Source organism: Massilia sp. LXY-6 (assembly GCF_051233485.1).
Taxonomy (GTDB): domain Bacteria; phylum Pseudomonadota; class Gammaproteobacteria; order Burkholderiales; family Burkholderiaceae_D; genus Telluria.
This window is the reverse complement of sequence record NZ_JBKFGF010000029.1, coordinates 56,953-153,621: the sequence shown is the minus strand read 5'-3', so window position 1 is coordinate 153,621 and position 96,669 is coordinate 56,953. Positions and strand designations below refer to the sequence as shown.

General features: G+C 67.1%; 77 protein-coding genes, 4 tRNA genes and 3 pseudogenes (1 of these 84 only partly in view). 37 read left to right on the top strand and 47 right to left on the bottom strand.

Features of this window, described 5'->3' with window-relative positions; translation table 11 throughout:
- The 11 genes from ACI48D_RS14935 to ACI48D_RS14885 form a co-directional block, all read right to left on the bottom strand.
- Positions 1-483 (bottom strand): SurA N-terminal domain-containing protein (locus tag ACI48D_RS14935; RefSeq protein ID WP_435572020.1); only part of this gene is annotated, 483 nt, incomplete at its 3' end.
- A gap of 86 nt (positions 484-569) precedes the next feature.
- Positions 570-646, bottom strand: a tRNA-Asp gene (locus ACI48D_RS14930).
- 35 nt (positions 647-681) lie between these two features.
- Positions 682-758 (bottom strand) — tRNA-Asp (locus tag ACI48D_RS14925).
- Between the two features lie 46 nt (positions 759-804).
- A complete protein-coding gene (locus tag ACI48D_RS14920; RefSeq protein WP_435572019.1) occupies positions 805-1,077 on the bottom strand; it encodes an HU family DNA-binding protein in 273 nt (90 codons plus the stop codon).
- Positions 1,078-1,337: 260 nt separating this feature from the next.
- The gene (gene lon / locus ACI48D_RS14915; protein WP_435572018.1) at positions 1,338-3,749 is read right to left on the bottom strand and encodes an endopeptidase La; all 2,412 of its coding nucleotides are present in this window, start codon (positions 3,747-3,749) and stop codon (positions 1,338-1,340) included.
- 395 nt (positions 3,750-4,144) lie between these two features.
- Positions 4,145-5,413, bottom strand: coding sequence for an ATP-dependent Clp protease ATP-binding subunit ClpX (clpX, locus tag ACI48D_RS14910; protein ID WP_435572017.1), 1,269 nt, complete (start codon positions 5,411-5,413; stop codon positions 4,145-4,147).
- A 147-nt stretch (positions 5,414-5,560) separates the two neighbouring features.
- Positions 5,561-6,178, bottom strand: coding sequence for an ATP-dependent Clp endopeptidase proteolytic subunit ClpP (gene clpP, locus ACI48D_RS14905; RefSeq protein WP_197416444.1), 618 nt, complete (start codon positions 6,176-6,178; stop codon positions 5,561-5,563).
- Between the two features lie 96 nt (positions 6,179-6,274).
- Positions 6,275-7,615: a trigger factor gene (gene tig / locus ACI48D_RS14900; RefSeq protein WP_435572016.1), complete on the bottom strand. Its 1,341-nt coding sequence runs from the start codon at positions 7,613-7,615 to the stop codon at positions 6,275-6,277.
- Positions 7,616-7,646: 31 nt separating this feature from the next.
- Positions 7,647-7,733, bottom strand: a tRNA-Leu gene (locus ACI48D_RS14895).
- A 155-nt stretch (positions 7,734-7,888) separates the two neighbouring features.
- A complete protein-coding gene (locus ACI48D_RS14890) occupies positions 7,889-10,975 on the bottom strand; it encodes an efflux RND transporter permease subunit (protein ID WP_435572015.1) in 3,087 nt (1,028 codons plus the stop codon).
- Positions 10,972-12,123: an efflux RND transporter periplasmic adaptor subunit gene (locus ACI48D_RS14885; protein ID WP_435572014.1), complete on the bottom strand. Its 1,152-nt coding sequence runs from the start codon at positions 12,121-12,123 to the stop codon at positions 10,972-10,974. The genes ACI48D_RS14890 and ACI48D_RS14885 overlap by 4 nt, the downstream gene beginning before the upstream one ends.
- A gap of 114 nt (positions 12,124-12,237) precedes the next feature.
- Between ACI48D_RS14885 and hpnC the strand changes: the two genes are divergently transcribed.
- From hpnC to ACI48D_RS14855, 6 genes are all read left to right on the top strand, one after another.
- Positions 12,238-13,059 carry a squalene synthase HpnC gene (hpnC, locus tag ACI48D_RS14880; RefSeq protein WP_435572013.1) on the top strand — a complete coding sequence of 274 codons (822 nt, stop codon included), beginning with the start codon at positions 12,238-12,240 and terminating at the stop codon, positions 13,057-13,059.
- 92 nt (positions 13,060-13,151) lie between these two features.
- On the top strand, positions 13,152-13,985 hold the full coding sequence (gene hpnD, locus ACI48D_RS14875) for a presqualene diphosphate synthase HpnD (protein WP_435572012.1): 834 nt from the start codon (positions 13,152-13,154) through the stop codon (positions 13,983-13,985).
- A complete protein-coding gene (hpnE, locus tag ACI48D_RS14870; protein WP_435572011.1) occupies positions 13,972-15,342 on the top strand; it encodes a hydroxysqualene dehydroxylase HpnE in 1,371 nt (456 codons plus the stop codon). Before hpnD ends, hpnE begins: the two co-directional genes overlap by 14 nt.
- Before the next feature lie 125 nt (positions 15,343-15,467).
- Complete coding sequence (locus ACI48D_RS14865; protein WP_435572010.1) at positions 15,468-15,605, top strand: hypothetical protein; 138 nt, start codon at positions 15,468-15,470, stop codon at positions 15,603-15,605.
- Between the two features lie 13 nt (positions 15,606-15,618).
- Positions 15,619-16,425 (top strand): DUF1700 domain-containing protein, encoded by an 807-nt coding sequence (locus ACI48D_RS14860; protein WP_435572009.1) that lies wholly within the window; start codon positions 15,619-15,621, stop codon positions 16,423-16,425.
- Between the two features lie 14 nt (positions 16,426-16,439).
- Positions 16,440-17,249, top strand: a complete 810-nt coding sequence (locus tag ACI48D_RS14855) for a head GIN domain-containing protein (RefSeq protein ID WP_435572008.1) — start codon at positions 16,440-16,442, stop codon at positions 17,247-17,249.
- On the opposite strand, the gene ACI48D_RS14850 is transcribed toward ACI48D_RS14855, so the two are convergent.
- Positions 17,233-18,507 (bottom strand): TIGR03862 family flavoprotein, encoded by a 1,275-nt coding sequence (locus tag ACI48D_RS14850; RefSeq protein WP_435572007.1) that lies wholly within the window; start codon positions 18,505-18,507, stop codon positions 17,233-17,235. The two genes, ACI48D_RS14855 and ACI48D_RS14850, sit on opposite strands and share 17 nt — an antisense overlap.
- A gap of 133 nt (positions 18,508-18,640) precedes the next feature.
- Here ACI48D_RS14850 and ACI48D_RS14845 point away from each other — a divergent pair, with 133 nt between their 5' ends.
- Genes ACI48D_RS14845 through ACI48D_RS14835 form a run of 3 tightly spaced genes read left to right on the top strand, consistent with a single transcriptional unit; the run spans position 18,641 to position 20,198 of the window.
- A complete protein-coding gene (locus tag ACI48D_RS14845) occupies positions 18,641-19,027 on the top strand; it encodes a hypothetical protein (RefSeq protein ID WP_435572006.1) in 387 nt (128 codons plus the stop codon).
- Entirely contained in the window at positions 19,024-19,227 is a 204-nt protein-coding gene (locus tag ACI48D_RS14840) for a helix-turn-helix transcriptional regulator (RefSeq protein WP_435572005.1), read from the top strand. Before ACI48D_RS14845 ends, ACI48D_RS14840 begins: the two co-directional genes overlap by 4 nt.
- Positions 19,224-20,198 (top strand): alpha/beta fold hydrolase, encoded by a 975-nt coding sequence (locus ACI48D_RS14835; protein ID WP_435572004.1) that lies wholly within the window; start codon positions 19,224-19,226, stop codon positions 20,196-20,198. Before ACI48D_RS14840 ends, ACI48D_RS14835 begins: the two co-directional genes overlap by 4 nt.
- A gap of 18 nt (positions 20,199-20,216) precedes the next feature.
- On the opposite strand, the gene ACI48D_RS14830 is transcribed toward ACI48D_RS14835, so the two are convergent.
- On the bottom strand, positions 20,217-20,690 hold the full coding sequence (locus ACI48D_RS14830; protein ID WP_435572003.1) for an Lrp/AsnC family transcriptional regulator: 474 nt from the start codon (positions 20,688-20,690) through the stop codon (positions 20,217-20,219).
- A 152-nt stretch (positions 20,691-20,842) separates the two neighbouring features.
- On the opposite strand from ACI48D_RS14830, the gene ACI48D_RS14825 reads away from it, so the two are divergent.
- From ACI48D_RS14825 to dctP, 3 genes are all read left to right on the top strand, one after another.
- Positions 20,843-23,641: a TonB-dependent receptor gene (locus ACI48D_RS14825; protein ID WP_435572002.1), complete on the top strand. Its 2,799-nt coding sequence runs from the start codon at positions 20,843-20,845 to the stop codon at positions 23,639-23,641.
- Between the two features lie 62 nt (positions 23,642-23,703).
- Positions 23,704-25,074: a M28 family peptidase gene (locus ACI48D_RS14820; RefSeq protein WP_435572001.1), complete on the top strand. Its 1,371-nt coding sequence runs from the start codon at positions 23,704-23,706 to the stop codon at positions 25,072-25,074.
- 337 nt (positions 25,075-25,411) lie between these two features.
- Positions 25,412-26,431, top strand: coding sequence for a TRAP transporter substrate-binding protein DctP (gene dctP, locus ACI48D_RS14815; RefSeq protein WP_435572000.1), 1,020 nt, complete (start codon positions 25,412-25,414; stop codon positions 26,429-26,431).
- Between the two features lie 127 nt (positions 26,432-26,558).
- Here the strand turns inward: dctP and moaD are convergent, their stop codons facing one another.
- From moaD to kbl, 6 genes are all read right to left on the bottom strand, one after another.
- Positions 26,559-26,816 (bottom strand): molybdopterin converting factor subunit 1, encoded by a 258-nt coding sequence (gene moaD / locus ACI48D_RS14810; protein ID WP_435571999.1) that lies wholly within the window; start codon positions 26,814-26,816, stop codon positions 26,559-26,561.
- Positions 26,817-26,830: 14 nt separating this feature from the next.
- On the bottom strand, positions 26,831-28,111 hold the full coding sequence (locus tag ACI48D_RS14805; protein ID WP_435571998.1) for a molybdopterin molybdotransferase MoeA: 1,281 nt from the start codon (positions 28,109-28,111) through the stop codon (positions 26,831-26,833).
- Positions 28,108-29,589, bottom strand: a complete 1,482-nt coding sequence (gene thrC / locus ACI48D_RS14800) for a threonine synthase (protein WP_435571997.1) — start codon at positions 29,587-29,589, stop codon at positions 28,108-28,110. The genes ACI48D_RS14805 and thrC overlap by 4 nt, the downstream gene beginning before the upstream one ends.
- A 124-nt stretch (positions 29,590-29,713) precedes the next feature.
- Entirely contained in the window at positions 29,714-31,138 is a 1,425-nt protein-coding gene (locus tag ACI48D_RS14795) for an L-serine ammonia-lyase (protein WP_435571996.1), read from the bottom strand.
- Between the two features lie 123 nt (positions 31,139-31,261).
- Complete coding sequence (locus tag ACI48D_RS14790; RefSeq protein ID WP_435571995.1) at positions 31,262-32,218, bottom strand: NAD-dependent epimerase/dehydratase family protein; 957 nt, start codon at positions 32,216-32,218, stop codon at positions 31,262-31,264.
- 15 nt (positions 32,219-32,233) lie between these two features.
- Positions 32,234-33,439, bottom strand: coding sequence for a glycine C-acetyltransferase (gene kbl, locus ACI48D_RS14785; protein ID WP_435571994.1), 1,206 nt, complete (start codon positions 33,437-33,439; stop codon positions 32,234-32,236).
- Positions 33,440-33,605: 166 nt separating this feature from the next.
- Here kbl and ACI48D_RS14780 point away from each other — a divergent pair, with 166 nt between their 5' ends.
- Complete coding sequence (locus ACI48D_RS14780; RefSeq protein ID WP_435571993.1) at positions 33,606-34,184, top strand: helix-turn-helix domain-containing protein; 579 nt, start codon at positions 33,606-33,608, stop codon at positions 34,182-34,184.
- Positions 34,185-34,317: 133 nt separating this feature from the next.
- On the opposite strand, the gene ACI48D_RS14775 is transcribed toward ACI48D_RS14780, so the two are convergent.
- From ACI48D_RS14775 to ACI48D_RS14760, 4 genes are all read right to left on the bottom strand, one after another.
- A complete protein-coding gene (locus tag ACI48D_RS14775; protein ID WP_435571992.1) occupies positions 34,318-36,510 on the bottom strand; it encodes a prolyl oligopeptidase family serine peptidase in 2,193 nt (730 codons plus the stop codon).
- Positions 36,511-36,597: 87 nt separating this feature from the next.
- Positions 36,598-37,986, bottom strand: coding sequence for a tetratricopeptide repeat protein (locus tag ACI48D_RS14770; protein ID WP_435571991.1), 1,389 nt, complete (start codon positions 37,984-37,986; stop codon positions 36,598-36,600).
- 273 nt (positions 37,987-38,259) lie between these two features.
- Positions 38,260-38,895, bottom strand: coding sequence for a 3'-5' exonuclease (locus ACI48D_RS14765; RefSeq protein ID WP_435571990.1), 636 nt, complete (start codon positions 38,893-38,895; stop codon positions 38,260-38,262).
- A 24-nt stretch (positions 38,896-38,919) separates the two neighbouring features.
- The gene (locus ACI48D_RS14760; RefSeq protein WP_435571989.1) at positions 38,920-40,173 is read right to left on the bottom strand and encodes an Hsp70 family protein; all 1,254 of its coding nucleotides are present in this window, start codon (positions 40,171-40,173) and stop codon (positions 38,920-38,922) included.
- A 224-nt stretch (positions 40,174-40,397) separates the two neighbouring features.
- Here ACI48D_RS14760 and ctaD point away from each other — a divergent pair, with 224 nt between their 5' ends.
- The 5 genes from ctaD to cphA (ACI48D_RS14735) all read left to right on the top strand — a co-directional run bounded on the left by ctaD (position 40,398) and on the right by cphA (ACI48D_RS14735) (position 47,092).
- The gene (gene ctaD / locus ACI48D_RS14755; protein ID WP_435571988.1) at positions 40,398-41,993 is read left to right on the top strand and encodes a cytochrome c oxidase subunit I; all 1,596 of its coding nucleotides are present in this window, start codon (positions 40,398-40,400) and stop codon (positions 41,991-41,993) included.
- Between the two features lie 6 nt (positions 41,994-41,999).
- Entirely contained in the window at positions 42,000-42,494 is a 495-nt protein-coding gene (locus ACI48D_RS14750) for a DUF2244 domain-containing protein (RefSeq protein WP_435571987.1), read from the top strand.
- A gap of 157 nt (positions 42,495-42,651) precedes the next feature.
- The gene (locus ACI48D_RS14745; RefSeq protein WP_435571986.1) at positions 42,652-43,563 is read left to right on the top strand and encodes an isoaspartyl peptidase/L-asparaginase; all 912 of its coding nucleotides are present in this window, start codon (positions 42,652-42,654) and stop codon (positions 43,561-43,563) included.
- 23 nt (positions 43,564-43,586) lie between these two features.
- Complete coding sequence (locus tag ACI48D_RS14740; protein WP_435571985.1) at positions 43,587-44,510, top strand: cyanophycinase; 924 nt, start codon at positions 43,587-43,589, stop codon at positions 44,508-44,510.
- Entirely contained in the window at positions 44,507-47,092 is a 2,586-nt protein-coding gene (cphA, locus tag ACI48D_RS14735) for a cyanophycin synthetase (protein ID WP_435571984.1), read from the top strand. The genes ACI48D_RS14740 and cphA (ACI48D_RS14735) overlap by 4 nt, the downstream gene beginning before the upstream one ends.
- Positions 47,093-47,140: 48 nt before the next feature.
- Here the strand turns inward: cphA (ACI48D_RS14735) and cphA (ACI48D_RS14730) are convergent, their stop codons facing one another.
- From cphA (ACI48D_RS14730) to ACI48D_RS14715, 4 genes are all read right to left on the bottom strand, one after another.
- Entirely contained in the window at positions 47,141-49,777 is a 2,637-nt protein-coding gene (gene cphA, locus ACI48D_RS14730; protein ID WP_435571983.1) for a cyanophycin synthetase, read from the bottom strand.
- An 85-nt stretch (positions 49,778-49,862) separates the two neighbouring features.
- Positions 49,863-51,329 (bottom strand): iron-containing redox enzyme family protein, encoded by a 1,467-nt coding sequence (locus ACI48D_RS14725; protein ID WP_435571982.1) that lies wholly within the window; start codon positions 51,327-51,329, stop codon positions 49,863-49,865.
- A gap of 179 nt (positions 51,330-51,508) precedes the next feature.
- Positions 51,509-52,909: an amino acid permease gene (locus ACI48D_RS14720; RefSeq protein ID WP_435571981.1), complete on the bottom strand. Its 1,401-nt coding sequence runs from the start codon at positions 52,907-52,909 to the stop codon at positions 51,509-51,511.
- 168 nt (positions 52,910-53,077) lie between these two features.
- A complete protein-coding gene (locus tag ACI48D_RS14715) occupies positions 53,078-53,872 on the bottom strand; it encodes a metallophosphoesterase (protein ID WP_435571980.1) in 795 nt (264 codons plus the stop codon).
- 180 nt (positions 53,873-54,052) lie between these two features.
- Between ACI48D_RS14715 and ACI48D_RS14710 the strand changes: the two genes are divergently transcribed.
- From ACI48D_RS14710 to ACI48D_RS14675, 8 genes are all read left to right on the top strand, one after another.
- The gene (locus tag ACI48D_RS14710) at positions 54,053-54,679 is read left to right on the top strand and encodes a LysE family translocator (RefSeq protein WP_435571979.1); all 627 of its coding nucleotides are present in this window, start codon (positions 54,053-54,055) and stop codon (positions 54,677-54,679) included.
- A 78-nt stretch (positions 54,680-54,757) separates the two neighbouring features.
- Entirely contained in the window at positions 54,758-55,432 is a 675-nt protein-coding gene (locus ACI48D_RS14705) for a haloacid dehalogenase type II (protein WP_435571978.1), read from the top strand.
- 155 nt (positions 55,433-55,587) lie between these two features.
- The gene (locus ACI48D_RS14700; RefSeq protein ID WP_435571977.1) at positions 55,588-57,111 is read left to right on the top strand and encodes an FAD-dependent oxidoreductase; all 1,524 of its coding nucleotides are present in this window, start codon (positions 55,588-55,590) and stop codon (positions 57,109-57,111) included.
- 116 nt (positions 57,112-57,227) lie between these two features.
- Complete coding sequence (locus tag ACI48D_RS14695; protein WP_435571976.1) at positions 57,228-59,093, top strand: AI-2E family transporter; 1,866 nt, start codon at positions 57,228-57,230, stop codon at positions 59,091-59,093.
- Positions 59,094-59,232: 139 nt separating this feature from the next.
- Positions 59,233-61,446, top strand: a complete 2,214-nt coding sequence (locus ACI48D_RS14690) for a hypothetical protein (RefSeq protein WP_435571975.1) — start codon at positions 59,233-59,235, stop codon at positions 61,444-61,446.
- A gap of 205 nt (positions 61,447-61,651) precedes the next feature.
- Entirely contained in the window at positions 61,652-62,698 is a 1,047-nt protein-coding gene (locus tag ACI48D_RS14685) for a hypothetical protein (RefSeq protein ID WP_435571974.1), read from the top strand.
- Positions 62,691-63,899, top strand: coding sequence for a cation:proton antiporter domain-containing protein (locus ACI48D_RS14680; protein WP_435571973.1), 1,209 nt, complete (start codon positions 62,691-62,693; stop codon positions 63,897-63,899). The genes ACI48D_RS14685 and ACI48D_RS14680 overlap by 8 nt, the downstream gene beginning before the upstream one ends.
- A complete protein-coding gene (locus ACI48D_RS14675) occupies positions 63,896-65,077 on the top strand; it encodes a YbdK family carboxylate-amine ligase (RefSeq protein ID WP_435571972.1) in 1,182 nt (393 codons plus the stop codon). The genes ACI48D_RS14680 and ACI48D_RS14675 overlap by 4 nt, the downstream gene beginning before the upstream one ends.
- Before the next feature lie 24 nt (positions 65,078-65,101).
- Here ACI48D_RS14675 and ACI48D_RS14670 read toward each other — a convergent pair whose 3' ends face one another.
- Entirely contained in the window at positions 65,102-66,640 is a 1,539-nt protein-coding gene (locus ACI48D_RS14670; RefSeq protein WP_435571971.1) for a DUF3943 domain-containing protein, read from the bottom strand.
- 131 nt (positions 66,641-66,771) lie between these two features.
- Between ACI48D_RS14670 and ACI48D_RS14665 the strand changes: the two genes are divergently transcribed.
- Positions 66,772-68,370: an MFS transporter gene (locus tag ACI48D_RS14665; RefSeq protein WP_435571970.1), complete on the top strand. Its 1,599-nt coding sequence runs from the start codon at positions 66,772-66,774 to the stop codon at positions 68,368-68,370.
- 259 nt (positions 68,371-68,629) lie between these two features.
- Here the strand turns inward: ACI48D_RS14665 and ACI48D_RS14660 are convergent.
- Both ACI48D_RS14660 and uraH read right to left on the bottom strand, forming a co-directional pair.
- Positions 68,630-69,907: pseudogene (locus ACI48D_RS14660) on the bottom strand (urate hydroxylase PuuD).
- 197 nt (positions 69,908-70,104) lie between these two features.
- Positions 70,105-70,461 (bottom strand): hydroxyisourate hydrolase, encoded by a 357-nt coding sequence (gene uraH / locus ACI48D_RS14655; protein ID WP_435571969.1) that lies wholly within the window; start codon positions 70,459-70,461, stop codon positions 70,105-70,107.
- 113 nt (positions 70,462-70,574) lie between these two features.
- On the opposite strand from uraH, the gene ACI48D_RS14650 reads away from it, so the two are divergent.
- Genes ACI48D_RS14650 through ACI48D_RS14635 form a run of 4 tightly spaced genes read left to right on the top strand, consistent with a single transcriptional unit; the run spans position 70,575 to position 75,295 of the window.
- Positions 70,575-71,294 carry a GntR family transcriptional regulator gene (locus ACI48D_RS14650; protein WP_435571968.1) on the top strand — a complete coding sequence of 240 codons (720 nt, stop codon included), beginning with the start codon at positions 70,575-70,577 and terminating at the stop codon, positions 71,292-71,294.
- A gap of 31 nt (positions 71,295-71,325) precedes the next feature.
- Positions 71,326-72,270, top strand: coding sequence for an allantoinase PuuE (puuE, locus tag ACI48D_RS14645; protein WP_435571967.1), 945 nt, complete (start codon positions 71,326-71,328; stop codon positions 72,268-72,270).
- 2 nt (positions 72,271-72,272) lie between these two features.
- On the top strand, positions 72,273-74,048 hold the full coding sequence (gene uraD / locus ACI48D_RS14640) for a 2-oxo-4-hydroxy-4-carboxy-5-ureidoimidazoline decarboxylase (protein ID WP_435571966.1): 1,776 nt from the start codon (positions 72,273-72,275) through the stop codon (positions 74,046-74,048).
- The gene (locus ACI48D_RS14635) at positions 74,045-75,295 is read left to right on the top strand and encodes a M20/M25/M40 family metallo-hydrolase (RefSeq protein WP_435571965.1); all 1,251 of its coding nucleotides are present in this window, start codon (positions 74,045-74,047) and stop codon (positions 75,293-75,295) included. Before uraD ends, ACI48D_RS14635 begins: the two co-directional genes overlap by 4 nt.
- A 75-nt stretch (positions 75,296-75,370) precedes the next feature.
- Here ACI48D_RS14635 and ACI48D_RS14630 read toward each other — a convergent pair whose 3' ends face one another.
- From ACI48D_RS14630 to ACI48D_RS14620, 3 genes and pseudogenes are all read right to left on the bottom strand, one after another.
- On the bottom strand, positions 75,371-75,916 hold the full coding sequence (locus ACI48D_RS14630; RefSeq protein ID WP_435571964.1) for a hypothetical protein: 546 nt from the start codon (positions 75,914-75,916) through the stop codon (positions 75,371-75,373).
- A gap of 109 nt (positions 75,917-76,025) precedes the next feature.
- Complete coding sequence (gene pyk / locus ACI48D_RS14625; protein WP_435571963.1) at positions 76,026-77,456, bottom strand: pyruvate kinase; 1,431 nt, start codon at positions 77,454-77,456, stop codon at positions 76,026-76,028.
- 36 nt (positions 77,457-77,492) lie between these two features.
- A pseudogene (locus ACI48D_RS14620) lies at positions 77,493-77,714 on the bottom strand (glycerate kinase); the annotation flags it as partial.
- On the opposite strand from ACI48D_RS14620, the pseudogene ACI48D_RS14615 reads away from it, so the two are divergent.
- A pseudogene (locus ACI48D_RS14615) lies at positions 77,712-77,915 on the top strand (LysR family transcriptional regulator); the annotation flags it as partial. The pseudogenes ACI48D_RS14620 and ACI48D_RS14615 overlap by 3 nt on opposite strands.
- Here ACI48D_RS14615 and ACI48D_RS14610 read toward each other — a convergent pair.
- The 7 genes from ACI48D_RS14610 to ACI48D_RS14580 all read right to left on the bottom strand — a co-directional run bounded on the left by ACI48D_RS14610 (position 77,912) and on the right by ACI48D_RS14580 (position 85,665).
- Entirely contained in the window at positions 77,912-78,073 is a 162-nt protein-coding gene (locus ACI48D_RS14610; RefSeq protein ID WP_435571962.1) for a hypothetical protein, read from the bottom strand. The pseudogene ACI48D_RS14615 and the gene ACI48D_RS14610 sit on opposite strands and share 4 nt — an antisense overlap.
- Positions 78,070-78,966 (bottom strand): universal stress protein, encoded by an 897-nt coding sequence (locus tag ACI48D_RS14605; RefSeq protein WP_435571961.1) that lies wholly within the window; start codon positions 78,964-78,966, stop codon positions 78,070-78,072. The genes ACI48D_RS14610 and ACI48D_RS14605 overlap by 4 nt, the downstream gene beginning before the upstream one ends.
- 1 nt (position 78,967) lies before the next feature.
- Positions 78,968-79,309: a universal stress protein gene (locus ACI48D_RS14600; RefSeq protein WP_435571960.1), complete on the bottom strand. Its 342-nt coding sequence runs from the start codon at positions 79,307-79,309 to the stop codon at positions 78,968-78,970.
- A 299-nt stretch (positions 79,310-79,608) separates the two neighbouring features.
- Positions 79,609-82,050 (bottom strand): response regulator, encoded by a 2,442-nt coding sequence (locus ACI48D_RS14595; RefSeq protein WP_435571959.1) that lies wholly within the window; start codon positions 82,048-82,050, stop codon positions 79,609-79,611.
- 2 nt (positions 82,051-82,052) lie between these two features.
- The gene (locus tag ACI48D_RS14590; RefSeq protein WP_435571958.1) at positions 82,053-82,637 is read right to left on the bottom strand and encodes a YfiR family protein; all 585 of its coding nucleotides are present in this window, start codon (positions 82,635-82,637) and stop codon (positions 82,053-82,055) included.
- A gap of 4 nt (positions 82,638-82,641) precedes the next feature.
- Positions 82,642-84,612: a TonB-dependent receptor plug domain-containing protein gene (locus tag ACI48D_RS14585; protein ID WP_435571957.1), complete on the bottom strand. Its 1,971-nt coding sequence runs from the start codon at positions 84,610-84,612 to the stop codon at positions 82,642-82,644.
- Positions 84,613-84,738: 126 nt separating this feature from the next.
- On the bottom strand, positions 84,739-85,665 hold the full coding sequence (locus ACI48D_RS14580) for a bile acid:sodium symporter family protein (protein ID WP_435571956.1): 927 nt from the start codon (positions 85,663-85,665) through the stop codon (positions 84,739-84,741).
- Positions 85,666-85,902: 237 nt separating this feature from the next.
- Between ACI48D_RS14580 and sbcB the strand changes: the two genes are divergently transcribed.
- Positions 85,903-87,501, top strand: coding sequence for an exodeoxyribonuclease I (sbcB, locus tag ACI48D_RS14575; RefSeq protein WP_435571955.1), 1,599 nt, complete (start codon positions 85,903-85,905; stop codon positions 87,499-87,501).
- Here sbcB and ACI48D_RS14570 read toward each other — a convergent pair.
- Both ACI48D_RS14570 and ACI48D_RS14565 read right to left on the bottom strand, forming a co-directional pair.
- Positions 87,482-88,543 carry a hypothetical protein gene (locus tag ACI48D_RS14570; RefSeq protein ID WP_435571954.1) on the bottom strand — a complete coding sequence of 354 codons (1,062 nt, stop codon included), beginning with the start codon at positions 88,541-88,543 and terminating at the stop codon, positions 87,482-87,484. The two genes, sbcB and ACI48D_RS14570, sit on opposite strands and share 20 nt — an antisense overlap.
- A 63-nt stretch (positions 88,544-88,606) precedes the next feature.
- Positions 88,607-89,299, bottom strand: a complete 693-nt coding sequence (locus tag ACI48D_RS14565) for an NAD(P)H-binding protein (protein ID WP_435571953.1) — start codon at positions 89,297-89,299, stop codon at positions 88,607-88,609.
- Between the two features lie 351 nt (positions 89,300-89,650).
- Here ACI48D_RS14565 and ACI48D_RS14560 point away from each other — a divergent pair, with 351 nt between their 5' ends.
- Complete coding sequence (locus ACI48D_RS14560; protein WP_435571952.1) at positions 89,651-90,457, top strand: PEP-CTERM sorting domain-containing protein; 807 nt, start codon at positions 89,651-89,653, stop codon at positions 90,455-90,457.
- A 186-nt stretch (positions 90,458-90,643) separates the two neighbouring features.
- On the opposite strand, the gene ACI48D_RS14555 is transcribed toward ACI48D_RS14560, so the two are convergent.
- From ACI48D_RS14555 to ACI48D_RS14540, 4 genes are all read right to left on the bottom strand, one after another.
- A tRNA-Val gene (locus ACI48D_RS14555) sits at positions 90,644-90,718 on the bottom strand.
- Positions 90,719-90,788: 70 nt separating this feature from the next.
- On the bottom strand, positions 90,789-91,499 hold the full coding sequence (gene dnaQ / locus ACI48D_RS14550; protein WP_435571951.1) for a DNA polymerase III subunit epsilon: 711 nt from the start codon (positions 91,497-91,499) through the stop codon (positions 90,789-90,791).
- Between the two features lie 76 nt (positions 91,500-91,575).
- A complete protein-coding gene (gene rnhA / locus ACI48D_RS14545) occupies positions 91,576-92,019 on the bottom strand; it encodes a ribonuclease HI (protein WP_435571950.1) in 444 nt (147 codons plus the stop codon).
- An 8-nt stretch (positions 92,020-92,027) separates the two neighbouring features.
- Positions 92,028-92,813, bottom strand: coding sequence for a class I SAM-dependent methyltransferase (locus ACI48D_RS14540; RefSeq protein ID WP_435571949.1), 786 nt, complete (start codon positions 92,811-92,813; stop codon positions 92,028-92,030).
- Between the two features lie 45 nt (positions 92,814-92,858).
- On the opposite strand from ACI48D_RS14540, the gene gloB reads away from it, so the two are divergent.
- On the top strand, positions 92,859-93,677 hold the full coding sequence (gene gloB / locus ACI48D_RS14535; protein ID WP_435571948.1) for a hydroxyacylglutathione hydrolase: 819 nt from the start codon (positions 92,859-92,861) through the stop codon (positions 93,675-93,677).
- Positions 93,659-94,366, top strand: coding sequence for a 2-hydroxychromene-2-carboxylate isomerase (locus ACI48D_RS14530; RefSeq protein ID WP_435571947.1), 708 nt, complete (start codon positions 93,659-93,661; stop codon positions 94,364-94,366). Before gloB ends, ACI48D_RS14530 begins: the two co-directional genes overlap by 19 nt.
- Positions 94,367-94,372: 6 nt before the next feature.
- Here ACI48D_RS14530 and aceB read toward each other — a convergent pair whose 3' ends face one another.
- On the bottom strand, positions 94,373-95,962 hold the full coding sequence (aceB, locus tag ACI48D_RS14525; protein ID WP_435571946.1) for a malate synthase A: 1,590 nt from the start codon (positions 95,960-95,962) through the stop codon (positions 94,373-94,375).
- Positions 95,963-96,124: 162 nt separating this feature from the next.
- On the opposite strand from aceB, the gene ACI48D_RS14520 reads away from it, so the two are divergent.
- On the top strand, positions 96,125-96,669 hold the 5' portion of the coding sequence (locus ACI48D_RS14520; RefSeq protein WP_435571945.1) for a LysR family transcriptional regulator. The gene runs 370 nt beyond the window's last position; 545 of the gene's 915 nt are visible here — the first part of the coding sequence; the start codon lies at positions 96,125-96,127; the stop codon falls past the right edge of the window.

Genomic DNA, 96,669 nt, shown 5'->3' with positions numbered 1-96,669 from the left:
CTGCTGCACCGCCAGCTGGTAGCCGACGCGCTGCTCGAAGTTCTGGGCGCTCATGCCCTGCGAAGCCAGGAAGGCCTTGTAGGCGTCCAGGTCGAAACTGCCGTCCGGCTTGCGCAGGCCGGTCTGTTCGATGATGCCCTTGGCCAGGGAATCGTTACCGACCGCCAGGTGGTTGCGCGCGACTTCGGCGCCGACCGCGCGCTCGGCCACCAGTCCATCGAGGACTTCCTGCTTCGCTTCCGGCGTATCGAACAGCTTCTGGTCGAATTGAGGGCCCATCATGGCGCGCGCCTGCTCGATCTGGCGGCGCTGTGCCGCTTCCCATTCCTGCTGCGTGATCTTGCGGCCATCGACGGTAGCGACGCCATCGCTATCGCTGCGTTTTTCATACTGGCTAACGCCGACGAGCACGAACGAAGGCAGGATCAACAGGAGCAGCAGGAACTGCATCAGCCGCTGGTGGGTACGGATAAATTCAAACATGGTCAGCCAATCAAGGTTGAAAATGCGATTACGAAAAGCTAAAAAAAAAGGCGAACAACGTTCGCCTTTTCTTCACACCTCATTTCTGGCGGAGCGGACGGGGCTCGAACCCGCGACCCCCGGCGTGACAGGCCGGTATTCTAACCAACTGAACTACCGCTCCAGAATCTGTACTGCATGTCGCTTTGCCTTATCGGGTGGCGGAGCGGACGGGGCTCGAACCCGCGACCCCCGGCGTGACAGGCCGGTATTCTAACCAACTGAACTACCGCTCCACGCAATAAGGCGACACTCTCCGCTGCGGCCGGCGCAGCGAAGGCATTAGTTTACTGCATCTTTCAGGGCTTTACCAGCCTTAAATTTCGGGACCTTGGCGGCCTTGATCTTGATGGCTTCCTTGGTGCGCGGATCGCGGCCGGTACGGGCGGCACGCTCGCCCACGGTGAAAGTGCCGAAGCCGACCAGGGTCACGCTGTCGTTCTTCTTCAGGGTATTCGTCACAGCAATGATCATCGCGTCGAGGGCGCGTGCCGCAGAGGCTTTGGTCAGGTCCGCGGACTTCGCGATTTCTTCGATCAGTTCAGTTTTGTTCACTTCTTTCCCTCGTTAGACATTCGGCAAAAACCGCAAGCGCGTATTAAACAAGGGTGGAATGCCTTGTGTCAAGCAAGGTTACTGCTGAATGGCAACGTTTAGAGAGAGAGTGCTCGGACTGCGGCCCGACAGCGTCGCCCCCATGCGTAAAAACGTCGTCCCCGCGAGGACGGGAACCCATGCCGAGCCGACTCCGGATGCTCAGTGTGGGTCCCCGCCTGCGCGGGGACGACGACGATACGACTGCTAACGCTGACTGCTTAGTGCTTGACCACGCCGCCCTGCCCGTCCGTGGTTGCGGCAACCGGGGCTGCCGCCGCGACGGCCGGCACCTCGACCAGCGGCTGGGGCTGGCGCTCCAGCGCGACTTCGAGCACCTTCTCGATCCAACGTACCGGCACGATCTCGAGCTTGTTCTTGACGTTGTCCGGAATGTCGGCCAGGTCCTTCACGTTCTGCTCGGGGATCAGCACCGTCTTGATGCCACCGCGTTGCGCAGCCAGCAGCTTTTCCTTGAGGCCGCCGATCGGCAGCACTTCGCCGCGCAGCGTGATCTCGCCCGTCATCGCCACGTCGGCGCGGACCGGGATGCCGGTGAACACCGACACCAGCGCCGTCGTCAGGCCGATACCGGCGGACGGACCGTCCTTCGGGGTCGCACCTTCCGGCAGGTGGATGTGGATGTCGGTCTTCTCGAAGGTTTCGCTCTTGATGCCCAGGCGCTGGGCGCGCGAACGCACCACGGTACGAGCGGCTTCGATCGATTCCTTCATCACGTCGCCGAGCGTACCAGTGCGGATGACCGCACCCTTGCCCGGCACCTGCACGGCTTCGATGGTCAGCAGGTCGCCACCGACTTCGGTCCATGCGAGGCCCGCCACCTGGCCGACCTGGTTGTCCTTCTCGGCCACGCCGAAGTCGAAACGACGTACGCCCAGGAACTTGTCCAGGTTCTTGCCCGAGACGATGACGCGCTTGTTGTCCTTCTTCAGCAGCAGCATCTTGACGACCTTGCGGCAGATCTTCGAGATCTCGCGCTCGAGCGAACGCACGCCCGCTTCACGGGTGTAGTAACGGATGATGTCGCGGATCGCCGATTCCTCGACCTTGATCTCTTCTTCCTTCAGGCCGTTGTTCTTGATCTGCTTCGGCATCAGGTAGCGCTGCGCGATGCTGGTCTTCTCATCCTCGGTGTAACCCGACAGGCGGATCACTTCCATCCGGTCCAGCAGCGCCGGCGGGATGTTGAACGAGTTCGAGGTCGCAACGAACATCACGTCCGACAGGTCGAAGTCGACTTCGACGTAGTGGTCGCTGAAGGTATGGTTCTGCGCCGGATCCAGCACTTCCAACAATGCCGAGGACGGGTCGCCGCGGAAGTCCGCGCCCATTTTATCGATCTCGTCGAGCAGGAACAGCGGGTTACGCACGCCGACTTTCGAGAGCGACTGCAGCACCTTGCCCGGCATCGAGCCGATATAGGTGCGGCGGTGGCCGCGGATCTCGGCCTCGTCGCGCACGCCGCCGAGCGCCATGCGCACATACTTGCGGCCGGTCGCGCGGGCGATCGACTCGCCCAGCGAGGTTTTACCCACGCCCGGAGGACCGACGAAGCACAGGATCGGCGCCTTCAGCTTGTCCACGCGCTGCTGGACTGCGAGGTACTCGAGGATGCGTTCCTTGATCTTGTCGAGGCCGTAGTGATCGGATTCCAGCACTTGCTGGGCCTTCTCCAGGTCGATGGTGACCTTTGACTTCTTCTTCCAAGGCAAGCCGATCAGGGTGTCGATGTAGTTGCGCACCACGGTGGCTTCGGCCGACATCGGCGACATCATCTTCAGCTTCTTGATCTCGCCCTGGGCCTTTTCCATGGCTTCCTTCGGCATCTTGGCCGCGATCACCTTCTTCTCGAGCTCTTCGATGTCGGCACCGTCTTCGCCTTCGCCCAGCTCTTTCTGGATCGCCTTGACCTGCTCGTTCAGGTAGTACTCGCGCTGCGATTTCTCCATCTGGCGCTTGACGCGGCCGCGGATGCGCTTTTCCACCTGCAGGATGTCGAGTTCGAGTTCCAGCTGGCCGAGCAGGTGCTCAAGGCGCTTGGCGACGTTGAAGATCTCGAGGATGACCTGCTTCTGCTCGAGCTTGAGCGGCAGGTGGGCGGCAACCGTGTCGGCCAGGCGGCCGGCGTCGTCGATGCCGGCCAGCGAAGCCAGGATCTCGGGCGGGATCTTCTTGTTCAGTTTGACGTACTGGTCGAACTGCTGGACGATCGCGCGGCGCATCGCCTCGACTTCCGAATCGTCGCCGATTTCGGAGTTGATCGGAGTCAGGTCGGCGACGAAGTGGCTCGGCGCGTCGGTGATGTGATTGATACGGGCACGCTGCGCGCCTTCGACCAGCACCTTCACGGTACCGTCGGGCAGCTTCAGCATTTGCAGAATATTGGCCACGCAGCCGATCTCGTAGATGTCTGCGGCGGAAGGTTCGTCCTTGGCAGCTGCTTTCTGGGCAGCGAGCATGATGCTCTTACCCTGTTCCATCGCGGCTTCAAGCGCCTTGATCGATTTCGGGCGGCCGACGAACAGAGGTATCACCATATGCGGAAACACGACCACGTCGCGCAGCGGCAGCAGCGGCAAGGTCATTTGTTCAGTAAATTTAGTAGTCGTCATGGCATACCTTATAAAAAGCGTGTTGACGATGTTGGGAGTCCACCGTCGAATCACAAGAGCGGCCGAAAAATAATTTTCTATTGCAACAGTTAATCAAACTTAGCCGTTCTGACAAAAGTGGCTTTTGAAATAAAAAAGCCACTGCGCGACCGAAATCACGAGTGGCTTTTCGATTGAAGCCCGGGTACCGAGATTTGAAAAATCTGCTGCGCGTTGCAGGTCCGATCTGCGATGCTCGCCGTACCTGAGTACAGCTGCGCTTCTCGCACTAGGCGTGCCCGACGAACCTGCTTCCGCTCGCTACGATTGTTCTACATCTCGTCTTTTGTTGAGATAAATTGTACCGCCAAGGATCAGCGTTTCAAGACCTTTTGTTGTGTGTGCGCGAGGAAATTTTAATTTTCCCCAGCTGCTTTCGGCGATTCGCTATAAATCAGCAAAGGTTTTGCACCGTTCGTGATCGTATTTTCATCAATCACGACTTTCACCACATTTTGCTGGCTTGGCAATTCATACATCACGTCCAGCAGGGCGTGTTCCAGGATCGAACGCAGGCCGCGTGCACCGGTCTTGCGCGCCAGTGCCTTCTTGGCAATCGCGTGCAGGGCCGCCGGGCGGATTTCGAGTTCGGCGCCTTCCATGTCCAGCAGCTTCGAATACTGCTTGATCAGCGCATTCTTCGGTTCGACCAGGATCTGGATCAGCGCTTCCTCGGTCAGCTCGCTCAGCGTCGCAACCACCGGCAGGCGACCCACCAGTTCCGGGATCAGGCCGAACTTGACCAGGTCTTCCGGCTCGGCTTCCATCAGCACGTCGCTGACCGAACGCGAGGTCTGGCTCTTGACGTTGGCGCCAAAACCGATACCCGATTTTTCCGAACGGTTCTGGATGATCTTGTCCAGACCGTCGAAGGCGCCGCCGCAGATGAACAGGATATTGGTCGTGTCGATCTGGACGAAGTCCTGGTTCGGGTGCTTGCGCCCGCCCTGCGGCGGCACGGAAGCCATGGTGCCCTCGATCAGCTTCAGCAGGGCCTGCTGCACGCCCTCGCCCGACACATCGCGGGTGATCGACGGGTTGTCGGACTTGCGGGAAATCTTGTCGATCTCATCGATGTAGACGATGCCGCGCTGGGCCTTCTCGACCTCGTAGTTGCAGCTTTGCAGCAATTTCTGGATGATGTTCTCGACGTCTTCACCCACGTAGCCGGCTTCGGTCAGCGTGGTGGCGTCGGCGATCACGAAGGGCACATTCAGGGTACGCGCCAGGGTCTGGGCCAGCAGGGTCTTGCCGGAACCGGTCGGACCCACGAGCAGAATATTGCTCTTGGACAGCTCGATGTCGTCCTTCTTGCCCAGGTGCTTGAGTCGTTTGTAATGGTTGTACACCGCCACCGACAGGATGCGCTTGGCCGTCAGCTGGCCGATCACATACTGGTCCAGCAGTTCGGCGATCTCGTGCGGCGTCGGCAAGTCGGACTTGGCGCCCGCCACCGATTCGACGTTCGAGGTCTCGTCGCGGATGATGTCGTTGCACAGGTCGATGCACTCGTCGCAAATAAAGACCGATGGTCCTGCGATGAGCTTCTTCACCTCATGCTGGCTCTTGCCGCAGAAGGAGCAGTACAGGAGTTTTTCACCGCTAGAGGATTTTTTGTCAGACATGGGGCAGGTTTCTGTTGAATTGCTACGAATATAACGCTAATACGGGGGCGCAACAAGTGTGCACGTCTCCATGCTACCCGAAATAAAAAAAGAACGCCCGATCCGCTGTTGCGCTCGGGCGTCTTTCAGCAACACCGCATATGGTGCTTATGCGCGATTGGTCAAGACCCTGTCGATCAGACCGTACTCCACGGCTTCCTCGCTCGACATGAAACGGTCGCGGTCGGTGTCCTTGTGGATCTGTTCGATGGTCTGGCCGGTGTTGTCGGCCATGATGCGCGCCAGGCGCTCGCGCAGGTACAGGATCTCCTTGGCCTGGATCTCGATGTCCGAAGCCATGCCCTGCGAGCCGCCGGAGGGCTGGTGGATCATGACGCGCGAGTTCGGCAGCGAGAAACGCTTGCCCTTCGCGCCGGCCGCCAGTAGGAAGGCGCCCATCGAGGCAGCCAGGCCCGTGCACAGGGTCGACACGTCCGGCTTGATGAAGTTCATCGTGTCGAAGATGGCCAGGCCAGCCGACACCGAACCACCCGGCGAGTTGATGTAGAGCGAAATATCCTTGTCCGGATTTTCGCTTTCCAGGAACAGCAGCTGGGCCACGATCAGGTTGGCCATCTGGTCGTTGACAGGACCGACCAGGAAGATCACGCGCTCTTTCAGCAGGCGCGAGTAGATGTCGTAGGCACGCTCGCCGCGGCCGCTCTGCTCGATCACCATCGGCACCAGGCCGAGGGCTTGGGTATCCAACGCAGGATTACGATTCATACCTGTCACTTTCCTTAAAGAAGATGTTCAGAGATGCCAACCGGCGCACGCAGGCGCCGGTCGGCAAGGCTCGTCACCTCAAGCTTACACCGAAGCTCAGGCTTGCGGCGCGCTGCCCATCAGTTCGTCGAAGGCGATGTCCTTGCTCGTCACCTTCGCCTTGCCAAGCACATAGTTGACGACGTTTTCTTCCAATACAAGAGCCTCGATCTCGCCCAGGCGGCGGCGATCGCTATAGTAGTACTTCAGGACTTCTTTCGGGTCTTCGTAGCTTTGCGCGAAGTCTTCGATCTGGGCTTTCACCTGTTCCTGGGTTGCCTGCAGATTGTTGTCCTGCACCAGCTGCGACAGGATCAAGCCCAGGCGCACGCGGCGCTCGGCCTTGGTGGCGAACAGGTCGGCCGGGAACGGCAGGCTCTTCACGTCCATGCCGCGCTGGGCCATGTCCTGGCGGGTCTGCTCGGCCAGGCGCTGCGAATCCTGCTCGATCATGACCTTCGGCACGTCCATCTCGGTGCTCTTGACCAGGGCATCCATCACGGCTTCCTTGTTGCGGGCCTTGATGCGGGCGGTGACTTCACGCTCCAGGTTGACCTTGATGTCTTCGCGCATCTTCTCGACGCTGCCGTCTTCGATGCCCAGCGACTTGGCGAACTCGGCGTCGACTTCCGGCAGGTGCGCCCACTCCAGGTTCTTCAGGGTGATGGTGAACTCGGCGGTTTTACCGGCCACGTCCTTGCCGTGGTAATCCTCCGGGAAAGCCAGCGGGAAGCTCTTGCTCTCGCCCACTTTCAGGCCGACGGTAGCGGCTTCGAATTCCGGCAGCATGCGGCCTTCACCCAGCACGAATGCGTAGTTGTCGGCCTTGCCGCCAGCAAACTCGACGCCGTCGATGGTGCCGACGAAGTCCACGGTCACGCGGTCGCCGTTGGCTGCAACCGGCTCGCCGCCGTCGCCGTGCTCACCGGCTTCGCCCTTGGTGTGGTAGTGCACGCGCTGCTTGCGCAGGATGTCGATGGTCTTGTCGATCTCGGCGTCCGAGACGTCGGCCTTGACGGTTTCGACTTCCACGCCCGCCAGGTCCGGCAGGCTCACTTCCGGATAGACTTCGAAGGTGGCGTCGAAGGCCAGCATGCCTTCCGCTGCCTCTTCCTTCGGCTCGATTTTCGGCATGCCGGCAACGCGCAGCTGGTTCTCTTCGGCAGCCTGGCTGAATGCCTGGCCAACCTTGTCGTTCAGCACGTCGGATTCGATCTGATAACCGTACTGAGCCGCAACCATTTTCAGCGGAACCTTGCCCGGACGGAAGCCCGGTGCGCGAGCGGTCTTGGCCTGCTTCTTGAGGCGCTTTTCAACTTCCGTACGTACGTCGCTCAGCGGAAAAGAGAGAGTCAAGCGACGCTCGAGTTTACCCAGGTTTTCGACTGCAGTTGCCATTGTAAAAATCGTCCAAAAAAATAATTATTCGTGGTGCGAGGAGGGGGACTCGAACCCCCACACCATTGCTGGCGTCAGGACCTAAACCTGGTGCGTCTACCAATTTCGCCATCCTCGCGCAGGATTGCATCTTGCCGCAAAAACAAAGGGCGCCCGTCAGTAAAACCGGTCGCCCTGCACTCCAATGTTTAGGGGCTACAACTTCAACCAGTTATTTTACTGGATTTTCTGACCACATTGGGCGATTTTTGAAACGTGCGGAACGGATGAGTTTCATCCCGGCCTTTTCACCCGGAACCAGGCCGCATACAGCGCCGGCAGGAACAGCAGCGTCAGCGCGGTCGCCACCAGCAGGCCACCCATGATCGCCACCGCCATCGGCCCCCAGAACACGGAGCGCGACAAGGGGATCATCGCCAGCGCCGCCGCGGCCGCCGTCAGCAGGATCGGCCGGCAGCGGCGCACCGCGCTTTCCACGATCGCATCCCAGGCTTCCCTGCCCTCGGCGATGTCCTTCTCGATCTGGTCGACCAGGATCACCGAATTCCGGATGATCATGCCGAACAGCGCGATCACGCCCAGGTTGGCGACGAAGCCGAACGGACGGCCCAGCAGCAGCAGCGCCATCGCCGCCCCGGCCACGCCCAGGGGCCCGGTCAGGAATACCAGCACGGATCGGGAAAAGCTATGGAGCTGCAGCATCAGCAGCGTGAACACGATGAACAGCACCAGCGGCACGTTGGCCGAGATCGAGGCTTCCGCCTTCGAGCTGTCGGCTGCCGCGCCGCGCAGGGTGATGCGGTAGCCGGCCGGCAGCTTGGCGCGCAGGCCGGCCAGCTTCTCGCCGACCTGGGACGAGACCGTCGCGCCCTGGATGCCCGCCACCACGTCCGACTGCACCATGATCGCCCACTCACGCCCTTCGCGCCAGACCACGCCCGGCTCCCACACGAACTCGATGCGCGCCAGCTGCGACAGCGGCACCGAGCGGCCCGCGGCCGTGGCCACGTTGGTATTCGACAGCGCCGAGATGGTCGACCGTTCCTCGACCGGCTGGCGCACCACGATGTCGATCAGGCGGTTGCTTTCGCGGAACTGGCCGATCGTGGTGCCCGACAGCACGGTGGCGACGGTGCGCCGCACCGCCTGGCTGGTCACGCCCAGCGCGCGCAGCTTGTCCTGGTCGAGGTCGAGGCGCAGCACCTTCACCGATTCGTTCCAGTTGTCGTTCACGCCGACCGCGTTCGGATTCGCGCGCAGGATGTCCTTGACCTGGTCGGCCACGCCCCGCACCACGCCGATGTCCGGCCCGGCCACCTGGAACTGCACCGGATAGGGCACCGGCGGCCCGTTCGGCAGCAGCTTCACGCGCCCGCGCACTTCGGGGAAGTCGGACTTGAGCACCGACTCGATCTTGCGCATCAGGGTCTCGCGGCCATGCGCGTCCTTCGGCAGCACCACCAGCTGCGAGACGTTCGACTGCGGGAAGATCTGGTCCAGCGGCAGGTAGAAGCGCGGGCTGCCGGTGCCGACGTAGCTGGTCACGCTGTCCAGCTCCGGCTGGCGGCGGACCCAGACTTCGAACTTTTTCACCAGCGCCTCGTTGGCGGCGAAGCTGGTCCCTTCCGGCAGCCACATCTCGACCATCAGCTCGGGGCGGCTGGAATCCGGAAAGAACTGCTTCTCGATGAACTTGAAGCCGAACACGCCCAGCGCGAACACCGCCAGCGACACGGCGATCGTGGTCTTGCGCCATTCCACGCACCAGCTGACGATGCGCCGGAAGCGCCGGTAGCCGGGCGTGTCGAACACGTCGTGGCCGCCATGCTCGCCAACCGGATGCGGCTGCACCTTCAGCAAAACGAAACCGATGTAGGGCGTGAAGGTCACGGCCACCACCCAGGAAATCACCAGCGCCAGCGCGTTCACCGAGAACATCGAGAATGTGTATTCGCCGGCCGCCGATTTCGCCAGGCCGATCGGCAGGAAGCCGGCCGCGGTGATCAGGGTCCCGGTCAGCATCGGGAAGGCGGTCGAGGTGTAGGCGAAGGTGGCCGCCTCGAAGCGCGACATGCCCTCCTCCATCTTCCGTACCATCATCTCGACGGCGATGATCGCATCGTCCACCAGCAGGCCCAGCGCGATGATCAGCGCGCCCAGCGAGACCTTGTGCAGCGAAATATCCAGGATCCGCATGCACAGGAAGGTAATGGCGAGCACCAGCGGGATCGTCAGCGCCACCACCAGGCCGGGGCGCACGTCGACGCGCCAGCGCGGCTTGCTGTGCAGGCCCAGCGCCAGGAAGGACACGACCAGCACGATCACCACCGCCTCGACCAGGGTGTGCATGAATTCGCTCACCGAGGCGGTGACGGCGGCCGGCTGGTTCGACACGCGTTCCAGCTCGATGCCGACCGGGAGCTGCGAACGGATCCGCGCCACGGTCTGCTCCAGCCCCTTGCCGAGCTGAATGATGTTGCCGCCCTTTTCCATCGACACGCCCAGGCCGATTACTTCCTTGCCGTTGAAGCGCATCTTGTCGTGCGGCGGATCCTCGTAGGCGCGGCGCACGGTGGCGAAGTCGCCGAGCCGGAAGGTGGTGCCGCCGGCGCGCAGGCTGAGGTCTTCCAGCTGGCGGGTAGTCTTCAGGGCGCCGCTCACCCGCACCTGCAGGTTTTCGCCCGGCGTGACCAGCACGCCGGCGGATTCGACCCCGTTCTGGGTGGCGATCTGATTGACGATCGCGTCGAACGGCACGCCGAGCTGGGCGAACTTCTGCTGCGAGAACAGGATGTTGATCTTTTCCTGCTGCACGCCGAACTGCTCGACCTTGGCGACCAGCGGTACATTCAATAACTGCTGCCGCACGAAGTCGGCGTAGTCGCGCATCTCGGCATAGGTGAAACCGTCGCCGGACAGCGCGAAGATCGAGCCATAGGTGTCGCCGAATTCGTCGTTGAAGAAGGGCCCGATCACGCCCGCCGGGAGCGTCCCGGCGATGTCGCCGATCTTCTTGCGCACCTGGTACCAGGTCGGCGGCACGTCCTTCGGCGGCGTCGACTCCCTCAGCTCGAGGATGATGGTGGTCTCGCCCGGCTTCGAGAAGCTGCGGATCCTGTCGATGTAGGGCGTTTCCTGCAGCTTGCGTTCGAGCGGATCGGTGACCTGCTGGGCCATCTGTATGGCGGTGGCGCCCGGCCAGCGGGCCTGGATCACCATCGCCCGGAAGGTGAAGGGCGGATCCTCGTCCTGGCCCAGCTGCCGGTAGCTGAGGATGCCGAGCAGGAGCAGCACGGCGATCAGGTAGCGGGTCAGCGGGATGTTTTCCAGCGCCCAGCGCGACAGGTTGAAACCCTTCATTTGCCGCCACCCGCTTCCGCCTCTGCATCGCCGCGGCGTGCCACGTCGGCGCTCAGGATCTTCACCTTCTGGCCGTCCTTGAGCAGGTTGACGCCGGCGGTGACGATGGTCTGGCCGGCACGCACGCCGCCCGCCAGCAGGACGTCGTTGCCGGCCACACCGCCCAGCTGCACCGGCTGCAGGCGCACCCGCTGGGCCCCATTGACGGTCTCGATCACCCAGACGCTGCTTGCGCCCTTGTTCTGCACCAGGCTCGACAGCGGCGCGCGCAGCTGGGCGCCGGCGGCGTGATCGGACTGGCGCACCAGGTCGACCACCGCCGTCATCCCCAGGCGCACTTCCTCGCTGGCCGGGATCGACACCTTCACGGTATAGGTACGGGTGGCCGGATCGGCCACCGGCGAGACTTCGCGGATCTTGCCCGGGATGGCGCGGCTCGGGTCGGCCCACAGGCGCACCCTCACCTCGCCGCCCTGGCGCAGTTCGTCGACCTGGTCTTCCGGGACCCCGAACACGACTTCCTTCTCGTCGGTGCGCGCGACCCGCACCACCGGCGTGCCGGGCTGGACCACCTGGCCGACTTCGGCATCGATGCCGGTGACCACGCCGTCGGTGTCGGACACCAGGCTGGCATAGCCGGTCTGGTTGGCCTGTTCGCGCAACTGGGCGCGCGCGGCCTCGACGCTGGCCTGGCTGGAGTGCGCCGCCGCGATCTTCTGGTCGAGCACCGCCTGGCTGACGAAATTCTGGCTGCGCAAGTCCTGGTAACGCTTCAGTTCCGCGCGCGCCAGGTCGGCATTGGTCTGGGCCGCGCGCAAGCTCGCCTGCGCCTGCGCCTGGCCGAGGCGCAGGTCTTGCGGATCGAGCTGCATGAGGAGCGTCCCGCGCTGGACGCTGGTACCGACGTCCACCTTGCGCGCGCTGATCTTCCCGCCCACGCGAAAGCCCAGGCGCGATTCGTAGCGCGGACGGACGTCGCCGGAGAATTCGGCGCTGGCGTTCACGCCGCCGGCAGCCAGGGTCAGCGCGCGCACCGGGCGTACGTCCTCGGGCGGCGGCGCGTCTTTCGAACAGGCCGCCAGCAGGGCCAGGGCCAGGACGGCGGCTGCGGCGCCAGTGCGCGGGAGCGGAATGCGGGGGAAGTGCACGTTGGTTTCCTCTCGGGGCAAGGCCGCGGCGACGGCGGCGGTATTCTTTATAGAAAGCTTTGCAATTATAATCATGCACATATTGCCAGTAAATGACGTTAGAGTCAGTTCTCAATGTCCGTCGATCACTACGAAAACTTCCCCGTCGCCTCGATCCTGATGCCGCGCCGCCTGGTACCGGCGGTCGAGGCGATCTATGCCTTCGCACGCAGCGCCGACGACATCGCCGACGAAGGCAATGCCGCCCCGGCCGAGCGCCTGGCCGCGCTTGCCGCCTACGAGGCCGCGCTGGACGCCATCGAACGCGGCGACAGCGTCGATGACAGCGCCGCCGGTCCGATGTTCGCGCGCCTGGCCGAGGCACTGGCGCGCCACGCCCTGCCCCTGCAGCCGCTGCGCGACCTGCTGAGCGCCTTCCGCCAGGACGTGGTGACGACCCGCTACGCCGACTACGCCGGGCTGCTCGATTACTGCCGCCGCTCGGCCAACCCGGTGGGGCGGCTGATGCTGGGCCTGTACGGCAGCGTGGACGCGACCAACTTGCGCGAATCGGACGCGATCTGCTCGGCCCTCCAGCTGATCAATTTCTGGCAGGACGTCGGCATCGACATCGGCAAGGGCCGCATCTACCTGCCGCAGGAAGACCTGGCCCGGTTCGGGGTGGAGGAAGACCAGGTTGCCCGGGCCCAGGCCGGCCCGGCCTGGCGCGCCCTGATGCGCTTCGAGGTCGAGCGCGCGCGCGCCCTGATGCGGGAGGGCGCGCCGCTGGCCACCCGCCTGCCGGGCCGGATCGGCTGGGAACTGCGCCTGGTCGTGCAGGGCGGGCTGCGGATCCTGGAAGCGATCGAGCGCGCCGACTACGACGTGTTCCGGCGCCGCCCCCAGCTGAAGCGCCTCGACTGGCCGGTGCTGCTGTGGCGGGCACTGCGGATGTAACTGGACGGGCGCCGGATCGGCTAAGATAGCGGACCTGCCCCTTAGCGGACTTACCCCTTAGCGCAATTGCATCACGCAACAACCTTTTTCTTATGTCTCCCGACGAATACTGCCAACAAAAGACCGTCCAAAGCGGCTCCAGCTTCTATTACAGCTTCCTGTTCCTGCCGCCCGAACGGCGCCGGGCGATCACGGCGCTGTACGCATTCTGCCGGGAGGTCGACGACACCGTCGACGAGACCAGCGACCAGTCGGTCGCGCGCATCAAGCTGGCCTGGTGGCGCACCGAGGTGTCCGCCATGGTCAAGGGATCACCCACCCATCCCGTCACCCAGGCGCTGCAGCCGCACCTCGCCGCGTACGACCTGCAGGAACAGCACCTGCAGGCCATCATCGACGGCATGGAGATGGACCTCGACCAGTCGCGCTACCTCGACTACGCCGGCCTGCGAAAATACTGCTGGCACGTCGCCGGCGTGGTCGGGATCCTGTCGGCCAGCATCTTCGGCGCCACCAATCCGCAAACGCTCCAGTATGCCGAGAAACTGGGCCTGGCGTTCCAACTGACGAATATCATCCGCGACGTCGGCGACGATGCGCGCAAGGGCCGCATCTACCTGCCGGTCAGCGAACTCCAGCAGTTCAACGTGACCGCGGCCGACATCCTGAATTTCCGCCACAGCGACAAGTTCGAGGCGCTGATGAAATTCCAGGCCGACCGTGCCCGCGCCGTCTACGACGAAGCCTTCGCCCTGCTGCCGAAGGAAGACCGGCGCGCCCAGCGCCCCGGCCTGATGATGGCGGCGATCTACCGCACCGTGCTCGACGAGATCGAGCGCGACGACTTCAAGGTATTGAACCAGCGTATTTCCCTCACGCCGCTGCGCAAGCTGTGGCTGGCGTGGAAAACCTATGTCCGCGGATAAGCGGCCGGCGCCTTCCGCTGCCGCCCATGTCGCCGTCGTCGGCGGCGGCTGGGCCGGCTGCGCCGCCGGCGTCGAACTGGCCGCCAAGGGTGCGCAGGTCACGCTGTTCGAAGCCGCGCGCACGCTCGGCGGCCGCGCCCGCGCCGTGCAGGCCAGGGAAGCCCTGCTCGACAACGGCCAGCACATCCTGCTCGGCGCCTACGAAGAAACGCTGGCGCTGCTGCGCCGCGTCGGCGTCTCCGAGCGCGAAGCGATGCTGCGCCTGCCGCTGCAGATGCGCTATCCGCCGGACAGCGGGCTGCTGGATTTCGTCGCCCCGCGCCTGCCGGCTCCGCTGCACATGCTCGCGGCCCTGCTGCGCGCGCGCGGGCTCGGGCGCGAGGACAAGCTGGCGCTGGCGCGCTTCACCACCAGCGCCCGCTGGATGCAGTGGGGCTTGAACACCGACTGCAGCGTGGCCGAACTGCTGGAACGTTTCGGCCAGACCCCGCGCTTGAATCGCCTGATGTGGCGTCCGCTGTGCCTGGCGGCCCTGAACACGCCGATCGAACGGGCATCAAGCCAGGTGTTCCTGGCCGTGCTGCGCGACAGCCTGGGCGCGAAACGCAAGGCCTCCGACATGCTGCTGCCGCGCGTCTCCCTCGATGCCCTGTTCCCGCAGGCCGCCCAGCGCTTCATCGCGGAGCGCGGCGGCCGCGTGCTGTGCGGCGCGCGCGTCGACGGCATCGAGCCGCGCGGCACCCGCTGGCGCGTCGGCGCCGGTGCCGAGCCCGCCGAATTCGACGCCGTCGTGCTGGCCACCCCGGCCTGGCAAAGCGCCGCCTTGCTGCGCCCCTTGCCCGGCATGGAAGCGCTGGCCGACCAGCTGGACGGCTTCGCCTACGAGCCGATTTCGACGGTGTACCTGCAGTACGAGGCCGGCCTGCGCCTGCCGCTGCCCTTCTGCGCCCTGCTCGACGACCCCGTCCACGGCGCCTGGGGGCAATTCGTGTTCGACCGCGGCCAGCTGGATCCCGGCCAGGACGGCCTGCTGGCGGTGGTGGTCAGCGCCGCCGGCGAGGCGACCGAACGCGGCCAGGAGCGGCTGGCCGAAGGGGTCGCGGCCCAGCTGGCGGCGGCATTCAAGCAGCCGGCCCTGGCGCAAGCGCGCTGGAGCCGCGTCTTGACGGAAAAGCGCGCAACCTTCGCCTGCACGCCCGGCCTGGCGCGCCCGGCCAACGCCACCGGCGTGGCCGGCCTGGCACTGGCGGGGGATTACACCGCCGGCGACTATCCGGCCACGCTGGAGACGGCGGCCAGGAGCGGCCGGGCCGCCGCCCGCCTGGTCGTCGCAGGGACGGCGCGGGGGAAAGCGTGACGCTCGGCCATCGGCCCCAGGCGCAGCCTGCCCCGCAAAAACGGCAGCCTGTCGCAAGCGCGTGGCGGCACGCGGCCGGGATGGGTACAGTGGCAGCATCGAAACAAGTGTTATCGGAATTGCACATGAACAGCCTACTGGCCCTGCGCACAATGCTCCTGCTCGCCTTTGTCGTCGCCGCGACGGCGGTGCTGGTGCAGCCCGGCCTCGGCGGCGCCGGCGATCCGGCCGCCCACGCCATGCTGATGGTGGCGCGGAACTGAGCCGGGGCACGCGATGGGCAAACTGGAATACCTCGAGCTGCTGAAGCGCGCCCTGCTGGGCCTGCCGCCCGAGGTGCAGGCCAAGACCCTGGGCTACTACGAACAGCGCTTCGTCGACGGCATCAATACCGGCCGCAGCGAACAGGAGGTGGCACGCGAGCTCGACGACCCGACCAACATCGCGATGAGGCTGCGCGCCAACAGCTATAGCGCGCAGCTCGGCGCCCAAGCCGGCCCGCAAGCGAGCGCCCAGCCCGCCGCGCAAGCGGCCGCGCCGGGCGGACCGCAATTCGCGGTCTCCGCCAAGGCCAGCCCGGCCAGGGTGCTGCGGCTACTGGTGTCGGGCGCCGGCTTGGCAATCTTCAACCTGTTCATGCTCATCCCGGCAATGGTGTATTCGGCCCTGCTGTTCGCGCTGTACGCGGCGGCCCTGGCCTTCTACCTGAGCGGGATCGCGATCACGGCCAGCGGCCTGGCCGGCAACGGCGACCTGCTGCTCGACCTGCCGTCCCGCTACGTGCAGATCGACGCCGACGACCCCGAGGCCAAGCGCCAGGTGCGGGTCCGGATCGACGACACCGGCATCCACGTGCACAAGGAAGGCGCCGAAGTCGCGGCCGGCAACGCCGGGGCGCCGGCCAGCCTGCACGTCACGACCGACATGGACGCCGAGTCGCGCACCACCCAGACCGTGTTCGGCTTCGGCATGGTGCTGGGCGGGATCGCGCTGTTCCTGCTGTCGCTGGTGGTGACGCGCTACACGGCGGTCGGGATCAAGCGCTACATCCAGATGAATCTCTCCCTGCTCAAGGGACATTAAGGAAGCACGAAGCCATGCGCGCATTGATGAAAGTCGGATTCGGCCTGCTGCTGCTGGCGCTGCTGCTGATCGGCGCGTCCTGGAGCGTGCTGCGGGCCCAGGGTAGCAGCAGCGGCGCCAGCCCGGGCAGCCGCCTGCTCGCCACCGAAAAGCGCACGCTCGGCGCCAGCATCGCCGAGGTCGAGGTGAGCGGCCCGATCAACCTGAACCTGCGCCAGGGCACCCGCGCCTCGCTGGAGGTGCGCGGCGAGCAGCGCCTGCTGGCCAACGTCGACACCACGGTGGAAGGCAATACCCTGCACATCGGCCCGCGCGGCATCCTGCTGCGCCACCGCCAGCCGATCGAAGTCAACCTGGTGTTGCCGGCGCTCGAGCAGCTGAGCATCAGCGGCACGGGCCAACACATGGTCAGCGGCTTTTCGGGCGAGCGCATCGAACTCGCCGTCGACGGTTCCGGCGGCTTGCGCTTCAACGGCCGCTACCGCGACATCGATGCCGGCCTGCACGGCAGTGGCGAGGCCGAAATCACCGGCGGCAATGCCGACCGCGTAACGGCCGACGTCAAGGGCACCGGCCACATGATCCTGGTGGGCGCCGCCCGCGAGCTGCATGCCGAGATCGCCGGCTCCGGCGAGCTGGATGCGCGCCACCTGCGCGCTGAGGTGGCGACCCTGAGCCACCACGGCTCGGGCACCAGCGCCGTGTACGCCAGCAAGCACGTGAACGTGGAGCTGACGGGCAGCGGCGACGTCAGCGTCTACGGCAATCCGAACAATCGCGAAGTCAGCCGCAACGGCAGCGGCAGCGTCAGCTTCCCGGACTGAGCGGGGCTGCCGCGGCGCCGCGCCGCAGCCAGTCCAGCGCGCCTTGGCCGGCGGCGCGCCCGCTGCCGAAGCAAGCGGTCAGCAGATAGCCGCCGGTCGGCGCCTCCCAGTCCAGCATCTCGCCCGCCGCGAACACGCCCGGCAGCGCACGCAGCATGCCGGCGGGCGCATCAAGCACCTCGAAACGCACCCCGCCGCCGCTGCTGATCGCTTCATCGATCGGGCGCGGACGCTCCAGAGTAAGAGGCAAGGCCTTGATGGCTTGCGCCAGCCGCACCGGGTCCGCATAGTCTTCCTTGCTCAAGGCTTCGTGCAGCAGGCCCGATTTCACGCCCTTGATCCCCAGCCGGCTCTGCAAATGGCTGGACATCGAGCGTGCGCCGCGCGGCCGCATGACTTCCGCCGCCACGCGCCCGGCGTCATGGTCGGGCAGCAGGTCGATCCATACCGTGGCGCGGCCGTCGCGCAGGATGCGGTCGCGGATCGCACCGGACAAGGCATACACCAGGCTCCCCTCGATGCCGCTGGCGGTGACCACGAACTGGCCCTTGCGGTACAGGCGCTGGCCGTCGACGTCCTCGACAGCCAGCGCCACGGTGGTGAGCGGCGCGCCGGCGTGGCGGCTGCTGAAATGTTCGCTCCAGGCAGTGTCGAAACCGCAGTTCATCGGCACCAGCGGCGCCACCTCGACGCCGCGCTCCTCCAGCAGCGGCACCCAGGCGCCGTCCGAACCGAGGCGCGCCCAGCTCGCGCCGCCCAGCGCCAGCACGACGGCATCCGCCGCTTCCAGGCGCTCGCCGTCCGGGGTCGCGAACAGCAGCGCGCCGTCGCGCCAGCCCAGCCAGCGGTGCCGCATGTGGAAGCGCACGCCGGCTTCGCGCAGGCGGTGCAGCCAGGCGCGCAGCAGCGGCGCGGCCTTCATATCGGTCGGGAACACGCGGCCCGAACTGCCCACGAAGGTGTCGATGCCCAGGCCGTGGATCCATTCGCGCACCTGCTGCGGCGTGAAGCCGGCCAGCCACCGCCCGACCTCGGCGCGGCGCTTGCCGTAGCGCCCGGCGAACGCGCCGATGTCTTCGGAATGGGTGATGTTCATGCCGCCCTTGCCGGCTAGTAGGAATTTGCGGCCGACGGACGGCATGGCGTCGTACAGGTCGACCTGGACGCCGCCGGCGGACAGGACTTCGGCCGCCATCAGGCCGGCGGGGCCGCCGCCGATCACGATGGCGCGGCGCGTGGATTCATGGGTGGGACTCATGGGCCGGCATTGTAGTCGATGTGGCGCTTAAAAAAATAGTTGTAAAGGGACCTTGACATCGGAATATTGGCGGCCTAGGATGTCAAGCATGCTTTACATGTTAAGCACACTTTACATACTAGGAGGTGTCCAAATGCATGAGAAACGCGTCGCCCGCGCCTACTTCGTCGAACTGATGACGGCGCTCCTGGTCTATATCGTCTTGCTATTTGCCGCGATCCGCTATGGCCGCCCGATGCCGGAAGGCTGGCTGCGTACGCTGGTGCTGGCCACGCCAATGATCGGCTTCGGCCTGATGATCCGCACCTTCGTCCGCCACCTGGCGCGGATCGACGAATACCAGCGCATCCGCCTGCTCGAGAACATCGCGGTCGCCACCGCCATCACCCTGGCCGTCACCTTCACCTACGGCTTCATGGAAACCGCCGGCTTCGAGAAGCTGTCGATGTTCTCGGTGTGGATGATGATGGGCGCCAGCATGGCCGCCGTCAGCCTTTACCGCAAATGGGCGGACCGATGAAGAACCTGATCCGCGAGCTGCGCGGCGCGCGCGGCTGGAGCCAGGCCCACCTGGCCGACCTGCTGAGCGTCTCGCGCCAGACCGTGATCGCCATCGAGACCGGGCGCTACGATCCCAGCCTGCCCTTGGCGTTCACCATTTCGGCACTCTTCGAACAACCGATCGAAGCCATCTTCTTCCCAGACCAGGAGCCAGCATGAAACCTTTCGCTTGCACGAAACCCTTCGCTGTATACCCCATCGCCGTCGGCGTCCTCGTTGCGATTCTCTTTTCCGGTCACGGCCACGCAGCCGAGACCAGCGCGCCGCAGGCGAACCGCTTCGCCTCGACCATCGCTCCCGCCGAGCGCTTCGAGGTCGACGGCGTGCTGGTCGAGCAGTATGGAAAACCGGGCAGCCGCGGCCGCCCGCTGGTCCTGGTTCCGGGCCTGGCCAGCGGCGGCTGGGTGTGGCAGGAAGCGGTGCGCGCCTTCAGCCCGGACCACGTGGTCTACGTGCTGACCCTGCCGGGCTTCGACGGCCGCCCGCCGGCCCCCGCCAACGCCTTCGCCGCAAGCCGGGCCGCGGTCGAAAAACTGATCGAGCAGCGCCACCTGGACAAACCGGTGATCGTCGGCCACAGCCTAGGCGCGACCCTGGCGCTGGCGCTGGCCGAGAACCGGCCGGCCCGGGTCGGCGGCGTGGTCGCGATCGACGGCCTGCCCGTCATGCCCGGCACCGAAGCCCTGCCCCCGGCCGAGCGCGCCCGCTACGCCCAGGGCATGAAGGGCCGCATGGCCGGCCTGACCCCGGCGCTGTTCGCCAAACAGCAGCAGGCTTATATGCGCACCATCGGCGTGCTCGACATGGGCAAGGCCGACGACGTCGCCCTGCTGACCGGGCGCAGCGACCCGGCGTCCGTCGGGCAGTATGCGGCCGACGTGGTGGAGCTCGACCTGCGTCCGGGCCTGAAGAACATCCAGGCGCCGGTGCTCGTCATTTCGCCGTTCTTCGATGCCGACGGCGCCCAGCAGGGCCTCAGCGCCGAGGCCAAGGCGGACTATTACCGCGCGCTGATGCAGGGCGCGCCGAAGGTGGACGTCGTGACGGTGGCGCCGGCGCGCCACTTCGCGATGATCGACCAGCCGCAGCTGGTCAACGACGCCATCCGCAAGTACCTGGCGTCGCTGTAAGCCTGGGCGCCCAGCGGCTCAGTCGATCATCGGGATCGTGCCGGGCGCCTTCACCTCGCGCATCACGAACGAGGTGTACACCTCCTTCACGCTGGGCAGGCCGTTGATGCGGGTCTCGGCAAACACGCCGTAGGCCTGCAGGTCTTCCGCCACCGCCATCAGCTGGTAGTCGTAGCGCCCCGAGATCCGGTGGCAGGACAGCACCTGCGGAATCGCCTGGGCCGCGCGCTCGAAAGCCTGCAGGTGGCGGGTGTCCTTCTTGTCCAGCGAGATATGCACGAAGGCCGTGACCTGGTAACCCAGCTTGGCCGGATCCAGGCGCGCCTGGTAGGCCCGGATCACCCCTTCTTCCTCCAGGCGCTTGACGCGCCGCCAGCACGGCGAGGTCGACAGCGACACCCGCTCGGCCAGGTCGGCGCTCGACAGCCGCGCATTTCCCTGCAGCTCTTCCAGAATCCGGCGGTCCACGCGATCGAGTTGAGGCATGTTCATTGAGATGCACATCCTTTTGCGAAACGTTCATTGCGCCAACAGGCGACGCAGTGGGTCAACTATAGCAAATCTTGCCTATTTGTAACCTCTATAATTTTTATGTCGTTCACATAAATACAACAAGCAGCCCCCAAGAAAAGGAGCAGTTCCGCATGATCCGTTCCACCCTCCGTCTCAAACCCTCCGTCCTCCTCATCGGCGCCGCGCTGGCGCCCGCGTTCTGGATGCCCGCCCACGCCCAGGAGCAGGACGCCGGCACGGTCAAGAACCGCGTCGTCGTCACCGGCTCGTCGATCAAGCGCATCGAAGGCGAAACCGCGCTGCCGGTGCAGGTGCTCAAGCGCGCCGAGATCGAACGGATCGGCGCCTCCTCGACCGAGGAACTGGTCAAGCAGCTGAGCTCGCTGAGCAGCGCCGGCAGCTCGACCACGGTCGCGAACGCGTCGGGCTACGGCGGCGGCAATATCGCCACCGTGTCGCTGCGCGGCCTCGGCGGCGCGCGCACGCTGGTGCTGGTGAACGGCCGCCGCATGGCGGTGTACGGCGGCGGCTCGGCCGGTGCGGCCGGCTCCTCGGTGGACATCAACAGCATTCCGCTGGCAGCCATCGAGCGCGTCGAAGTGCTGAAGGACGGCGCCTCGGCGATCTACGGCAGCGATGCCATCGCCGGCGTGGTCAATTTCATCCTGCGCCGCGACTACAAGGGCGTCGAAATCTCCGGCACCTATGGCCAGCCGACGAAAGGGAGCTCGGGCAAGGACACCAAGGCCTCGCTGCTCGGCGGGATCGGCGACTTCGCCGCCGACGGCTACAACATTACCGCCGGCCTGAGCCTGCAAACGACCGACGCCATCTACGGTTACGAGCGCGCCTTCGCGCGCCGCCTGGACGTGGCGCACTACAACGACTACCTGTCCTCGATCGCCTTCCCGGCCAACGTCTCGATGTACGGCACCGGCGTGCTGAAGAACCCGATGCTGCCGAACTGCGGCCCGGTGTCCGTGGTGTCGCCGTACGCGCCGACCCGCTGCAGCTTCGACAACAGCCCTTCGGTCTCGCTGCAGCCGGACGCGCGCCGCGCTAGCCTGATGCTGAACGGCCGCAAGCGGCTGGCCGACGATGCCGAGGCCTACTTCGAGGGCAGCCTGACGCACAACGAGTTCGTGTCGCAGACCCAGGCAGTGCCGATGGCCTGGAACGCCATCACCACCGCCACCAACCCCTACGTCCCGCAATACAAGGCGCTGATGGAGCAGTATCCGGGCACGGCCAAGTACAACGTCGGCATCGGCGGTTTCGTGCTGGTCCCGTCCAGCCCCTACTACCCGAAAGACTTCGCGGCCGCCAACGGCCTCACCGGCCTGCCGCTGCTGCTGAACTACCGCGACGTCGCCAATGGCGTGCGCAACACCGAGGACATCGCCGAGAATGCGCGCTTCCTGGTGGGCGCGCGCGGCACCGTGGGCGGCTGGGACCTCGATTCGGCCTTGCTGTTCAGCCAGAGCAAGGTCAAGGAAAACCTGCTGAGCGGCTATGCGCAGTACTCGAAGGTGCTGCCGATCCTGAACAGCGGCGTGATCAACCCCTTCGGCGACACCACCGACAAGGCGGCGCTGGATGCGGTGCGCGGCGCCGAGTTCCGGGGCACCAGCTACACCACCAAGACCTCGGCCACCTCGATCGACGCCAAGGCCTCGCGCGAACTGCTGCAGCTGCCGGCCGGCATGCTGGCGGTGGCCTTCGGCGCCGAGCTGCGCCGCGAGAAATTCGAGTACAACCCTTCGGTGGCGATCCAGACCGGCGACATCGCGGGCCTGGGCGGCAACGCCTTCCCGGTGGTCGGCGCGCGCAACGTCGGCTCGGCCTATGCGGAAGCCAGCATCCCGATCGTCAAGACGCTGGATGGCGACGTTGCCGTGCGCTACGACCATTACCAGGGCGTCGGCTCCACGGTCAACCCGAAAGCCTCGATCCGCTGGCAGCCGAGCAGCACCTGGCTGGTGCGCGCCGCGGTGGGCACCGGCTTCCGGGCCCCCTCGCTGACCGACCTGTACACCCCGCAGGCCACCAGCGTCACCGCCAACGGCACGCGCGACCCGATCCGCTGCCCGGACATCAAGACCGGCGCACCGAACGACTGCAACTTCCAGTTCACCACGATCACCGGCGGCAACCCGAACCTGAAGCCCGAGAAATCGGTGTCCTACACCGCCGGCATCATGTTCGAGCCGACCCGCGACCTGTCGCTGAGCCTGGACGCCTTCAGCCTGCAGCTCAAGGATGCGATCGTGCCCGGCGGCCTCTCGTCGGTGTATTTCCTGGCGAATGCCGACCGCGCGAAGCAGTATTCCCAGTACATCCTGCGCGGCGCGCCGGACGGCAATGCCAGCGGTGTCGGCCCGATCACCGGCATCCTGCAGACCAACGCCAACCTGTTCCGCACCAAGGTGGCCGGTGTCGACCTCGACGGCCGCTACACGCTGCGCCTGAACGCCGCCAACCGCGTCAACTTCCGCATCTCGGGCACCTACCTCGGCAAGTACGACAACCAGCAGCCGGACGGCAGCTACACCAGCTCGCTGGACCAGGCCCTGAACGCGTCCGGCGGCGTGGTGCTGCGCTGGAAGCACAATGCCAGCGCCACATGGCTGACCGGCGCCTTCGAGACCACGTTGTCGCAGAACTACCAGAAGGGCTACACCGACGCCGCCGCCAACCGCGCCCCGGCCGGCACCCCGGTGCGCAAGGTGGTCCCCTACCAGACCTACGACCTGCAGCTGGCCTACACCGGCATCAGGTCGACCCGCCTGGCAATCGGCATCAAGAACCTGTTCGACCGCGACCCGCCCTACACCAACCTGACCTCGAACTTCCTGGGTGGCTATGATGTGAGCTACGGCGACCCGCGCGGCCGCTACGCCTACGCCAGCGCGACATACAGCTGGAAGTAATATATCCTCACCGGCGCGGGGCTGCGGCTGCCGCGCCGTTTCCGTTTTGATCAAGGAGTGTTATGCCTCGTCTCACCAAGCTTTCCCTGGCCCTGCTGCTCGCGGGCGCCGCGTCCGTCAACGCCGCCGAAGCGCCCGCCGACCGTCCCCTGCCGGCCCGCCAGGCCGAGATCGACGCCATCGTCAAGGAGATCTCGCCGCAGCGGATCCAGGCCTACGTCAACAAACTGGTGAGCTTCGGCACCCGCCACACGATGTCTGACACCACCTCCGACACGCGCGGCATCGGCGCCGCGCGGCGCTGGATCAAGTCGGAGATGGAACGCTGCGGCGCCGGCCGCCTGGAGGTGCGCTTCGACGGCCACCTGCACCCGGTCGACAACCGCATCGACCGCCCGACCGAGATCGTCAACGTGGTCGCCACCCTGCCGGGCTCGCAGGCGGCCTCGAAGGACCGCCTGTACGTGGTCAGCGGCCACTACGATTCGCGCGTGACCGACGTGATGAACGCCACGGCCGACGCGCCGGGCGCCAACGACGACGCCTCCGGCACCGCGGCCGTCATCGAGATGGCCTGCGTGATGGCGCGCCACAAGTTCGACGCGACCCTGGTCTTCATGACCGTGGCGGCCGAGGAACAGGGCCTGTACGGCTCCGGCGACTTCGCGAAGAAAGCCAAGGCCAACAAGCTGAACATCGCCGGCATGCTGAACAACGACATCATCGGCAGCTCGCACGACGAACACGGCAAATTGGACAACGCCCACGTGCGCCTGTTCGCCGAAGGCGTGCCGCCGCTGAAGGAAGCGCCGTCGCCCGAGCTGCGCACCCTGCTGGTGACCGGCGGCGAGAACGATTCGATCACGCGCCAGCTGGCCCGCCACGTCAAGGAAACCGGCGAGCGCTACGTCCCGAACTTCAAGGTCGACATCATCTACCGGCGCGACCGCTACCTGCGCGGCGGCGACCACAGCCCCTTCCTGGACGCCGGCTACGCGGCGGTGCGCTTCACCGAGCCGAACGAGGACTTCAAGCACCAGCACCAGGACCTGCGCACCGAGCATGGCGTCAAGATCGGCGACCTGCCGGAATTCGTCGACCCGGAATACGTGGCCCAGGTGGCGCGCGTGAACGCCGCCTCGCTGGCCTCGCTGGCGCTGGCCCCGGCCGCGCCGCAGGAAGTCAAGGTGAAGACCGAGGCGCTGGACAACGGCACCGACCTGGTGTGGAAGGCCAACGCCGAACCCGACCTGGCCGGCTACCGCGTCGTCTGGCGCGAAACGACCGCGCCGCTGTGGCAAGGTTCGCGCTTCGTCGGCAACGTCACCACCGCGCGCATCGACATGTCGAAGGACAACGTGCTGTACGGCGTACAGGCCGTGGACAAGGACGGCAACGTCAGCCCGGCGACCTATCCGCTGCCGGCCCGCTGACCCTTCCTCGACGGCCGGATCCGCCACATGGCGCTCCGGCCGTCCGCAAGGCTTACGCCGCGGCGCAACATGCCGCGGCGTTTTCTTTTCCATCGCGCGCTTTCCAGCGCCAGCTCAACAAATCAGCCTTACGCCTGCGGGATACTCGTGCCGCAAGCGTTCTTCCGCTATGCGCTGCAGCATTTTTTGTTTAGCAGACGCACAACAAATTTCTTGACTTGTATGCTGCTGAGCATATTCTTACACGCACAACAATACGAACGATGCGCGCCTCAGCGGCAGTCGGAGGGGTCCACGATTCGTCTGGTAGTCCGTATCACATTCTTGGAGGATGTAAATGTCGGCAATGACTCGTAGGACATTGCTGGGCGCGATCGCGACCAGCCCGCTCTGGCTTCAAACTGCATGGGCCCAGCCCACGAATCTCAAGATTTCCCATCAATTCCCCGGCGGCAGCGTCGCCGAGGGCGATTTTCGCGACCGCCTGTGCCGCATGTTCGCCACCGAGGTGGAACGCCGCACCAGGGGCAAGCTCAAGTTCTCGATCTACCCGCGCAACACGCTCATGAAGAGCGAAGCGCAGATCCCGGCCCTGGCCAAGGGGCAGCTCGACATGTCGCTGGTGCCGCTGACGTATGCCGGTGCCGAGCTGCCGGAAGTGAACATCGGCCTGCTGCCGGGCCTGGTGACTTCCTACGAACAGGGTTACGCCTGGAAGAACGCCGAGATCGGCCAGGAATTCCAGCGCCTGCTGGCCGACAAGGGCATCGTGATCCTGAGCTGGATCTGGCAGGCCGGCGGCGTCGCCTCGCGCGGCAAGCCGATCATCAACCCCGAGGACGCGGCCGGCATGAAGGTGCGCGGCGGCTCGCACGAGATGGACATGCTCCTCAAGGAAGCCGGCGCCAGCGTGGTGGACATGCCGTCGAACGAGATCCGCGGCGCCATGGAAAAAGGCAGGCTGGATGCGGCCATGACCTCCTCGTCTTCGCTGATCTCGTTCCGTTTGGACCAAGTGTCGAAGTATGTGACGACCGCGCGCGGCGGCGCCTACTGGTTCATGCTGGAGCCGCTGCTGATCTCCAGGGCCGTCTTCGAGCGCCTGCCGCGCGAGCAGCAGGCCGTCCTGATGGCGGTGGGCACCGAACTCGAAGCCTTTGCCCGCCGCTCGGCCCAGCAGGACGACGCCGCCGTGGTGGCCTTGTTCCAGGGCAAGGGTGGCCACTCGATCGACCTCACCAGCGATTCGCTGCACAAGTGGCAGGAAATCGCGCGCAATACGGCCTGGAAGGATTACGGGTCGCGTAACGAACAATGCGCGAAGCTGCTGGCGCTGGCGGAGAAGACCGTCGCGTAGCCGTCGTTCCCGCGAAGGCGGGAAGCCAAGTCCGTCGAGTAGTCACCAGCATCAAGCGCAACTGGCTTCACATATGAACCTGGGGCCCCGCCTGCGCGGGGACGACGTTTATACGCTACAAACCGTTTCAGCCCCCCGTCACCGGCGGAAAGAACGCCACCTCGCCACCCTCGCGGACCGGGGTCTCCGGTTCGCACATCACGTGGTTGAAGGCCATACGCAGCGCGCGTTCGTGGGCCAGGGCCTCGGCCCAGGCGCCGCCGCGGGCGATCAGGAAATCGCGCACCGCGCCAACCGTCGCCACGCCCTCGGGCAGCGCGACCGCTTCGCCGGCAGTGCCGACGGCTTCGCGTACGCTCGCAAAAAATCGAAGATTGATATGCATGTGAACCTGTAAACTCAGTGCTGCAGGAAGGCGAACGGGATGAAGCGCACCATGTCGCCGCGCGCGATCGCCTGGCCCGGCGGGCAGTCGATCAGGCCGTCGGCCCACACGGTCGAGGTCAGCACGCCCGAACCCTGGTTCGGGAACAGTTCCAGCCCACCCTGCCCGTTGACGCGGGCGCGCAGGAATTCGTTGCGGCGGTCCGCTATCGGCCAATCGAAGTCGGCGCGCATGGGAAGCGTCCGCGGGCCCACGTCGCCGCTCACGCCCTGCAAGCGCAGCAGGAACGACCGCACGAACAGCAGGAAGGTGACGAAGCTCGACACCGGATTGCCCGGCAGGCCCAGGAAGTAAGCAACGCCAGTGGCGCTGCTTACGCAAGGCCCTCCGTCAGCGTCGTTTTCCCCACGGCGCACTTCGCCGAACGCCAGCGGCTTGCCAGGCTTGACCGCGATCTGCCACATGTTCAGCCGTCCCTCCGCTTCCACGGCCGGCTTGATGTGGTCTTCCTCGCCGACCGAGACGCCGCCCGAGGTGATGATCAGGTCGTGCTGCTGTGCGGCCGCGCGCAGGGTGTCGCGGGTCGCCTGCAGCGAGTCCGGCACGATGCCGTAGTCGGTGAACTCGCAGCCGAAGTTCTCGAGCAGGCCGCGCAGCGTGAAGCGGTTCGAGTTGTAGATCGCCCCCGGTTTCAATGGCTCGCCGGGCATGGCCAGTTCGTCGCCGGTGAAGAACACCGCCACGCGCACGCGCCGGCGCACCGGCAGCCGGGCCAGGCCGACCGATGCCGCCAGCCCCAGTTCCTGGCTGCGCAGGCGGGTGCCTGCCGGCAGGATGACGGAGCCGGCGCGCACGTCCTCGCCGGCGCGGCGGATCCATTCGCCCGATTGCGGCGCGTGCTTCACGGTGACCACGTCGCCGTCCAGCTCGCACTGTTCCTGCATCACCACCGCGTCCGCGCCCTCCGGGATCAGCGCGCCCGTGAAGATGCGCGCCGCGGTGCCGGGTGCGAGGAAGCTGCCGACATGGCCGGCCGGGATGCGTTGGGCCACCTTCAGGCTGGCCGCACCGCCGGCACAGTCGGCCGCGCGCACGGCATAGCCGTCCATCTGGGTGTTGTCGGCGCTCGGCACGTCCAGTGTCGAAGCCTGGTCCTCGGCCAGCACGCGGCCGTTGGCTTCCAGGGTATCCACCAGCTCGACCTCGCCGACCGGGCGGGCCGCCGCCAGCAGCAGGTCGAGGGCTTCGCGCACCGCCAGCATCGGCTGGCGCGCCGGTGCCGCGGGGCCGCTCATCGCTCCAGCCCCGTGTGCTGCGCGATGTACGCCTTCACCTGCGCGACGTCGGTCGTCATGACGACGAAGCGCTGCGGCAGGGCCTCGATGTTCTCGAAGCCGGCCGGACGCTCGGCATCGGTACCGAGCGCTTCCAGGATGGTCTCGTTGAACTTGGCGGCCAGGGCGGTCTCCAGCACGATCATCGGGACGCCCGGCTCGATGTGTTCGCGCGCGACCTTGATGCCGTCGGCGGTGTGGGTGTCGATCGTGATGCCGTAGTCGTCGAACACTTCGCGAATGGTCGCCAGGCGGTCTTCGTGGTTCGAGCTGCCGGACTGGAAGCCGTAGTCGGCTACGCGCTTGAACTCGTCGCCGTCGCTGCCCGGCGCGCCCGACAGGTCGAAGCCGCCGTGGGTCTCGACCTTGCGGAACAGCGCGTGCGTGCGCTCGGCGTCGCGGCCCACCAGTTCGTAGACGAAGCGTTCGAAGTTCGAGGCCTTCGAGATGTCCATCGACGGGCTGCTGGTGTGGAAGGTTTCGGACGATTTGCGGACGCGGTAGACGCCGGTGCGGAAGAACTCGTCCAGCACGTTGTTCTCGTTGGTGGCGACGACGAGTTTCGCGATCGGCAGGCCCATCATGCGGGCGATGTGGCCGGCGCAGATGTTGCCGAAGTTCCCCGACGGGACCGTGAACGAGACCTTCTGCTGGTTCGAGGTGGTCGCCTTCAGGTAGCCGCGGAAGTAATAGACCACCTGGGCCACCACGCGCGCCCAGTTGATCGAGTTGACGGTGCCGATCTTGTGGCGGGCCTTGAATTCGAGGTCGTTCGACACCGCCTTGACCATGTCCTGGCAATCGTCGAACACGCCCTCGACCGCGATGTTGAAGATGTTCGGGTCCTGCAGGCTGAACATCTGCGCGGTCTGGAAGGCGCTCATCTTCTTGTGCGGCGACAGCATGAAGACGCGGATCCCGCGCTTGCCGCGCATCGCGTACTCGGCCGCGCTGCCGGTATCGCCCGAGGTGGCGCCGAAGATGTTCAGCTCATCGCCGTTCTTCGCCAGCGCGTACTCGAACAGATTGCCCAGCAGTTGCATGGCCATGTCCTTGAAGGCCAGGGTCGGGCCGTTCGACAGCCCCTGCAGGATCAGCGTGCGGTCCGCGCCCTGCTCCAGCACGCGCAGCGGCGTGATCTCGGCGGCGGCTTCGTCGGCGCGCGCATTGCGGTACACCTCGGCGGTGTAGGTCTTGCTGGTGAGCGCCTTCAGGTCCGCTTCGGGGATATCGGTCGCGAACTTGCGCAGGATTTCGAACGCCAGGTCGGCGTAGGCGAGCTGCCGCCAGGCGTCGAGCTCGGCGCCCGTCACCTGCGGGTAGTGTTCGGGCAGGTACAGGCCGCCGTCCGGCGCGAGGCCGCCCAGCAGGATGTCGGAAAAACCTTGGGGATTGCGTGCTGCGGACGCGCTCGTCGCGCGGGTGGACACATAGTGCATACGGTAGGCAGAGTCGAAAGTTGGCGGGCGTTGACCTTTTATTATAGTGCGCCTGCAGCAAACTTGTCTTCTTACCGAATATTGTTCAGCCTGGATGGTGGGCACCCCGAGCCCACCCGCATCTTTAGCAGGCCGCGTGGTTCACGGTCACCACATGGATCGCCAGGCCGCCCAGCGAGGTTTCCTTGTACTTGGCCTGCATGTCGTAGCCGGTCTGGCGCATCGTCTCGATCACGTCGTCCAGGCTGACGAAGTGGCTGCCGTCACCCTTCAGCGACAGCGAGGCCGCGGTGATGGCCTTGATCGCGCCCATGCCGTTGCGCTCGATGCAGGGAATCTGCACCAGGCCGCCGATCGGGTCGCAGGTCATGCCCAGGTGATGCTCGATGCCGACCTCGGCCGCGTTCTCGATCTGCTCGTTGCTGCCGCCCAGCGCCGCGACCAGGCCCGCCGCCGCCATCGCGCAGGCCACGCCGACCTCGCCCTGGCAGCCGATCTCGGCGCCCGAGATCGAGGCGTTCTTCTTGCACAGCATGCCGATCGCGCTCGAGCTCAGCAGGAACTCGCGGATGCCGCGCTGCGGGTCGGTCGGGCGGCAGTCCTCGGCGTAGTAGCGCAACACCGCCGGAATGATACCGGCCGCGCCGTTCGTCGGCGCGGTGACGACCCGGCCGCCGGCCGCGTTCTCTTCGTTGACCGCCATCGCGTACAGGCTGACTTCGTTGAGGGCGTCGTGCGGCAGCTGGTTGGCGCTGCCGCGCGCTTCCTGTTCACGCTCCAGACGCCACAGCTTGGCCGCGCGCCGCTTGACGTTCAAGCCACCCGGCAGCTGGCCCTCGGTCACCAGGCCGTGGGCGATACAGTCGCGCATCACCTGCCAGATGCGGTCCAGGCCCGCGTCCAGCTCGGCCTCGCTCATGCGCGCCAGCTCGTTCGCGCGCAGCATGGCGGGAATGCTGAGGCCGTCACGCTTGCCGTGGTCGAGCAGCTCGCGCATCGTATCGAAGGGGTACGGAATCGGCGCTTGCGCGGTTTCCCTGGGCGGCGCCTGGTTCGCCTGCAGGTTCGCCTGTGACTCGCCGGCCGCGGTGATGAAGCCGCCGCCGATCGAGTAATAGACACGCTCGATCACGCTGCCGTCAAGCAGCTTGAGCACGAAGCGCATCCCGTTCGGGTGTTCCGGCAGGGTCGACTGCTTGTGCCAGACCAGGCTGGTCTTGCTCGAGAACGGCACTTCTTTCGTGCCGAGCAGCTTCAGCACGCCGTCCAGTTCGGCCTCGGCCAGCTTGTCCTCGACGCTGTCCGGATCGACGTCCCGCGGGGTCTCGCCCATCAGGCCGAGGATCACGGCCTTGTCGGTGGCGTGGCCGACGCCGGTCAGGGCCAGCGAGCCGTAAAGGTGGGCTTCGACGCCCACGGCCTGTTCGAGGTCGCCCGACTCCAGCAGACAATCCTGTAAAAAGCGGCGCGCGGCGACCATCGGGCCCACCGTATGCGAGCTGGAAGGGCCGATGCCGATCTTGAATAAGTCAAATACGCTCATGTCCACGAGCTGTCTCCTGAAAATCTTCGTTTTTATTGTAAACGTCGTTCCCGCGGAGGCGGGAAGCCAAGTCCGGCGCCCCGCCGCGAACACTTGGATTCCCGCCTGCGCGGGAATGACGGTGGTAATTCAGGCGGTCTGCCCGACGTCCACATTCGCCAGCATGTCGGCCACCATCTCATCGACGCCGATGCGCGCCTTCCAGCCCCAGTCGGCCGTCGCGCGGGCGTCGTCCAGGCTCTTCGGCCAGGAATCGGCGATCTGCTGGCGGGAATCCGGCTTGTAGGCGATCCGGAATTCCGGCAGCTTCGATTGAATCGCGGCGGCCAGTTCGCGCGGGTTGAAGGACACGCCGGCCACGTTGTACGACGAGCGGATCGCGACCTTCCCGGCCGGGGCGTCCATCAGCTCGGTGGTGGCACGGATCGCGTCCGGCATGTAGATCATCGGCAGCGTGGTCTCCGGGCCCAGGAAGCATTCGTAGGTCTCGCCCTTGAGCGCTGCGTGGAAGATCGCGATCGCGTAGTCGGTGGTGCCGCCGCCAGGAGGCGACTTGAAGCTGATGATGCCAGGGTAGCGGATGCTGCGCACGTCGACGCCATACTTCGCGTGATAGTACTCGCACAGGCGCTCGCCGGCCAGCTTGCTGATGCCGTAGATCGAGGTCGGGTCCATCACCGTGTACTGCGGCGTGTTCTCGGCCGGGGTGTTCGGGCCGAAGGCGGCGATCGACGAGGGCCAGAACACCTTCAGCGGCTTGCCGGCTTCGACGCGTTCGCGTGCGATTTCGAGGATGTTCAGCAGGCCGTCCATGTTCAGGGTCCAGGCCTTCAGCGGCGCCTTCTCGCCGGTGGCCGACAGCAGCGCGGCCAGCTGGTAGACCTGGGTCACGCCTTCGTCGGCGATCAGGCGCGCGACTGCATCGCGGTCGAGCACGTCCAGGCGGGTGTAGCGCGCGGCGCCGTAGACATTCTCGGTGCCGATGTCGGAGGCGATGACCTTGTCCGCGCCGTGCTGCTGCGCGAGCGCGCCCACGAGTTCACTGCCGATCTGGCCGTTGGCGCCGATGATGAGGATGCGTTCCATTCTTTGAGACCCGGTTTAATTATTATTGAGGATGCCCAGCTCGCGGCCGGCTTGTTCGAAGGCTTTCAGCACCGTGTCGAGCTGCTCGCGGGTGTGCGCCGCCGACAACTGGACGCGCACGCGCGCCTGGCCCATCGGCACCACCGGGTAGAAGAAGCCCGACAGCAGCACGCCCAGTTCGAACATGCGGGCCGCGAATTTCTGCGCCACCGGCGCGTCGAACAGCATCACCGGCACCACCGGGTGGGTGCCCGGCTTGATGGTGAAGCCGATGCGCTCGATCTCGCGGCGGAAATACGCCGTGTTCTCGTGCAGGCGGTCGCGCAGCTCGGTACTTTTGCTGATGCGGTCCAGCACGGCCAGCGAAGCGCCGGCGATCATCGGCGCCAGGCTGTTCGAGAACAGGTAGGGGCGCGATTTCTGGCGCAGGGTCTCGATCACTTCCTTGCGGCCCGACGTAAAGCCGCCCATCGCGCCGCCCAGGGCCTTGCCGAGGGTACCGGTGATGATGTCGATCTTGCCCATCACATTGAAGTGCTCGTGGGTGCCGCGCCCTCGCTTGCCCATGAAGCCGGTCGCATGCGACTCATCGATCATGGTCAACGCGCCGTATTTCTCGGCCAGCGCGACGATCTCGTCCAGCTTGGCGATGGTGCCGTCCATCGAGAACGCGCCGTCGGTGACGATGATCTTGTGGCGCTTTCCCGCTTCGGTCGCGGCGATCAGCTGCTTTTCCAGGTCGGCCATGTCGTTGTTGGCGTAGCGGTAGCGCGCGGCCTTGCACAAGCGAATGCCGTCGATGATCGAGGCGTGGTTCAGGGCGTCCGAGATGATCGCGTCGTTCTCGTCGAACAGCGGCTCGAACACGCCGCCGTTGGCATCGAAAGCCGCCGCGTACAGGATGGTGTCTTCGGTACCGAGGAATTCGGACAGCTTGCGCTCCAGTTCCTTGTGCACGGTCTGGGTGCCGCAGATGAAGCGTACCGACGACAGTCCGTAGCCGTACTTCTGCAGCGCCGCTTCGGCCGCCTTCTGGGTTTCCGGATCGCCGGACAGGCCGAGGTAGTTGTTGGCGCACATATTGATCAGCGTGCGGCCGTCTTCGGCAACGACCTCGGCCCCCTGGCGCGACGCGATCACGCGTTCGGGCTTGAACAGGCCCTCCGTCCGGAGCGTGTCGAGTTTGGTCTGGAGGGCGCTATAGAATGCCTGGTCGCTCATTGTCTTCCTCGTCCTTGTCATTTGTTGGCGGATGTTGTACCGTTGGTCCCGTTCGTTCGATGTATTGCACCGAGTTCTTTATCTCGAACAGAATTCCAATATATTGAATATTACCCCCGACCATTGAACTTGGCAAGCAATTGTCAAATTAGCTTAGATGAATAAAGTGGTAACAGCACTCGCCCCCGCCGGCGCCCCGCCCGAAGTCGGCGCCACCCTGCAGCGCCTGCGCCTGGCGCGCGGCCTGACGCTCGAGGATTTGTCGCGCATCGCCGGGGTCTCCAAGTCGATGCTCTCGCAGATCGAGCGCGAGAAGGCGAATCCGACCATCGCCATCACCTGGCGCCTGGCCAACGCGCTGGGCGTGCAGATCGGCGAACTGCTGTCCTCGGAAGTGCGCAGCAGCGACACGATCCGCGTGGTCGACGCCCACGAGATTCCTACCCTGCCCGGCGCCCATGCCGGCTATGCCTTGCGCATCCTCGGCCCGATGGAATTGGCCGGCAAGTACGAATGGTATGAGCTGACCCTGGCGCCCGGCGGCGAACTGGCTTCGCAAGCGCACGACCCCGGCACCAGCGAACACCTGACGGTGCTGACCGGCGCGGTGGAACTGGAAGTGGGCGCGGAAAAGAAGCGCGTCAAGCATGGCGCGACGGCGCGCTACCCGGCGGACGTGGCGCACACGATCCGCAATACGGGCAAGACCGAGGCGAAGGCCTTGATGGTGGTGGTGCACCGCTGAGGCGCCGGCGCCGGGCCGGCGCCCGTGCTTCAGTCTTCGTGCACTATGGTTTCCGTCCCGGCGCAGGCAGCCGGTCCAAGCACGGAAACGATGGCGAACAGGCTTATCATCTGCCGCCCTGCCCCGCTCATTTTTACTCCGAACCGCCCGCCACCGCCGGCGCCGTGTCCATCTTCAGCACCTTGCTGAGGAAGCCCCAACGATCCGCCACCTCCTCGATCTGCTTGCTGGTCGGCTTGCCCGCACCGTGGCCGGCCTTAGTATCGATGCGGATGATGATCGGATTGCCGCCGGCCTGGTCCGCCTGGGCGGTGGCGGCGAACTTGAAGCTGTGCGCCGGCACCACACGGTCGTCATGGTCGGCCGTGGTGATCATGGTGGCCGGATAGCAGGTGTCCGGCTTCAGCTTGTGCAGCGGCGAATACTTCACCAGCGCCTTGAATTCGTCCGGATTTTCCGACGAGCCGTAATCCGAGGTCCAGGCCCAGCCGATCGTGAACTTGTGGAAGCGCAGCATGTCCATCACGCCCACCATCGGGATCGCCGCGCCGAACAGGTCCGGACGCTGGGTCATCGCCGCGCCCACCAGCAGGCCGCCGTTGCTGCCGCCGCCGATCGCCAGCTTCGATGGCGAGGTCACCTTGTTGTTGACCAGCCACTCGGCCGCCCCGATGAAGTCGTCAAACACGTTCTGCTTGTTCAACTTGGTGCCGGCCTCGTGCCAGGCTTCGCCGTATTCGCCGCCACCGCGCAGGTTGGCGACCACATAGACGCCACCCATTTCCATCCAGGCCAGGTTGGCCGGCGAGAAGCCAGGGGTCATCGAGATGTTGAAGCCGCCGTAGCCGTACAGGTAGGTCGGATTGCTGCCGTCCAGCTTCAGGCCCTTCTTCGAGACGATGAACATCGGCACCTTTGTGCCGTCGCGGCTGGTGTAGAACTGCTGGCGGGTCTCGTAGCCGGCCGGATCGAAGGCGACCTTCGGCTGGCGGAATACCGTCGACGCGCCGCTCTTCATGTCGACGCGGTAGATCGTGGTCGGGGTCGTGAAGCCGGTGAACGAGAAGAAGGTCTCGGTATCGCCCTGCTTGCCGCCGAAGCCGGAGACGGAACCGATGCCCGGCAGGGCCACCTCGCGCACCTGTCTGCCTTGGAGGTCGGTGATCTTGACCACGCTGCGCGCATCGGCCAGGTATTCGTTGATCAGCTGCTGGTTGACCATGTGGCTGGAAACCAGGGTCTGCCGGCTTTCCGGCAGCACCGTCTTCCAGTTCGCTTCCTGGGGCTTGTTCACGTCGATCGCAACGATCCGTTTGCGCGGCGCCTTGCGGTCGGTGGCGAAGTAGAACACGCTGCCGACATTGTCGATGAAGTCGTAGCCGGCCTCGAAGTTGTCGATCAGCGGCGTCACCTTGCTGTCAGGCTTGGCCAGATCCTTGTAGAAGATCCGGTATCTCGGGGCGGTGCCCTTGGTGGCCGTGATCAGCAGGTAGCGGCCGTCGTCGGTGGTGGTGGCGCCGAAGCCCCATTCCTTCTCGTCCGGACGGTCGTAGACCAGCACGTCTGCTGCTTGCGGCGTGCCCAGCTTGTAGTAATAGAGCTTCTGGAAGTAGTTGACGTCGGCGAGCTTGGTCGCTTCCTTCGGTTCGTCGTAGCGGCTGTAGAAGAAGCCCTTGCCGTCGCGGGTCCAGGCGGTGCTGGAGAACTTCACCCACTGGATGTGGTCGTCGAGGTCCTTGCCGGTATCGACGTCGCGCACCCGGATCTCGTTCCAGTCCGAGCCCGAGGCCGCGGTCGAGTAGGCCAGCAGCTTGCCGTCCGGGCTCACCGCCATGCCGGCCAGCGCCACCGTGCCGTCGGCCGCCAGGCGGTTCGGATCGAGCAGCAGGCGCGGCGTATCCGACAGCGATTTCATGGTGTACAGCACGGACTGGTTCTGCAGGCCGTCGTTGCGGCTGAAGAAGTAGCGGCCGCCTTCCTTGAACGGCACGCTGTAGCGCTCGTAGTTCCAGAGCTGGGTCAGGCGTTGGCGGATCGCTTCGCGCTGCGGGATCTGCGCCAGGTAAGACTGGGTCAGCTTGTTCTCGGCGTCGACCCAGGCCTTGGTCTCCGCGCTGTTCGCGTCTTCCAGCCAGCGGTAGGGGTCGGCGACCTTGGTGCCGTGGTAATCGTCGGTCTGGTCGACCTTCTTCGCGACCGGGTAGCTCAGCGGGATGGCGCCGGCGGCGCAGTTCGCGGCGGCCGGCGCAGCGACGACCGTGGAGGCGCCGAACGAGAGGAAGGCGGCCGCGAGGGCGGCAGCGAGGGTGGCTTGTCTCATGTGCATGCTTGTTATCGTTGACGGTGGAAGAAGTGGCCCATACCGTTGGGCATGATAGCGCGAATTATCCAACCGACAAATATTCTTGCAGGCTCAGGCGGTGCGCCGCTCGTCGCGCACCTGGGCGCGGGCGCGCCACTGGCGGCTGAGGTCTTCGGCGTCCTCGATCTCGCGGGCCGACAGGCGGCGCGCGACGATGGACTTGTTGGCGCTGGCCGCCGGGTCGCCGGCATCCGCCGCCAGCAGCATCCACATATAGGAGCGCACGCTGTCGCGCGCCACGCCGCGGCCGCTGTTGTACATGCCGCCCAGGTTGTACTGGGCAAGGGCATGCCCCTGTTCGGCGGCCAGACCGTACCAGCGCACCGCTTCCGCGTCGTCCTGCTCGACGCCCTGCCCGGTCGCGTACATCACCCCGAGGTTGTTCTGGGCGCTGGCGTCACCCTGCTCGGCGGCGCGCCGGTACCATTCGACGGCGGTGGCCTCGTCGCGGTGCACGTCCTGGCCGGTCGCGTACATCACGCCCAGCGTGAACTGGGCATTCGCGGCCCCCTTGTCGGCGGCCTGGCGGTACCAGTAGACGGCCTGGCGCACGTCGGCCGGCACCCCGCGCCCGTGCGCGTACATGTTGCCGAGCTTGTATTGGGCCAGCACGTGGCCGCGCTTGGCGGCGCGGGTGGTCCAGGCAAGCGCCGCAGCCTCGTCGCACCGGCCGCCCCGGCCGCTGGCCAGCAGCAGGGACAGGCTGAACTGGGCTTCGGCGTCGCCCTGGCCGGCGGCGCAGTGCAGCCACGGCAGGGCCGCCTTGGCGTCGCGCGGCACGCCCACGCCTTCGAGATAGCACAGCCCCAGCAGGCGTTGCGCGGCCGGGTCGCCGCGCCCGGCCGCGCGCCGGAACCAGTACGCGGCTTCGAGCTCGTTCGCGCACATGCCCTGGCCGCGCCGCAGCATCAGCCCCAGCGCGACCTCGGCCGGCGCGTACTTGCCCAGCGCCGCCTTGCGCAGCCAGGCCGCGGCCAGCGGATAGTTGACCGGCGCGCCGTCGCCGCGCAGGTAGCATTCGCCCAGCAGGTGCTGGGCACTGGGCAGGTCCTGGGCCGCCGCCCGCTGGTACCACACCAGCGCCAGCTCGGGCCTGCGCGCCACCCCGCGTCCGCCGCGCAGCATGTCGCCCAGGTTCTGCTGGGCCGACGGATCGCCCTGCTCGGCCGCCAGCGCGAACCAGCCCACCGCCTGGGCATCGGACTGCGGCACGCCGCGCCCCTGGTAGTACATCGAACCCAGGTGGTTCTGGGCGAAGGCCAGGCGCTGCTCGGCCGCCCGGCGCAGCCATTCGGCGGCCCGGACGTCGTCGCGCGCCACCCCTTTGCCGTCCTTGTACAGCAGCCCGAGGTTGAACTGCGCATAGGGGTCGCCGCGCTCGGCCGCGCGGGCGAACCAGGCCGGCACGGAATTCTCCGGTGAGAGGTCAGAGTGCTGCATAGTCGCTCCAGGAACAATCGGACAGGGAAACGGCGGTACTGCCTCATGGCGGCGCCGTAAGAATTGCCAAAAGTTTAACTAGGAGGAATCTGACGGGCTTGATCTGCCACAGATGGGCGACCGTTCGACGCAGAAAAAAAACCGCGCGAAACCCGCGGCGATGCAGAGCAAGCGCAATTGTCGCGGAAATCACGCCGAGCGGCCGCAGCAGCGATTGTGATGAGACAAACTGTTGGGTTCGCGCACAGGCTAGCGCGCTGGCCCACCTAGCGCTCAGCGCTCGCGTTTGCGCAGCGCAGCATAGTCGCCGATGTAGGCATGCACCTTCGCCGCCGCCAGGCGGTTGATCTCCACCAGCAGCTCCGGCGCCACCGGGCCCAGGCCGTAGGAGCGGTCGAGGTGGCGGCCGATGTGCAGCAGCAGGCGGGCGGCGACCTCGGCGTCGGCTTCGGCGCGGTGGGCGGTGCCGCGGAAGGCGATGCCGAGGGCGCGCGCCAGTTCGCCGAGCTTGTAGCTGGACATGCCCGGCAGCACCCGGCGCGACAGCTTGACCGAGCAGACCAGGCCGTCGTGGCGGCAGGCATGGCCAAGGCGGGCGCCTTCGGCCATCAGGAATTTCTCGTCGAAGGCGGCGTTGTGCGCGGCCAGGGTATCGGCGCCGATGAACTCGATCAGCGCCGGCACCACCTCGGCGACCGGCGGCGCGCTGTCCACCATCTGCTGGGTAATGCCGGTCAGCGAGCTGATGAAGGGCGGGATGCGCACGCCACAATTGACCAGCGAGACATAGCGGTCGATGATCTCGCCGCCGGCGATGCGCAGCGCGGCGACTTCGGTGATGCGGTCGCCGGACTCCGGCGACAGGCCGGTGGTCTCGAAGTCGAGCATGACGATCGGGCGTTCAAACATGGCGGTCTTTCAAAGGTCGGGCGTTCACACGCCGAATTTACGGGCTGCGTCGATGGCCAGGCCAGCGCCGATGCTGCCGAACAGGTCGCCCTCGACGCGGCGGGCCTGCGGGACGATGGCGGCGATCCGTTCACGCAGGGCCGCGACCCCGCTCGAGCCGCCGGTGAAGAACACGGTGTCGACCTGCTCCGCCGCCACCCCGGCCTCGCCCAGCAGGCGCTGCACGGTGGCGCCGACCTGGTCGACCAGGCCGCCGATCGCCGCCTCGAACACGGCGCGCTCGACCTCGAGCTGCTGCGGCGGCGACAGGCGGTCCAGGTCCAGCTCGACCAGCGGCGTGCCGGACAGGCCGATCTTGGCTTCCTCGACCCGCATCGCCAGCCAGTGGCCGGCGCGCTCGTCGATCAGTCTGCGCAGGCGCCCTAGCTTGGCCGGCTCGGCAGCGTCGCGCGCCAGGTCGTCGAGCTGGGCGATGCTCTTGCGAGTGTACGCCTGGTTGATCGTGTGCCAGGTCGCCAGGTTGAAATAATAGCTGGACGGTACCGGGGCACCCGACACCAGCGCGCTGCCGTAGCCCAGCAGCGGCATCACGGAAGCCAGGCTCAGGTACTTGTCGAAGTCGGTGCCGCCGATGTGCACGCCGCCGGTGGCGAGGATGTCTTCGCGCCGCTCGATGCGCCTGGTCCGGTCCGGTCCGAGGCGCACCAGCGAGAAGTCCGAGGTGCCGCCGCCGATGTCGGCGATCAGCACTAGTTCTTCCTTCTCGATCCGCGATTCGTAGTCGAAGGCGGCGGCGATCGGCTCGTACTGAAAGCCGATCTCGCGGAACCCGGCCGCGCGCGCGATCTCGGCCAGGGTATCCTCGGCCAGGCGGTCGGCCTGCGGGTCGTCGTCGACGAAGAACACGGGGCGGCCGAACACGGCGCTGGTGAACTCGCGCCCGGCCTGCTGCTGGGCGCGGCGGCGCAGTTCGCCGATGAAGTGGGCCAGCAGCTGGCGGAACGGCAAGGCGCGGCCCCCGACCTCGGTCTGGCCGTCCATCAGGCTGGTGCCGAGCAGGCTTTTCAGCGAGCGCATCAGGCGCCCTTCGTAGCCCTCCAGGTAGTCCGCCAGCGCCGCACGGCCATAGCGCACCTGTTCGTCGTCGGCGTTGAAGAACACGACCGATGGCAGGGTCGCCTTGCCGTCCTCGAGGGCCAGCAGGCTGGGATGGCCGGGGCGGACCCAGCCGACGGTGGAATTGGAGGTGCCGAAATCGACGCCGCAAGCGTTCGCCATGAAAGCCTATCTGGAAGAGGAGCGTGGGAAGGGGCGAGATGTTACCAGAACTCCGGCGCGCAGGCGAGCCGGGCCCGGCCGTTGAAGTTCCCCGGGCCGCCATCACGTACCAGCTGTCTCAAGCCCGCGACAGGCCGGGCGCACGCCGCAATCGTGCGCGCCGCCTTCCGGCCGTATATTGTCTTGACCTGGTTCGACCGGTCCGCCCGGCCACGGAGACAGCGATGAGCACCACGGCAGGCAGCCCCGACTTCGCGCATGGCGACGGCCATGTCCACGTCCATCCGCACGGCTGGCGGCGCTGGCTGTACGCCACCAACCACAAGGACATCGGCACCCTCTACCTGTGGTTCTCGGCGGCGATGCTGATGGAAGGCGGCCTACTGGCCATGCTGATCCGGCTGGAACTGTTCCAGCCCGGCCTGCAGTTCTTCCGGCCCGAGCTGTACAACGAATTCGTGTCGCTGCACGGACTGGTGATGGTGTTCGGCGCGATCATGCCCGCTTTCGTCGGCTTCGCCAACTGGATGGTGCCGCTGCAGGTCGGCGCCTCCGACATGGCGTTCGCGCGCATGAACAACTTCTCGTTCTGGCTGCTGCCCCCCAGCGCCCTGCTGCTCACCGCCTCGTTCTTCGTGCCGGGCGGCGCCACCGGGTCCGGCTGGACCATGTATCCGCCGCTGTCACTGCAGATGGGCGTCGGGATGGACATGACGATCTTCGCGATCCACCTGATGGGCGCCTCGTCCATCATGGGGTCGATTAACATCATCACCACCATCCTCAATATGCGCGCGCCCGGCATGACCCTGATGAAACTGCCCATGTTCTGCTGGACCTGGCTGATCACGGCCTACCTGCTGATCGCCGTGATGCCGGTGCTGGCCACGGCCGTCACCATGCTGCTCACCGACCGCCACTTCGGCACCACCTTCTTCAATGCCGCCGGCGGCGGCGACCCGGTGATGTTCCAGCACGTCTTCTGGTTCTTCGGCCATCCCGAGGTCTACATCATGATCCTGCCCGGCTTCGGGGTCATCTCGCACGTCATTCCGGCCTTCTCGCGCAAGCCGCTGTTCGGCTACGCCTCGATGGTCTACGCCACGGCGTCGATCGCCATCATTTCCTTCATCGTCTGGGCGCACCACATGTTTACCACCGGCATGCCGGTCACGGCCCAGCTGTTCTTCATGTACGCCACCATGCTGGTCGCGGTCCCGACCGGCGTGAAGGTCTTCAACTGGGTGGCGACGATGTGGAAGGGTTCGCTGAGCTTCGAGCCGGCGATGCTGTTCGCGGTCGGCTTCCTGTGGGTGTTCACGATCGGTGGCTTTTCCGGCCTGATCCTGTCGCTGGCGCCGGTCGACATCCAGTTGCAGGACACCTATTACGTGGTCGGCCACTTCCATTACGTGCTGGTGGCCGGTTCGCTGTTCTGCCTGTTCTCCGGCTATTATTACTGGGTGCCGAAATGGACCGGGCACATGGTGAACGACTGGCGCGCCAAGTTCCACTTCTGGAATTCGCTGGTGTGGGTGAACGTGACCTTCTTCCCCATGCATTTCCTGGGCCTGGCCGGGATGCCGCGCCGCTATGCCGACTATGCGGTGCAGTTCACCGATTTCCACATGATCACCTCGATCGGGGCCTGGCTGTTCGGCCTGAGCCAGGTGTACTGGCTGCTGTTCATCGTCATCCCGAACATCCGCGGCGGGCCGCCGGCGCCGGCCAAGCCCTGGGAAGGCGCGGAAGGGCTGGAGTGGACCGTGCCCAGCCCGGCACCCTTCCATACCTTCGAGACACCGCCCATGGTGAAATAAGGTGACATGACGATGCTCTACGAGTGCACCCTGCAGCGCAACTGCTCGATGACGCCACGCCAGGTGGCGCACGCCTATGCCGTGCTGTGCACCATGTCGCTGGCGGTCGCCCTCGCCTTCTTCCTGCACGGTATCTGGATCGTGCTCGCCTTCTCCCTGCTGGAACTGGCCTGCGTGGGCCTGGCCCTGCTCCTGTATGCGCGGCACGCGCTCGACCGCGAACGCATCGCCCTCACGCCCAGCTGCCTGCTGGTCGAGTGCGTACAGGCCGACGTGCGCAGCCAGGCGCGCCTGGATCCGCTGTGGACGCGGGTGCTGCCGCCCGCCGCGGGCGCCGAGGGTGCCGGGAGCGGGCTCCCCGCCGGCGCCAGGCACGCCCTGATCACGCTCGAATCGCGCGGCGTGCGGATCCAGGTGGGCCGTTTCGTCAACGAGGCAACACGCCGCCAGGTCGCGCGCGAACTGCGCCATGCCCTGCGCCAGGTATCCGTCATCCGCTGAGCGATCCCCCGTTTGCGCTCTGAGCCGTGTCAGCGGCTTCTTACATTCACACGGCGGGGGCACCGATGTTACATTTTCTACATCATTTGCATAATCCCTCCATACGAATGCCGCGCTGATGCCTTGCGCGGCATTGCATTATTTTGGAGAAGAAAATATGAGCATCACCCAAGGCGGATACGCCATCGTCGTGCACGGCGGCGCCGGCAGCCCCTGCGATTACAAGGATGGCTGCGAGCAGGCCGCAGGCCGCGCCGTCGAAGAACTCGGCATCAGCGGCGACGCGCTCGAAGCCGCCATCGCGGCCGTCACCGTCCTCGAAGACGACGGCCGCTTCAACGCCGGAAGGGGCGCCGCGCTCGGGCTGGACGGCGCCACGGTGGAGATGGACGCCTCCGTGATGGACACCCGCGGCCGCCTGGGCGCGGTCGCCTGCGTGCAGGGCATCGAGAACCCGGTGCTGCTGGCGCGCGCGGTGGCCGACACCCCGCACTGGTTCCTGGCAGGCGACGGCGCCAACCGCTTCGCCCACGCGATCCGCCACCCGACCTGGGACAAGATTTCCGAACACCAGCGCGAACAGCATCGCCAGATAGTGAAGAAGCTCGCCGGTTCGGCCCAGGCCATGCCCGGGGTCGACAACCAGGCCTTCCTGCGCTTCTGGAACTACGAGAAAGCCGCGGATTTCCCGGTAGGCGCCGCCTGCGACACGGTCGGCGCCGTGGTGCGCGCCCCGGACGGTCACTTCGGCGTGGCCGCCTCCACCGGCGGCTCGGCACCTTCTCTGCTGGGCCGGGTCGGCGACACGCCCATCATCGGCAGCGGTTTCTACGCCGGTCCGGCCGGCGCGGTGGCGGCCACCGGCATCGGCGAATACATCGTGCGCCACCTGCTGGCCCACCGCGTCTACAGCTGGATCGAGGACGGCATGCCGCTCGAACAGGCCCTGCAGCGCGGCATCGCCCTGTTCGACAAGAACGTCGAAGTCGGCCTGATCGCGGTCAGCCGCCTTGAAGCCGGGGCCCTCAGCAACAGCGGCATGCCGTTTGCCAAGCTCATCCAACCTTGATCCAACGCCCTCAGCCTACTCCCATGACACCACGAGAACAAACGCAAGACAAGGAACAGCAGGAGCAGGGCGAACGCCAGCTGCGCGAAAGCCACGGCCACCTGGTGATCATCGGCGGTCACGAAGACCGCAAGCACGACATGGAAATCCTCAGCCGCTTCGTCGAACTCTCCGGCGGGCCGGACGCCAAGATCGTCGTGATCTCGGCCGCCAGCACGGTGGCCGACGAGATGTGGCAGATCTATGACAAGGCCTTCGGCGAACTCGGCGTCGGCAAGCGCGTGCACCTGCACCTGCAAAGCCGCCAGTGCGCGAACGACGAAGAGCAGATCAAGGACATCCGGGACGCCACCGGCATCTTCATGACCGGCGGCGACCAGAAGCGGCTGCTGGCCATCATCGGCGGCACCGCGCTGGACGCGGCGATGCATAGCGCCCTCAAGCTGCGCGGCGCCTGCATCGGCGGCACCAGCGCCGGCGCTTCGGCCATGTCGGGCCACATGCTGGCCCAGGGCCGCGCCGAGCTGCATCCCGAGAAGGGCTCGGTCAGCCTCGGCGCCGGTCTCGGTTTCCTGCACAAGGTGGTCGTCGACCAGCACTTTTCGGAGCGCCAGCGTCTTTCGCGCCTGCTGTCGGTGGTCGCGCAGAACCCGTATCTGCAGGGGATCGGCATCGACGAAGACACCGCGCTGGTGATCGAACGCGGGGTCGGCATCGAGGTGCTGGGCGAAGGCGCGGTCACCATCGTCGACGGCCGCAACATGAGCACCAACATCGCCGAGATCTCGGACCGCGAGACTCCCGAACTGATCGACGTCCGCCTGCACCTGCTGCCGGCGGGCAGCAAGTACCGCCTGCCGAAGGACACACAAGACGGGAACCGCCTCATCCCCCAGCCGCTGCTCGAGTTTTTGGAAAATGTAACGAAACGGAATCCGATCTCATGAGAATCATCGAACAACGCTTTCTGCGCGGCCCCAACCTGTACGCCGCTACTCCCTGCCTGATGGCTGTCGTCGACGCCGGCCTGGATCACGTTGCCGGCCTCGGCGCACGCCTGCTGGCAAAACTGCCGGACATGCCGCCCGAAGCCTCGGCGCGCCTGTCCGACTGTCACTCGCCCGCCGAGGCACTGGCGCCGGTGACGATGGAACTGCAACGCCTGGCCGGCGCGCCCGGCGCCTTCAGCCAGGCCGCCGCCATGCCGTCGAAACCGGGCCAGGTGCGCGTGGTCTGCGGCTACGCCATCGAACAGGTGGCGGGCGCCGCGCTGCGCACCGCCCACGACCTGATCCGCGCCCTCGCCGCACAGGAGGACTACGACCTCGACAGCGCACTCGCCGAGCTGAAGGACAAGGCCCAGCACTACGCGATCGGCACCAGTACCGGCGCCGTCATCAACGCGGCCCACCAGCGCGGCATTCCGAGCCTGCGCCTGACCGATGAAGCGAACCTGTTCCAGCTGGGCTGGGGCAGCAGGCAGAAGCGCCTGCAGGCGACCATCACCGGCGCCACCAACAACATCGCGGTCGGCATCGCCAGCGACAAGCAGCTGACCAAGACCCTGCTCGACCAGGCCGGCTGCCCGGTCCCGGCCGGCGAAACCGTCACCTCGCTGGCCGCTGCCCAGCGCGTCGCACGCCGCATTGGTACCGTGACGATCAAGCCGCTCGACGCCAATCAGGGCAAGGGTGTGACCACCACCTGCTCGACCGAGGAGGAAGTCGAGCGCGCCTTCGAGTTCGCGCGCAAGTACGGCCGCCACGTGATCGTCGAGGAATTCCTGCGCGGGCGCGACTACCGCGTGCTGGTCACCGGCCGCAAGATCGCCGCCGCCTCCTGGCGCCGTCCGCCGCACGTGACGGGCGACGGCGTGCACACCGTCCGCGCCCTGGTCGAGCTGGAAAACGCGAACCCGGCGCGCGGCGACGGCCATACCAACATCCTCACCAAAATCCCGCTGGACGAGCTGGCGCTGCAGGTGCTGGCCCAGCAAGGCTACACGCTGGACGACGTGCCGGCCGAGGGCGTCCCGGTCGAGCTGCGCGGCAACGCCAACCTCTCGACCGGCGGCACCGCCGAAGACGTGACCGACCTGCTGCCGGAAGAGACCCGCGACATCTGCATCCGCGCCGCCCGCACCATCGGCCTGGACGTGGCCGGCATCGACATCGTGTGCCAGGATATCTCGCAGCCGCTGCGCGAACAGCGTGGCGGCATCATCGAGGTGAACGCGGCGCCCGGCATCCGCATGCACCAGTACCCGAGCCGCGGCACTCCGCGCGATGCCGGCGCCGCCATCGTCGATACCCTGTTCGGCGAGGACGACGGCCGGATCCCGGTGATCGGCGTGACCGGCACCAACGGCAAGACCACCACCACCCTGCTGATCGCCCACGCCGCCCGCATGGCCGGCCTGCGCACCGGCGTCACCACCACCGAGGGCGTGTTCGTCGACGGCCAGCAGATCACGAAGGGCGACTGCACCGGCTACCGCTCGGCGCGCAGCGTGCTGACTTCGCCGGACGTCGACTTCGCGGTGCTGGAAACCGCGCGCGGCGGCATCCTCAAGCGCGGCCTGGCCTACGACCGTTGCGACGTCTCGGTGGTCCTGAACGTGTCCGCCGACCACCTGGGCCTGGACGGCGTCGACTCGGTCGAGCAGCTGGCCAGGGTGAAGGCGGTGGTCGCGCAGCGCGCCTCGCGCGCGGTGGTGCTGAACGCCGAGGACGACCACTGCGTGGCAATGGCCGCCGGGCTTGCCGACGGCGTCGAGCTGCTGTACTTCTCGCTGGACGCCGACAATGGCGTGCTGCTGCGCCACCTGGACAACGGCGGCCGCGCAGTCTACCTCGAAGACAACACCATCGTGCTGGCCAACGGCAGCCGCCACGAAGCGCTGGTCGACGTGCGCCAGATGCCGGTCACACTGAAGGGCGCGGCACGCTACAACATCGCCAACAGCCTGGCGGCGGCGGCGGCATTGGCCGCCAGCGGCTTCGGCAACCAGGAAATCGCCGACGGCCTGCGCAGCTTTGTCTCCGACTGGAAGAGCAACCCGCTGCGCTCGAACGTGTTCGACGTCGAGGGCGTGACCGTGATCGTCGACTACGCCCACAACAGCGCCGCCTACGCCGCCCTGGCCGAGACCGCGCGCGCGATGACGCCGGGCCGCCTGGTCGGCGTGGTGGCCGCGCCGGGCGACCGCCGCGACGCCGACCTGGTCGACATCGGCGCCACCTGCGCCGCCGGTTTCGACGAACTGGTGGTCTACGAGACCGAGAATCGCGGCCGCGCGGCCGGCAGCGTTGCTTTGATGCTGATCGAAGGCATCCGCCTGGCGAAGTTCGAGGAAGACCACCTGTGCGTGGAACTCGACGTGCACGAGGCGATCCGCGCCGGCCTGGCACGCTGCGAAAAGGGCGACGTGCTGCTGTTCGGCTGCGGGTCGGACATCAGCGAGCTGCTGGAAGCGATCAGGCCTACCTCGCCGGAGGTGGCGAAGCGGATCGAGATGCAAGCTGCCTGAAACAAAAAACGGGCCACTCAGGCCCGTTCGTCACTTCAGCGGAGCTCCTCAACCCACCTGCCCCGCGATCCGCTCGGCACTGTCCGGATCCATCTCGCGGATCGCCTCGACGAACACCTGCAGCGAGGATCCGCAGGCAAACACCAGCACATCGCCGCGCTCGCACAGCGACAGGCCCAGGCGGATCGCCTCGCCCACGTCCGGCTCGCGGTGCAGCGTGTCAGTCTTGCCGACCACTTCCTCGGCGCCCTGCAGGATCAGGTCGACCGCGCCGCCGTAGGCCCGGCCGCGGCTCGATGATTCGTACACGACCAGTTCGTCGAAGCGCGCCGCGCACACGCGGCCGACGTCGAGCAGGTCGGCGTCGCGGCGGTCGCCCGGCGCGGTGACGATGCCGATCAGCTGGCCCGGCAGCAGCGAGCGCGCCATCTCGGCCAGCGCGGCGTAGGCGGCCGGATTGTGGGCGTAGTCGACGATCACGGTCACGCCGCGCACCTCGAACACGTTGGTGCGCAGCGGATTGGTCTTGCCGTCGCTGACGAAGGTGGAGAGGCCGGTGGCGATCTGCAGGTTGGAAAAGCCGGCCGCCATCAGGCCCGCCGCGGCGGCCAGGCCGTTGGCGATGTTGTAGCGCGCGCGGCCGCCCATCGAGATCGGCATGCTCTCCACCCGCAGCAGTTCCTGGTGCACGTTGCCGTCGGCGAGCACGATCGCGTTGTCCTGCAGGTAGGCGGCGCGGCCGCCCTCTTCCAGGTGGCGCAGCAGCACCGGCTCGTCCGGCTCCATGGAAAAATACACCAGTTCGACGTCCGGGCGCACGCGGCGCGCCATCGCCACGCACAGCGGATCCTCGGCGTTCAGCACGGCGGCGCGGCTGGCGGACAGCGGCACCACGGCCTTGACCTGGGCCAGGTCCTCGATCGTGTCGACGCCGTCCAGGCCCAGGTGGTCGGGCGAGACGTTCAGCACGATGCCGACGTCGCAGTGGTCGAAGGCCAGGCCGCGCTTGAGGATGCCGCCGCGCGCCGTCTCCAGCACCGCGATCTCGACTTCCGGCGCCGCCAGCACCGTGCGTGCCGACCAGTAGCCGGTGCAGTCGCCCTTGGTGATCTGCTTGCCGTCGATGTAGACGCCGTGGGTGGTGGTGGCGCCGGTCACGCGGCCGGCCAGGCGCGTGGTGTGCGCGATCAGCAGCGTGGTGGTGGTCTTGCCGTTGGTGCCGGTGCAGGCGATGATCGGGATGCGGCCGTCCGAGTTGCCCATCAGGCCCTCGACGATGGCGTCGCCGGCGTCGCGCGGCTCGCCGCTGCTGGGGTACTGGTGCATGCGGATGCCGGGTGCGGCGTTCACTTCGATCACCGCCCCGCCCTGCGACGCCAGCGGCTGGGCGATGTCGCGGCAGACGATGTCGATGCCGGCCACGTCCAGGCCGATCTTGCTGGCCGCGCGCACGCAGATGCGGCGCGTCGATTCCGGCAGCAGGTCGGTCACGTCCTCGGCGGTGCCGCCGGTGGAGAGGTTGGCGTTGCCGCGCAGCTCGACCGTGGTGCCCTCGGCCGGGACCGAATCCGGCGCATAGCCCTGCTTGCGCAGGATGTCCTCGGCATGGGCGTCGAGCGCGATCTGGGTCAGGATGTTGGTGTGGCCCTCGCCGCGCGCCGGGTTGCGGTTCTCGATCGCGACCAGTTCGCGGATGCTGTGGCGGCCGTCGCCGATCACGTGGGCCGGGCGGCGACAGGAGGCCGCGGCGACCCGCCCGGCCGCCACGAACACGCGGTAGTCGCGCCCCTGGACATAGCGTTCGACGACGATGCGGCGCCCGTGCTTGCGGGCGAAGGCATAGGCCTGCTCGACTTCTTCCGGGGTGCGGCAATCGACCGTCACGCCCTTGCCCTGGTTGCCGTCGAGCGGCTTGACGGTGACCGGCACCGCCAGCCTGCGCGCGACCCGCAGGGCGTCGTCGATGGTGCCGACGGCCTCGCCTTCCGGCACCGGCACGCCCGCTTCCAGCAACAGCTGCTTGGTAAGCTGCTTGTCGCTGGCGATGCGCACCGCGATGTTGCTGGTCTCGCCCGTGATGGTGGCCTGGATGCGCTTCTGCTTCACGCCCCAGCCGAGCTGGAACAGATTGGCGTCCTCGGTAATGCGCTGGACCGGGATCCCGCGCTCGTGGGCCGCCGCGAGCACGGCGGCGGTCGAGGTGCCGATCGCGTAGTGCTCGGCCAGTTCGCGCAGCTCTTCCAGGCGCGCCGACAAGTCATTGACGCTGCCGCCATGCGCCAGCGTGTCGACGATCTCCACCGCCAGCTGGAAGGCCGGCTGCGCCACCTTCTCGATCTGGTAGGCGCACACGATGCGGTACTGGCCGGGGGTGCCGGTCACTGGCCGGGTGCGGCCGAAGCCGGCGGGAGCGCCGGCCAGGCATTGCAGGCCCAGGGTCACGTGTTCGACCACCCGCGCCAGGTAGGTGCCTTCGCGCAGGCGCTGGGCGAAGCCGCCGGGCTGGCCGGTCGGCACCAGGTACTCGGCCAGCGAGGGCAGCAGGGTCAGCAGCGCTTCGCTGAACTGCGGAAGTTCGCGGGTCGAGACCCCGTACAGGTCGCCCAGATCGAGCACGGAAAGCAGGCAGGGAGTATCCGCGTGAATGTTCGGGCCACGCAGGAATCGTTGTTCGAGAATTTGCACGTATGGGTCCTTGATCGTGAAAATGGCGCGGGAAGGGAGAACCCCGCCCGCGCCGCTGAAGCTTGTTACGGTGTTGCGCCGCCGCTCAGGCGTCCAGCAGCTGCGAGTACATGCGGGTCGCCATCAGCCCGATTGCCGTGTGGTGTACCGACGGCGACATCAGGCGCGCCAGCATCGCCATCGCTTCCGGCTTGCCGGCGCTGGCTGCGACCTTGTCTTCGAGCTCGCGCAATTCGCTGTCGCCGGCCAGCGCGCCGGCCGCGTGGCGGCGGATCAGGCCGCGCTCGGGGTAGCCGCTGCGTCCGGCGTGCTGGTTGAGGGTGTCGAGGGTGCGCTGGCGCGCGCGGTGGCTCAGCACGCGCGTGGTGCGCTGGCTGGCGTCCGCTTCGCGCGGCGTCGTGATCCAGTCGCGCAGCACCTGCTGCTCGTAGCTGGAGAACACGCCGAACATCTCGGCGCGCTCGCCCTGGATCAGGCGCCAGAAGCGGCTGTTCCCGACTTCCTCGCCGCGTTTGATCCAGCCGGCGCTCTCCATCGCCGCCAGGAAGGCCGGGATCTGCTTCGGCTCGCCCAGCCAATCGTTGATCGAGCGCCCGGCGACGCGGCAGTAATCCGAGTGCATGTTGCGGCCGACCGCGGCCTTGGCCGTGAAGATCTCGACCAGTTCGGCCTCCAGGTCGAAGGCCGCGATGACGGACGTGGTGCAGGCGCCCAGCTCGTTCAGGCGGTAGCCGTCCAGCACGCGGCGGAAGAAGGCCGCCGGGTCGCCCGACTGCGCCATCAGCGTGCGCAGCGCCTGCACCGCCTTGTGCGCATGGCCGCTGCCGGCATTGTCGACGGTGACGTGCAGGGTGAAGTAGTAGGGGTCGATGCCCAGTTCGTTCAGCTCGTAGGAAGTGATCAGCAGGTGCAGCGGGAGCTGTTCGTAGCCGAGGTTGTAGCCCACCAGCTCGGGCAGGAACCGGTCCGCGTTGTAGGCCAGCGCCAGCTGGATCGCGCCCTGCACGAAGTGCTCTTCGGACAGGCCATCCCAATGCTCGCAGCCGTGCGCGGCCAGCAGCCGGCGGAACAGCGTCACGTGGTTCTTGTCCGGCACGCCGTCGCCCAGCTCTTCGAGGTAGGTCTTGATCAGCGGATGGAAATCCGGGTTCTCCCAGCGCGGCAGGGTGCCGTACAGCCAGGCGCCGTCGACCAGCTTGGTCGGCGCCACGCCCTTCAGGAAATACAGCGCATGCGACTTGCTGCCGAAGTAGCGGCGCGCGGCGCCGTTCTTGCGCGCGGCCAGGTATTCGCGGTAGGCGATGCCGACCGCCTCGGCGCGGCCCTGGATCCAGGCCGGCAGCTGCCACAAGGCCTCGGGCAGGTCGCAGGCTTCCTGGCGCGCCGCTTCGATCTGGGCTGCCAGGTAGTCGCGCGACGCGGCGGCGGCCCCATCCGGGTTGTCGAGCAGGGAAAAATACAGTGCTTTCGAGCCTCGGGCAGCCTGCTCGGGACGCGCGGCGGGCGCGGGTCGGACTTCAGGCAGCTCCACAGCAAAGGTCGTAGTCATCATCAATCTTTTGGTAAATGTTCTACCAAGATTATGCGTACTCGGCCTGGCGCACGAAATCGGTTCGCGGCTCCCCTGGATGTCGGACAGGGATTACAAAAATGGCATGCTTTCTGGAAAGACATCGGGGCGCGCCGGCCGATGCCGGGGCGCCCCGATGGGTTTGGAACGGCTGGACGAGCTTACTGGGTCACGCCATGCAGCAGCGAGCGGCTGCGCGCGTAGCCGAAGTAGACCAGCAGGCCGATCGCGAGCCAGACCAGGAAGGCGATCCAGGTGATGGCGCTCAGGAAGCTCATCAGGGTCAGGCAGAACAGCACGGCGATCGCCGGTATGATCGGTACGCCCGGGCAGCGGAAGGCGCGCTTCAGCTCCGGACGGCGCTTGCGCAGCACGATCACGGCCACCGACACCAGCGAGAACGCGGCCAGGGTGCCGATGTTGACCAGCTCGGCCAGCACGTTCAGCGGCACGAAGGCGGCGATCAGGCCGAACAGGATGCCGACCACCCAGGTCGCGAAGAACGGGGTGCCGAACGTCGGGTGCACGGTCGACAGCTTGGCCGGCAGCAGGCCGTCGCGCGACATGGCGTACACGATGCGGGTCTGGCCGTAAGCCATCACCAGGATCACGGTGGTCATGCCGAGGATGGCGCCGAGGTCGACGAAGCCGGCGAACCAGTTCTCGCCACCGTGCTGCAGGGCCAGCGAAACCGGGTGGTCGACGCCCTTGAACAGCTGGAACGGCACGATGCCGGTCATGATGGCCGACACGATCACGTACAGGATGGTGCAGACGGTCAGCGAACCGATGATGCCGATCGGCAGGTCACGCTTCGGATTCTTGACTTCTTCCGCGGCCGAGGTCACGGCGTCGAAGCCGATGAAGGCGAAGAACACGACGGCGGCGGCGCTCATCACGCCGGTCACGCCGAAGGGCATGAAGGGATGCCAGTTGGCCGGGCTGACGTGCTTGAAGCCCACCAGGATGAACAGCAGCACGACGGCGATCTTGATGATCACCATGACGTTGTTGACGCGCGCCGATTCGCGCACGCCCCACGACAGCATCGCGGTCAGGACCAGCATGATCAGCAGCGCCGGCAGGTTCATGTAGGTGGTGACGCCGTCCAGCGCGCCGGGGGCGGCGGACAGGGCCTTCGGGATCTCGAGGCCGAAACCGCCGATCAGGGACTGGAAATAGCCCGACCAGCCGACCGACACCGCGGAGGTCGCCAGGCCGTACTCGAGCAGCAGGTCCCAGCCGATCATCCAGGCCACCAGTTCGCCCAGCACGACATAGCTGTAGGTATAGATCGAACCGGCTACCGGCACGGTCGAGGCGAACTCGGCATAGCACAGCGCCGCGAAGCCGCAGGCGATGGCCGACACGATGAACGACAGCGTCAGGGCCGGACCGGCGGTCAGCGCGCCGGTACCCGTCAGGACGAAGATACCGGTGCCGACGATCGCACCGATCCCCATCAGGATCAGGTCGAAGGGCCCGAGCACCTTCTTCAGTCCGCCGGGCTTGCCGGCGGCGGCGACCATATTGTCGAGATTCTTGGTTCTAAAAAGACTCACTGCGTTCTCCAATCGATAGTAGATAGATCCCCAGGCCCTGTTATATTGGATGTCTCCTCTGCGGGCGTGGTAAGTCCGGTATTTCCCTCCGTGTAAAAGGGGATTCCGGACGGCAGCATAAGCGGCACGCCATTATTACCCAAAATTCAAGCGCAAAACAGGAAGAATTCAGCGCAAGGTGCAGATCACGAGCTCCGGATCGGCACGCACGCGCAGCGGAATTCCAGCGCAACCGATGCCGCGGCTGACGAACAGCGGGCCGTTGGCGGCGATCTCGAAGCGACCATGGCAGTATGCGCGCGAATAGGGGCCGCTGGGGCGCTTGAGCGGTTCACCGTTGCTGCGCACGACCTGTCCGCCATGGGTATGGCCGGCAAAGCCGAGGTCGAAGCGCTGGCCTTGCAGGCACCACAGGCCGTCCGGGGAATGCATCAGGTAGATGCGCACCGCGCCGGCGCCGTCGAAGGTGGCGTCGGCCGAGGGCGCACCGGTCCACGGGTCGTCGATCCCGCAGATGCTGACCGCGCCGAACGGCGCCGGCAGCGGCAGGTTGCGGTTGACCAGCACCTCGGCCCCGCCCGCCGCCAGCGCTGCGGCGATCTCGGCGCTGCCGTTCCAGACGTCGTGGTTGCCCAGCACCGCATAGGTGCCGAGCGGCGCCCGCGCCGCCTGCAGGAAGCCCTGCAAGCCGCGGATGTTGGCGGCGTCGAAGGAGATGTAGTCGCCGCCCAGCAGCAGCACGTCGGGGCGTTCGCGGCGCAAGGCCTCCAGCAGGGCGTCGAACACGGCCGGATGGGTGGTCGGGCCGGCGTGGAAATCGGAGGCGAACGCGATCGTGAGCGGGCGCGGCAGGCGCCGCTCCGGCCCCAGCACGACCTCGTGGCGGGACACGCCCAGGCTGCCCTGCCCGCCCAGCCGGTAGCTGAGTCCGGCCACCCAGCCGTTCATCAGAAGGGTGTTCAATACCCGCTCGGTGGCGTGGCGGATCGGCCGGTGACGCTTGCTTGGTCTCATAGGGCGCGAACTATACAGCAAATGAGGACAAATCTTGCAAAATTGCCACTGTACACCAGCAGCGCCGGAAGCCGGCGCAGGTTTGAGGCGCGCTGGTGCCCCAAATCAACGAAGTGTAAGATAGCGCGCATGCTGACGCCCGAACAATTATTCGCCTTCCTGGCCGCCGCCATCCTGCTGACCCTGTCCCCCGGCCCCGACAACATGATGGTATTGGGAATCGGCATGGCCAAGGGGCGGGCGCGCGGCATGGCCTTCGGCCTCGGCTGCGCGCTCGGCTGCCTCAGCCATACGCTGCTGGCGGTGATCGGCGTGAGCGCGCTGATCGCGGCGTCGCCGCTGGCGTTCACCAGCTTGAAGGTGTGCGGCGGGCTGTACCTGGCCTGGATGGGCTTCAAGGCCATCCGCAGCCGCGGCGGCGCGGCGGCCAGCCGGCTTGACGCCGTCACCGAATCGGCGCGCACCCTGTTCTTCCGCGGCGTGTTCGCCAACGCCATCAACCCGAAGGTGGCGCTGTTCTTCCTGTCCTTCCTGCCGCAGTTCGTGGTGGCCCAGCGCGGCGGCGCCAACCTGCAGACCGCCCTGCTCGGCCTCGCCTTCACGGCCCAGGCCGCAATCCTGTTCGGGCTGCTGGGCTTCTTTTCCGGCGCGGTCGGCGCCTGGCTGGCGCGGCGCCCGCGCGCCGGCATGTGGATGGACCGCATTGCCGGCGCCATTTTCATCGCGCTGGGGCTGCGCCTGATCGTGGCGCGCTGAGCCCGGCGGGACCGGCCGTGCGCCGTGCCGGACCGGATCGCGCGATGATGGCATCCCCCGCTTCATGGAGCCGCCCACATGCCCCCGACCACTGACCGTCCCGCCCTGCTGCTGTTCGACATCAACGAGACCCTGCTCGACCTTGCCCCGCTGCGCGCCAGTATCGAGCGCATCCTGCCCGGCGGCGCCGAGCTGTGGTTCACCACCCTGCTGCAGCACGCGACGGCGATGAGCCTGGCCGGGCGCTTCGCCCCGCTGCCCGAGATCGGCGCCGCGGCCTTGCGCATGCTGGCCGAGGGCCGCGGCGTCAAGCTGTCGCCGCAACAAGCGCAGATGGCGATCGCCCCGATCGCGCGCCTGCCCGCGCACCCGGACGTCGCAGCGGCGCTGGCCCGCCTGCGCGCTGCCGGCTTCAGGTTGGCAGCGCTGTCGAATTCGACCACGGCCGGCCTGCGCGCCCAGCTGGCCCATGCCGGCCTGGCGCCGCTGTTCGACGCCCAGTTCAGCGTGCAGGACTTCGGGGTCTACAAGCCGCATCCGGCGGTCTACCTCGGCGCCACGGCACGGATGCGGGTCGCGCCGGGACAGGCGATGCTGGTCGCGGCACACGGCTGGGACGTGGCCGGCGCCGGCTGGGCCGGGCTGCGCAGCGCCTTCGTCTGCCGCGGCGACAAGCGGCCATTCCCCCTGGCGGAACAGCCCGGCATGGTGGTGCGGGACCTGTCCGAACTGGCCGACCGGCTGGGCGCCTGAAACCGGCTTCCCGGCCGACCGTCAGGTTCCCGGGCATTGTTTGCTCCAGTCAACGCTGCGCCGCGGCACCCCGGAACTTGGGATCATCGAGCCGAACGCGGCCAGCGCAGCAGCTGGCCATGCATAGCCCGATAACGATAGAAAGGCCCGCATCCATGGATACCACATCGCTCTGGAAAGGCACGGCGGCCAAGACCGCCTGCCTGCCGACCCTGCAAACCGACCTGAACGTCGACGTCGCCATCGTCGGCGCCGGCATCACCGGCCTCACCGCCGCCATGCTGCTGGTCCAGGCCGGCAAGCGCGTGGCCGTCCTCGACGCCTACAAGGCCGGCGACGCCAGCACCGGCAACTCGACCGGCAACCTGTACGCCACCGTCGACCTGGGCCTGCACACGCTGGAAGAACTGCACGGGCTGGAAGCCATGCGCCGCGTGGTCGAGTCACGTTCCGCCGCGGTCGACCTGATCGAGGCCACCGTCGCGCGCCTGAACCTGGAGTGCGGCTTCCAGCGCCTGCCCTGGCACCTGGTCGCCCTCGATGCCGCCCACGTCGGCGAGGTCGAGAAGGAAGCCCTGGCGGCGATGCGCGCGCGCCTGCATGCCGACCTGCGCGACGATGCCCCGCTGCCGCTCGACGCCGCGGTAAAGACCCTGGTGGTCGAGGACCAGGCCCAGTTCCAGCCGCTGGCCTACGTGCGCCAGCTGGCCCAGCGCATCGGCGGCGAGAACTGCCTGATCTTCGAGAATACCCGCGTCACCGCGATCGACGACGCGCCGGCCGTGGTCCACACCACCCACGGCAAGCTGCAGTGCCAGCAGATCGTGATCGCCACCCACACCCCGATCGGCATCCACCTGGTGCAGTCGCAGCTCGAGGTCGTGCGCGAGTACGGCATCTCCGCGCCGCTGCACGATTCCATGCCCGATCCCGGCGTCTACTGGTGCATCGGCCAGGAGCGGCATTCGGTGCGTACGTACACGGAACACGGCCGCACCTGGCTGGTGGTGGTCGGCAGCGCCCATTCGCTGGGCGAGAAGGAAGTCGGGCCGGAGCGCTTCCGGAACCTGGAAGCGTTCGCGCGCGACCACTGGCCGATCGGCCCGGTGGAATACCGCTGGTCGGCCCAGCGCTACCGCGCCAAGGACAAGCTGCCCTATATCGGCCGCAACGTCGACGCGCAGAATACCTATATCGCCACCGGTTTCTCGGGCGACGGCCTGACCTACGGAACCCTGGCCGGGATGATGCTGGCCGACGAGATCCTCGGCCGCGGCACGCCCTGGCGCGACCTGTACGCGGTCGAGCGCCTCACGCGGGACGATCGGCAGGACAAGCGGCCGCAGGGCTTCGAGCAGGAAAGCAGCGGCCCGGCCAAGCCCGCCGACACCCCGGCGCTGGGCGCGGACCAGCTAAGCCAGTTGGCCGACCTGCCGCCCTGCCAGAGCCGCAAGATCGAGATCGACGGCAAGCCGGTGGCGGTCTACCGCGGCCAGGACGGCCAGCTGCAGGCGGTGGCGGGCAAGTGCTCGCACATGGGCTGCGAGATCAAGTGGAACGGCGCCGAAACCAGCTGGGACTGCGATTGCCACGGCAGCCGCTTCGCTCCGGACGGCCGGGTGCTGGAGGGGCCGGCGCTGGCGCCGCTGCAAGCCGCGAAGCTCGACCAGGGGGCGTGATCCGCCATCGGGGGCTGGTCGACCCATCATTAAATTGATCCTATTCACGTTTTTGCGCTACATTGCTGGTTTTACGTTTCCACGGGATGGCCCTCCGTCCCGCCTGCAGCACGCGAATGCGCGATCTTCCCCTGTTCAAGCACCTGAATGCCGGCACGCTGGTCACCGTCACCTGCGGGCTCGGCCTGCTCTATGTCGGCCGCGACGTCCTCGAGCCGATCGCCCTCGCGTCCATCCTCAGCCTGGTGATCGCGCCGCTGATCCGCAGCATGCGCCGGGCCGGCCTGCCGCAGCTGCCGGCCACGCTGTTGTCGGTGCTGCTCGCCACCACCTGCCTGGTCGGGGCCGGCATCGTGCTGACCTTCCAGCTGGTTGCGGTTACCGGCGACCTGCCGAAATACCGGGCGGCGATGCGCACCAAGGTCGCCACCGTGCGCGAGATCGCCGAGCGCCCGTTCGCGCGCATCGAGGCCGAGCTGAGCGCGGTGGCGCCGACCGGCAACGCGCCGGCCACCGGCAAGCGCGGCATGACCACGATCACGATCAGCCCGAGCCAGCCGATCCCGGTCGAGATCCGCCCGCCGCGCCTGACCACCGCCGGCGCGCTGACGCGCCTGTTCTCGCTGGCCTGGGGGCCGATCGGCGAGGCCGGCCTGGTGCTGGTGCTGCTGATCTTCATGTCGCTGGAACACGAATCCCTGCGCGACCGCCTGATCCGGCTCGGCGGGCAGACCGAGACCAGCCGCACCATCCAGGCGCTGGCCGATGCGGCGCAGGGCGTGTCGCGCTTCTTTTTCTCGCAATTCGTCGTCAACCTCACCTTCGGCGCCCTGATCGGGGTGGTGCTGTGGGCCGCCAGCGTGCCGCACGCGATCCTGTGGGGTGCGCTGAGCGGCCTGCTGCGCTTCGTGCCCTACCTCGGCATCATGGCCGCCGGCGCGGTCATCGCCCTGTTCGTCGCCGCCATCGATCCGGGCTGGACCCTGGCCCTGTCCTGCATGGTGCTGTTCGTCTCCCTCGAACTGCTGGTCGCCAACATCATCGAGCCCAAGGTGTACGGCCAGAGCTCGGGCCTGTCGCCGCTGGCGGTGATCATCTCGGCCTTGTTCTGGGGCGCGATGTGGGGCCCGGTCGGCCTCCTGCTGTCGACCCCGCTGACCCTGTGCCTGGTGGTGGCCGGCCGCCACGTGCGTACCCTGGAACCGGTCGCGATCCTGCTCGGCGACGCTCCGGCGGTGAGCGGCGCCCAGCGCTTCTACCAGCGCATCCTGGCCGGCGACATCGGCGCCATCATCCATGACGCCCACGCCTTTCTGGAACGCTCCAGTTTCGCCCGCTACTGCGACCACATCCTGCTGCCCGGGATCGTGATGGCCACGGCCGACACCCGCTCGGGCATGCTGGCCAAGAGCCAGGAAGAGCGGGTCCGCAGCGCCATCGCCGACGTCGCCGTCACCCTGACGCCGGAGTCGGGCGGCGCCTCGAAGCACCGGCGCCGGCGCGACGTCTCCCTGCTCGACGCCAACGTCGGCGCCCACCTGCGCCAGATGCGCGAGGCGCGCCTGGGCCGCTGGCAAGGCGCCCTCGACGTGCCGGCGCATTCGGTGGTGCTGTGCGTCGGCCTGGCCTCGATGCGCGACGACCTGCTCAGCGAACTGCTGGTGCGCGCCCTGCGCGAGGCCGGTGTCGACGCGCGCAGCTTCTCGGTGATCGGCGATAGCGACAATCCCGGCCCGGACAAGGCCGACCTGGTCTCGACCGTGTTCATCAACTATCCGGTCGAGCCCATGATCGCGCAGTGGCTGGCCACCGTCGCCAACCTGCGCGCCGGCCTGCCGGAGGCGATGCTGGTGACGATCCGCCTGCCGCTGATCGACCCCTTGCCGAACCCGTCGCTGGTCGAGAACGAGGTCGACATGGTGCTGCGTTCCTTCGAGGAAGCGCTGGCCTTCGCCGATCCGGAGCGCACGCCGCGCCCGTAGCCGGCCCGGACCGCGGGATTTACGCCCGACAGCATCGCTGCGGCGTCTTGATCCGCGGCCAAGAAATCGCGCGCGGCCTGCTCCACCGCACTGGCTTGCCCTTATGATCACACGGCATGAGGAGAAAAAAGGAGCGGGCATGCCGGAGCGGACCGGAGTCGACCAGCACGAAATCGAGGGCGGCACGCTGCACGGGCGGCCGGAACGCCCTGCCGCACCTGCGCCGCGCCCGTCCGGCCAGCTCACCCGCTTCACCTTCCTGCGCCGCACCCTGCTGCTGAATTTCTATTCGGTGCTGACGGTCGCGGCCGGCAACGCCATCCTGCTCGGCGTGCCGCAGGCGCGCGAAGCCCTGGGCGCCTTCCGCAACTTCGGGGACGCCCGGGAAAGCCTGTGGGCCAACCCCAGCTACTGGATCTTCATCGCTGCCCTGGCCTACTGGTCGCTGACCGCCTGGTATTGCGCGCGCCTGCTGCTGGCCAAGCGCTTTGCCGTCGACAACGTCGGCCAGTGCGCCCACCATCGCTTCGCCGCCGCCACGAATACCTGGCTGCCGCGCGCCTTGGGCCTGCTGTCCTGCGCCCCGATCACGCTCTGGTTCGCCCTGCCCGGCGCGCCGCCCGGGGCGTGGGTGGCGCCGGCCCTGTACACCGCCGGCTTCCTGCTGCTGGCGGTGCTGCGCCGGCGCCTGGTCAACCGCCGGCTGGGACGGCAGGCGGTAGCGTCCCAGCCCTGGGCGCGCTCCCGGCACACGCCGCGCGTGAGCGTCGCCGCGGTGCTGCTGATGTTCGCGGTGTCCGCCATGGTGCTGGCCGCGGTCTGCTTCGGCCAGGAGGCGGCCGCGCGCGCGCTGGGTGCGCCGGCCCTGCTGCTGTTCGCCTTCGGCTCCTGGACCGTGTTCGGCAGCATCGTGCTAGTCTACCTGCCGAAAAGCGCCGGCTGGCCCTCGCTGGCCCTGCTGCCGCTGTTCGCGGTGCTGCTGGCCTCGGTCTCGAACGAGAACCATTTCGTGGCCCGCAACGGCGGTCCGCGGCTGGCGGTGCAGCGTCCGCGGCTGGCCGAGGATTTCCTCACCTGGCAGACGGCGCGCGGCGCGCACGGCGGCGAACCGGTCTACCTGGTGGCCGCGGCCGGCGGCGCCTCGCGCGCGGCGTACTGGGCCGGCACCCTGCTGCTCGAGCTCGAGCGCCAGGCCCGCAGCCAGGGCAAGCGCTTCGCGCCCAACATCTATGCGATGAGCGGGGTCTCCGGCGGCAGCCTGGGCCTGGCCGCCTTCGCCGGCTCGCTGGCCGTGCGCGACCCCGACTACGCCCGCACCGCCGCCCAGGTCGGCGCCTTCCTCGGCCAGGACTATCTGGCGCCGCTGGTCGGCTACCTGCTGTATCCGGACCTGCTGGCGCGCTTCTGGCCCCTTCCCTGCCCGGCCTGCGACCGCTCGCTGGCGCTGGAGGGCGCGTGGGAACGCGGCTGGGACCAGCGTTTCCCGCTGTCGCCGGCGCGCGACTGGTTCAGGCGCCCGCTGCTGGCCCCCGGCCCGGACGCGGCCGGCCTGCCGCGGCTGATCTTCAATGCCACCTCGGCCAGCGAGGGCCGGCGCGTGGTGCAGTCCCGCCTTGCCTTCGCGCCGCCCCAGGCGGACGACCTGTTCGGCCAGGCCCCCGGCGGCCTGCCGCTCGACACCAGCCGCCTGACGCTGGCCCAGGCGGTCCACAACAGCGCCCGCTTCCCGTATATCAGCCCGGCCGCGCTGGTGTCCACCACCACCGGCGAACGCTGGGATTACCTGGTCGACGGCGGCTACTTCGAGAACTCGGGCGCGGCCACCCTGAATGCGATGATCCCGCAGATCCTCGCGCTCGGCCTGGTCAAGCCCGAACAGCTGGTGGTGCTGGTGATCGAGAACGAGCCCGCCACGCGGTCGCAATGGATCTGCCCGACCAGCGCCCAGCTGGCCGACGCCGCGGTCGGCCCGGCGCGGCGTCCGCTGACGGTCGGCCTGCGCTGGCCGTGGGAGCCGCGCCTGCGTCCCGGCGACAAGCGCGTGCCGCCGGTGCCGGAGCTGTCGCTGCCCTTCTACTCCCTGTACCAGACCCGCAATGCGCGCGCCCAGGCCGCAGAAGAGGAAACCACGCGCCTGCTGGGCGGCTGCGACGCCGGGCGCGTGATCGAACTGCGCTATCCCTGGACCCTCGATGCCCGCCAGCCGCCGCTGAGCTGGTTCCTGAACGGCGGCACCACGCGCGCGATGGCCGGGATGCTCCAGCGCAGGTACAGCGAGGCGCCCGAGGTCGACGCCTTCCTGGCCAACTGGGAGCGGATCCGCAGCAAGGTGCTGGACAGCGCCGCACCGTAGGAAAAATTCACGCTGTGCAACTACATTTGTCCAAATAGGTAGTTTTGGCGTACACTTGAGCTTGGATGCTCCTCCATGAGGTGTGTCAAGTGCTACGCCCGCTCCTGTTCAATACCGCCCTGCCCCATCGCGGTTCCCGGCGGCTGGCCCCGTCCGCGCCCTGGCGCCGGACGCACCAGCCCGGCCCACTTGCCCGCTCGTCAATATGATTCCAATAGCTTACCTCCCTCGCTCGCTCGCCACCCTGGCACTGCTCGCGCTCGGCGTGACCGCCGCCCAGGCCGCACGCAAGGATACGCCGCCCGCGCCGGCCGATTTCGCCACCCTCACCGGCACCCGCCCCGGTGCCTGCGCCGCCCCGGTCGACCCGGCCTACGTCCGCATGGGCCAGCCGGCGCTGCGCCAGTGCGCCTGGAGCCAGCGTGTCGAAATGCTGTACTGGAAGAGCATTCCCGCACCCGCCGGCACCTGCCTGCCGCCGGCGGCGATCGCCTGGCACCGCCTGATGGCCGGCGTATCGGCCGGGGCGCCGCCCTGGAGCAAGGAGTGGACCGCCCAGAGCCGGATCGCCGGCAACGACGCGCTGCGCCAGGCGGTCGCGGTCTGGCAGGCCGGCGACGGCAGCTGGTCGGCGGTGGCTTGGCGCTGGCGCCCGTCGGACAAGCCCGACACCCGCGCCTGGCAGGGCGGCCACTGGAGCAAGGTCGTGGAGACCACGCAAGCGCTCAACGCCGGCAATCCGGCGCCGCCGCATTCGCCGGCACCGTCGCCGCTGCTGGAAGCATGGCTGGCAAGTTCGAGCGGCAAGCCGCGCATCCTCGAAGGCGATACCTGGCGCTGGGTCAGCGACAACACCTGCCTGGTGATCCGCACCGCCGGCATCAGCCAGGGCCAGCTGCACCTGCCGTATTCGCGCGACGACGCGCGCCTGGAACAGCGCACCGCCATGCAGGTGCAGCTGGCGCGCCGCTTCCCGGCCGCCGAATGGCTGCAGCCCTTCACCCTGCTTGAGCCGGCGGTGCCGGGCACCCGCAGCGGCGCCAAGTTCTATGCCGTGTGGCGCGAAGGCGCGGCGATCCAGGGGCAGCTCTGGATTCCGCTGCGCGACGGCGGCGGCATCGTCCGCGCCCGGATCGGCACCGACGCGCCGCCGCGCGGCCCCCATGCCGGGGAACTCGCCGCGCAGCGCGCGGCCCTCGTCGAACGCGAGCTGAAGACGCTCACCCACGCCTGGGAGACGCGCCATGAATGACGAACTGTCGACGCCGATCCTGCTGCTGTCGCCGCTGGCCGTGCTGGGCGCCGGCCTGATGCTGGCGCTGGTGCTCGGCTTTACCCTGCAGCGCTTCCAGGTGCCGAAACTCTACGGCGCCGTGATCGCCGGCCTGCTGCTGGGCGCCAGCGGCGCCGGCATGATCGACCGGCCACTCCTCACGCAGTTCCAGGAACTGCTGAACGGCGCCGCCGCCCTGGTGCTGTTCGAGGTCGGCCGCAAGATGGACCTGGCCTGGCTGCTGCGCAGCGGACGCCAGGGCAAGAGCCTGCTGCTGGCGACGCTCACCCGCGGCGCCGCAGCCACGCTGGTGCTGGCCGCCTTCGGCCTGCCGTGGGGCGGTGCCATCTTCATCGGCTCGATCCTGATCGCGGTGAACCCCGTCATCCTGGCCTCGATGGTGGCCGACGAGAACGCGAGCGGCCCCGGCACCTTCGCCACCGCCAACATGGTCGGTCTCAGCAACCTGGTCGCCCTGCTGGCCCTGGGCCTGACGCTGGCCTGGACCCGCAGCCATGGCGCCGATGCGGCCGGCAGCTTCGGCGCGGAACTGATCGGCCAGGGCGGCAAGCTGCTGCTGGGGGCCCTGTTCGCCGTGTTCTCCTACGGCGCCTACGCGCTCGCCACGCGCCTGTGCAAGGTGCCGGCGACGATGCGTCCCGGCGTGCTGCTGGCCGCCCTGCTGATCGACCTCGGCCTGTGCTCGGTCACGGCATCCAGCGCGCTGCTGTCGCTGCTGCTGATGGGGGTCCTGCTGCGCAATGCGGAAAAACGCGACAACGTGTTCCAGGCCCAGTTGAAAACCGCCCAGGACATCGGCTACGTGCTGCTGTTCCTGATGTCGGCCGCGATGGTCGACATCCATGAACTGCTGCAGGGCTGGGTGGTCCTGGCCGCCATCGCCGTGTTCGCGGCGCGTATCGCCGCCACCCGCCTGGCCCTGTGGCCGGCCAGCGCGTGGAACGCGCGCAAGAAACATGCGATGGCGCTGTCGATGTGTTCGCTGGTGAGCTTCGGCGGTCTGGTGGTCGACAATACCCTGAACGCCTACACCGGCCTGGACCAGCATTCGAGCATGCTGATGAGCGCCCTGCTGGCGCTGAACGTCCTGCTGGCGCCGGGCCTGACCTGGCTGGGCCTGCGCCTGGCGGGCGAAACTTACCGTGGAGGTTCCCAATGAGCGAGCAAACCAGCGTGGACCAGCAGGCGCTGGCCGTCTCCGGCCAGGGCGCCGCCTTCCTGCCGGACTTCAGCGAGTCGACCCTCGGCACCATGGGCATCGAGCTCGAACTCATGGTGCTCGACCGCCTCACCTACGACCTGTTCCCGGCCGCGCCGGACATCCTCGACCTGCTGGACCGGCACGACAAGCCCTGGGTGCATACGCCCGAGATCACGACTTCGATGCTGGAAGTGGCGACCTCGATCCTCACGTCCTACGACGAAGCCGCCGACCAGTTGGAGCACATCCGCGCCACCGTGCAGCGAGCCGCCTTCGAAGTCGGCGCCTCGATCTCCGGCGGCGGCGCGCACCCGTTCCAGAAGTGGGCCGAACAGCGCATCTATCCGAAGGAGCGCTACTTTGCGTCGGAGCGCAAGTTCGGCTACCTGGCCAAGCTGTTCACCGTGTTCGGCATGCACGTGCACATCGGCGCCGGCTCGCCCGACGAGGCGATGCGCCTGTGCTCCTGGCTGACCCAGCGCGCGCCGCTGTTCATCGCCCTCTCCAGCAATTCGCCGTGCTGGCAGGGCGAGGTGTCGGGCTTCTGCAGCTCGCGCAGCAACGTGGTCGGGGCCTTTCCGATGAGCGGCATCCTGCCCTACGAGATCCGCACCTGGGACGACTTCCGCAGGCACTTCGACGAGCTGGCCCGCTACGGCATCGTCAACAGCATCAAGGATTTCTACTGGGACGTGCGGCCGAAACCGGAGTACGGCACGATCGAACTGCGCGTGCTGGACACGCCGCTGAAACCGGTCTACGCGGCCGCGCTGGCCTGCTATGCGCGCGAACTGTGCCTCGAATTCGCCGACCAGGCCGGCCGCTGGCCGTCCAGCGCCAGCCGCGAGCTGTATACCTGGAACCGCTTCAATGCGGCGCGCGACGGCGTGGAGGGGCACTGGATCGACCCGGAAACCGGCGTCTCGATCCCGATTGCCGAGGCGGTCCGCGCCGACCTGGCACGGCTCGCGCGCCGTTCGCAGGATCCCGGCTTCGGCAAGGCCTGCGCCGTCATCGAGCGGCTGATGAAGGATGGCGGCCAGGCGCGCTGGCTGCGTGCGCATCTGGAGGCCGGCGGCGGCATGAACGACCTGGCACGCATGGCCAGCGAACTGTTCGACGACGGCGCCGCCTGAGGCCCGCCTGGCGCCCGCCTGCGCTTACCAGCTCACCGCACCCAGGCCATGGGCCGGCAGCCAGGTGTAATAGAGGCCGACCGTGTCGTGGCGCTGTTCGCGCTCGGAAGTGTTCTGGAAGTTGAAGCGGCGGCGCGAGCTCAGGTACTTCAAGGTGACGCCATGGTGGCCGCGGATCCGGTAGGTCAGCGAAGCATCGGCCCGCAGCACGCGGTCGTTGCCGTCGCCCTGGGGCGTGGTGAGCTTGCCGTTGAAGAAAGCGCGCTGGCCCAGGTCGATCGCCAGGCGGTCGCCGCCGATCAGGCGCAGCATCACCACCGCCTGCGGCGCGAAGCCGTAGGTGTATTGCCCGGCCGCGCTGGAGCGCACCGTGCCGGTCGAGGTGTAGCCGACGCCGCCCGAGGCATGGGCCTGCAGGGTCAGGGCCTTGGCGATATTCCACTGCAGATTGCTGCCCAGCGACAGGCCGGTGCTGGCGACCCGGAACAGCTGGGGCGACAGGTAATCGTAGCTGCCGTACAGGCCGGCGATCCCGCGCAGCTTGTCGCCGCCCTCGTAGGGTGCGCCGAACAGCAGGCCGCGCGACGCCAAGCTTTCGACGCCCTGCGCGGTCGAGGCCCGCAGGCGGAACAGGAAGTAATCGAAGGGCCGGCGGTAGGTGTAGCCGCCCTTGCCCGGCAAGCCGTATTCCAGTGAAAAGTCGGCCGCCGCCTCGCTGCGTCTTGACGCCAGCGACGGCCCGACGTTGCCGCGCGACCTGACGGTGGCGCCCAGTTGCAAGCGCGCGAACACGGCCGGGTCGTGGCTGTCCCAGATCGGGGCATGACGGCCCGGGCGCGCGTAGCGGTTGAAGCCCATCGACGGCGAGATGGCCGCGGCGGCCGCCTCCTGCCATCCGGGCGACAGGCCATAGCCGCGCTCCAGCACCAGGTTGGCCATCCGGTACAGCGATTCGCCCAGGAAGGTGCCGCCGAAGCTGGTGGTGATCTGATCGTTGCGCGAAGGCGGCGTGGTCTCGCCGGCGATTTCCCACACTGCGCTGCCGGCGAAGGCGGCGCCCATAGATTCCCAGAAGTCCAGGCCGTTGCTGCGCGCCAGGCCGTAGTACACCGAGCCCTGGTAAGGGTGGCCGAGCTGGTTGATCTCGAAGGGGTCGCGGTCTTCCACCCAGCTGCTGTGCAGGTTGCGGCGGATCGAGCCGACGCTGACGCCATAGTCGTCCGGCTTCACGAAGGCGTGGTCGACGCGGTTCAGCACGAACTGGAAGCCGGCGATTTCGAGGGCTGTCGCGCCGTAGCTCTTCCACGGCCGCGCGGGCTCGGCGAAGGCCGCCCGGGACGGCGGCGCGGCTGGCGTTGCCGACGCGGGCGGCGTGGCCGACGTGGCTGGCGTGGCCGCCGGCTGCTGCGGCGCATCCCAGCCGGCCGGCACCGTGGTCACCGGCTCCTCAGGGGCATCCACCGGCGCGTCGGCCGGCGCGGCGTGCACCGCGCCGGCGGCCAGCGCCAGCAGCAGGACATGGGCGCCGCGGACGGGCGCGAACTGGTTTCTGGAGGCTTTCATTTCCGTTCCGGATCAATGTTATTGGCATAAATATAACTAATGCGTCGACATCGTGGCGCATCCTTGCCGAAAGGAAGCTGGACCCCGCTATAATCAACGATTCCGCCCGTCAATACAGCAACCGGACGCCCATGACATCGAACGGCCTGACCTTCCATCATCCCATCGCCTTCTGGAGCGGCACCCTGGCCCTCGTCGCCGGCGTGCTCGCGCATATCCCGATGTTCGTGTGCGCCTCGCACATGGGCTACCGGATGGCCGGCATGCCGATGGATGCGCCGATGCTGGCCGGGATGGCGCTGATCCCGCTCGGCCTGGCGCTGGCGGCCTACGGACTCATGCCGCATTTCAGACGCCTGCGCACCGGCGGCAGCGGCGACGATGCCCGGCTGTTCGCGGCGGCCGACGGCATCCCGCTGAACCGCCACCACTGGAGCCTGGTGCTGGTGCTGGTGGTCGCGCTGACCATCGACGTGATGAAGCCGGCCACCCTCGGCTTCGTCATGCCGGGCATGACCGGCGAGTACGGGCTCTCGAAGCAGAACGCCGGTTTCCTGGCCCTGGTCGCCCTCACCGGCACCACGGTCGGCTCGGTGATCTGGGGCATGGTCGCAGACCGTTTCGGCCGGCGCGCCACGATCCTGCTGTCGGCGCTGATGTTCATCGGCACCGCCATCTGCGGCGCGATGCCTTCGTTCGGCTGGAACCTGGCGATGTGCTTCCTGATGGGCGCCTCGGCCGGCGGCCTGCTGCCGATCACCTTCACCCTGATGGCCGAGACGATCCCGGCGGCGCACCGCGGCTGGCTGCTGGTGGCGCTGGGCGGAATCGGCAACTCGGCCGGCTACCTGGTCGCGGCCGGCGCGGCCAGCCTGCTGGAGCCGTCCTTCAGCTGGCGCGTGCTGTGGCTGCTGGGCCTGCCGACCGGCGCGGTGATCATCCTGCTCAGTCGCCTGCTGCCGGAGTCGCCGCGCTTCCTGGCCAACAACGGCCTGCAGGACGAGGCGCGCGCGGTGCTGGCGCGCTTTGATGGCAGCGTGCGCGGCAGCGTGCGCGATGCGGCCCGGCAGCCGGCGGAAAGCGCGGCGCCGGCGCCCACCTCGTCCGGGCTGCGCGAACTGCTGCGCGGCGGCTATGCGCCGCTGACGCTCGGCATGGGCGTGGCCGGCGTGGCCTGGGGCTTGGCGAATTTCGGCTTCCTGCTGTGGCTGCCGATGAACCTGCGCGCGATGGGGATGGACGCCGCCACCGCTACTTCCCTGCTGGCGCGGGCCGCCTTCCTGGCCCTGCCGGGCACCGTGCTGGTGATCTGGCTGTACCACCGCTGGAGTTCGGTGGGGACGCTGGTCGCCTTCATCGCCCTCAGCGCGGCCAGCCTGCTCGCCTTCTTCGTGCTGGGCTGGATGGGCATCGCCTCCAGCGCCGCGCTGGCCGTCGCCACCTGTGCGCTGCTGGTCTCGGTCAGCGGCGTGATCGCCACCCTGATCCCTTACGCTTCCGAGATCTACCCGGTGCACCTGCGGGCCACCGGTGCCGGCCTGATCGCCGCCAGCTCCAAGCTCGGCGGCATCCTCGGCGCCGGCCTCGGGGTGGCGGGACTGTTCGCGGACCTGCAGTTGTCCGCGCTCGCGATCGCCGTGCCGATGCTGCTCGCCGCGCTGCTGCTCGCCAGGCGCGGCATCGATACCCGTGGCCGCCGGCTCGAGGAGATCCAGGCCCTGGTGGCCTGAACCCGGCCCGCTGCCCAAGAAGTGGTACTGGGCCTTCACCATCGGCGTGCTGGCGGTGGCGCCGGGGATGGTGCGGGCGTCGTTGCCGAACTTGTTGCATGTGGTCCGCGTCCGCATGGCTCTCGGCCGGAATGTCACGCGTACCGTTGAAGAAAATATGCAGGGTGACCGCGGCCAGCGCGGTCAGCAGGATGCCGGATTCCAGCAGCGGATGCAGGCTGTGCGCCATCGTCCGGGGAGCTGGGAGGGTTTCGAGCTCTTATTGAACCGGTGCGCCCTCTTCGTACCAACGCTTCAGCAAGTCCCGCTCTGCGGCGGTGATCTGGGTGGCGTTATTCAGCGGCATGAGTTTGAGGACGACCGCCTGTTGATACATCTGTTGCGCATGGCGCTTGATCGAGACCGGGTTGTCGAAGGCCAGGCCCTTGCTCTGGATCTGCGCCGAGTAACACATCACGCAGCGCTGGTCGATCACGCCCTTCACTTCCTGGAAGCTGACCTGGTGGGCGGTGGCACCGCCTGCGGCGGCTGCGGCTGCGGCTGCGGCTGCGGCAGCGGCAGGTGCGGCAGGTGCGGCGGCCATCAGCGGCGCGGCCGACCCGGATTCCGGCTGCGGCACCAGCCACACCATCAGCGCCATCAGGGCGGCGACACCGGCCACCGCACGTTCCCAGGGGACGCGCTTGCCCAGTACCAGCGCCTTGTGGCGCGCCACGAAGCTGTGTCGGACCAGCGCACCGGCCAGCATCAGCAGCACCAGCACGGCCCAGTTATTGGCGCCGGAATACAGCCAGCCGTAGTGGTTCGACAGCATCGCGACCAGCACCGGCAGCGTGAAGTAGGTGTTGTGCACGCTGCGCTGCTTTGCCCGCCAGCCGTAGACCGGGTCGACCGGCTGGCCGGCCTTCAGCTGGGCCACGACCTTGCGCTGGCCCGGGATAATCCAGAAGAACACGTTGGCGCTCATCGAGGTCGCCAGCATCGCGCCCACCAGCAGGAAGGCGGCGCGGCCGGCGTACAGCTGGCAGGCCAGCCAGGCGGCGAAGATCACGAACACGAACACGCAGGCGCCGACGATCAGGTCGCCGTTCTTCCTGCGCCCGAAGGCGCGGCAGATGATATCGTAGACGAACCAGAACGCGCCCAGGAAGCCGAGCGCGGTGCCGACGGCGGCGCCGGCCGACCAGTCGTGCACCGACTTGTCCACCATGAAGGTGCCGGCGTTGAACAGGTAGAGCACCGTGAACAGGCCGAAGCCGGACAGCTAGGTGGCGTAGCTCTCCCAGTAGAACCAGTGCAGGTTCTCGGGCATGGCCTTGGGCGCGACCAGGTATTTTTGCGGGTGGTAGAAGCCGCCGCCGTGCACGGCCCAGAGTTCGCCGTCCACGCCCTTGTCGACCAGGTCGGGCGCGGTCGGCTTGTGCAGCGAATTATCGAGGAAGACGAAGTAGAAGGATGCGCCGATCCAGGCGATGGCCGTGATCACGTGGGTCCAACGCAGCAACAGGTTGGCCCAGTCGAGCAGATAGGTTTCCATAGAGCCTCTAGCGAAACGAAGGCAGGCCGTGAGGACCTGCATTCCCTTCACCACAGCGGGCTCTGTGAGGGGCAGAACATCGCAACCATCGGCGGCCGGGCTGGGCCAGCCTGCCAATGCGCTCCACGGCGACGAAAATAACTGTATACGATTTTTTTATCGTTGAATATAAAAACTTTATTACGACGGTTGCCGGCCTACGAACCGCGGTAGGTCGAGTAGGCCCAAGGGCTGACCAGCAGCGGAACGTGATAATGGCCGGCCGCGTCGGCGATGCCGAAATCGATCGGCACCTCGTCGAGGAAGGCCGGCTCCGGCAGCTCGACGCCGCGCCCGCGGAAGTAGGCCGCGACCGAGAACACCAGACGGTAGCGTCCAGCGGCCATGGCGGCGGCATCGAACAGCGGCCCGCCGTCGTTGCGGCCGTCGGCGTTCAGGGTGAGGCTCTTGATCGTCCTGGGTTCGGCGCCGTCGAGCGCCTGCAGGGTGACTTGCATGCCGGCGGCCGGGCAGCCGTTCATGGTGTCTAGCACGTGGGTGCTGAGGTGTCCCATATAACTCCCTTTGTCATTGAACGGGTAGGATTGCATACACTTTATGTTTTCGTTTCAAGAAAAAGTGTATACACTTCATCCACGATGTCAACCAATTATTCATCAAACGAACCATGACCCGCTCCCGCCCGCCGCTCAAAGTCGTCCCGTCGCAGATCGACGCTCCGGCGCCGGCCGGCAACGCGACCCAGCGCATCGTCGACTCCATCACCAACGCCATCGCGGACCGCCGCCTGATGCCCGGCACCAAGCTGTCCGAGCAGAAGATCGGCGACATCTTCGCCGTCTCGCGCACCGTGGTGCGGCAAGCCTTCAACCAGCTCAGCCGCGACCGTCTGGTGGTGCTGGAGCCGGCCCGCGGCGCCTTCGTCGCCACCCCCACGGCCGAGGAAGCGCAGGACGTGTTCGAAGTCCGCAGCATCCTCGAGACCGCCGTCACCAGGCAGCTGTGCGCGGCCATCACCGACGCCCAGATCCGCCAGCTGCGCGAGCACCTCGCGCAGGAACGCGCCGCGCTGAAGAATGCCGAGATCCCGGGCCGCACCCGCCTGCTGGGCGACTTCCACCTGGTACTGGCGCGCATGCTGGGCAACCAGGTGCTGGTGCAGATGCTGAGCGAACTGCTGACCCGTTCCTCGCTGATCGCGCTGATGCGCCAATCCACCCAGTCGGCGGAGGAGTCGCACGACGAGCACGTGGCGATCGTCGACGCCTTCGAGCGGCGCGACGTGAAGGCCGCCGTGCGGCTGGTCGACAAGCACCTCGGCAACGTCCAGCGCAACCTGAACATGGACCCGCAGCGGGTCGACCTGGCCGAGATCCTGAATCACTGAAGCATCCTTCAACCTGAACAAAAGGCGCTCCATGACCCAAGCTTATCCACGCGACCTGCAAGGCTACGGCCGGCGGCCGCCGCATCCCGAATGGCCGGACCAGGCCCGCGTCGCCGTGCAGTTCGTCCTGAATTTCGAGGAAGGCGGCGAGAACAGCGTGCTGCACGGCGACCCCGGCAGCGAGCAGTTCCTGTCCGAGATGTTCAACCCGGCCGCCTTCCCCGACCGCCACCTGAGCATGGAAGGCATCTACGAATACGGCTCGCGGGTCGGGGTCTGGCGCATCCTGCGCGAATTCGAGAAGCGCGGCCTGCCGCTGACCATCTTCGGCGTCGGCATGGCGCTCGAACGCTGCCCGGACATTACCGCCGCCTTCAAGGAACTGGGCCACGAGATCGCCTGCCACGGCTGGCGCTGGATCAGCTACCAGAACGTCGACGAGGCGACCGAGCGCGAACACATGGCGCGCGCCGTCGCCGCCATCGAAGGCCTGACCGGGGAGCGTCCGCTCGGCTGGTACACCGGTCGCGACAGCCCGAACACGCGCCGCCTGGTGGCCGACTACGGCGGCTTCGAATACGACAGCGACTACTACGGCGACGACCTGCCCTTCTGGCTGAAAGTGCGCAAGACCGACGGCAGCCACGCGCCGCAGCTGGTGGTGCCTTACACGCTGGACTGCAACGACATGCGCTTCGCCCTGCCGCAAGGCTTCTCGCACGGCGACCCCTTCCTGGCCTACCTGCGCGACGCCTTCGACGTGCACTACGAGGAAGGCCAGGACCGCCCGTCGATGATGAGCATCGGCCTGCACTGCCGCCTGCTGGGGCGTCCGGGACGCTTCCGCGCGCTGCAGCGCTTCCTCGACTACATACAGCAGCACGACCGGGTCTGGGTCGCGCGCCGCATCGACATTGCGCGCCACTGGAAACGCGTGCATCCCTACAACCCCGACACCGCCTTCGCATGGGAGTGAACATGCTGACCCTGGAACGTCTCAACGCCGCCGACGAGGCGGAATTCACCGCCCTGCTGGACGGCGTCTATGAACACTCGCCGTGGATCGCCGCGCGGGCCTGGCGGCAGCGCCCGTTCGCCAGCCTGGCCCAGCTCAAGCGCGCGCTGGCCGACGCGGTGCGCGGCGCGCCGCGCGAGGCCAGCCTGGGCCTGATCCGCGCCCACCCGGAGCTGGCCGGCAAGGCGATGGTATCGAAGACCCTGACGGCCGAATCGACGAATGAACAGAACAAGGCGGGCCTGACCGATTGCACGCCGGACGAATTCGCCACCATCCAGCGCCTGAACGCCGACTACAACGCAAAGTTCGGCTTTCCCTTCATCCTGGCGGTGCGCGGCCCGCGCGGCCTGGGGCTGGCCAAGCGCGAGATCATCGCCACCTTCGCGCGGCGACTCCGAAACCCGCCCGAGTTCGAGTTCGCCGAGGCGCTGCGCAACATCCACCGCATCGCCGAGATCCGCCTGAACGACAAGTTCGGCCACGAACCCGTGCTCGGCAACCTGGTGTGGGATTGGGCCGAGCAGCTGGCCGCGCACAGCGACCCCGGCTATGCCGAACGCGGCGAACTGTGCGTGACCTACCTGACCGACGCCCACCGTGCCTGCGCCGGCCGGCTGCTGCGCTGGATGATCGACGACTGCGGCTTCGACGAAGCCCATGTGGACGCGGTCGGCAACGTGGTCGGCGTCTACCACGGCGCCGACCCGCAGGCAAAACGCCTGCTGACCGGCTCGCACTACGACACCGTGCGCAACGGCGGCAAGTACGACGGCCGCCTGGGCATCCTGGTGCCGATGGCCTGCGTGCGCGAACGGCGCCGCCGGCAGCGCCGCCTGCCCTACGGGATCGAGGTGGTCGCCTTCGCCGAGGAGGAAGGTCAGCGCTACAAGGCCGTGTTCCTCGGGTCGGGCGCCCTCACCGGCCAGTTCGACCCGGCCTGGCTCGACCAGGAGGACCTTGACGGCATCCCCATGCGCGAGGCGATGGCGCGTGCCGGCCTGGACACCGGCGCGATCGCAGCCCTGCAGCGCGACCCGGCCCGCTACCTCGGCTTCGTCGAGGCGCATATCGAACAGGGTCCGGTGCTGGACGATGCCGACCTGCCGCTGGGCGTGGTCACCTCGATCAACGGCAGCGTGCGTTTCCTGGGCGAGATCGCCGGCATGGCCAGCCACGCCGGCACCACGCCGATGTCGATGCGGCGCGACGCCGCCGCCGGTGCGGCCGAGCTGGTGCTGTTTGCCGAACAGCGGGGCGGCGCCGTGCCCGACCTGGTCGCCACGGTCGGCATGCTGGACGTGCCGAACGGCTCGATCAACGTGGTGCCGGGGCGCTGCCGCTTCAGCCTGGACGTGCGCGCCACCACGGACGCCGTGCGCGACGCCTGCGCGCGCGACATCCTCGACGAACTGCGGGCCATCTGCGAGCGCCGCGGCCTCCAGTTCACGCTCGAGGAAACCATGCGCGCCGCCGCCGCGCCCTGCGACGCGCGCCTGCGCGGCCAGTGGGAACGCGCCGTCGCGGCGCTCGGCCTGCCCGTGTTCCACCTGCCCAGCGGTGCCGGGCACGACGCGATGATGCTGCACCAGGTGATGCCGCAGGCGATGCTGTTCCTGCGCGGCCAAAACGCCGGCATCAGCCACAACCCGCTGGAATCGATCACCAGCGACGACGCCGAACTGTGCGTGCGTTCTTTCCAAAACCTTCTCGACCAACTTGCCACGGACCCGACATGAATGCCACGACCACGAGCCCTTACGAAAACCTCGACGCCTGGATCGACGCCCACTTCGACGAGGAGGTGCGCTTCCTGCAGGAGCTGGTGCGGGTTCCCACCGACACCCCGCCGGGCAACAACGCGCCGCACGCCGAGCGCACGGCCGAGCTGCTGAAGGACTTCGGCTTCGAGGCCGAGCAGCATGCGGTGCCGCCTGATACGGTCCGCGCTGCCGGGCTGGAAACCATCACCAACCTGGTCGTGCGCCGCCGCTATGGTAAGGGCGATGGCGCCGGCCGCACGGTGGCCCTGAACGCCCACGGCGACGTGGTGCCGCCGGGCGAAGGCTGGACCCATCCGCCCTACGGTGCCGAGATCGCCGGCGGCAAGCTGTACGGCCGCGCCGCCGCGGTCAGCAAGTGCGACTTCGCCACCTTTACCTTCGCCACCCGCGCGCTGGAGGCGCTGGGCGCCCCGCTGAAGGGCGGCGTCGAACTCTACTTCACTTATGACGAGGAATTCGGCGGCGAACTCGGTCCGGGCTGGCTGCTCGAACAGGGTCTGGTCAAGCCCGACCTGCTGATCGCGGCCGGCTTCAGCTACCAGGTCATCACCGCGCACAACGGCTGCCTGCAGATGGAAGTGACGGTGAACGGCAAGATGGGGCACGCCGCGGTACCGGAAACCGGCGTCGACGCGCTGCAGGCCGCGACCCGCATCCTGGTCGCGCTGTACGAGCAGAACACGCTGTACAAGCAGACCCGCAGCCAGGTCAAGGGCATCAACCACCCCTACCTGAACGTCGGCCTGATCGAGGGCGGCACCAATACCAACGTGGTGCCGGGCAAGGTCGTGCTGAAGCTCGACCGCCGCATGATCCCGGAAGAGAACCCGGTTGAGGTCGAAGCGGGCCTGCGCCGCCTGATCCAGAAAGCGGTGGCCGGCTGCCCGGGCATCGGCATCGAGATCAAGCGCCTGCTGCTGGCCAAGGCCCTGAAGCCGCTGGACGGCAACCGTCCGATGGTCGAGGCCTTGTCCCGGCACGCCAGCGCCGTGTTCGACGAGCCGATCGATGCCGCCGGCACCCCGCTGTACACCGATGCGCGCCTGTTCGGCGAACACGGGATTCCGGCCGTGCTGTACGGCGCCGGTCCGCGCACGGTCGGCGAAAGCAACGCCAAGCGCGCCGACGAGCACATCGACCTGGAAGACCTGCGCCGCGCCACCAAGGTGATCGCGCGCACGCTGTTCGACCTGCTAGACTGAGCCGGCGGCGGCCGGGAACGAGGCGCCGGTGCCCGTCAGCGGGCAGCCGGCGCGGCCGTCCCTTGCGCCGTTTGCTTACTTCACCTCGAGCAGCTCATTGAAGAGAACCCGATAATGCACTACCGCATTACGCAAGTCCTCGGTGGTGGCTTCGCCGCGCGCATCGCGGGCCGCGATGACTTGCGCGGCGCGATAATTTTCCACAACCGCCGGGTGATCGACTGAAATGTCGGCCGCACGATGTTCAAAATCGGATACTGGATACCCGCGTTTCGCCATCAGTTCGCGAACCAACTGATCGGCCTGGGCGACGACTCCCTTTGGATTATCGACGAAGCTGGCCTGCAGATTCGCCCACGCCTGACTGAATACAGAAGCGTCAGAGGGCGCCAGGGGCACGATATTCAGCTTTCCAACACGTTCTTCCCGTGCCTTGAGCTCTGATTCGGCCTTTGACCGGCTTCCAAGCTCATCCACGGCTCGGCCATATTCTGGTCCGAAGCGTTGCTGCAATCTTTCGGATTGCCTTTTTTGAACGAAGTACCATGCGGCTAGCGCAATCAGAACGAGAACCACAACAACGGCCAGCATGGTGGATGTCTGTGAGTCGAGCGTACCCATATCACTCTCCTATTGCCTGGATGGCGTTATTCTTGGCTTGTGCTTCTTATTAAGGCAGGCCGGGCCACAGCAGTCCGTTCGGAGGCGCACATATCCGGACATGCCGGGCTCAAGCCGTTGGGCAATCGGGCACGCGCACCACGTGTAATAGATTGGTGCTCCCCACATGCCCCGAAGGAAAGCCCGCCACGATCACCACATCGTCCCCCGCCCCGGCCAGTCCAAGCCGGAGCGCCGCGGCCACCCCATCCTCAACCATCCCGCCCAGCGTGCCTGGCTCCTCGAAGGGCAGCGGATGCACGCCCCACACCAGCGCGAGCCTGCGTGCAATGGACGCGTGCGGGGTCAGGGCCAGGATCGGCGTGGCCGGACGTTCGCGGCTGGCGCGCAGGCAGCTGGCGCCGCTCGCCGTGTAGGCCACGATGGCCGCCGGCCTCAACAGGCTGGCCACGCGCCGCAGCGCGCAGCAGATCGCATCCGCGGTGGTCGCCTCGGCCGGCGTGTGCGATGCGTCCAGGTCAACTCTCCAGCCCGGGTCGCGCTCGACTTCGCGGATCACCTCGTCCATCACCGTCACCGCCTCGACCGGGTACTGTCCCGACGCCGATTCCGCCGACAGCATCACCGCATCGGCGCCGTCATAGATCGCGCCGGCCACGTCGGACACCTCGGCCCGGGTCGGCACCGGCGCCGCCACCATCGATTCCAGCATCTGGGTCGCCACCACCACCGGGCGTCCCGCCGCGCGCGCCGCGTGCACGATGCGGCGCTGCAGGACCGGCACCTGCTGTGGCGGCAGTTCCACGCCGAGGTCGCCGCGCGCGACCATCACGCCGTCGGACAGGGCCACGATCTCGTCGAGCGCATCGATCGCGGCCGGCTTTTCCAGCTTCGCCATGATCCACGCGCGCTTGCCGATGAGTTCGCGCGCCTCGCGGATGTCCTCCGGGCGCTGCACGAAGGACAGCGCAACCCAGTCGACGCCCAGTTCCAGGCCGAAGGCAAGATCGGCGCGGTCCTTGGCGGTCAGCGGCGAGATCGGCAACAGTACGCCCGGCACGTTGACACCCTTGCGGTCCGACAGCGGGCCGCCGACCAGCACGCGGGTCTCGGCGTGGTCCGGGCCGCAGGACTCGACCCGCAGGCGCAGCTTGCCGTCGTCCAGCAGCAGCTCGGCGCCGGGGCGCAGCGCGGCGAAGATCTCGGGATGCGGCAGCTGGGCGCGGTGGGCGCCGCCCTCGGCCGGGTCGAGGTCAAGCCGGAAGGCGCTGCCCGCCTCCAGCACCGCCCTGCCCCCCAGCAGCCGGCCGATCCGCAGCTTGGGGCCCTGCAGGTCCATCAGCACGCCGATCGGCCGCCCGATCTCGCGCTCGACCGCGCGGATGGCTGCATAGCGGGCGGCGTGGTCGGCATGGCTGCCGTGGCTGAAGTTCAGGCGGAACACATCGGCGCCGGCCTCGAGCAGCGCGCGGATCCGCCCGATGGTGGAGCTGGACGGGCCCAGCGTCGCGAGAATGCGGGATCGGCGTTGGCGTAACATGATATTTCTCCCAAAAAAAGGCAGGCCGGCTGACGATCAAGTCAACAGGATGGCACGAAAATCGTTGACGTTGGTGAGCGTCGGTCCGGTGACCAGGGCGTCGCCGAGGGCGCCGAAGAAGCCGTCGCCGTCGTTGTCGTCCAGGCTGTCGCGCGGGCGCAGGCCGCGCACCGTCACCGTGGTCTCGCCGCCGGACAACAGGACGCAGGGAGGGCGCAGTGGCTGGGCATGACGGCGGACCTGCAGCGCGATGCCGGCATCGGCCGGCGCTCGACCTGGGAGATCCAGGCCGGGCTGAAACGCGGCGAACTGGTCACCGTGCTCGACGAATTCGCGGTGAACGACTACCCGATCCAGGCGGTCTATCCGCAGCAGCGCTACCTGCCGGCCAGGATCCGGCATGTCATCGACTACCTGAAGGGTATCTACAACACGGCGGGCTACCGGGAGCGGGCCTAGGACGCCAGCAGGAACAAGGCCGCGTCGCCCGCCACGACGCACGCCCCGGCGGCGGCCATCAGGGTGCCGTCGCGCCGGTTCAGGCGCCGGTACTCCTGCCACCCGACCGCCAGCAAGCAAACTCCGATGGCCGTCAGGCCTCCGATAAATCCATTCATCCTTCACCTCCTTCGTGGTTGACCAGCATGCGCGATCCGGCCACCATGGGCGACCGCGTATTCGGCGAGCTGACCATCAGCAGGTCGCTCGACGTCTTTTCCAGCATCTCCCTGGCGCGCGTCTGCCAGGACCAGTCGTCGACCAGCCAGCGCTGGCTGTCGGACAGGACGATGATGTCGGCATCGACCGCGTTGACATAATTCGCGACCGCCATCCCGGTCGGCTTCGGCAGAAGCACCAGCGACAGCTTCGCCGCCCGCGGCCGCAATTCCGCCGCCATCCGCGCGAACGCCTCCTGCGCCGTCCGTTCCGCGTTGCGGCGGCAGGTGCCGATCACGTCGTCGCGCACGCCGGCGGCGCGCATCTGCCCCTCGCCCGGCACGTGGAAGGCGTGCACGATCGTCAGGCGGGTGGCGGGCAACAGGCGCAGCGCGACCTTCAGCGTATTCAGCGAGTCCGGCGAAAAGTCGCTCGGAAACACCGCGTGCGCATATGGCTTGTGCGCCGGCTGCCGCACCAGCAGTACCGGCTTCATGCTGGCGCGGCAGATGTCGCGCAGCAGGTTGAAGTTGTGCAGGATCGGCCACCATTCATGCGCCTGCCAGGCGGTGGCGATCAGCAGCGGATCGGCGTCGATCGCGCGCTTCATCAGGGACGCCGGGAAGGCGCCGAAGTCGAACCGCGCCGAACAGTGGACGCCGAAGCGCAGCAGCGCCGACGCGCGGGCCTGCTTGACGTCTTCCATGCATTCGCACAAGGCCGTGGCTTCGCGCATCGACGAAAGGAAGTCCATGCTCCGGCATTGCAGCGCCGCCGCCAGCATCGCGCCGCGCGCGGCCGCGTGCCCGACCGGGTGCGGGCATTCGGAAATCACGAGGATGGGCTTGACCATGTCACGCTCCTATCACGACCAGGTCGGCGCCATGGCGGCGCGCGCACTCCTCGATCACATGGCCGGGGGAGCCGTATTCGACCACGCAGTCGGCGGAAGGAAGCGGCGGCGAAAACCGCTCGAGGCAGGATTGCAGGCGCTGCCGGGCAGCGTGCCGGCTGCGTTCGCGGTACATCTTGACCAGCTCCGGCCGCAGCTCCATTTCGCGCATCAGGCGCTCGTCGGCAAGGCGGTAGGCGTGCACGAAGACGAAATGCGCGGCCGGCGCCATGCGCGCGGCGGCCTGCGCGGCCCGGCGCCATTCGGCGAAGGCGTGCCACCATGAAGATCGCAGCAATTGCATGACATAGTCCTCCCCGGCCAAGCCCGCGGGCTGGCCGAACGTCGACGAAAAGCGGCATCGGCGCGGTCGTGCGCCGGTCCGTTGAACGATTCGGTGAGGATGCTCGGGAGGGCCTGGAACGGAACGCGTTCAGGCCCTCGCCGAGCCTAGGAAAGGCCGGCGATATCTCGCGTGGCGAGATGCGCAAGACGGGCGTGGAACACGCTCGATCCGCGCGGCAGGGAGGCACAGCATGTGTTCATGTCGATGCCGGGTTGGTGGTCGATGACGTCCCGAGTATATACCACCTGGGTTTTTCGTCAACCGCAGGCGCCGTCCGCGCAGGTCGCCTCCTCCAGCACCTTCTGCAGCGCGGCGAGGGTGAAGGGTTTCGGCAGGAACGACGGTTTGACGTCCAGGCCAGGGGTCTCCGGGGCGCCGTAGCCGGACGAGAAGATGATCCGCATCCGCGATCCGCGCGCCCGCACTGTGCGGGCCAGCTCGAGGCCGTTCATGCCCGGCAGCGAATGGTCGGTCAGCAGGATGTCGAACTGCCGCTCCGCCAGCAGCTCCAGGGCCTGCTCGGCGCTGCCCACCCCTTCGACCGCGTGGCCCAGCAGCAGCAGCAGTTCGCCGAGCATGGTGCGGGCGTCCTGGTTATCCTCGACCACCAGGATCGACTTCGGCTGCGCGCTGGCAGTCAGGACCGGCTCCGCGCTTGCGCAGGCAGGCGCCGGCGCCGGCAAGGTCGCCGGGGCCGCCGGCGCAAGCGCGGCGCTTTCCTTGCGCGCGGCGAACAGCTGGCGGATCTTGCGCGCCAGTTCGTCGCGGCGGTAGGGCTTGCTGATCAGCTCCACGCCCGGATCCAGGCGCCCGCCGTGGACGATGGCGTTCTGCGTATAGCCCGAGGTGAACAGGACCTCGATGGCCGGGAACATCTGCTTGGCCTGGCGCGCGACCTCGATGCTGCGCACCGGGCCCGGCATCACGACGTCGGTGAACAGCATGTCGACCGGGATACCGCTTTGCAGGATGGTCAGCGCGCCCTGGCCGTCGCTGGCCTTCAGCACACGGTAGCCCAGGCCCTGCAGCATGTCGACCACGGTCGCCTGCACCGCCAGGTCGTCCTCGACCACCAGGATGGATTCGGAGCCGCCGACGACCGGCGCGTTGCGCAGGTTCGGCAGCTCGACTTCCGGCTGCATCGAGCGCGGCAGGTAGATCTTGATCGTGGTGCCGCTGCCGACCTCGCTGTAGATGCGGATGTGGCCATTGCTCTGCTTGACGAAGCCGTAGGCCATCGACAGGCCCAGGCCGGTGCCCTCGCCTTCGCGCTTGGTGGTGAAGAAGGGCTCGAAGGCGCGCGCGACGACTTCCGGCGGCATGCCGCAGCCGGTATCCGAGATCGCCAGCATCACGTACTGGCCCGGCGTCACTTCCGGCTCGTGCAGCACGTAGTGATCGTCCAGCATGGCGTTGTTGAGTTCGAGCGTGAGGCGGCCGTCGCCCTTCATCGCGTCGCGCGCGTTGATGGCCAGGTTCAGGATCACGTTCTCGAGCTGGTGCGGGTCTGCCAGGGTGGTCCACAGGCCGCCGGCGACCACGGTTTCGATCTGCACCGATTCGCCCAGCGCGCGGCGCAGCAGCTCGTCCATGCCGCGCAGGACGCGGCCGATATTGGTCGCCACCGGCTGCAGCGGATGGCGGCGCGCGAAGGCCAGCAGTTGCGAGGACAGCTTGGCGCCGCGGTCGGCTGCGAATGCCGCGGCCTCCAGGCGGCGCTGCGCCTCCGGGTTCCCCGCCAGCGACATCTGCAGCAGCTGCAGGTTGCCGGCGATGACCTGCAGGACGTTGTTGAAATCGTGCGCGACGCCGCCGGTAAGCTGGCCGATGGCCTCCAGCTTCTGCGACTGGCGCAGCTGGGCGTGGGTCTTTTCCAGCTCGGCGGTGCGTTCCCGGATGCGCTCTTCCAGCGAGTTGTTCAGCTGCCGCACCGCTTCCTCGGCCTCGATCCGGGTCGCCACTTCGTGCTGCATGCGCGCGTGCGACTGTTCCAGGGCCGTGGCGCGCTCGCCGACTTCGCCGAGCATGCCGTTGAAGGCGTCGACCAGCACGCCGACCTCGTCTTCGGTCGTCTTCGTCACGCGCATCGAAAAGTCGCGGCGCCGGATCACCTGGTCGACGGCCGCGGTCAGCGCCAGCACCGGCTGGATGATGGCGGCCTTCAGCCAGCTCGACATCAGCATCGCGATCAGCAGGCTGCCCAGCAGGACCGCGCCGAGGATGGACAGGTAGCGCTGCACCTGCGCCATCAACGGATATTCGGCCTCGACGTAGACGATGCCGATCAGGTCGCCGTTGCGCAGCATCGTGGTGGCGACCGCGATCTGGCCGCCATCGATCGTGTTGCCCGCGCGCGGCATGCGCTTCGGCAGCCGCTGCAGCTCCAGGGGCGATTTTCCATACGCGGCGAACACCGAGCCGTCGGCACGGTAGATCGCGGCGTTCACGATCAGTGGCCTGGCGCGCAGCTGCAGCAGGTTTTCCTGGGCCACCTTGGTGTCGTTGAACTCGAGGGCCGGCTTGGTCACTTCGGCAAGGATGTCGGCCTGGGCGCGCAGATCGTCGGCCCAACCGGTCTGGTAGTTGCGGATGTCGAGCACCAGCATCGAGGCGGAAGCGACGAGCAGCGTGGTCAGCGTAGTCACCAGCACCCCAAGCACCAGCTTGCGTGAGATGGATTGTCGAACGGCGCCAAACATGGTCAACGGGTTCCTTTCACCACGTTCGTGGCAACGCTAAAAAGACGGGAATTCAGGTGGATGCCGCTCTGCTCGGAAGCGTCAAGGGCTACTTCGAACCGGACCCGGTCGTCGACCAGGCGGAAATTGATGATGCTTCCCTGTTCCAGCCCACCGTCGCCGGCGCTCACGGTCAGGATCGGCCGGCCCTTGGCCTGGCGCAGCCATTGCGCCAGGCGGGCGCGCTCGCCGCGGCCGACAAACAGCATGTGCAGGCCGTTCAGCGTGTCGCCCGGGAGCAGGCGCTTGACGATCACGCCGCGGTTGTTGACGCTGCGTCCGGCGGCGATGCGCGCCAGCTCGTCGGCGACCGTGTCGTCGCCGGCGACGCCGATCACATACGGGCTGTCGGCCTGCGCGAACGCGGCCGGCGGCCACTCCGCATAGTTGAGGAACTTGTGCAGGTAGGCCGCCTCCACCTTTTCCTCGCTGGCGATAATGGCGCTGCCGGCCGCTGCCGCGGGCGCGGGCGCGGCCATGTTAAGGCCGGCGGCGCCGAGGCACAGGACGGCGGCGGCGCGGATGAAGTAGAGTCGCAAGTCTCGCACGGTATTACAGGTTCCAGACCAGCTTGAGGAGAACAGCGCGCTGGTAATTGCTGCGTGTGCCCGGAGCGCCGGATTCGGCGTGGTTCGGGTCGAACAGGTTGCGCCCGATGAGCGACAACTCGAGGCCTTTGCGAATCCGCCAGCCGTAGCGCAGGTCGACCGCCGTGTACGACGGCACCGCCGGTCTCGCCAGCGCGCCGACATGGCGCAGGCTCAGGTCCAGCTCCTGGCCGTCTGCGAGGTCGTGCGAAGAGCGCAGCATCCAGTAGTGGCCCGGGTCGCTCGTGGCCAGGCCGGTCGTGCCGGAGACGTCCCTGCTGCCGGCATCGAGGGCCGTGTCGATACGCTGCACCACGCCGCCGCCGGACAGGCGCCAGGCCTTGGCCGCCTGCCAACTGGCCCAGGCTTCGAGGCCGCGCGTGCGGCCGTCCGCCAGGTTGCGGAAGACCGAGCCGCTGCCGTTCGGATTCGGTTCGAGGGTGCGCAGCCGGTCGTAGCGGCCGTAGAAGGCCGTGGCCGAATACGACAGCGTCGGCGTCGGCTGCGCGCGGTAGCCGAGTTCGAACACGTTCGCCACTTCGGACGCGAAGTCGGGGCCGCCCGCCACGGCATACTGCGGCACGCCATTGACGACGGCCGGGGTGGTCGGCGAATACAGGTCGCGGTCGATCCGCGAGGGCGCGCGCACGGAGCGCGACAGCGAGCTCCACACGAGTGCCGCCGGCCGCGGGGTCCACGCCAGGCGCAAGGTCGGCAGCACTTCGACGCCGGTGTAATTGTTGTCTTCGAACTTCAGGCCGGCGGTCAGGCGCAGCTTGTCGCTTAGCGCCATCTCGTCCTGGGCGAACAGGTTGGCCCAGTGCAGATTCATGGTCCCCGGCAGGAAGCCGAACGCGGCGCCGTTGCGCACGCGGTCGTGGCCCCAGCGATAGCCGCCGCCCCAGACCACGCGGTGCCCCTCGCCCAGGCTGAGCGCATGCTGCAGCTGCAGGTCGAGCGTGTCGAGGTGTTCGACGAAGGCCAGCGGCTGGTCGCGTTCGGTGTGGTCCCAGTACATCTGCGCGGTCGCGGTCGAGCCGCCGGCGAAGCTGCGGTTGAGGCGCCCGAGCAGGTTGGCGCCGCGCACCTGGATGTCCGCCGTGCCCCGCTGGCGCAGGCTGGCGTCGTAGACGTCGCCCTGGACCACGGCGTTGCGGGACACATCGCCGAAGTCGGCGCGGAAGCCGGCCTGCTGGCGATGCCATCCGGTAGGCACCCTGGCGCCGTTCTCGGCGTGCAGGTCGTCATTCGCGGCGTACTTGCCGTACACCCGGTAATGTCCACCGTTGGCAAGCGCGCCGCCGTAGCGCACCGCGCCATTGCGTTCGTCCTTGCCGCCGACGGCGCTCAACAGCGTTCCCTGGGTCGACGCCGCCGACTTGCTGATGATATTGATGACGCCGTTGACGGCATTCGCACCCCATAGCGTGGCGCCCGGACCGCTGATGACCTCGATGCGGTCGACGTCTTCCAGCACCACGTCCTGGACGTCCCAGTACACGCCGGAAAACAGCGGCGAATACACGGTCCGTCCGTCGATCAGGACCAGCAGCTTGTTTTCGAAAGCGCTGCTGAAGCCGCGCGAAGTGACGGCGTAGTTGCGCGCGTCGAGGCGCGCCACCTCCAGGTTCGGCGCCAGGCGCAAGGCTTCCGGCAGCGTGGTGGCGCCGGCCCGGTGGATGTCGGTGCCGGTGATCACGAAGATCGACGAGGCGGCCTCGGACAGCGATTCCGGGCGCCGCGAGACCGAGGTGACCTGGATGTTGGCAAGCTCTTCGAGGCTGAGGTCACCGAGATTGCCGGGTTCGGAGGCGAGCGCCTCCGCATGCGCGTTCGTGGCGATCAGGGCCAGGGCCAGGCAACGGACCAGCGGGAGTAGCTGCGCCTGATGCGAAATGCATCGCAGCGCCGGGCGGTTCGGTCGGGTACTGAGCATGGAAATTGATGGTCACAAATGTTTTTCTTCAGGGACATTGTAACGTACTGGATTTCGGCGACACAAACTTATCTTCGATGCATACGGCAATCCGGCGGATATCCTGATGGAGCGCCCAAGACCTCCCTAATTCGCTCTCCGCGCAAACCAGGCCGCCAGCGCGGAACCGGACAGGTTGTGCCATACGCTGAACATCGCGCTTGGCACGGCTGCCAGCGGGCTGAAATGGGCGGTCGCCAATGCGGCGCCGAGCCCGGAATTCTGCATGCCTGTCTCCAGCGTCACAGCCTTGCGCTTGGTGAGGTCCATGCCGAACATCCTGGCAAACAGGTACCCAAGCGCAAAGCCAAGCAGATTGTGCAGGATGACTGCCACCAGGATCAGCAAGCCATTGGCGAAGAGTTTCGGCCGATTCAATCCGACGATGATCGCAATGATCAGCACGATCGCAATCGTGGAAACGAGCGGCAAGGCTTTCACGCTGGCCGCCGCCTGCCTGCGAAACAGGGTCTTGGCGATGACACCCAGCACGATAGGCAGAATGACGACCTGCACGATGTCGAGGAACAGGGACTCCGTGTTGATGTTCATCCATTTACCGGCAAGCAGAGAGACCAGCGCCGGCGTCGCAAGCGGCGCCACCAGCGTCGACACCGATGCAATCGAGACCCCGAGCGCGACATCGCCCTTGGCCAGGAAGGTCATGACGTTGGATGCGGTTCCGCTCGGGCAGCAGCCGACCAGGATGACGCCGACGGCGATGTCGGGCGGAAGCCGCAGCACGATCGCGAGCAGATAAGCAATGCCCGGCATGATGAGGTAGTGCCCGACGACGCCGATGGCGACATCCCTGGGCCGGCGGAATACTTCCCGAAAATCCGCCGTGGACAGCGTCAAGCCCATGCCGAACATGACGATGCCGAGCAGTGGGGTGATCCAGGATTTATAGCCGATAAAAAGCTGCGGCGCAAAAAAGCCGAGACAAGCAAACAAGAGTACCCAGAATGGAAACGTCTTTCCTACAATAGCACTGGCTTTTTCGACGGCATTCACGCGCTTTCTCTCCCTCGGATAGGCTGCCGATTCGAGAAAACAAAAAGGCCAGCTGAACGCTGGCATTGTCGATGAATCTGGTGGGCGGTGCAAGTTTTTAACTTGATATGATTACAAGATCGGCGCATCTCCGATCACGTCTCCATGGGGTGGACTCATGTGCGCCGCGCCGCCGCCATTGCCGATATTCTTCGGACAAGATCATCGAGACGGCATGCCAAGCCCTGCAAGGCGCCCATGAACAGTTTGCTGGCCTACGACTATGAGACCACCGGGGTGGACCCGGTCCGCGACCGCCCCGTCCAGTTCGCGTGCCTCCGCCTGGACATGGAGCTGAACGTCATCGGCAGGCCGACCACGCTGTATTGCCGGCCTTCGCCCGATCACCTGCCCGATCCGCTGGCCTGCGTGCAAACCGGCATCACGCCCCAGCGCTGCCAGGAGGTCGGATTGCCGGAGCTGCAATTTGTCGAAGCGGTCCATCGCGAGCTCGCCGCCCCGGGGACGATTGCCTTCGGCTACAACTCGATCGCCTTCGACGACGAGATCACGCGTTTCATGTTCTGGCGAAACCTCATGGACCCGTATGCCCGCGAGTGGAAGGACGGCTGCGGCCGCTGGGACTTGCTCGGCCTCGTGCGCGCGACCTACGCGCTGCGTCCGGAAACGCTGGAGTGGCCGCGCGACGAACAGGGCGAGGTATCGCTCGGGCTGGAGCGGATCAGCGCGGCGAATGGCCTGCCGCACGAACCGGCGCACGACGCCTTGTCCGACGTGGTCGCCACGGTCGCGCTGGCGCGCCGCATCCGCGAGCGCCAGCCGCAGCTGTTTGCGCATTGCTTCTCGATGCTGGACAAGAACCTGGCGCTGCAGGAAATGGATGTGGCGTCGAAAGCGCCTTTCATCCACATCGACCGCGGCAGCGCACAGGCGGCAGGCATCCGTATCATGATGCCGCTGGCGCCGCATCCGACCAATCGCAACGAGGTGGTCGCCTGGGACCTGTCGAAAGACCCGCGCCAGTTGCTGGACATCGATGCCGAAACCATGCGCAAGCGGCTCTTCACCAGCTCGGAGGAGCGCCCCGAAGGTTTCGAACCGATGCCGATCCGCTGCATCGCCGCGAACAAATCGCCGGCGGTCTTCAGGAACCTGGGCGTCCTGTCGCGCGAACGGGCCGCCGAACTGGGCATCGACCTGGGCGCGGCGCTGGCCAATATGCCCGTCATGCTGGGCGTACTGGAGACCGTCGACCTGCCGCGGCTGCTGCAGGTGGTGTTTGACCGCGACCCGGCCGAGTGCGATCCCGAGGAAGCGCTCTACGCGGGCTTTCTCGGCAATGCCGACCGGCGCCTGCTGGACCAGCTGCGGAGCATGGACCCGGCCACCCTGGCGACGCTCAAGCCGGGCTTCCTCGATCCCAGGCTCGACGAGCTGTTCCTGCGCTACAAGGCGCGCCATTTTCCGGCCACGCTGTCGCAGCGCGAAGAAGACAAGTGGGAAGAGCACCGCTTCCGCAAGCTGATCGAAGGGATCGCAGGCAGCCGCACGGTAGCGATGGTGCGCGAGGCGGCGGCCCGCTGCCGGCAGTCGCTGGCCGCGTCAAGCGCGCCGGCCGACCCGGCCAAGTTCCAGCTGCTCGACGATGTGCTGGCCTACACGAATGGCGTGGCGGCCGTGATCGATCCTTTCGGGACCGTGCCGCAGCCACCGGAGCCGGCGACGCCGGCCGACCTTGCGGCCCCGGCGCCGCAGCCGGCGCCGGTCCAGCCCGACCTCTTCGGCGGCGCGGACGTCACGCCGGGCAAGCGCCGGGTCAGGCCGCGCCGTCCTTGAGCAGGCGCCCGACCAAGGCTGCCGGGTCGATGCCTTCCTCGAAGTCGAAGCGCTGCCCGCTCGCGCGGTAATCGCCGCCAGCCTTGCCCAGCAGGCGCCGGATGTCGGCGAACCGGCTCAGCGCCTGGATCGGCAGCTTCAGGCTCTGCCCTTCCGGCTCGAGCATGGCCAGCTGCTCGCGCAGCTCCTCGATGCTCCCGGGGGCAGGTGCGGCCGGCATGGCCGGGGTGGCCGGCATCTGGGCCGCCCCGGTAGCGCGCAGCTGCGCCAGTTCCGGATCGGCGGCGTAGACGGACGCGAGCTTCGCGCTCAGTTGCCCGACATCGAAGCGGCCGGCGTAGCGTCCGCCAGCCAGCAGCTGGTAGCGGACGGTGAGACGGCCATCCTCGCCGGCGTCCAGCAGGTAATGGTCGGCCAGGTGCACGCCAAGCAAGGGACGGTGGATGCCGATGCGGTCGATGACGCTCTTCAGCTCGTCGTTGGCCTGCACCCGCGCCGAGAAGCTGCGCGCGAGCACGCGAGGGTCGTGCGGATCGAAGCCTGCAGCCCCGAGCGCATGCATGGCGATACCCTGCCCGATGCGCAAGGTCAGCTCATCGATGCTGTGCACCGGCAGGCCGGTCGCATAGCGTACCGCATCCGCTCCCGCCTTGACCGGCAGCGCGATGGACGCGAACAAGCCGGCGATACCGCTGTCGGACAGGACGGTGCGATAGCGCGGGTCCAGCGCTTCCAGGCTCACGCCGTCGCGCATGCCATCCAGCAGGCAGCGCTCGCGCAGGCCCCGGTACTCGGGATCGGCCTCGAGTTCCGGCGCCGGAAAGCGCAGCGCCCGCTCGATGCGCTGGCCGTCGACATCCCGCACCCGCGCCGCCCGGAATTCCTCGCGGCTCGCGTCCGCCGTCGGCCAGCGCTTGTGATAGGCCGCGAACACCTTGCAGATGCCGATGTAATAGGCCAGGTCATGCGCCACGCCGGGCCGGCCGAGCGGCAGCTCGAGCTGGGAGCTCGAGACCTGGGTCCGATGCGCTTTCGGTTTCATGGTAATCGCACCATACCGAATAATCCGGCGGTCCAACGTTAGCGCGCCAACATACAGGCATGATCAGTCGCGTGCTTCGCTCCCGATCCGGACGAGCGCGCTTGACGCCAGCACGACCACGCCCTCGGCCGCCGGCACGGTCCTGACCAGCGATTGCGCGACAGCCCGCGCATGCACAGGCCGGTAGGCGCCGGGCAGCAGCGGCGCTAGAACCTTGGCGATCGGGATCGCCATCCGTTCGCCGAGGCGCGGCGGCTGTTGCAGGCCATCCCGGTAGTCGAGCAACAGCGAGGGTTGCGCGATCACCAGGGTTTTCCACGCCATCGCCTTGAGAGCATCCTCCAGTTCACCCTTGACGCGGTTGTAGAAGGTGGACGACGCCGCGTTCGCCATCGCCGCGCTGACCAGGCCCAGGCGCCGGACGCCCGCTGCGTGGGCAGCCGTGGCGACCGCCAGGTTCGCATCCAGGTCGACGGCGCGGAAGGCCGCCCGGCTGCCGGCCACCTTGATCGTGGTACCGAGAGCCAGGTAGGCCTCATCGGCGGGCGGCAGCGCGGGCAGGCGGCCCACATCCACGATGTGTACCTGTAGTTTGGGGTGGCTGATCGTCAATGGCCGGCGGCTCAGGGCGTGCACTTCGGCGACCGTCGGGTCGGCCAGCAGCGCCTGGAGGATCTGTCCTCCCACCAGCCCGGTGGCGCCGGCCACCAGGACTTTTCGTTGATCGGCAGGGCTGGGCATATTCGACTTCATCATTGTCTTGGCGCCCTTTTTGTCTCGGCAGTGGCTGCGAAAGCGGTACACCGGCCCCGTGTTCGCCAGCGGACCCTCGACGCGCTCGAGCATGCGTTTTTGCCCTTGGCGGCTGGCATCGTAGACCGTTGCGCATGGCTGACATCCATTCTACATGACAGCTCCATCCGTGCTAAGGTCGCCAGGCAGTCACTGCGGTTCGACAAGCGGGAGTTGTCCACGCGCGCTTGGGGTGGACCGCTCGTCGCCGATCGACGACGGCGAAAGCAGCTGGCTCGGCGACGATGTCTTCCGCATCGCTTGCGCGCTACCGGGCTGGCGGCGCGCGGCCATCCATCAACACGGAGGTGCCGCATGAATCGCATGAACATGGGCGCCCTGGTGGTCCTACTGGGCTTGCTGGCGCCGTGGGCGCCGGCGTCGGCGCAAATCAAGCTGGCCGCACAGGCCGACAAGCTGCGCTACACGGTGACGGACCTCTCACCCGACGACGGAGTAGCGGCCGCCATCGACTTCACCGGCGTGCCGGCGCACGACCTGTACGCGACCGTGAACGCGCGTGCCGGCAGCGCAACGGCCGGATCGGCCCACGACACGCGGTCGGGGAAAGGACCGGATGTGATCCTGCTCGATCCCTGGGCCGGAACCCACCTCGGCGTGGCTTATCTCGGGACCGGCATCGTCGCGGCGATGAGCCTCGTTCCGCTGCCGGGCAAGCTCATCGATAGCCACGTGTCCGCCACGCTGGAACCCTGGAACTTCCGGCTGGCGCCGCACACGCGCGTCACGTTTTCGATGGACATGGCCATCGACCTGAGCTCGCTGGGCGGCGTGATCGACGGCGAGGGCCAGACCCTGCTCAACGCATCCTTTCACGAGGCCAATGGCGGAATCGTCCCGCTCACCGACGGCTTGGTCGCCTTGATTGGCGCCGTTCGCATGCACGAGTACATACCGAACGACACCGAGGTGCGCACCGCGACCATCGAATGGGACAACGACTCCGATGCATGGGTCGATGGACAGCTGAGCTACAGCGCGCGGGTCGACGGCTATCTCGGCAGCGCCGCGCCGGTGCCCGAACCGGCGGAATGGGCGCTGCTGCTGGCGGGGGCGGGCGTCCTATGCGTTCGCGCGCGGCGCAACGGGCACATGAGATAGAGGATGGGTTGCTAACCCGGCAGGGCTGGTGACCGTCTAGGGTTCACCCGGATGAAGCGCACAAAAACAAAAAGGCCAGCGGATCGCTGGCCTTTGTTGCTGCTCTGAATTCCCCAAATGTCGCCCAAGTTGTTTTTTTTCAACTCGCTATGGCGAACTAAGTTTTTGAATCCAAAAGCTAAATTCTGGTGGGCGGTGCAAGTTTCGAACTTGCGACCCCAGCAGTGTGAATGCTGTGCTCTACCCCTGAGCTAACCGCCCTACTTTCTACTACTTTGCTGCGATTGCATCGCTGCAATGACGAGCATTATAGGGGGAGTTTTGCGTTTTGTCACCCCTGCGGAGAATATTTTCTCCAAACACATTCTCCCTTCACCGCTTTATCGAGGGCGGCCAGCACGCCATCATGCTCCGCGAGCTCATCAAGGGCGGCCGGCAGCACGATGATCTCGCCCAGCGGACCGGCTTCCAGCAGCTGGGCGCCGCCGGCGGCTTCGTCGGCCTCCATGTCCATCGACAGCGTGTTCTGGCCGCGGGTCATCGCCAGGTAGACGTCGGCCAGCAGCTCCGAGTCCAGCAGTGCGCCGTGCAGCTTGCGGTGCGCGTTCGAGATGCCGTAGCGGTCGCATAGCGCGTCCAGCGAGTTGCGCTTGCCCGGGTGCAGTTCCTTCGCGTGCACCAGGGTGTCGATCACGTTGCTGCAGTGGGAGACGAAGGGTGGCAGGCCGAGGCGTTCGAATTCGTGGTTCAGGAAGCCCAGGTCGAACGGCGCGTTGTGGATGATGATCTCGGCATCCTTCACGAACTCGCGCAGTTCCTCGACGATCTCGTGGAACTTCGGTTTGTCCCTCAGGAATTCGGTGGTCAGGCCGTGCACCGCCAGCGCCGCCTCGTCCGAGTCGCGCTCGGGATTGATATAGCGGTGGAAGTTATTGCCGGTCAGCTTGCGGTTGAAGATTTCGACGCAGCCGATTTCAATGACGCGGTCGCCCGTGCGGGGATTCAGGCCGGTGGTTTCGGTATCGAGGACGATCTGGCGCATGCGCTCTCAGGTGTGAATTCGTTGAAAATCAAAGGCTTATTGTACCAGCTTCGATGCGCGAAGCCGGACTGGTGCCTCAGCGCTTGACCGAGGCCGCCCCCATGTTCGCCAGCACGTCGGCGCGTTCGTTGCCGGGATGGCCGTTGTGGCCGCGCACCCAGCGCCATTCGACCGCGTGCTGCTGCTGGGCGGCGTCGAGGGCCTTCCACAGGTCTTCGTTCTTGACCGGTTCCTTGGTCGAGGTCTTCCAGCCGCGCGCCTTCCAGCCGTGGATCCATTCCGAAATCCCCTTCTGCACGTACTGGCTGTCGGTATGCAACACCACGTGGCAGGGCCGGTTCAGCACCGTCAGCGCCTCGATCACGGCGCGCAGTTCCATGCGGTTGTTGGTGGTGTTCGGCTCGCCGCCGAAGATTTCCTTCTGGTGGCCGCCATCGGCCACGAGCAGTGCGCCCCAGCCGCCGGTGCCCGGATTTCCCTTGCAGGCCCCGTCGGTATAAATCTCTACTTTGGTCGTCATGCTCTCTTTTACTTGTTTCGTTCGTTACGGTTGGTCGCCGGCACCGCCTGCGGCGCCTTGCCCGGCTTCTTGTTCCATGCCGGTCCGATGATGTTCATCCCCTTGACGCGCTTGATCGCATGCACGATGTACACGGCTCCGAGATACGGCCACCAGCGCTGCCCCGCCCCTTCGACGAAGGCGAAGCGGTTGATCCACTGGGAGGTACGGAATGGCGGCGCGTAGCAGCCGAAGTGACTGCGGGTGGCGCCGAGATTCAACAATTTTAACCAGTCTTTCAGCCGGGGCATAGAGATGAACTCGCCCGCCGTCGGCAGGTAGGTGCTGCTGGTGAGGCGGCCCATGCCCTGGCGCACGCCCCACATGCTGGCCGGATTGAAGCCGCAGATGATCAGCTGACCCTCCGGGATCAGCACGCGCTCGACCTCGCGCAGCACCTGGTGCGGCTCGGCCGCGAACTCGAGCACGTGCGGCAGCACCACCAGGTCGAGGCTCTGCGACGCGAACGGCAGGTCGGCGAAGTCGAGTGCGACGGCGACCTGCTTGCCGCCCGCCGCAATCGCCAGTTCGTCGGCGGTCGAGGTGCGGGTCGCGGCCTGCCACTTGTTCGGCATGCGGTTGGCCGCCAAGGCGTCGATCTGCGGCACCCCGATCTGCACGGCGTTGAAGCCGAAGATATCGGCCGTGAGCTCGTCCAGGCAGGCCTGCTCCCAGGCGCGCACGTAGGCGCCGGCCGGCGATTGCAGCCACAGGTCGAGCGCTATAATGGATTTTTCGGATGCAGCGCTATCCATGCCATCCCTTCTCGAAACGCATCTCACCACGCATTTTCATAGCCTATGACGAATTCGCCGAGCAGCCCCAATGCCCTGACGGTCCTGACCATCCCCGCCTTCAAGGACAATTATCTCTGGCTTATCCATGATGGCGTCCATGCGGCGGCGGTCGACCCGGGCGACGGCCAGCCCATCCTCAATGCCCTGCGGGAGAATGGGTTGACCCTCACCGCCATTCTACTCACCCATCACCACGCTGACCACATCGGTGGTGTGCCTCAATTGCTTTCAGAATATAACGTGCCCGTTTTCGGCCCGAGTAAGGACGCCATCGATGCCGTGACGCACCCACTGGGCGAAGGCGACCGCATACAGGTGCCGGGCCTGGCGCTGGAGCTGACCGTACTGGACGTACCGGGCCACACCCGCGGCCACATCGCCTACGTGCGCGACGACGCGGACAACCCGACCGGCCCGCACTGGCTGTTCTGCGGCGACACCCTGTTCGGCGCTGGCTGCGGCCGCCTGTTCGAGGGTACACCGGAGCAGATGGCGTCCTCGCTCGCCAAGCTGGCCGCCCTGCCCGACGATACCCTGGTCTATTGCGCCCACGAGTACACCCTGTCCAACCTGCGCTTCGCCCAGGCGGTCGAACCGGACAACCAGGCGCTGCAGATGCGGCTCGAGGCCGACAGCAAGCTGCGCGGCACCCACCTGCCGACCATCCCGTCGAACATCGCCATCGAAAAGGCCACGAATCCCTTCCTGCGCACGACAGAGCCGGGCATCACCGCCAGCCTGGTCGCGGCCGGGAGGCTGCGGCCGGGCGCCACGCCGGTTGAGGTGTTCGCCGCGCTGCGCGAGTGGAAGAACGTGTTCTGATGGCTGCCGGCGCCGCGCCCCGGCAGGTCGACTTCTACTTCGACCCGGTCAGCCCCTACGTTTGGCTGGCGGCGCGCGCGCTGGACCGGCTCGAGCAAGCCGGGGGCCGGGTGCCGGTGCGCGTCCCGCTGCAAGTCCATGTCGTGCCGGTGCTGTTCGCCGGCCTGCTGAAGGCGCACGGCAACCTGGGGCCGGCCGAGGTGCCGGCCAAGCGTACTTACCTGTTCCGCGACATGATGCGCGAGGCGGCGCGGCGCGGCCTTCCCTTCGCCGGCCCGCCCGGCCATCCCTTCAATCCGCTGACGGCCCTGCGCATGTGCACGGCGCTCGACGGCGATGCCGAGCGGCGCGCGCTGGCGCTGGCGCTGATCGCGGCATGCTGGGAACGCGGGGAAGATATTTCGGACGCAGCCGTACTGGCGCGCCTGGCCGATGCGGCCGGGTTCGATGGAAAAGGCTTGTTGGAGCGCGCCGCCACGCCGGCCGTGAAGCAGGCGGTGGTGGCGGCCACGGATGCGGCGATCGCCGAAGGCGTCTTCGGCGTGCCGACGTTCCGGCTGGACGGCGAGCTGTTCTGGGGCGGCGACCGCATCGAGGCGCTGCTGTGGCGGCTCGATGGCGGTGCGATCGACGAAGAACAGCTGCGGGGATTTCTGGCGCGGCCGCCGCTCGCGCAGCGGCCGCGTTGAGCCGGATTAAATTTCTTCGTACAGCGGCAGGGTCAGGAACTCCGCAAACTCATCCGAGAGCGACATCTGCTCGAAGATCTCGGCCGCGCGTGCGTAGGTCGGGCTGTCGCCGTTCGGCGCCACCTGTTTCACCTTGGCCAGCTCTTCCGGGATCATCGCGCGCACCATCTCGGCGGTAACCTTGCGGCCATCGTCGAGCACACCCTTCGGTGTGCGGATCCACTGCCAGACCTGGGCCCGGCTGATCTCGGCGGTCGCGGCGTCTTCCATCAGGTTGTGGATCGGCACGCAGCCGTTGCCGGCCAGCCAGGCGCCCAGGTAGTGGATGCCGACGTTGATGTTGTAGCGCAGGCCGGCCTCGGTGATCGGGGCTTCCGGGCGGAAGTCGAGCAGATCCTTGGCCGTCACTTCGACGTCCGGACGCTGCTTGTCGATCTGGTTCGGACGGTCGCCCAGCACCTTCTTGAATTCCGCCATCGAAGCCTCGACCAGGCCCGGGTGGGCAACCCAGCCGCCGTCGTAGCCGTCGGTGGCGTCGCGCGACTTGTCGCCGATCACGCCAGCCATTGCGACGGCGTTCTTCTCCGGATCGTTCTTGATCGGGATCAGGGCCGACATGCCGCCGATCGCCGGCGCACCGCGCTTGTGGCAGGTCTTCAGCAGGAGCAGCGCATAGGCACGCATGAAAGGCGCCGTCATCGTGACTTTCGGACGGTCGGCCAGGCAGAAGTTCTTGTCCAGCTTGAACTTCTTGATACACGAGAAGATGTAGTCCCAGCGGCCCGCGTTCAGGCCGGCGCTGTGCTCGCGCAGTTCGTACAGGATCTCGTCCATTTCGAAAGCGGCGACGATGGTTTCGATCAGCACGGTGGCCTTGATCGTGCCCTGCGGCAGGCCCAGCTCGTCCTGGGTCATCTTGAAGATGTCGTTCCACAGGCGGGCTTCGAGGTGCGATTCCATCTTCGGCAGGTAGAAGTACGGGCCGGCGCCGCGTGCCAGCTGCTCCTTGGCGTTATGGAACATGAACAGCGCGAAATCGAAGATGCCGCCGGAAATGCGCTTGCCGTCCACCAGCACGTGCTTCTCGTCCAGGTGCCACCCACGCGGGCGCACCACCAGGGTCGCGACCTTGTCGTTCAGCTTGTACTGCTTGCCGTTCTGTTCCAGCGAAATGGTGCGGCGCACGGCATCGCGCATGTTCAGCTGGCCGGTGATCTGGTTATCCCAGTTCGGGGTGTTTGAATCCTCGAAGTCGGTCATGTAGCTGTCCGCGCCCGAATTCAGGGCGTTGATGACCATCTTGCGTTCGACCGGGCCGGTGATTTCCACGCGGCGGCATTCCAATGCCTTCGGGATCGGGGCGATCTTCCAGTCGCCGTTGCGGATGTCCGCGGTTTCGGGCAGGAAGTCCGGGCGTTCGCCGGCATCCAGGCGTTTCGCACGCTCGACGCGGGCGGCCAGCAGCTCCTGGCGGCGCGGCTCGAATGCGCGGCTGAGCTTGGCGACGAGGGCAAGAGCCTCGGGAGTCAGGATCTGTTCGTAGCCGGGCTTGATGTCGGCGCGGATCTCCATTCCGGACGGGGTGGCGATGGTCATGGCATGCTCCTCTTAGTATATAAATCTTATGCAACGCGGCTTGGCGTTTGCTATCTGGTCAAGTATATTCACTTCCGCAGTAATAAACGAGACAAAAAATACATTCATCTGTGCGTTTTTATCACAAATGATAGTCACAGATGAGGAGTCAGCCAAGCAGCCATGGACCATTTCCGTCAAATTTCCACCTTCGTCGAAGTCGTCGCCCGCGGCAGCCTGTCGGCTGCGGCACGCGCCGAGGGCATCGCGCCCGCCATGATCGGGCGCCGCCTCGATGCCCTGGAGAGCCGCCTCGGCGTCAAGCTGCTGCAACGAACCACACGAAAGCTGGCCCTCACCGACGAGGGCGCCGCCTTCCTCGAGGATTGCCAGCGTATCCTGGCGGAACTCGAAGAAGCGGAGTCGGCGGTGTCGGAGCGCAGCGCGCGCGCCACCGGCCACCTGCTGGTGTCGGCCCCGGCCGGCTTCGGCCGCCAGCACGTGGCGCCGCTGGTGCCCTCCTTCGTGCTGGAACATCGCGACGTCACCGTCAACCTGAACCTGAACGACCGGGTGGTCGACGTGATCGGCGAAGGCGTCGACGTCGCGATCCGCATCGCCGCCTTGTCCGATTCGAGCCTGGTCGGGGTCAAGCTGGCCGACAACCACCGCGTCGTGGTGGCGGCCCCAAGCTACCTGAAGCGCCACGGCACGCCGCATACCCTCGA

Bases quoted from the DNA above. Each gene is read 5' to 3' on its own strand.
- lon (WP_435572018.1), bottom strand. From the start codon at position 3,749: ATGACGACTACTAAATTTACTGAACAAATGACCTTGCCGCTGCTGCCG.
- clpX (WP_435572017.1), bottom strand. From the start codon at position 5,413: ATGTCTGACAAAAAATCCTCTAGCGGTGAAAAACTCCTGTACTGCTCC.
- clpP (WP_197416444.1), bottom strand. From the start codon at position 6,178: ATGAATCGTAATCCTGCGTTGGATACCCAAGCCCTCGGCCTGGTGCCG.
- tig (WP_435572016.1), bottom strand. From the start codon at position 7,615: ATGGCAACTGCAGTCGAAAACCTGGGTAAACTCGAGCGTCGCTTGACT.
- ACI48D_RS14890 (WP_435572015.1), bottom strand. From the start codon at position 10,975: ATGAAGGGTTTCAACCTGTCGCGCTGGGCGCTGGAAAACATCCCGCTG.
- hpnC (WP_435572013.1), top strand. From the start codon at position 12,238: ATGTCCGTCGATCACTACGAAAACTTCCCCGTCGCCTCGATCCTGATG.
- hpnD (WP_435572012.1), top strand. From the start codon at position 13,152: ATGTCTCCCGACGAATACTGCCAACAAAAGACCGTCCAAAGCGGCTCC.
- hpnE (WP_435572011.1), top strand. From the start codon at position 13,972: ATGTCCGCGGATAAGCGGCCGGCGCCTTCCGCTGCCGCCCATGTCGCC.
- ACI48D_RS14865 (WP_435572010.1), top strand. From the start codon at position 15,468: ATGAACAGCCTACTGGCCCTGCGCACAATGCTCCTGCTCGCCTTTGTC.
- ACI48D_RS14860 (WP_435572009.1), top strand. From the start codon at position 15,619: ATGGGCAAACTGGAATACCTCGAGCTGCTGAAGCGCGCCCTGCTGGGC.
- ACI48D_RS14855 (WP_435572008.1), top strand. From the start codon at position 16,440: ATGCGCGCATTGATGAAAGTCGGATTCGGCCTGCTGCTGCTGGCGCTG.
- ACI48D_RS14850 (WP_435572007.1), bottom strand. From the start codon at position 18,507: ATGAGTCCCACCCATGAATCCACGCGCCGCGCCATCGTGATCGGCGGC.
- ACI48D_RS14845 (WP_435572006.1), top strand. From the start codon at position 18,641: ATGCATGAGAAACGCGTCGCCCGCGCCTACTTCGTCGAACTGATGACG.
- ACI48D_RS14840 (WP_435572005.1), top strand. From the start codon at position 19,024: ATGAAGAACCTGATCCGCGAGCTGCGCGGCGCGCGCGGCTGGAGCCAG.
- ACI48D_RS14835 (WP_435572004.1), top strand. From the start codon at position 19,224: ATGAAACCTTTCGCTTGCACGAAACCCTTCGCTGTATACCCCATCGCC.
- ACI48D_RS14830 (WP_435572003.1), bottom strand. From the start codon at position 20,690: ATGAACATGCCTCAACTCGATCGCGTGGACCGCCGGATTCTGGAAGAG.
- ACI48D_RS14825 (WP_435572002.1), top strand. From the start codon at position 20,843: ATGATCCGTTCCACCCTCCGTCTCAAACCCTCCGTCCTCCTCATCGGC.
- ACI48D_RS14820 (WP_435572001.1), top strand. From the start codon at position 23,704: ATGCCTCGTCTCACCAAGCTTTCCCTGGCCCTGCTGCTCGCGGGCGCC.
- dctP (WP_435572000.1), top strand. From the start codon at position 25,412: ATGTCGGCAATGACTCGTAGGACATTGCTGGGCGCGATCGCGACCAGC.
- moaD (WP_435571999.1), bottom strand. From the start codon at position 26,816: ATGCATATCAATCTTCGATTTTTTGCGAGCGTACGCGAAGCCGTCGGC.
- ACI48D_RS14805 (WP_435571998.1), bottom strand. From the start codon at position 28,111: ATGAGCGGCCCCGCGGCACCGGCGCGCCAGCCGATGCTGGCGGTGCGC.
- thrC (WP_435571997.1), bottom strand. From the start codon at position 29,589: ATGCACTATGTGTCCACCCGCGCGACGAGCGCGTCCGCAGCACGCAAT.
- ACI48D_RS14790 (WP_435571995.1), bottom strand. From the start codon at position 32,218: ATGGAACGCATCCTCATCATCGGCGCCAACGGCCAGATCGGCAGTGAA.
- kbl (WP_435571994.1), bottom strand. From the start codon at position 33,439: ATGAGCGACCAGGCATTCTATAGCGCCCTCCAGACCAAACTCGACACG.
- ACI48D_RS14775 (WP_435571992.1), bottom strand. From the start codon at position 36,510: ATGCACATGAGACAAGCCACCCTCGCTGCCGCCCTCGCGGCCGCCTTC.
- ACI48D_RS14770 (WP_435571991.1), bottom strand. From the start codon at position 37,986: ATGCAGCACTCTGACCTCTCACCGGAGAATTCCGTGCCGGCCTGGTTC.
- ACI48D_RS14765 (WP_435571990.1), bottom strand. From the start codon at position 38,895: ATGTTTGAACGCCCGATCGTCATGCTCGACTTCGAGACCACCGGCCTG.
- ACI48D_RS14760 (WP_435571989.1), bottom strand. From the start codon at position 40,173: ATGGCGAACGCTTGCGGCGTCGATTTCGGCACCTCCAATTCCACCGTC.
- ctaD (WP_435571988.1), top strand. From the start codon at position 40,398: ATGAGCACCACGGCAGGCAGCCCCGACTTCGCGCATGGCGACGGCCAT.
- ACI48D_RS14750 (WP_435571987.1), top strand. From the start codon at position 42,000: ATGACGATGCTCTACGAGTGCACCCTGCAGCGCAACTGCTCGATGACG.
- ACI48D_RS14745 (WP_435571986.1), top strand. From the start codon at position 42,652: ATGAGCATCACCCAAGGCGGATACGCCATCGTCGTGCACGGCGGCGCC.
- ACI48D_RS14740 (WP_435571985.1), top strand. From the start codon at position 43,587: ATGACACCACGAGAACAAACGCAAGACAAGGAACAGCAGGAGCAGGGC.
- cphA (WP_435571984.1), top strand. From the start codon at position 44,507: ATGAGAATCATCGAACAACGCTTTCTGCGCGGCCCCAACCTGTACGCC.
- ACI48D_RS14725 (WP_435571982.1), bottom strand. From the start codon at position 51,329: ATGATGACTACGACCTTTGCTGTGGAGCTGCCTGAAGTCCGACCCGCG.
- ACI48D_RS14710 (WP_435571979.1), top strand. From the start codon at position 54,053: ATGCTGACGCCCGAACAATTATTCGCCTTCCTGGCCGCCGCCATCCTG.
- ACI48D_RS14705 (WP_435571978.1), top strand. From the start codon at position 54,758: ATGCCCCCGACCACTGACCGTCCCGCCCTGCTGCTGTTCGACATCAAC.
- ACI48D_RS14700 (WP_435571977.1), top strand. From the start codon at position 55,588: ATGGATACCACATCGCTCTGGAAAGGCACGGCGGCCAAGACCGCCTGC.
- ACI48D_RS14695 (WP_435571976.1), top strand. From the start codon at position 57,228: ATGCGCGATCTTCCCCTGTTCAAGCACCTGAATGCCGGCACGCTGGTC.
- ACI48D_RS14690 (WP_435571975.1), top strand. From the start codon at position 59,233: ATGCCGGAGCGGACCGGAGTCGACCAGCACGAAATCGAGGGCGGCACG.
- ACI48D_RS14685 (WP_435571974.1), top strand. From the start codon at position 61,652: ATGATTCCAATAGCTTACCTCCCTCGCTCGCTCGCCACCCTGGCACTG.
- ACI48D_RS14680 (WP_435571973.1), top strand. From the start codon at position 62,691: ATGAATGACGAACTGTCGACGCCGATCCTGCTGCTGTCGCCGCTGGCC.
- ACI48D_RS14675 (WP_435571972.1), top strand. From the start codon at position 63,896: ATGAGCGAGCAAACCAGCGTGGACCAGCAGGCGCTGGCCGTCTCCGGC.
- ACI48D_RS14670 (WP_435571971.1), bottom strand. From the start codon at position 66,640: ATGAAAGCCTCCAGAAACCAGTTCGCGCCCGTCCGCGGCGCCCATGTC.
- ACI48D_RS14665 (WP_435571970.1), top strand. From the start codon at position 66,772: ATGACATCGAACGGCCTGACCTTCCATCATCCCATCGCCTTCTGGAGC.
- uraH (WP_435571969.1), bottom strand. From the start codon at position 70,461: ATGGGACACCTCAGCACCCACGTGCTAGACACCATGAACGGCTGCCCG.
- ACI48D_RS14650 (WP_435571968.1), top strand. From the start codon at position 70,575: ATGACCCGCTCCCGCCCGCCGCTCAAAGTCGTCCCGTCGCAGATCGAC.
- puuE (WP_435571967.1), top strand. From the start codon at position 71,326: ATGACCCAAGCTTATCCACGCGACCTGCAAGGCTACGGCCGGCGGCCG.
- uraD (WP_435571966.1), top strand. From the start codon at position 72,273: ATGCTGACCCTGGAACGTCTCAACGCCGCCGACGAGGCGGAATTCACC.
- ACI48D_RS14635 (WP_435571965.1), top strand. From the start codon at position 74,045: ATGAATGCCACGACCACGAGCCCTTACGAAAACCTCGACGCCTGGATC.
- ACI48D_RS14630 (WP_435571964.1), bottom strand. From the start codon at position 75,916: ATGGGTACGCTCGACTCACAGACATCCACCATGCTGGCCGTTGTTGTG.
- pyk (WP_435571963.1), bottom strand. From the start codon at position 77,456: ATGTTACGCCAACGCCGATCCCGCATTCTCGCGACGCTGGGCCCGTCC.
- ACI48D_RS14610 (WP_435571962.1), bottom strand. From the start codon at position 78,073: ATGAATGGATTTATCGGAGGCCTGACGGCCATCGGAGTTTGCTTGCTG.
- ACI48D_RS14605 (WP_435571961.1), bottom strand. From the start codon at position 78,966: ATGGTCAAGCCCATCCTCGTGATTTCCGAATGCCCGCACCCGGTCGGG.
- ACI48D_RS14600 (WP_435571960.1), bottom strand. From the start codon at position 79,309: ATGCAATTGCTGCGATCTTCATGGTGGCACGCCTTCGCCGAATGGCGC.
- ACI48D_RS14595 (WP_435571959.1), bottom strand. From the start codon at position 82,050: ATGTTTGGCGCCGTTCGACAATCCATCTCACGCAAGCTGGTGCTTGGG.
- ACI48D_RS14585 (WP_435571957.1), bottom strand. From the start codon at position 84,612: ATGCTCAGTACCCGACCGAACCGCCCGGCGCTGCGATGCATTTCGCAT.
- sbcB (WP_435571955.1), top strand. From the start codon at position 85,903: ATGAACAGTTTGCTGGCCTACGACTATGAGACCACCGGGGTGGACCCG.
- ACI48D_RS14570 (WP_435571954.1), bottom strand. From the start codon at position 88,543: ATGAAACCGAAAGCGCATCGGACCCAGGTCTCGAGCTCCCAGCTCGAG.
- ACI48D_RS14565 (WP_435571953.1), bottom strand. From the start codon at position 89,299: ATGATGAAGTCGAATATGCCCAGCCCTGCCGATCAACGAAAAGTCCTG.
- ACI48D_RS14560 (WP_435571952.1), top strand. From the start codon at position 89,651: ATGAATCGCATGAACATGGGCGCCCTGGTGGTCCTACTGGGCTTGCTG.
- dnaQ (WP_435571951.1), bottom strand. From the start codon at position 91,499: ATGCGCCAGATCGTCCTCGATACCGAAACCACCGGCCTGAATCCCCGC.
- rnhA (WP_435571950.1), bottom strand. From the start codon at position 92,019: ATGACGACCAAAGTAGAGATTTATACCGACGGGGCCTGCAAGGGAAAT.
- ACI48D_RS14540 (WP_435571949.1), bottom strand. From the start codon at position 92,813: ATGGATAGCGCTGCATCCGAAAAATCCATTATAGCGCTCGACCTGTGG.
- gloB (WP_435571948.1), top strand. From the start codon at position 92,859: ATGACGAATTCGCCGAGCAGCCCCAATGCCCTGACGGTCCTGACCATC.
- aceB (WP_435571946.1), bottom strand. From the start codon at position 95,962: ATGACCATCGCCACCCCGTCCGGAATGGAGATCCGCGCCGACATCAAG.